The 87948-nt window shown below is 63.9% G+C and carries 82 protein-coding genes and 1 riboswitch; of the genes, 47 read left to right on the forward strand and 35 right to left on the reverse strand.

Features of this window, described 5'->3' with window-relative positions; genetic code table 11:
* Nucleotides 1–65 precede the first annotated feature (65 nt).
* The 6 genes from chvE to C2U70_RS10250 all read right to left on the reverse strand — a co-directional run bounded on the left by chvE (nucleotide 66) and on the right by C2U70_RS10250 (nucleotide 6386).
* Nucleotides 66–1139 carry a multiple monosaccharide ABC transporter substrate-binding protein gene (gene chvE / locus C2U70_RS10225; RefSeq protein ID WP_140977882.1) on the reverse strand — a complete coding sequence of 358 codons (1074 nt, stop codon included), beginning with the start codon at nucleotides 1137–1139 and terminating at the stop codon, nucleotides 66–68.
* Nucleotides 1140–1231: 92 nt separating this feature from the next.
* Complete coding sequence (locus C2U70_RS10230) at nucleotides 1232–2128, reverse strand: SMP-30/gluconolactonase/LRE family protein (protein ID WP_140977883.1); 897 nt, start codon at nucleotides 2126–2128, stop codon at nucleotides 1232–1234.
* Complete coding sequence (locus tag C2U70_RS10235) at nucleotides 2125–3198, reverse strand: aldose epimerase family protein (protein WP_140977884.1); 1074 nt, start codon at nucleotides 3196–3198, stop codon at nucleotides 2125–2127. The genes C2U70_RS10230 and C2U70_RS10235 overlap by 4 nt, the downstream gene beginning before the upstream one ends.
* A 2-nt stretch (nucleotides 3199–3200) precedes the next feature.
* Nucleotides 3201–4127: a Gfo/Idh/MocA family protein gene (locus C2U70_RS10240; RefSeq protein WP_140977885.1), complete on the reverse strand. Its 927-nt coding sequence runs from the start codon at nucleotides 4125–4127 to the stop codon at nucleotides 3201–3203.
* Entirely contained in the window at nucleotides 4124–4885 is a 762-nt protein-coding gene (locus C2U70_RS10245; RefSeq protein ID WP_140977886.1) for a FadR/GntR family transcriptional regulator, read from the reverse strand. The genes C2U70_RS10240 and C2U70_RS10245 overlap by 4 nt, the downstream gene beginning before the upstream one ends.
* A 319-nt stretch (nucleotides 4886–5204) precedes the next feature.
* The gene (locus C2U70_RS10250) at nucleotides 5205–6386 is read right to left on the reverse strand and encodes a fumarylacetoacetate hydrolase family protein (protein WP_140977887.1); all 1182 of its coding nucleotides are present in this window, start codon (nucleotides 6384–6386) and stop codon (nucleotides 5205–5207) included.
* A gap of 296 nt (nucleotides 6387–6682) precedes the next feature.
* On the opposite strand from C2U70_RS10250, the gene C2U70_RS10255 reads away from it, so the two are divergent.
* The 20 genes from C2U70_RS10255 (at nucleotide 6683) to C2U70_RS10350 (ending at nucleotide 28790) form a co-directional block, all read left to right on the forward strand.
* Entirely contained in the window at nucleotides 6683–7933 is a 1251-nt protein-coding gene (locus tag C2U70_RS10255) for an ABC transporter substrate-binding protein (RefSeq protein ID WP_140977888.1), read from the forward strand.
* A gap of 125 nt (nucleotides 7934–8058) precedes the next feature.
* The gene (locus C2U70_RS10260; RefSeq protein ID WP_140977889.1) at nucleotides 8059–8886 is read left to right on the forward strand and encodes an AraC family transcriptional regulator; all 828 of its coding nucleotides are present in this window, start codon (nucleotides 8059–8061) and stop codon (nucleotides 8884–8886) included.
* Nucleotides 8887–9074: 188 nt separating this feature from the next.
* Nucleotides 9075–10085, forward strand: coding sequence for a branched-chain amino acid ABC transporter permease (locus C2U70_RS10265; RefSeq protein ID WP_140977890.1), 1011 nt, complete (start codon nucleotides 9075–9077; stop codon nucleotides 10083–10085).
* Nucleotide 10086: 1 nt separating this feature from the next.
* Nucleotides 10087–11172, forward strand: coding sequence for a branched-chain amino acid ABC transporter permease (locus C2U70_RS10270; RefSeq protein ID WP_140977891.1), 1086 nt, complete (start codon nucleotides 10087–10089; stop codon nucleotides 11170–11172).
* Complete coding sequence (locus C2U70_RS10275) at nucleotides 11165–11947, forward strand: ABC transporter ATP-binding protein (protein ID WP_140977892.1); 783 nt, start codon at nucleotides 11165–11167, stop codon at nucleotides 11945–11947. Before C2U70_RS10270 ends, C2U70_RS10275 begins: the two co-directional genes overlap by 8 nt.
* Nucleotides 11940–14156, forward strand: a complete 2217-nt coding sequence (locus C2U70_RS10280; protein WP_140977893.1) for an ABC transporter permease — start codon at nucleotides 11940–11942, stop codon at nucleotides 14154–14156. Before C2U70_RS10275 ends, C2U70_RS10280 begins: the two co-directional genes overlap by 8 nt.
* A 3-nt stretch (nucleotides 14157–14159) precedes the next feature.
* Nucleotides 14160–14993, forward strand: a complete 834-nt coding sequence (locus tag C2U70_RS10285; protein ID WP_140977894.1) for a phosphoenolpyruvate hydrolase family protein — start codon at nucleotides 14160–14162, stop codon at nucleotides 14991–14993.
* A 26-nt stretch (nucleotides 14994–15019) separates the two neighbouring features.
* On the forward strand, nucleotides 15020–17947 hold the full coding sequence (locus C2U70_RS10290) for a flotillin family protein (RefSeq protein ID WP_140977895.1): 2928 nt from the start codon (nucleotides 15020–15022) through the stop codon (nucleotides 17945–17947).
* 9 nt (nucleotides 17948–17956) lie between these two features.
* Nucleotides 17957–18394 carry an SRPBCC family protein gene (locus tag C2U70_RS10295; protein ID WP_106952325.1) on the forward strand — a complete coding sequence of 146 codons (438 nt, stop codon included), beginning with the start codon at nucleotides 17957–17959 and terminating at the stop codon, nucleotides 18392–18394.
* A gap of 4 nt (nucleotides 18395–18398) precedes the next feature.
* Complete coding sequence (locus C2U70_RS10300; RefSeq protein WP_140977896.1) at nucleotides 18399–18842, forward strand: SRPBCC family protein; 444 nt, start codon at nucleotides 18399–18401, stop codon at nucleotides 18840–18842.
* A 2-nt stretch (nucleotides 18843–18844) separates the two neighbouring features.
* Nucleotides 18845–19663: an FAD binding domain-containing protein gene (locus C2U70_RS10305; RefSeq protein ID WP_140977897.1), complete on the forward strand. Its 819-nt coding sequence runs from the start codon at nucleotides 18845–18847 to the stop codon at nucleotides 19661–19663.
* A 6-nt stretch (nucleotides 19664–19669) separates the two neighbouring features.
* Nucleotides 19670–20146: a (2Fe-2S)-binding protein gene (locus C2U70_RS10310; RefSeq protein WP_140977898.1), complete on the forward strand. Its 477-nt coding sequence runs from the start codon at nucleotides 19670–19672 to the stop codon at nucleotides 20144–20146.
* An 11-nt stretch (nucleotides 20147–20157) separates the two neighbouring features.
* Nucleotides 20158–21747, forward strand: coding sequence for a xanthine dehydrogenase family protein molybdopterin-binding subunit (locus C2U70_RS10315; protein ID WP_140977899.1), 1590 nt, complete (start codon nucleotides 20158–20160; stop codon nucleotides 21745–21747).
* 1 nt (nucleotide 21748) lies between these two features.
* Nucleotides 21749–22771 carry a xanthine dehydrogenase family protein molybdopterin-binding subunit gene (locus tag C2U70_RS10320; protein WP_140977900.1) on the forward strand — a complete coding sequence of 341 codons (1023 nt, stop codon included), beginning with the start codon at nucleotides 21749–21751 and terminating at the stop codon, nucleotides 22769–22771.
* 9 nt (nucleotides 22772–22780) lie between these two features.
* Nucleotides 22781–23662, forward strand: coding sequence for an AAA family ATPase (locus tag C2U70_RS10325; protein WP_140977901.1), 882 nt, complete (start codon nucleotides 22781–22783; stop codon nucleotides 23660–23662).
* Nucleotides 23659–24783 (forward strand): vWA domain-containing protein, encoded by a 1125-nt coding sequence (locus C2U70_RS10330; protein ID WP_140977902.1) that lies wholly within the window; start codon nucleotides 23659–23661, stop codon nucleotides 24781–24783. The genes C2U70_RS10325 and C2U70_RS10330 overlap by 4 nt, the downstream gene beginning before the upstream one ends.
* On the forward strand, nucleotides 24780–25670 hold the full coding sequence (locus C2U70_RS10335) for an amidohydrolase family protein (RefSeq protein WP_140977903.1): 891 nt from the start codon (nucleotides 24780–24782) through the stop codon (nucleotides 25668–25670). The genes C2U70_RS10330 and C2U70_RS10335 overlap by 4 nt, the downstream gene beginning before the upstream one ends.
* A 37-nt stretch (nucleotides 25671–25707) precedes the next feature.
* Nucleotides 25708–26556: an MBL fold metallo-hydrolase gene (locus C2U70_RS10340; protein ID WP_140977904.1), complete on the forward strand. Its 849-nt coding sequence runs from the start codon at nucleotides 25708–25710 to the stop codon at nucleotides 26554–26556.
* 20 nt (nucleotides 26557–26576) lie between these two features.
* Nucleotides 26577–28157 (forward strand): isochorismatase family protein, encoded by a 1581-nt coding sequence (locus C2U70_RS10345; protein ID WP_140977905.1) that lies wholly within the window; start codon nucleotides 26577–26579, stop codon nucleotides 28155–28157.
* 6 nt (nucleotides 28158–28163) lie between these two features.
* Nucleotides 28164–28790 carry an FMN-dependent NADH-azoreductase gene (locus C2U70_RS10350; RefSeq protein WP_140977906.1) on the forward strand — a complete coding sequence of 209 codons (627 nt, stop codon included), beginning with the start codon at nucleotides 28164–28166 and terminating at the stop codon, nucleotides 28788–28790.
* Nucleotides 28791–28794: 4 nt separating this feature from the next.
* On the opposite strand, the gene C2U70_RS10355 is transcribed toward C2U70_RS10350, so the two are convergent.
* The 4 genes from C2U70_RS10355 to C2U70_RS10370 form a co-directional block, all read right to left on the reverse strand.
* Nucleotides 28795–29772: a HEAT repeat domain-containing protein gene (locus C2U70_RS10355; protein ID WP_140977907.1), complete on the reverse strand. Its 978-nt coding sequence runs from the start codon at nucleotides 29770–29772 to the stop codon at nucleotides 28795–28797.
* Between the two features lie 2 nt (nucleotides 29773–29774).
* Nucleotides 29775–30008, reverse strand: coding sequence for a 4Fe-4S dicluster domain-containing protein (locus tag C2U70_RS10360; protein WP_008141081.1), 234 nt, complete (start codon nucleotides 30006–30008; stop codon nucleotides 29775–29777).
* Nucleotides 30009–30042: 34 nt separating this feature from the next.
* Nucleotides 30043–31785, reverse strand: coding sequence for a fumarate reductase/succinate dehydrogenase flavoprotein subunit (locus C2U70_RS10365; RefSeq protein WP_186294168.1), 1743 nt, complete (start codon nucleotides 31783–31785; stop codon nucleotides 30043–30045).
* A 165-nt stretch (nucleotides 31786–31950) separates the two neighbouring features.
* Nucleotides 31951–32724, reverse strand: coding sequence for a ferredoxin--NADP reductase (locus C2U70_RS10370; RefSeq protein WP_140977909.1), 774 nt, complete (start codon nucleotides 32722–32724; stop codon nucleotides 31951–31953).
* Nucleotides 32725–32921: 197 nt separating this feature from the next.
* Here C2U70_RS10370 and C2U70_RS10375 point away from each other — a divergent pair, with 197 nt between their 5' ends.
* The 5 genes from C2U70_RS10375 (at nucleotide 32922) to C2U70_RS10395 (ending at nucleotide 37642) form a co-directional block, all read left to right on the forward strand.
* Nucleotides 32922–33227 (forward strand): gamma-butyrobetaine hydroxylase-like domain-containing protein, encoded by a 306-nt coding sequence (locus C2U70_RS10375; protein ID WP_140977910.1) that lies wholly within the window; start codon nucleotides 32922–32924, stop codon nucleotides 33225–33227.
* A gap of 235 nt (nucleotides 33228–33462) precedes the next feature.
* Entirely contained in the window at nucleotides 33463–34236 is a 774-nt protein-coding gene (locus C2U70_RS10380; protein WP_140977911.1) for a Crp/Fnr family transcriptional regulator, read from the forward strand.
* 213 nt (nucleotides 34237–34449) lie between these two features.
* Nucleotides 34450–35871, forward strand: coding sequence for an ABC transporter substrate-binding protein (locus tag C2U70_RS10385; RefSeq protein ID WP_140977912.1), 1422 nt, complete (start codon nucleotides 34450–34452; stop codon nucleotides 35869–35871).
* Nucleotides 35868–36773 (forward strand): ABC transporter permease, encoded by a 906-nt coding sequence (locus C2U70_RS10390; protein WP_140977913.1) that lies wholly within the window; start codon nucleotides 35868–35870, stop codon nucleotides 36771–36773. The genes C2U70_RS10385 and C2U70_RS10390 overlap by 4 nt, the downstream gene beginning before the upstream one ends.
* On the forward strand, nucleotides 36770–37642 hold the full coding sequence (locus C2U70_RS10395; RefSeq protein ID WP_140977914.1) for an ABC transporter ATP-binding protein: 873 nt from the start codon (nucleotides 36770–36772) through the stop codon (nucleotides 37640–37642). Before C2U70_RS10390 ends, C2U70_RS10395 begins: the two co-directional genes overlap by 4 nt.
* Before the next feature lie 167 nt (nucleotides 37643–37809).
* On the opposite strand, the gene C2U70_RS10400 is transcribed toward C2U70_RS10395, so the two are convergent.
* On the reverse strand, nucleotides 37810–38865 hold the full coding sequence (locus C2U70_RS10400) for a YeiH family protein (RefSeq protein WP_140977915.1): 1056 nt from the start codon (nucleotides 38863–38865) through the stop codon (nucleotides 37810–37812).
* Between the two features lie 178 nt (nucleotides 38866–39043).
* Nucleotides 39044–39382, reverse strand: coding sequence for a hypothetical protein (locus C2U70_RS33450; protein WP_246666721.1), 339 nt, complete (start codon nucleotides 39380–39382; stop codon nucleotides 39044–39046).
* 398 nt (nucleotides 39383–39780) lie between these two features.
* Between C2U70_RS33450 and C2U70_RS10410 the strand changes: the two genes are divergently transcribed.
* Nucleotides 39781–40428: a TetR/AcrR family transcriptional regulator gene (locus C2U70_RS10410; protein ID WP_140977916.1), complete on the forward strand. Its 648-nt coding sequence runs from the start codon at nucleotides 39781–39783 to the stop codon at nucleotides 40426–40428.
* A complete protein-coding gene (locus C2U70_RS10415) occupies nucleotides 40425–42344 on the forward strand; it encodes a flavin-containing monooxygenase (RefSeq protein WP_140977917.1) in 1920 nt (639 codons plus the stop codon). Before C2U70_RS10410 ends, C2U70_RS10415 begins: the two co-directional genes overlap by 4 nt.
* A gap of 269 nt (nucleotides 42345–42613) precedes the next feature.
* Here C2U70_RS10415 and C2U70_RS10420 read toward each other — a convergent pair whose 3' ends face one another.
* Together C2U70_RS10420 and ald are read right to left on the reverse strand one after the other, a co-directional pair.
* A complete protein-coding gene (locus C2U70_RS10420; protein ID WP_140977918.1) occupies nucleotides 42614–42841 on the reverse strand; it encodes a hypothetical protein in 228 nt (75 codons plus the stop codon).
* A gap of 200 nt (nucleotides 42842–43041) precedes the next feature.
* Entirely contained in the window at nucleotides 43042–44154 is a 1113-nt protein-coding gene (gene ald, locus C2U70_RS10425; RefSeq protein ID WP_140977919.1) for an alanine dehydrogenase, read from the reverse strand.
* 143 nt (nucleotides 44155–44297) lie between these two features.
* Between ald and C2U70_RS10430 the strand changes: the two genes are divergently transcribed.
* Nucleotides 44298–44777, forward strand: a complete 480-nt coding sequence (locus C2U70_RS10430; protein ID WP_186294169.1) for an Lrp/AsnC family transcriptional regulator — start codon at nucleotides 44298–44300, stop codon at nucleotides 44775–44777.
* A 235-nt stretch (nucleotides 44778–45012) separates the two neighbouring features.
* Here C2U70_RS10430 and C2U70_RS10435 read toward each other — a convergent pair whose 3' ends face one another.
* Nucleotides 45013–45225: a hypothetical protein gene (locus tag C2U70_RS10435; protein ID WP_140977921.1), complete on the reverse strand. Its 213-nt coding sequence runs from the start codon at nucleotides 45223–45225 to the stop codon at nucleotides 45013–45015.
* A gap of 93 nt (nucleotides 45226–45318) precedes the next feature.
* A complete protein-coding gene (locus C2U70_RS10440; RefSeq protein ID WP_140977922.1) occupies nucleotides 45319–46368 on the reverse strand; it encodes a hydroxyacid dehydrogenase in 1050 nt (349 codons plus the stop codon).
* Between the two features lie 260 nt (nucleotides 46369–46628).
* Between C2U70_RS10440 and C2U70_RS10445 the strand changes: the two genes are divergently transcribed.
* From C2U70_RS10445 to C2U70_RS10455, 3 genes are all read left to right on the forward strand, one after another.
* The gene (locus tag C2U70_RS10445; protein ID WP_140977923.1) at nucleotides 46629–47195 is read left to right on the forward strand and encodes a thiamine pyrophosphate-binding protein; all 567 of its coding nucleotides are present in this window, start codon (nucleotides 46629–46631) and stop codon (nucleotides 47193–47195) included.
* 8 nt (nucleotides 47196–47203) lie between these two features.
* Nucleotides 47204–47806 carry a thiamine pyrophosphate-dependent enzyme gene (locus C2U70_RS10450; RefSeq protein ID WP_140977924.1) on the forward strand — a complete coding sequence of 201 codons (603 nt, stop codon included), beginning with the start codon at nucleotides 47204–47206 and terminating at the stop codon, nucleotides 47804–47806.
* A gap of 78 nt (nucleotides 47807–47884) precedes the next feature.
* Nucleotides 47885–48259: a VanZ family protein gene (locus tag C2U70_RS10455; protein ID WP_140977925.1), complete on the forward strand. Its 375-nt coding sequence runs from the start codon at nucleotides 47885–47887 to the stop codon at nucleotides 48257–48259.
* Nucleotides 48260–48294: 35 nt separating this feature from the next.
* Here C2U70_RS10455 and C2U70_RS10460 read toward each other — a convergent pair whose 3' ends face one another.
* The 9 genes from C2U70_RS10460 to C2U70_RS10500 form a co-directional block, all read right to left on the reverse strand.
* Nucleotides 48295–48678, reverse strand: a complete 384-nt coding sequence (locus tag C2U70_RS10460) for a DUF1236 domain-containing protein (protein ID WP_140977926.1) — start codon at nucleotides 48676–48678, stop codon at nucleotides 48295–48297.
* 95 nt (nucleotides 48679–48773) lie between these two features.
* Nucleotides 48774–49676, reverse strand: coding sequence for a 2-hydroxy-3-oxopropionate reductase (locus C2U70_RS10465; protein WP_140977927.1), 903 nt, complete (start codon nucleotides 49674–49676; stop codon nucleotides 48774–48776).
* An 11-nt stretch (nucleotides 49677–49687) separates the two neighbouring features.
* Nucleotides 49688–50473 carry a hydroxypyruvate isomerase gene (gene hyi / locus C2U70_RS10470; protein ID WP_140977928.1) on the reverse strand — a complete coding sequence of 262 codons (786 nt, stop codon included), beginning with the start codon at nucleotides 50471–50473 and terminating at the stop codon, nucleotides 49688–49690.
* A gap of 14 nt (nucleotides 50474–50487) precedes the next feature.
* Nucleotides 50488–52278: a glyoxylate carboligase gene (gene gcl, locus C2U70_RS10475; protein ID WP_140977929.1), complete on the reverse strand. Its 1791-nt coding sequence runs from the start codon at nucleotides 52276–52278 to the stop codon at nucleotides 50488–50490.
* 223 nt (nucleotides 52279–52501) lie between these two features.
* The gene (locus C2U70_RS10480; protein WP_140977930.1) at nucleotides 52502–54001 is read right to left on the reverse strand and encodes a tripartite tricarboxylate transporter permease; all 1500 of its coding nucleotides are present in this window, start codon (nucleotides 53999–54001) and stop codon (nucleotides 52502–52504) included.
* Nucleotides 54001–54486 (reverse strand): tripartite tricarboxylate transporter TctB family protein, encoded by a 486-nt coding sequence (locus tag C2U70_RS10485; RefSeq protein WP_140977931.1) that lies wholly within the window; start codon nucleotides 54484–54486, stop codon nucleotides 54001–54003. Before C2U70_RS10485 ends, C2U70_RS10480 begins: the two co-directional genes overlap by 1 nt.
* Nucleotides 54483–55451 (reverse strand): Bug family tripartite tricarboxylate transporter substrate binding protein, encoded by a 969-nt coding sequence (locus C2U70_RS10490; RefSeq protein WP_140977932.1) that lies wholly within the window; start codon nucleotides 55449–55451, stop codon nucleotides 54483–54485. Before C2U70_RS10490 ends, C2U70_RS10485 begins: the two co-directional genes overlap by 4 nt.
* Nucleotides 55452–55562: 111 nt before the next feature.
* A complete protein-coding gene (locus C2U70_RS10495) occupies nucleotides 55563–56408 on the reverse strand; it encodes an IclR family transcriptional regulator (RefSeq protein WP_140977933.1) in 846 nt (281 codons plus the stop codon).
* A 117-nt stretch (nucleotides 56409–56525) separates the two neighbouring features.
* On the reverse strand, nucleotides 56526–58655 hold the full coding sequence (locus C2U70_RS10500; RefSeq protein ID WP_140977934.1) for an acetate--CoA ligase family protein: 2130 nt from the start codon (nucleotides 58653–58655) through the stop codon (nucleotides 56526–56528).
* A 345-nt stretch (nucleotides 58656–59000) separates the two neighbouring features.
* Here C2U70_RS10500 and C2U70_RS10505 point away from each other — a divergent pair, with 345 nt between their 5' ends.
* The 3 genes from C2U70_RS10505 (at nucleotide 59001) to frc (ending at nucleotide 62842) form a co-directional block, all read left to right on the forward strand.
* Complete coding sequence (locus C2U70_RS10505) at nucleotides 59001–59696, forward strand: GntR family transcriptional regulator (RefSeq protein WP_186294173.1); 696 nt, start codon at nucleotides 59001–59003, stop codon at nucleotides 59694–59696.
* 61 nt (nucleotides 59697–59757) lie between these two features.
* Nucleotides 59758–61491 carry an oxalyl-CoA decarboxylase gene (gene oxc / locus C2U70_RS10510; protein WP_140977936.1) on the forward strand — a complete coding sequence of 578 codons (1734 nt, stop codon included), beginning with the start codon at nucleotides 59758–59760 and terminating at the stop codon, nucleotides 61489–61491.
* 73 nt (nucleotides 61492–61564) lie between these two features.
* Nucleotides 61565–62842, forward strand: a complete 1278-nt coding sequence (gene frc, locus C2U70_RS10515; protein WP_140977937.1) for a formyl-CoA transferase — start codon at nucleotides 61565–61567, stop codon at nucleotides 62840–62842.
* Between the two features lie 258 nt (nucleotides 62843–63100).
* Here the strand turns inward: frc and C2U70_RS10520 are convergent, their stop codons facing one another.
* From C2U70_RS10520 to C2U70_RS10540, 5 genes are all read right to left on the reverse strand, one after another.
* Nucleotides 63101–65206, reverse strand: coding sequence for a cytochrome c3 family protein (locus C2U70_RS10520; RefSeq protein ID WP_246666728.1), 2106 nt, complete (start codon nucleotides 65204–65206; stop codon nucleotides 63101–63103).
* 343 nt (nucleotides 65207–65549) lie between these two features.
* On the reverse strand, nucleotides 65550–66002 hold the full coding sequence (locus C2U70_RS32935) for a DUF2721 domain-containing protein (RefSeq protein WP_246666722.1): 453 nt from the start codon (nucleotides 66000–66002) through the stop codon (nucleotides 65550–65552).
* Nucleotides 66003–66029: 27 nt separating this feature from the next.
* Nucleotides 66030–67508, reverse strand: a complete 1479-nt coding sequence (locus C2U70_RS32940) for a DUF1254 domain-containing protein (RefSeq protein WP_186294170.1) — start codon at nucleotides 67506–67508, stop codon at nucleotides 66030–66032.
* Nucleotides 67509–67639: 131 nt separating this feature from the next.
* Entirely contained in the window at nucleotides 67640–70147 is a 2508-nt protein-coding gene (locus tag C2U70_RS10535; protein ID WP_140977939.1) for an arylsulfatase, read from the reverse strand.
* Between the two features lie 245 nt (nucleotides 70148–70392).
* On the reverse strand, nucleotides 70393–70737 hold the full coding sequence (locus C2U70_RS10540; protein WP_140977940.1) for a hypothetical protein: 345 nt from the start codon (nucleotides 70735–70737) through the stop codon (nucleotides 70393–70395).
* A 231-nt stretch (nucleotides 70738–70968) separates the two neighbouring features.
* Between C2U70_RS10540 and C2U70_RS10545 the strand changes: the two genes are divergently transcribed.
* The gene (locus C2U70_RS10545; protein WP_349629568.1) at nucleotides 70969–71967 is read left to right on the forward strand and encodes a SphA family protein; all 999 of its coding nucleotides are present in this window, start codon (nucleotides 70969–70971) and stop codon (nucleotides 71965–71967) included.
* A gap of 98 nt (nucleotides 71968–72065) precedes the next feature.
* On the opposite strand, the gene C2U70_RS10550 is transcribed toward C2U70_RS10545, so the two are convergent.
* Nucleotides 72066–72455, reverse strand: coding sequence for a cysteine rich repeat-containing protein (locus C2U70_RS10550; protein WP_140977942.1), 390 nt, complete (start codon nucleotides 72453–72455; stop codon nucleotides 72066–72068).
* Nucleotides 72456–72780: 325 nt separating this feature from the next.
* Between C2U70_RS10550 and C2U70_RS10555 the strand changes: the two genes are divergently transcribed.
* The 3 genes from C2U70_RS10555 to C2U70_RS10565 all read left to right on the forward strand — a co-directional run bounded on the left by C2U70_RS10555 (nucleotide 72781) and on the right by C2U70_RS10565 (nucleotide 75012).
* Nucleotides 72781–73296, forward strand: a complete 516-nt coding sequence (locus C2U70_RS10555; protein WP_140977943.1) for a methyltransferase family protein — start codon at nucleotides 72781–72783, stop codon at nucleotides 73294–73296.
* 119 nt (nucleotides 73297–73415) lie between these two features.
* Nucleotides 73416–73859: an SRPBCC family protein gene (locus C2U70_RS10560; protein ID WP_140977944.1), complete on the forward strand. Its 444-nt coding sequence runs from the start codon at nucleotides 73416–73418 to the stop codon at nucleotides 73857–73859.
* 184 nt (nucleotides 73860–74043) lie between these two features.
* The gene (locus C2U70_RS10565) at nucleotides 74044–75012 is read left to right on the forward strand and encodes an MBL fold metallo-hydrolase (protein ID WP_246666724.1); all 969 of its coding nucleotides are present in this window, start codon (nucleotides 74044–74046) and stop codon (nucleotides 75010–75012) included.
* Between the two features lie 21 nt (nucleotides 75013–75033).
* Here C2U70_RS10565 and C2U70_RS10570 read toward each other — a convergent pair whose 3' ends face one another.
* Together C2U70_RS10570 and C2U70_RS10575 are read right to left on the reverse strand one after the other, a co-directional pair.
* A complete protein-coding gene (locus C2U70_RS10570; protein WP_140977945.1) occupies nucleotides 75034–75297 on the reverse strand; it encodes a DUF3551 domain-containing protein in 264 nt (87 codons plus the stop codon).
* A gap of 54 nt (nucleotides 75298–75351) precedes the next feature.
* Nucleotides 75352–75714, reverse strand: coding sequence for a hypothetical protein (locus C2U70_RS10575; protein ID WP_246666725.1), 363 nt, complete (start codon nucleotides 75712–75714; stop codon nucleotides 75352–75354).
* A 316-nt stretch (nucleotides 75715–76030) separates the two neighbouring features.
* Here C2U70_RS10575 and C2U70_RS32945 point away from each other — a divergent pair, with 316 nt between their 5' ends.
* From C2U70_RS32945 to C2U70_RS10605, 7 genes are all read left to right on the forward strand, one after another.
* Nucleotides 76031–76168 carry a hypothetical protein gene (locus tag C2U70_RS32945; RefSeq protein ID WP_186294172.1) on the forward strand — a complete coding sequence of 46 codons (138 nt, stop codon included), beginning with the start codon at nucleotides 76031–76033 and terminating at the stop codon, nucleotides 76166–76168.
* Nucleotides 76169–76412: 244 nt separating this feature from the next.
* Nucleotides 76413–77702: an oxalate/formate MFS antiporter gene (oxlT, locus tag C2U70_RS10580; RefSeq protein ID WP_140977946.1), complete on the forward strand. Its 1290-nt coding sequence runs from the start codon at nucleotides 76413–76415 to the stop codon at nucleotides 77700–77702.
* A 232-nt stretch (nucleotides 77703–77934) separates the two neighbouring features.
* Nucleotides 77935–79251: an oxalate/formate MFS antiporter gene (oxlT, locus tag C2U70_RS10585; RefSeq protein ID WP_140977947.1), complete on the forward strand. Its 1317-nt coding sequence runs from the start codon at nucleotides 77935–77937 to the stop codon at nucleotides 79249–79251.
* Nucleotides 79252–79424: 173 nt separating this feature from the next.
* Nucleotides 79425–79850, forward strand: a complete 426-nt coding sequence (locus C2U70_RS10590) for a CBS domain-containing protein (RefSeq protein ID WP_140977948.1) — start codon at nucleotides 79425–79427, stop codon at nucleotides 79848–79850.
* A gap of 111 nt (nucleotides 79851–79961) precedes the next feature.
* Nucleotides 79962–80978 carry a 2-dehydropantoate 2-reductase gene (locus tag C2U70_RS10595; protein ID WP_140977949.1) on the forward strand — a complete coding sequence of 339 codons (1017 nt, stop codon included), beginning with the start codon at nucleotides 79962–79964 and terminating at the stop codon, nucleotides 80976–80978.
* Nucleotides 80978–81766 (forward strand): fumarylacetoacetate hydrolase family protein, encoded by a 789-nt coding sequence (locus C2U70_RS10600; protein WP_140977950.1) that lies wholly within the window; start codon nucleotides 80978–80980, stop codon nucleotides 81764–81766. Before C2U70_RS10595 ends, C2U70_RS10600 begins: the two co-directional genes overlap by 1 nt.
* Before the next feature lie 463 nt (nucleotides 81767–82229).
* On the forward strand, nucleotides 82230–82961 hold the full coding sequence (locus C2U70_RS10605) for a hypothetical protein (RefSeq protein ID WP_246666726.1): 732 nt from the start codon (nucleotides 82230–82232) through the stop codon (nucleotides 82959–82961).
* 234 nt (nucleotides 82962–83195) lie between these two features.
* On the opposite strand, the gene glyA is transcribed toward C2U70_RS10605, so the two are convergent.
* Together glyA and C2U70_RS10615 are read right to left on the reverse strand one after the other, a co-directional pair.
* Complete coding sequence (gene glyA / locus C2U70_RS10610; protein WP_140977951.1) at nucleotides 83196–84464, reverse strand: serine hydroxymethyltransferase; 1269 nt, start codon at nucleotides 84462–84464, stop codon at nucleotides 83196–83198.
* A gap of 33 nt (nucleotides 84465–84497) precedes the next feature.
* Nucleotides 84498–84583: riboswitch (ZMP/ZTP riboswitch) on the reverse strand.
* Nucleotides 84584–84662: 79 nt separating this feature from the next.
* A complete protein-coding gene (locus C2U70_RS10615) occupies nucleotides 84663–85649 on the reverse strand; it encodes a DUF808 domain-containing protein (protein WP_140977958.1) in 987 nt (328 codons plus the stop codon).
* A gap of 270 nt (nucleotides 85650–85919) precedes the next feature.
* Between C2U70_RS10615 and C2U70_RS10620 the strand changes: the two genes are divergently transcribed.
* Together C2U70_RS10620 and C2U70_RS10625 are read left to right on the forward strand one after the other, a co-directional pair.
* Nucleotides 85920–86915 (forward strand): NAD(P)H-dependent flavin oxidoreductase, encoded by a 996-nt coding sequence (locus C2U70_RS10620; RefSeq protein ID WP_140977952.1) that lies wholly within the window; start codon nucleotides 85920–85922, stop codon nucleotides 86913–86915.
* Between the two features lie 46 nt (nucleotides 86916–86961).
* Complete coding sequence (locus C2U70_RS10625) at nucleotides 86962–87930, forward strand: zinc-binding dehydrogenase (RefSeq protein WP_140977953.1); 969 nt, start codon at nucleotides 86962–86964, stop codon at nucleotides 87928–87930.
* The last annotated feature ends 18 nt before the right edge of the window (nucleotides 87931–87948 follow it).

Below are 87948 nucleotides of genomic sequence, written 5' to 3' on the forward strand. Positions count from 1 at the left end.
CCTCACCCCAACCCTCTCCCCGCAAGCGGGGAGAGGGAGAAGAGTAGAGAGGGAGAAAAGCGCTCTTACTGGAATTGCGCCTTCTTATAGTAGCCGCTGTCAACCAGGATCTTTTCCCAATTGTCCTTGTAGACCACGACCGGCTTGAGCAGGTAGGACGGCACGGTCTTGACGCCGTTCTCGTAGGTCTTGGTGTCGTTGACGGTGACCGGCTTGCCGGCCAGCGAAGCATCGACCATGTCAGCGGTCACCTTGGCGAGATCGCGGGTGTCCTTGAAGATGGTCGAGTACTGATCGCCGCGCAGCATCGCCTTGATCGAGGGAACCTCGGCGTCCTGACCGCTGATGATCGGCATGGGCTGACCGGCACTGCCGTAGCCGACGCCCTTCAGCGACGAGATGATGCCGATCGAGAGGCCGTCATAGGGCGACAGCACGGCGTTGACCTTCTTGTTGCCGTAGTAGGCGCTGAGCAGATTGTCCATGCGGGCCTGCGCGGTAGCGCCGTCCCAGCGGAGCGTCGCGACCTTGTCCATGCCCATCTGGCCCGAAGCAACGACGAGCTTGCCGCTGTCGATGTAGGGCTTCAGCACGCTCATGGCGCCGTTGTAGAAGAAGTAGGCGTTGTTGTCGTCGGGCGAGCCGCCGAACAATTCGATGTTGAACGGACCCTTGCCGTCCTTAAGGCCGAGCCCTTGCACGATCGACTCCGCCTGGAGCACGCCGACCTGGAAGTTGTCGAAGGTCGCATAATAGTCGAGGTTCGGCGTGTTGCGGATCAAGCGGTCATAGGCGATCACGGTGACGCCCTTGGCCTTGGCTTGCTTCAGCACGTCGGACAGCGTGGTGCCGTCGATGGCGGCGATCACCAGCACCTTGGCGCCCTTGGTCACCATGTTCTCGACCTGCGAGAGCTGGTTCGGGATGTCATCCTCGGCGTACTGAAGGTCGGTCGCGTAGCCGCGCTCCTTCAGCACCTTGACCATGTTGTTGCCGTCGTCGATCCAGCGTGCGGACGACTTCGTCGGCATGGAAATGCCGACCGTGCCCTTGTCCTGCGCATTGGCGCCGCCGGACATGGCGAGCGTTGCGGCACCGGCGAATGCCAGCGCAAGAAATGTCGTCTTCAGTTTCGTCATGCTTCAACTCCCTGGGGTTTACGAAAGCTTCGTTGCAGTAAGTACGACGTGTGGTGGTCCTTGAACTTTCCTTGAACTCTTTCTTGGGTCTCCTATGCGAGCTTGACGTCGGGTTCCGCGCGACCGCGTGCGCCGGCCTCCAACAGAAAGGTGCAGCCGGCCTGCGGATCGGCGGCGCGCGCCGCCTCGTCCATATCCTGCCAGGCCGACGTGACGAGAACACGAGACAGGTCCGGCCCGACAAAGGCCGGACAGCTCGATTGCAAGGCGGGAACGCGCAGCGAGCGCAGGCGCTCGCCTTGCGGGCTGTAGACGTCGACGCAGCCGCCGCCCCAGCGCGCATTCCAGATCAGGCCGTCGGCATCGACCACCGAGCCGTCGATGCCGCCGATGCCGCGGTGGCGCACCAGCAGCTTCGGTTCACCGCGCGGCAATCCGGTCGCGGGATCGAGCGCCACCGAAAACAGCTCGTTGCGGCCGGTGTCGGCAAAGTAGCCGGTCGCTCCATCAGGCGAGAAGCAGATCGAGTTCGGAATGGTGATGCCGGGATAGAGCGTCGAAATCTCCCCGCGATGCAGCGCGTAGATCGCGCCGGCTAAAGGCTCCGCCTTCTTTCCCATCGTGCCGATCCAGAACGTGCCGGAGGGATGAACGCGGCAATCGTTGGAACGCGTGCGGGGATTGTCGGCTTCGAGCGGACGATAGAGCGTCATCGCGCCGTCGGCGACGCTGCGGATGTAGAGGCCGTCTTCCGCGACGATCAACTGCCGTTCGGCATCAATGCGTCCGAGCGCACTCGCCATGCGGCCGAGATTGTGGACCTTGAGAGAACCGCTGCCGAGACTCGCCTTGGAAAGTTTTGCCTCGTACAGCTTCGCCTCGCGAATGTCGAACCACCACGCCGTGTCCGTCGCCGGATCGTAAGTCGGCCCCTCGCCGAGATGGCAAGGCTCATCGCACAGGACTGATGTCGGCACCTGCTCGATCATGCCTGCACCCCGAAGCGATAGACCGTACGGTGCCGATAGACGCCGTCGGGCCGCAGGACAGGGCTCGGAAAGTCCGGCCGGTTCGGCGAATTCGGCCAGACCTGCGGCTCGAGGCAGATCGCGTCGGATTGTCGGTAGAGCTTGCCGCCCTTTCCGAGCACGGAGCCGTCGAGATAGTTGCCGGAATAGACCTGCAGGCCCGGCTGATCGGTCAAGAGCTCGAGCACGCGCCCCGAACGCGGCGCTTCCAGCCGCGCGGCGAGCTTCACGACACCGTCCTGCGCGAAGCAGAAATTGTGATCGTAGCCCTTGCCGTTGCGCAACTGCTCGTGGTTCTCGCGAATGCGCGCGCCGACCGGCGTCGCAACGCGGAAGTCGAACGGCGTGCCCTCGACCGGGTGCGGCGGCCCCGGCAGCGGAATGGCGGCGGGATCGATCGCAAGGAAGCGGTCTGACGTGAGCGTCAGCCGGTGATCGAGCGTGTTAAGGCCGGAGGTCGCGCCTTCCAGGTTGAAGAAGGCGTGATTGGTCAGATTGAGGACCGTCGGACGATCGGTTCGTGCTTCGAACTCCATCGAGAGTTCGGCGGGTCCGGTGACGCGGTAGGTCAGGCGTACCGACAGCCGGCCCGGATAATTCTCCTCACCATGTGCGCTGACATAGCTGAGCGTCACGGACGGCTCAGCACCATCTGCGATGTCGGCGATGTCCCACAGCTTGCGATCAAAGCCGTTTAGTCCGCCATGCAGCGCATTCGGGCCGTTATTGACCTCGAGCTGCACCGTGGTGCCATCAAGCGAGAACTGCCCATTGGCGATACGGTTGGCGTAGCGGCCAACGGTCGCGCCGAAGAATTTTCGCTCGGCGACATAGCCGGCGAGATCGTCATAGCCGAGGGTCACGTCCTCGCATTTGCCGTTCGCATCAGGCACCATCAGCGCCTGGATCGACGCGCCGAAATTGATGATGCGCGCCTCGAACCCGCCCTGTCCGCGCAAGACCACGCGCTGAACGGCGCGGCCGTCCGGCAGCCGTCCAAAAACATCTCCTGCGATGCGCGGCTCGGCCATGATCAATCCACGAAGGCTTCGACGATGATGCGCTTGCCGAGCATGAAGGCATCGGCAACGAGACGGAACGGCGACAAGTCGACGTCGGCGGCACCGGTCGCTGCAAGCTCGACGAAACGATGATAGAGCTCGCGGTATTCGGCATCCGGTGCTTCGGAGAGCATCTTGCCGTCCACCGCCATCCGCCGGCCGCCGCCTGACAGCGTCATGCGGCCGCCATCGGTCTCCACGACGATGTCCCAGCTTTGCGGGCCGGTCTGGCGGAAATCGAATTCGGCCGTGATCGGCAGGCCGGTCGCGTCGGCCAGCGTGATGTCCGCTGCGATCGGAGAATCGCAGTTGGACGGGAACGACAGCGTCGCGCCCGTGACGAAGACCGGCCGCGGCATGATTTTGGTCAGGATCGACAGCGCGTTGATGCCGGGGTCGAACACCCCGAGCCCACCCGGCTCCCAGATCCATCGCTGCCCGGGATGCCAGACGCGGACGTCTTCCTTCCACTTGATGTGCACGGACGTGATGCGACGCGAGGCGAGCCAAGCCCGCGCCGGCTCGACCGCGGGCGCGTAGCGCGAATGCCAGGTCGCAAACAGCGTACGCCTGGACTGTTCGGCCAGCGCCACGAGCGGATCGAGCTCGCTGACGCTGACGCCCGGCGGCTTCTCCAGCATCACATGCTTGCCGGCGGCGAGCGCTGCGGCCGCCTGCGCGCGGCGCACCTGTGGCGGCGTGCACAGCGAGACCGCGTCGATCGGCGGCCCCTTGCTCAGGAGCTCTTCGATGGTCGCAAAATGCGGCAGGTCCGCGAGCTGCGCGTTGCGGCTCGCGATCGCCGCGAGCGTTGCACCCGGCGTCGCCGCGATCGCGGCGACATGCTGGTCGCGCGCGATCTTGCCGAAACCGACGATGGCGATACGAAGTCCGGTCACGCGGGGTCTCCACAGTCCGCAGCCATGGCTGCCTCGATCATCGTCCCCTCATGCCGGCTCTTGCCGTTGTGAATGACGAACATCATCGCCTGCAACGCGGCCTCGGCATCGCCGTCCGCGATCGCATCGACGATCTTCTGGTGCCAGAGCAGCACGGTCTCGCGGTCCTCGGCCTCGACTGGCGCGCTGAGCAGGAAGGAGGCGCGAAGTGCGGCCTCGATGACGTGGCCGATCGAGCGCATGAACAGATTGCCCGACGCCCGCGCCACGCCGACGTGGAGCGCGAGGTCGGCGTCGGCAAAGGCGACGGAGTCAGAGGGCTCGTTCCGCATCCGGTCGATGCTGCGCCTGAGGTCGGCGATGTGTTCGTCCGTCCGTTGCACGGCTGCGAGCGCGGCGGCGCGCGGCTCGACCGCGAGCCGGATCTCGGCGAGGTCGTTGAGGAAGCGCTTGTCGATGCCGGCGTCGAGATGCCAGGCCAGCACGTCGGCATCGAACATGTTCCAGGCGTCGCGCTCGCGCACGATGGTGCCGACGCGCGCCTTGGTCGAGAGCAGGCCTTTTGCAACGAGCGTCTTGACGCTTTCGCGCAGCACCGGCCGCGACACGCCGAACATGGAGATGAGTTCTGCATCGCCCGGCAACCGCGTGCCCTCGGCATAGCGGCCGGCGATGATGTCGACGCCGATGGTGCGGGCGACTTCGGCATGGTTGGAGTGCGCCCGCCGCGTCGGAATGACCACGATACGCGAGGTCATGTGCTGCTTTCCTCCCCTCTCAGACCCGTTTCAGACGTAAAATCGCGACAACGGGACCGGTCAGGACACGGCGTGCTGTTGCTGGCGATCAGGGGTCATGAGGCGCGTCTCCCAACGTCATCTTGAGTGCCGATCTGTACCATGGCACCGTAATGCCGCCTCTTTGGGCGGTTCGAGACGACTATCTCACGGAATTTGGGCTCCGGCTAGTCATATTATTTGACTATTTGGCGAAACCCCTCAGGCCGGTCCTTTCTACTGTGCATGGGGTTGTTTCGACCCGTTTTGGCGGGCCCGGTGGCCGGCCGCGCGGTCAGACCTAGATCAGCTTCCGCTGCGCCAAATTCTTCATCAATGCGCCGATTCCGAACGTCCACGGCTCGCATTCGTCGCTGGTACGCATGCGGTTGACGAGCTTGCCGAGCTGCGGCGCCGAGATGGTGACGATGTCGTCGCGCTTGTGGGTGAACCCCTGCCCCGGCGCGTCACGGTCCTTCACGGGCGCGAACATGGTGCCGAGGAACAGCACGAAGCCGTCGGGATATTGATGCACCGGCCCGATCGTCTGCGCGACGATGTCTGTGGGATCGCGGCTGATCTTGCTGATCGAGGAATGGCCGTCGAGGACGAAGCCGTCCGTGCCCCTGACGTTGAGGCTGATGTCGAGCTTGCGCGCGTCGTCGAGCGTGAAGGTGTCGTCGAACAGGCGCAGCAGCGGGCCGATCGAGCACGACGCGTTGTTGTCCTTGGCCTTCGACAGCAAGAGCGCCGAGCGCCCCTCGAAGTCGCGCAGATTGACGTCATTGCCGAGCGCGCCGCCGACGATCTTGCCGCGGCTGGAGACGAACATCACGAGCTCGGGCTCGGGATTGTTCCAGGTCGATTTCGGATGCAGCCCGGCATCCATGCCCGTCCCGACCGACGACAGCGTGGGCGCCTTGGTAAAGACCTCAGCGTCGGGGCCGATGCCGACCTCCAGATACTGGCTCCAGGCGTTCTGGTCGATCAGCACCTGCTTCAGCCGCATCGCTTGGTCGGAGCCCGGCTTGAGCTTTGACAAATCGTCGCCGATCAGCCGCGTCACTTCCGTACGGATCGCTTCGGCCGAGGCCGGATTGCCCTTGGCCCGCTCCTCGATCACGCGCTCCAGCATGGAAATGGCAAAAGTGACGCCGGCGGCCTTCAAGGTCTGCAGATCGACCGGTGCGAGCAGCCACGGTTTCTGCCGGTCGCGATTGTCCGGCGACGCGTTGGCCGCGATCGCCTCGAGATCGCCGATGCGCTCGCCCTTGGTCTCACGCAGCGCCTGCGCGGGATTGTCTTCCTCGCAGAGCGCGCTGATGGTCGGAAACCGCGCCGTGACGTCGAACACGCCATCGCCGCGTACGGCAACCACGGCCGGACCGTTGGCCTGCGGCAACCAGACGCGCCCTGCCAATGTGCCCTTCGTCCCGTCCGTTGGCAGGAGCTCGTTCGCCGTCAGTGCCACTTCCGACTTCATCGCATCGGTCCCTTTTTCAACTTTATGATCGCCAATCATTTTGAAGTTGGCCGCCGCGACAGAACACCATTTGAACGCGCCGCGCTACTGGCAGTATTTAGGATTCAACCACGCCGCGCGCGAGCGCCTATTGCACCGCGGAACCATTTGCGACGCAACAATCAAAATGAGACTGCCCGTTAAGCCCCATGGCCTAGCGACGCGTGCGCTGCATTCGAGTTCGGTTAGCTTGCTCTCCAAGAACCGCGCCGCGCAAACGGACGCGGCGAACAATGTGCGACACAGGGAGGAGAGCAATGTTGAAAGGCAGTTTGGGACTTATTGCGTTGACCAGCCTGTTTCTGTCAGGCGCGGCAATGGCTCAGGAAAAGATCAAGGTCGGCGTCACCGCGACGCTCGAAGGCACCTACACCGTGCTCGGCGAGGACGGCATCCGCGGTCACCAGACCGCGCTCAACGTGCTCGGCACCAAGATCGGCGACAAGCAACTCGAATTCGTCATTGCGTCCACCGACGCAACGCCGGACTCCGCCGTCCGCGCGGTGCGCAAGCTGATCGAGCAGGACAAGGTGCAGATCCTGCTGTCGCCGCTGTCGGGCGACGAAGGCATCGCGGTGAAGAACTTTGCGAAGACCCATCCCGAGCTGACCTTCATCAACGCCGCCTCCGGCGCGCAGGAAACGACCTATGTCGACCCTGCCCCGAACTTCTTCCGCTTCAACATGGACGGCGCGCAGTGGCAGGTCGGCCTCGGCAAATACGCCTATGAAGAGAAGAAGTATCGCAAGATCGCCACCGTCGGCGAAGACTACTCCTTCATCTACACCCAGGTGTTCGGCCTCGTGCTCGAGTTCTGCGGCGCCGGCGGACAAGTCACGAACCGGCAATGGGTGCCGCTCGGCACCAAGGACTTTGCCTCGGTCATCGCGGCACTGCCCGACGATGTCGACGCGATCTATCTCGGCCTCGGCGGCGCCGACGCCGTCAACTTCCTCAACCAGTATCAGCAGGCCGGCGGCAAGGCGCATCTGATGGGTGGCTCGATCATGATCGACCAGACCATCCTGTCCTCCAAGGGCAACGCCAAGAACGCGCTGATCGGAACGCTGGCCGCGAGCGGCCAAGCCGACACCTGGGAGGATCCGGGCTGGCAGAAGTTCGTGAAGAACTATCAGGACGCCTTCCCGCCGAACAAGCGCTTCCCGAGCCCGTCGCTGCTCGCCACCAACTATTACGGCTCGACCATGGCGCTGATCCTCGGATTGCGCGCGGTCAATGGCGATCTCAGCGACAATCAATCGAAGTTGAAGGCAGCGCTGGCCAAGCTCGAGATCGACGCGCCGAACGGCAAGATCAAGCTCGACTCTAACCGCCAGGCGATCGGTACCAACTTCGTCACCGAAGTCGTCGATGACGGCAAGGGCGCCCTGTTCTCGAAGGTGGTCAAGGTCATCCCGAACGTGAACCAGACGCTCGGCTACGATCCGGCGGTGTTCGCCAAGATCGGCCTGCCAAGTCGTACAGTACCGGAATGTAAGAAGTACTGACGCATCACGTTCGCAACTGAGCAGCCGGGGAGCGATTTGCAGGCGCGGAAGTCTCCGCCCTTGCAATCTCTCCCCGGTTGTTCAACGCTATAGGCAACAAATAACAGTACTTCGGGAGGGAAGGCATGAGCCGGGCGCTCGCCGTCTTCCACGGCCGGTTCGGTCGGGCGACGGTCTATCAGTTGAACCGCCCTTTCAACATCCACGCGCATCGTGAAGGTCATCTGATCTTCCATGTCGGCGGGATGCCTGCTTGCATCGACGTCAACGACGGACGCCATGAGCTGACCGAAGGCTCCGTGGTCGCGGTCAATCCGTGGGAACCGCACAACTTCCTGCCGTCCGACCTCGAAGGCGGCGCGATCTTCTTCGTGCTCTATGTCAATGCAGAGTGGTTCGCGCCCGACGCGCCCGGCGCCGACCGCCTGCGTTTCGGCCGAACCCAGTTCAAGCGCACCGTTGCGCTCGACAAGCAAATCAGGCGTACAGCAGCACTCGTGTGCGGCGCGCCCTCGCTCTCCAGCCTCGATTCCGAGCTGCGCCGGCTGATCGACAATTGCTACGACGAAAGCTGGCAGCAGTCCGAGATCGCCCGCGATCCGCGCACCAGCGGTTCCGTCACCGATTTCCGCGTCCGCAAATGCATCAAGATGATGTCGGAGAGCCCCGGCGCCGAGATCGAGCTCGACACCATCGCGCGCGAGTCCGGCCTGTCCCGGCCGCATTTCTATCGACTGTTCCGTACCCAGACCGGTGTCACGCCGCATCTCTATCTCAACACGCTGATCATGGAACAGGCGCTGGAAGCCCTGGTTGCGAGCGAAGCGCCGATCGCCGATATCGGCTTCGATCTCGGCTTCTCCTCGCAGAGCGGGTTTACCCGTTTCTTCGCCGCCAATGTCGGCATGGCCCCGACCGATTATCGCCGCGCGGCCAAGGTCTTGCGCGCCTGACGCGGCGCGCGAAAAGATACTGACAATCAAACACCGGCCTTGCCGCCCCGATAGGATGTGCAGAACGCGATCCCGATAAGAGGATCGCGAGTCCAGGGAGGACGCACGTCCATGGCGAGGTACGCAGCCTGCAAACGGCTGTCCGGCCTGATTGCTGCCTGTCCCCGCGCGCGGGGCGAGGTCAAGCCATGACCCGCTTTGTCGAACGTCATCCCGTCTGGGCGCTGATCGTCATCGTCGCGATCGCGATCCTGCTCTGGCTGATCTTTGCGGTATGGCCGCCCGGCCTCGAAGAGGCGATCGGCCGCAAGCGCGTCTTCCTCAATGCCGTCTTCAACGGCATCACGCTCGGCGGGCTCTACTTCCTGGTTGCCAGTGGCTTCACGCTGATCTTCGGCCTGATGCGCAACGTCAATCTCGCGCACGGCTCGCTCTATCTGTTCGGCGGCTATATCGGCTACGCCATCAGCGCATCAACCGGCTCCTGGATCCTCTCCTTCATCATCGCCTTCATCCTCACTGCGCTGGTCGGCGTGCTGCTGCAGGTGATCGTGTTCCGCCGTATGGAGGGACAGGACCTCCGGCAGACCATGGTGACGATCGGGCTCTCGATCGTCTTTGCCGATCTGATGTTGTGGGCCTGCGGCGGCGACTTCTACCAGATCCAGACGCCGAGCTGGCTGATCGGCCCGATCGACCTGCCGCTGATCACGGCGGTGAAGTCCTCCGGCGAACCGGTGTATCTGCGCTATCCGCTGGTGCGGCTCGTGATCTTCCTCGCTTCGGTCGTGATCGGCGTCGCGATGTGGCTCGCGCTCAACCGCACGCGGATCGGCATGATCATCCGCGCCGGCGTCGACGACCGCGACATTCTCGCTGCGACCGGCGTGCGCATCCAGCTCGTCTTCGTGCTGGTCTTTGCGCTGGGCGCCGGACTTGCCGGCATCGCCGGCGTCGTCGGCGGCACCTTCCAATCGCTGTCACCGGGCGAAGACATCCGCTTCCTGCTCGCCTCCCTCGTCGTCGTGATCGTCGGCGGCATGGGCTCGATCCCGGGCGCGGCACTCGGCGCGCTCATCATCGGGCTCGCCGAGCAGCTCGGCTCCGTCTACATCCCGACCTACGCCATCGTCGTCACCTTCCTGATCATGGTGCTGGTGCTGGCAGTGCGGCCGCAGGGCCTGTTGGCGAGGCGCTGACATGTCCGTGACCCACGATGCTCGCGTCCAGCTCCGCGCCGCCACCACGGCGCAAGGCCAAGCCGCGCGCATATGGCCGGAGATCAACCATCCGGCTGCCTGGATCGTCGCCGTCATCCTCGTGATCATGCCCCTGATCGCCAACGGCTTCTTCCTGATCGAAATCTTTGCCACGACGATGATCCTCGGGACCATCGCGCTCAGTCTGATGTTCCTCGCCGGCTATGGCGGCATGGTCAGCCTGATGCAGCTCACGATCGCGGGCTTCTGTGCCTACATGGTCGCGGTCTTCGGCGTCAGCGCCAACACCAATATCAGCCTCGGCTGGCCGTGGTGGCTGGCGGTCCCGATGGCACTCGCGCTTGCCACGCTGTTCGGCACGCTCGGCGGCACGCTCGCGGTACGCACCGAGGGCATCTACACCATCATGATCACGCTGGCGATCGGCGCGGCCTTCTACTATTTCACCAACCAGAACTGGGCGATCTTCGGTGGCCACACCGGCATCAACACCGTTGCGACCCCGCATTTCTGGGGCGTCAACTGGCGCTCCGATATCCCCTTCTATTATATCGTGCTCGGGACTGCTGCGCTGTGCTACTTCGCCGTCGCCTATATCTCCCGCGCGCCGTTCGGGCTCGCCCTGCAAGGCGTCCGCGACAATCCGCGCCGCATGGCCGCGCTCGGCTTCAACGTCAATGCACATCGGATCGCGGCCTATGCGGTGGCGTCGTTCATCGCGGGGCTCGCCGGCGTGCTCCAGGTCTGGAACTACCGGCAAATCTCGCCGGGCTCGGTCAGCGTCGGCGCCTGCATCGACATTTTGATCATTGCCGTTGTCGGCGGCATCACACGCCCGATCGGCCCCTATATCGGCGCGCTGATCTTCGTGTTGCTGCGCACCTTTGCGCTCGATTTCCTGGTCAAGATCGGGCTCGACGGCAACCGCTTCCGGCTCATCATCGGCCTCGGCTTCCTCGCTATCGTGTTCTGGTCGTCGGATGGCGTCATCGGCCTGTGGCAGCGCTGGCGCCAAGGCAAGCGGCCTACGACGACGCGCCCTGGCGGAGGGCACGGCCATGGATAGCGTCGCGCATCGCCTCTCCGCCGTCGGCGCCGGCGCCGCGCTGGAGCTTCGCGGTGTCACGCGGCTGTTCGGCGCGCTCGCCGCGTTGACCGACGTCACCATCACGGTACGACCGGGCGAGCGACGCGCGGTGCTGGGCTCGAACGGCGCCGGCAAGACCACGCTCTTCAACTGCATCACCGGCGACTTCCCGCCCACGTCGGGCACGATCCGCTTCTTCGGCGAGGACATCACCCGCTTCCCGCCCTATGAGCGCATTCGCCGCGGCCTGCGCCGCACCTACCAGATTTCTGCGCTGTTCCCCGGCCTCACCGTGCAGGATAACGTCTACCTCGCCTGCCGCGGTGTCTCGCGCGGACGCTTCTCGTTCCTGCGTCCCGGTCAGAATGACGCGTTGATGCACGCAGCGGACAATCTCGTCCAGGCCGTGCATCTGTCGGCCGTGAAGGATCAACGGGTCGCTGAGCTTGCCCACGGCCAGCAGCGCCAGCTCGAGATTGCACTGGCGCTCGCCGGTGCACCGCGCTTCGTGCTGTTCGACGAACCGGCCGCAGGTCTCTCGCCGGCCGAGCGTCTGGAGCTGATCGAGATCCTGACGTCGCTGCCCTCACACATCGGCTACATCATCATCGAGCACGACATGGACGTGGCGTTGCGCGTCGTCGAGAGCGTCACGATGATGCACAACGGCCGCATCTTCAAGGAAGGCGTACCGCAGGAGATCCAGTCCGACCCCGAGGTTCAGGAACTCTATCTCGGAGGCGGCCATGAATGATGTCCGCCGCGGCGCGCCTGCGCTCGAAGTCAGAGGTCTCGACGTCTATTACGGCCATTCGCACGCGCTGCAGGGCGTTGACCTCACGCTCGAAACCGGCGTGTTCTCCGTGGTCGGACGCAACGGCATGGGCAAGACGACGCTGTGCAAGGCCATCATGGGTCTCGTCCCCGTGAGCGGCGGTTCGGTGCGCATCCGCGGCGAGGACATCACACGACGTCCGCCGGCACATATTGCTCGCCTCGGCGTCGGCTACGTGCCGCAGGGCCGCCGGCTCTGGCGCTCGCTCAGCGTCGACGAGCATCTGCAACTTGCGGCCGGCTTGCGCCGCGGCGCCTGGACGGTCGAGCGCATCTACGACACGTTCCCCCGGCTCGCCGATCGCAAGGACAATGGCGGCGGCCAGCTCTCCGGCGGCGAGCAACAGATGCTCGCGATTTCGCGCGCGCTGCTGACCAATCCGCAACTTCTGATCATGGACGAGCCGACCGAAGGCCTGGCGCCCGTCATTGTCGCGCAGGTCGAGGAGATGCTGCTGCGGCTCGGCGAAGACGGCGACATGGCCGTGCTCGTCATCGAGCAGAACATTGGCGTCGCCACCGCCGTGTCGCGCAACGTCGCGATCATGGTCAACGGCCGGATCAACCGCATCATCGATTCCGTGCGGCTCGCGGCCGACCGTGACTTGCAGCAGCGCCTGCTCGGCGTCGGCATGCATGCGGAGCTCGAAGCGGATGCCGATACGGCGCCGGTAGGCGCGGCGGCACAGGCCGCGCCTCAGCCGGCACGGCCAGGCGGCCCGATCAAGGTCTACATCTCCAACCCCACACCACCGACACGCTGGTCGCAGCCGGTGCCGATTGCGCGCATCGAGGCGGCCGCGCGCACGCTCTCGACGCAGATTGCCCGGCTTGACGACACCGCACGACGCAAGCGCGAGCCTGTCACCGCGCAAACGCAGGGACCGCCGGTCGTTCTCGTCGTAGGCACGCTCGACACCAAGGGCACTGAGCTGCGTTACATCCGCGACATCATCGCGGGGACGGGCCTGCGGACCAGGCTCGTTGACGTCTCCACCAGCGGAAAACATTCCACCTGCGATGTCTCCGCGCAGGAAATCGCGCTCAACCACGGCCGCGGCGGCTCGGCCGTGTTCGGCCCCGACCGTGGCGCGGCCGTCACGGCGATGGCGGACGCCTTTGCCAACTGGGTACGACGACAAGGCAATATCGCGGGGGTCATCACGGCTGGCGGCTCCGGCGCGGCCTCGCTCGCCGCACCTGGCATGCGCGCGCTTCCGATCGGCGTTCCGAAGCTGATCATCTCCTCCGTCGCCTCCGGCGACGTCGGCCCCTATGTCGGTCCCGCCGACATCACCATGATGTACTCGGTCACGGATGTGCAGGGCCTGAACTCGATCTCGCGTGCAGTGCTGGCGAACGGTGCCAACGCTCTGGTCGGCATGGTGAAAGCCCGCCTCGATCAGCGCGAGACCGAGGCACGTGCGGCAGGCGCCGCCCTGCCCTCGATCGGCATCACCATGTTCGGCGTCACCACGCCGGCCGTGCAGAAAATCGCTGCCGACTTGCGCGACGATTTTGAATGCCTCGTCTTCCACGCCACCGGCGTCGGGGGCCGCTCGATGGAGAAACTGGTCGACTCCGGCCAGCTCGCCGGCGTCATCGACCTCACCACGACGGAGGTCTGCGATCTCCTGATGGGCGGCGTGTTCCCTGCGACCGAAGACCGTTTTGGCGCGATCATCCGCAGCCGCATCCCCTATGTCGGTTCGGTCGGCGCGCTGGACATGGTCAATTTCGGCGCGCCCGACACCGTCCCCGAGCGCTATCGCGGCCGCAAATTCCACGTCCACAATCCGCAGGTCACGTTGATGCGGACGACGGCGGACGAGAATGAGCGGATGGGCCGCTGGATCGGCGAAAAGCTCAACCAGATGGATGGCCCCGTGCGCTTCTTCCTACCCGAGGGCGGCGTGTCCGCGCTCGATGCGGCAGGCCAATCGTTCTGGGACCCCGAGGCCGATGCGGCGCTGTTCCGCGCGCTGGAGCGCACGGTGCGGCAGACCAGCAACCGCCAGCTCATCCGCGTCAGAAAGAACATCAACGATCCCGAGTTCACCGCCGCCATTGTCAGTGCGTTCCGGACCCTGTTCGGCCGCACGGGCTCGCGTCGGAGACTAGCGAGGTGACCGATGGCCAGGTTTGAACGCAAGGCGCTTCTGAAGAAGTTTCGCGACATGGCGCGGCGCGGCGAGCCGATCGTCGGCGGCGGCGCCGGCACCGGACTATCAGCCAAATGCGAGGAGGCCGGCGGCGTCGATCTCATCGTGATCTACAATTCCGGTCGCTACCGCATGGCCGGTCGCGGCTCGCTTGCGGGCCTGATGCCCTATGGCGACGCCAATGCCATCGTGCTGGAGATGGCCGGTGAAGTGCTTCCGGTCGTGACCAGGACGCCCGTCCTGGCAGGCGTCAACGGCACCGACCCGTTCCGCGACATGGATGTGTTCCTCGACCAGTTGAAGACGATCGGCTTTGCCGGCGTGCAGAACTTTCCGACCGTCGGCCTGATCGACGGCATCTTCCGTGCCAATCTCGAAGAGACCGGCATGTCCTATGCGCTCGAGATCGACATGATCGCGAAGGCACATGACAAGGACATGCTGACGACGCCCTACGTGTTCAGCGAGAAGGAAGCGGCCGCGATGGCGATTGCGGGCGCCGACATCATCGTCTGCCACATGGGGTTGACGACCGGCGGCACGATCGGCGCGCAGACCGCACTCAAGCTGAAGGATTGTCCCGCGCAGATCGATACCTGGGCTTCCGCCGCGCTCAGCGTCAATCCGGACATCCTTGTGCTGGCCCATGGCGGCCCGATCGCCGATCCCGCGGATGCCGATTTCATCATGAAGAACACAAGTCATTGCCACGGCTTCTACGGCGCGTCCTCGATGGAGCGACTGCCCGTGGAGCGGGCGCTGACGGATCAGGTACGTCAATTCAAGGCGATCGGCGCGCGCTGACGCCTGCAAGTTTGAGGGAGGGAAAGATGTCAGGGATGTTGGTCGGTGAATTGATCCTCTGGCTGATCGTCGCGATCATCGTGATCGTGGTCGCTGTCTACATCGTCAACTGGCTCTACCACCGCTCGTCCAAGGAGGTCTCCTTCGTCAGGACCGGCTTCCTCGGCGAACGCGTGGTGATCAATGGCGGCGCCTTCGTGCTGCCGTTCATCCACGACTACACGCCCGTCAACATGAACGTGTTGCCGATGGGCATCGTGCGCTCCCGGCAGGATGCCGTGATTACCCGTGACCGCATGCGCGTCGACATCGAGGCCGACTTCTATGTCCGCGTGCAGGCGACCCGCGAAGCCGTGTCCATTGCGGCCGCAACGCTCGGCCGCCGCACCATGGAGCCGGAGCAGCTTCATGCCCTCCTCGCCGGCAAGTTCATCTCGGCAATCCGCTCGGTCGCCTCTGAAATGACGCTGGAGGAGATGCACGAGCGCCGCGGCGACTACGTCGCGCGCGTCAAGACCAATGCGGCTGAAGCCCTCGCCCAGAATGGACTTGAGCTGGAGTCGGTCGCCATTACCGATCTCGACCAGACCGACCTCGAATTCTTCAACCCTTCGAACCGGTTCGACGCCGAAGGTCTGACCCGGCTGATGGAGGACATCGAGGCCAAGCGCAAGCTGCGCAACGACATCGAGCAGGACTCGATGATAAAGATTCGCTCCCGCAACCTCGAAGCCGAGCGGCAGGCCCTCGACATCGAGCGCGAGAGCGAGACAGCCCGCCTCGAACAGGAGCGCGACATCGAGATGCGCCGCGCCCTGCAGCGCACCGAGGTCGCCCGCGAGCGTGCACTGCGCGAGACCGAAGCCGAGCAGGCTCAGATCTCCGCGCGCGAAGCCATCGAGAAGGCCCGCATCGCCAACGACCAGGCCATCGCGGAAGCCCGCATCGCCTCCGAGCGCGAGACCCGCCAGAGGGAGATCGAGCGAACCCGCACCATCGAAGAGAAGGAGTTGTCGGCTCGCGAAGAGGTCGAAAAGACCCGGATCGCCAATCAACGCTCGATTGACACGACCCGCATTGCCAGCGAGCGCGAGGTGCGCCAGCGCGAGATCGAGCGGATGCGCACCATCGAGGAAGCCGAGATCGCGGCGCGCGAATCCATCGAAAAGGCCCGCATCCAGCAGGACCGCGTCGTCACCGACGCCCGTATCGCCAATGAGGAAGAGACGCGGCGCCGCGAGATCGAGCGGACGCGTGCGGTGGACGAGGCCGAGATCGCTGCACGCGAGGCAACCGAGAAGGCTCGCATCGCCCAGACCATGATCGTCAATGTCGAGCGCATCTCTTCGGACGAACGCACGCGCGCACTGGAGATCCAGCAGGTGCGAACCATTCAGGAGGCCGAGATCGAGGCGCAGCGCTCGGTCGAAGCTGCCCGCATCGCCCGCGAAAGGACACTTGCCGCCGAGCGCATCGCGGCGGAGCAAAACACCCGTCAGTTGGAGATCGAGCGCAACCAGACGCTCGACGTCGCCGGCATCGTCGCGCGCGAAGCCACCGAAGCCTCTAGGATCGCGCAGGAAGAGCGTGTCCGCTCGCTGGAGATCGCCCGCAATCGCGCCGTCGAGGAGGCCGACATCGCCTCCCGCGAGGCGATCGAGGCCGCACGCATCGCGCAGGAGAAGGCGGTTGCCGCCGAACGCATCCAGGCCGACCGGGATACCAAGGCGCTGGAGATCGAGCGGACCGCGGCGCTCGAAGCCGCCGACCTCAAGCGGCGCGACGTCATCGAGCGCCAGCGCATTGGCGTCGACCTCGCGCTCGAATCCGAGCGGATCACCTCGTCGAAGAAGCGCGAAGTGCTCAATATCGAGCAGAAGAAGGCAATCGAGATCGCCGACGAGGATCGCGTCATCGCCCTCTCCGCCAAACGCTCTGAACGGATTGATGCCGACAGCCGGGTCAAGCAGGCCGAGATCGTCGCCCGCAAGGACGTCGAGACCACGGACGTCTCGCGCGAGCAGGCGCTGGAAGCCGCCCGCATCGAGCGCCGCCGCTCGATCGAGCAGCTCGAAGTCGCCCGCGTCCAATCGCTGCAGGAGGCCGAGATCGCATCCCGCGAGGAGGTCGAGCGCGCGCGCATCGCGTCCGACCGCGGCCTCGACGAAGCCCGCGTCGGCCGCGAGCGCGAGCTGCGCAAGCTCGAGGTCAACCGCGAGAAGGAGGTCGAGACCGTGTTGATGGAGAAGGCAATCGCCATCCATCTGAAGTCCCTCGAGGAGTCCGCGGCCAAGGCTTCGGCCGAGGAGGCGCGGATGCGCGCGACCGAGGCCACCGAGCGCGTCATCACCGCCCGCGAAAACGAGATCGCAAAACGCCGCAAGTCCGTCGAGATCCTGATCGCCGAGAAGCAGGCCGAGGAGACCCGGATTGCCGCCGAGGCCGAACGTGTCCGCGCCGCCGTCGAGGCTGAAGCCCAGCGCCTGCTCAACGAAGCCGAAAACGTCCTCACCGACCAGGCGCGCTACTCGCTGTTCCGCCGAAAGCTGCTCGACCGCATCGAGGGTATTGTGCGCGAGAGCGTCAAGCCGATGGAGAAGATCGAAGGCATCCGCATCCTCCAGGTCGACGGCCTCAACGGCAACGGCGGCGGGGGCAATGGCGGCCGCAGCGCCACCGACGAGGTGATCGACTCGGCGCTGCGCTATCGCGTCCAGGCTCCCCTGATCGACTCGATTCTCGCCGATATCGGCGTCGAGGGCGGCAGCCTGTCCAAGATGCCGGGCCTGATCCGGGAGGCGCGCGACATGCAAGGCATCAAGGAGTCCGCGCGCAAGAGCGGTGGCGGCGGTGGTGGTGGTGGCGGTGGCGGTGGCGACAAGCCGGCCGGCCCGGCCGCCCCCACTGCGGAAGGTGAACCACCGGCCGAACGCGGCCCGCGGAAGAAGAGCTGAGGTTGAACGATGGCCCGCGTCTACGTCTCCACCGTCGTCAACGCCCGCAACGACCGCGTCTGGGCGCGCGTGCGCGACTTCAACGGCCTGCCGAACTGGCACCCGGCGATCGCCGAGAGCCGCATCGAGGGCGGCGAGCCCTCGGACAAGATCGGCTGCGTCAGGGACTTTCGCCTGCGCAACGGCGACCGCATCCGCGAGAAGCTTTTGGGCCTCTCCGACTACGACATGTTCTGCACCTACTCGATCCTGGAATCCCCGATGGGTGTCGAGAATTACGTCGCGACCTTGAGGCTCACGCCCGTCACCGACGGCGACCAGACGTTCATGGAGTGGACCGCCGAGTTCGACTGCGCGCCGGAACGGGAAGCCGAGCTCGTCGGCAATATCGGCGGCGGCGTGTTCCAGGGTGGCTTCGACGCCCTGAAGCGTGTGTTCGGAGGCTGATGCCGTGCCGCACATCGTCAAGAGCACGATTTTGGACGCACCGACCGATGCGGTGTGGAACGTGCTGCGCGATTTCAACGGCCACGACCACTGGCATCCGGCGGTCGCAACCTCGACGATCGAGCGGGCTCAATCGTCAGACAAGATCGGCTGCATCAGGCGCTTCAAGCTCAGGGACGGTGCGGAGCTACGCGAGCAACTTCTGGCGCTGTCCGACCTCGAACAGTCCTTCAGCTATTGCCTGCTCGATACGCCGGTGCCGATGTTCAACTACGTCGCCCATGTCCGGCTGCTGCCGGTGACCGACGGTGACCGCACCTTCTGGCACTGGGAGTCGCGCTTCACCACAAAACCGGAAGACCGCGACCGCATCACCCACATGGTCTCCGAGGACATCTATCAGGCCGGCTTCGAGGCCATTCGCCGCCATCTGAAGGAGGCCGCATAGTCATGCCCGTCACGGTAAAGACCTTTGCCAGCTCCAATGAGGCCGCAGCCGCGCTGTCATCCGACCGCACTGCCCGCTATCTCGGCGGCGGCACGCTCGTGATGCGGGCGCTGAACGAAGGCGACGTCTCGATTTCGACAGTGGTTCGTGCCAGCGACCAGGCGCTGGCCCGGATCGATGCGTCCGGTCCGCGGGTCACGTTGGGAGCCGGCGTAACTTTCGCCAGAATTCTGAGCGAGCGCGAGCTCGCCTTCCTGCACGCGCCGGCACGCTCGATCGGCGGACCGGCCGTACGCAACATGGGCACCGTCGGCGGCAATCTCTTTGCGCCAAATCCCTACGGCGACTTCGCCGTGGCCCTGCTCGCGCTCGATGCCACGGTGGCGGTGCAAGGCGGTTTTGGCTCACGCGACATCGCGATCGAGGAGTTCTTGCAATCGCGCGAGCGACAATCCGGCACGCTGGTGCTGTCGGTGTCCTGCACGCGACCGGCCAGCGCGGATGCCTTTCGCTATCGCAAGGTCGCCCGCATCAAGCCGAAGGGCGGCTCGGTCATCACGCTGGCCGCACATCTGCCGATCAGCGGCGGGCGCATCGCCGGCGCCCGCATCGCGCTCGGCTCGATGGCGCCGACGCAGATCCGAGCCAAGGCGGCCGAACGTGCGCTCGAGGGACGCGCCCTCGATGCGGCAACGATCGCTGCGGCAGCCTCCGCCGTCACCGAGGGAACGTCGCCCTCCGACAATGCGCTGGGCAGCGCCTGGTATCGCCGCGAGATCGTCGGCGTGCATCTGCGCCGCCTTCTGTCCGGTCAGGAATAGTCCGTCATGTCAAAAACGCCCCTGCAATTTCGCCACAACGGCCGCGACGTCGCGATCTTCGTCGATGGCGGCACCAATCTGCTGGTCGCGCTGCGCGAGCTGATCGGCGACATGACGCCAAAGTTCGGCTGCGGCCAGGGCGGCTGCGGCACCTGCAGCGTGATGATCGACGGCGAAATCCACCTCTCCTGCCTGACGCTCGCCGAGACCGTCGCCGGCCGTTCGGTCGAGACCCTCGACGGCATGAAGCAAGGGCCGAACCTGCATCCGCTGCAGCGCGCCTTCGCCGACAACTTTGCCGCCCAGTGCGGCTACTGCACGCCGGGCATGCTGATGGCCGCCAAGGCGCTGCTCGACCGCAATCCGTCACCGAGTCGTGCTGACATCGTCGAGGCCATCTCCGGCAACATCTGCCGCTGCACCGGCTACGAATCCATCATCAACGCCATCCTCGCCGCTTCGGGCGGCCGGGCCAGCGCCTAAAGGACGCCGCCATGCTGGAATTGCGCAAGGACATTTTTGCCGACGAGCGCGACGATAACCTCAAGGAGATCGGCAAGGGCACGCAGCGCCAGGACATGCTCGGCCACATCACGGGCACGTCGAGCTATTTCAACGACCACAAGCTCCAGGGCATGCTGCATCTGAAAGTCGTTCGCTCGACGCATGCACATGCGCGGCTCCGCCGTATCGACACGTCAGAAGCGGAGCGCTCGGCCGGCGTGCGCAGAATCATTCGCGGCGCCGACGTGCCGGTCAATCTCAACACGCTGCTCAGCCTCATCAACTTCGGCAAGGACGACGAACCGTCGCTGGCCGTGGACAAGGTCCGCTACAAGGGTGAGCCGATTGTCGCGATCGTTGCCGACAGCGAGCGGGAGGCGTTTGAGGCGATCGCAAAAGTGAAGATCGATTACGAACCTCTGCCGACCGTGTTCGACGTCGAGGACGCCCTGAAGCCCGGCGCGCCCGTCGTCAACGAGACCTATCCGAAAAACGCCTTCATCTATCACGAGGCTTATGACCACCAGCGCCTGCGTTTCGGCGATGCCGATGCGGCGCTCGCGACCGCCGATCATGTCCTTGAGCAGCGCTACCAGATGTCGCCGATCGAGCACGCGCCGACCGAGACCAATGGCGCGATTGCCGCCCCCGACACCAACGGCCGCTACGTCGTCTACACTTCGACGCAGGCGCTGTTCTTCTCGGTCGACACCTGCGCCAAGATCCTGGACGTGCCCTCCAACACCTTCCACTTCATCGGCGGCACCGTCGGCGGCGGCTTTGGCGGCAAGGTCGACACGCTGACCGAGCCGCTCGCTATTTTGGGCGCGATGCTGACCGGGCGCCCCGTCCGCTACGTGTTCGGGCGCGAGGAGGAGATGCAATACGGCCCACCGCGCGGCGCCGAGCGCATCTACATCAAGGATGGCGTGATGCGCGACGGCCGCATCGTCGCGCGCAAGATCCGGGCATACTTCGACAGCGGCGCCTATACGCGGCTGTCCAGTTATGCCGCCGTAAAATGCGCAGCGCACCTGCCAGGCCCCTACACCATCCCCAACGTCTATGGTGACGTCTATTGCGTCTTCACCAACCGTACGCCGGCGACCGCGATGCGCGGTTTTGGCGTCACCGCGATGGACTTTGCCATCGAGTGCCAGATGGACAAGCTTGCCAATCTCGTCGGCATGGACCCGATGGAGTTCCGCATCCTCAACGCCTATCGCGACGGCGACATGAAGGCGCACCGGCGCGAGGCGAAAAACACTGCACTGATCGAGTGCGTGCAGGTTGCGGCCGAAAAGGCCAAATGGCCGATCCGCGACGAGTTCCGCCGCGCCTCCTCACGCAAGGACGGCGGCGGCAGCCGCGCTGCCATTCCGCCGACGCCGGCGGATTCGCGCGCGCGGCCGGCCGCACCGGCACAGCAGCGCACGACCTACGACCGGCTTCCGGCCTCAGTGACCCGCGAACCGCCGCGCGAGCCACCGCCGCCCACGCCGCCAGCTGCCCCGCCGCGACCATCGGCACCCTCGCACGGTGCGACCCGCTTCTCGTCTGTGTTCGGAAGGAGGCGTTGACATGACCCGGCATCGCGGACGCGGCATGGCGTCGATCAACTATCCCATCGGCATGAATCTCGGCGGCGATCCGAGCCAGGCGCTGGTGCACTCCAACCCCAGCGGCAAGTTCACGGTGGCGCTGTCGTCGATCGACCTCGGACAGGGCATGAAATCGGTGACGCGGCAGATCTGCGCGGAGACACTGGGCGTACCTGTCGAAGACGTCTATGTCGACACGGCTGATTCCGACACCGGCCCGCATTGCATGGGCTCCTTCGCCTCGCGCGGCACCCACCGCGTCGGCAATGCCGTGATGGCCGCGGCGCGCGAGGCCCGCGGCGTGATGATGGAGGCGGCCGCCGAGGAGCTCGAGGTCAACGCCGCCGATCTCGATACCGACGGCCGCGGCAACATCCACGTCAAGGGCGCGCCGCATCGCTCGATCTCGACCAAGGACGTCGCCATCGCCGCCCAGTTCAAGCAGGGCAAGACCATCTCCGGCCGCGGCATTTTCCTGGTGCCGCTCTCCAACGTCGATCCTGAGACGGGTGAGATGTCGCCCGCGACCTGTTACGCCCATGCCTGCCTCGTCGCGGAGGTCGAGGTCGATGACGAGACCGGCGAGGTCGACATGGTTCGGATGGACTCGGCCTACGAGCTCGGCCGCGCGCTCAATCCGCGGCTCGTCGAGCAGCAGCTCGTCGGCGGCGCCTGGATGGGGATCAGCCACGCGCTCTACGAGACGCCGGAGCCCTACTATCCCGATCCCTCACATGGCCCCCGCGACTTCGTCGAATATCTGATGCCCGGTCCGGGTGACATCTGCCCGCACGACATCGCGGTGCTGGAGCGCCCTGCGCCCGATGGTCCGTTCGGCGCCAAGGGGCCCGGTGAGATGTGCGCCAATCCGGTGCTCCCGGCGGTCGCCAACGCCATCTTCAACGCCGTCGGCGTGCGCATCGACGATCTTCCGATCACGCCGGAAAAGGTGCTGCGGGCAATCAAGGCTCAGGGCGGCGCACGGCCGCAGGCACGACGCTAGAGGATCATCGTGGCGGTTCGCAGCAACATCGTCGGCATCGATAGCCCGGAGGCGCTGGAGAAGGCGCTGCGCGCGGCCTATTACCTCGCCGACGAGGGGCTCGCGACCGCGGCCTATCTCGGGCTCGCGCTGGGAAAACCGCTGCTGCTCGAGGGCGCGCCGGGCGTCGGGAAAACCGAAGCCGCAAAAGCCATCGCCGCCGTGCTCGGCCGCCGCCTCATCCGCTTGCAATGCTACGAAGGCATCGATTCCTCCGCCGCACTCTACGAGTGGAACTACCCGCGCCAGATGCTCGCGATCCGCCAGGCCGGTGATGAGAGCATCGACATTTATGGCGAGGCGTTCCTGATCGAACGTCCGATGCTGGCGGCGCTGCGCGCGCCCGACTCGACCGTGCTCCTGATCGACGAAATCGACCGCGCCGACCAGGAGTTCGAGGCCTTCCTGCTCGAATTCCTCTCCGACTTCCAGATCTCCATCCCCGAGCGCGGTACCGTGCGCGCCACCGAGCGGCCTGTCGTCGTGCTCACCTCGAACCGCACGCGCGACCTGCACGAAGCGCTGCGCCGTCGCTGTGTCTATCACTGGATCGACTATCCCACCGCCGAGCGCGAGGCACGCATCATCATGATGCGGGCGTCCAGCGTCGCGGAATCGACCGCGCGCGCCGTCGTTGCCGCCGTCGAAAAATTGCGGCGCGAGCCGCTGAGCAAGGCGCCGGGGATTGCCGAGGCCGTCGATTGGGCAGAGGCCGCAACGCTCCTGAACAAGGGCGGTGCACGCTGGCCGGACGCATTCAAGCGCTCGATCGGCGTCGCGCTGAAGGACGAGGAAGACCTGCACTTCATCTCGCCCCGGCTCGATGCCATGCTCGCGGAGGCGACCGCATGAGCACCGAGCCGCAACTGCCACGCGCCGCGCGCGTCTTCGTCGATTTCGTCGGATTGCTACGCGCCAACGCCTTTGCCGTTGCGCCCGAGCAGACCACCTCGTTTCTGTCCGCCATCGACCTGCTTGGCCCGCGCGACCTCAACGATATCAGGCAGGCTGCGCTCGCAACTTTGGCGCCGCCGCCGGATCGCCGCGCGACCTTCGACCGTTTGTTCGACCTCCATTTCCGTGGCAGCGAGGCACTTGAGCGCACCCATGAAGGCGAGGACGACGAGACTGTCCGGCTCCAGGAAGAAGGCCGCGGCGACGAACAGCCCCTGCTCTCTGACGACGCCAACGAATCCGGTCTCACCGCGAGCCGCAGCGAAGCTCTGGTCGAACGCCGCTTCGCGCAGCTCTCCACCACCGACGCCCTGCGCCGCCTGACCCGTGAAGCGCCAAAGCGCCTGCCGCGTCGGCGCGGCCATCGCCGCATGCGGGCGCGCCGCGGTCCCTTCGCCGATCTGCGCCGCACCTTGCGCGACTCCGTGCGCAGCGACGGCGAGATTTTGCGGCTCGGGCATTTGAAGCGGCGGCAGCGCCCGCGCAAGGTCCTGCTCCTGATCGACGTCTCCGGCTCCATGAAGAGCCGCACCGAAGACAACATGAAGCTCGCCCATGCGCTGGTGCAGGCAGCACCCAACGTCGAGGTCTTCACGTTTGGCACGCGGCTCACGCGCGTCACCCGCCCCCTGCGCCTGAAACGTCGCGAACAGGCCTTGAGCGCGGCAGCGCATCTGGTCAGCGATTGGGATGGCGGCACGCGAATCGGCGATGCGCTGCAGGCGTTCCTCGCCGTGCCCCGGTTTGGCGGCTATGCGCGCGGCGCGGCCGTGGTCGTCATATCCGACGGCCTTGAGCGCGGCGATCCCGATGCGCTGCGCGATGCGGTCGCAAAACTGTCGCGGCGGGCCTGGCGGGTGAGCTGGCTGACGCCGCTTGCGACCGGTCCCGGCTTCCGGCCGCAGACCGAGGCGCTCGTGGCGATCGAGCGGTTCGTCGACGATCTCGTGGATGGCGGGTCGAGCGCGTCGATCGTCGCGCATGTGCTGGCGCTCGGACGAAGGAGAGCGGCGGCGTGACCGATATCGTCGACGGCCATCACCACATCTGGCGACAGGCGGACCTCCCCTGGCTGACCGGACCGATGCAGCCGCGCATCTTCGGTCCCTATGAGCCGATCCGGCGCGACTATCCGATCGAGGAATATCTCGCCGACCTCAAGGGTACCGGTGTCAACCGCTCGGTCTATGTCCAGACCAACTGGGCCAATGACCGTTTTGAGGACGAGGCGGCGTGGGTGCAAAAGACCGCGGACGAGAACGGCTGGCCCCATGCGATCGTCGCCTATGCCAATTTCGCCGCCGAGGACGTGCGCCCGCAGCTCGATCGCCTCAGGCGCTATCCGCTGGTGCGCGGCGTGCGCATGCAATTGCACTGGCATGAGAACCCGCTCTATCGCTTCGCCGCCCGGCCCGACCTTTGCGTCGATCCCACCATCCGCCGCAACGTCGCGCGGCTCGCCGACTATGGCTGGAGCTTTGATCTCCAGGTCTTCACCCCGCAGATGCCTGATGCCGCCCATCTCGCCGAGTCCTGCCCCGATGTGACGTTCATCCTCCAGCACGCGGGCATGCTGGAAGACCAGTCGCCTGCGGGTCGCGCGGCATGGCGATCCGGCATGGCGCGGCTCGCCACCTGTCCGAACGTCTATTCAAAGCTTTCGGGTCTCGGCACCTTCATCCACCGCAACGATCCCGCGCATATCGCCTCCGTCGTCACCGACACCGTGGCGATCTTCGGCGCGGAACGCTGTCTGTTCGGCTCCAACTTTCCGATCGAGAAATTGTGGACCAGCTACCGCGAGCTCATCGACGCATTCCGTACCGCCGCAGCATCACTGAGTGAAGCGCAACGCGACGCCATATTCAGGACAACCGCGACACGCGTCTACCGGATCGTCCCGTAGGCGCAAGCAACAGAACAAGGACAGGGAGGGCAAAGGAATGGCGCTGGAGATCAAGATCCTGGACTACGGGGATATCGAGCTGGAATCGAGCTTTCTGGTGCTCGGTCGCGATTGCGGCCGCGTCCGCCGCGTCCTCACCCTCGGCTTCCTCATCCTCGGCGGCAAATACCCCGTCGTGGTCGACACCGGATATCGGTCGAACCAGATCATGGAAACGCTGGGCATGCGTGGCCTGCAATACCATGAGAACATGATCGAGAACCAGCTTGCCCGGCATGGCGTGCGCATGGGCGACGTCCGTTTCGTCTGCCACACCCATCTGCACATCGATCACGCCGGCAAAGACGATCTGTTCCCAATGAACACGACCGTCGTCCTGAACCGTAAGGAGCTGGAGTATTCGGTCTCCGGGCTGATGCATCCGCAATATCCAGCACCCGACATCAAGCATTTGATCGACCGCCTGCACACCAAGAGCGCGCTGCGCTTCCTCGACCTGGAAATCACCGGTCCGATCGAGCTGATGCCCGGCGTCTATTGCGATGCTGCCAATGCACACACCGAAGGCTCGATGAACATCATCGTCGAGACCGCCGACGGCATCGCCACGATCTGCGGCGACGTGATCTACGACTTCAACGACCAGATCGTCACACCTTTCAACGAAATCCACGACTGGGAGCCGCGCACGACAGGCAACCACGGCACGAGCAAGCGCGCGGAAAAGGCGTCGATCAAGAAGCTCCTCAGCAATTCGCGCTACCTCCTGCCGGTGCACGACCGGCCCGCCAAGATCGAAGGCGGCACGGTCGTCGGTCGCCTGCACGACCAGGTCCCCGGACCGATCGTGCAGTCCCTGCCCGCTCGCAACTGGTTTCCTGCTTAACGTGACTTGAGGATCGGCCGATGACCCACGTCACCCTGCGCTCCGAATTCGAGACCCTGATCGATCCCTACGCACCGGTCGCGCAGGTCGGCACTGGATTCGACTTCACGGAGGGGCCGATCTGGCATCCGGTCGATCACTATCTCCTGTTCTCGGATATGCCGGGCGACGTGCGCCGGCGCTGGGACGCGCGGCGCGGCACCGTCGAGGTCAAGCGCCCTTCCAACAAGTGCAACGGCATGACCTACGATGCTGAGCTCAATCTGATCGTCTGCGAGCACGCGACATCATCGCTGATCCGCGAACGGCCGGACGGCCGCCGCGAGGTGCTGGCTTCGCATTTCGGCGGCCAGGAGTTGAACAGCCCCAACGACGTCTGCGTGCACTCCTCGGGCACGATCTATTTCTCGGATCCCTGGTATGGCCGGATGCCGGTCTATGGCGTGGAGCGGCCGCGCCAGCTCGGTTTCCAGGGCGTCTATCGCGTCACGCCCGGCGGAGAACCAAAACTCGTCGTCGAGCGCACGCTGTTCGACCAGCCGAACGGCCTCTGCTTCTCGCCGGACGAGAAACTGCTTTATGTCAACGACACCGTGCAGGCGCTGATCCGCGTCTTCGACGTCAATGCCGACGGTTCGCTCTCGAACGCGCGCGTGTTCGCGAGCGGAATCCGTTCCGAGCTCGAGGCCGGCCTGCCCGACGGCATGAAATGCGATCAGCACGGCAATGTCTGGGTCACCGCACCCGGCGGAGTCTGGGTCTATTCGCCCAAGGCCGAGTTGCTCGGCAAGGTGCGCGTGCCCGAGCTGGTCGCGAACCTCGCCTGGGGCGGGCCGGACTTCCGCACGCTCTATCTGACATCGACGCATTCGGTCTATGCGATCCCGACCAAGGTCGGTCCGCGTCACGAGCCCTATATGAGCGGCCGACGAAGCGGCGGCGGTGCAACCGCGAGCGCGAGTTCCGCGCCTGCAGCACCGCTCCTTGCCGACGGCGAGATGCAGATCGATCCACGGCGCTGCGCCATGATCATCCAGGACCTTCAGAACGACGTCATCATGGATGGCGGCGCTTTCGCCGACTCCGGCGCACCCGATCACGCCAAGCAACAGCATGTCGTCGAGAATGTCCGGCGCCTGGCTGAAACCGCGCGCGCCCGTGGCGTCGTGATCATCCATGTCTGGTTCGTCGTCGAGCCCGGCGCGCCCGGCGTCACCCTGAACGCGCCCCTGTTCGAGGGCCTCGTCGACAGCAAGGCGATGGTGCGCGGGAGCTGGGGCGCAGCACCCGTGTCCGGCCTCGAACCGCGCCCCGGCGATTTCGTGGTCGAAAAAATGCGGATGAGCGCCTGGGAAGGCACGCGGCTGGAGACGATCCTGAAAGCGACCGGCCGCGACATGATCATCAACACCGGCGCGTGGACCAACATGTCGGTCGAGCACACCGCCCGCACCGGCGCCGACAAGGGCTATTTCATGATCGTGCCGGAGGATTGCTGCTCGACCATGAATGCCGATTGGCACAACGCCTCGATCAACTTTGCCATGCAGAACGTTGCCGTCGTGACCCGGGCTGATACCGTCATCCGAGCCTTGGGTTGATGCGCGGTGCCAAAGCTCTTGCACCTCTCCTGCTCGCCGCGCGCCGACTCCGAGTCGAGCGCCGGCGCGCGCATCTTCCTTGACAGCTTTCGCCAGGCGCATCCCGATTGGGATATCGACGTCGCCGATCTCTGGCGGGAGCGAATGCCGGAATTCGTCGGCCCGATCGTCGAGGCCAAATATGCCCGCATGAAGGGACAGGCCTTCAACGATCCGCAACGCGACAGCTTTGCCGAGGCCGAGCGCATGGCGATGCGCTTTTCACTGGCCGATCGTGTTCTGATCTCGACGCCGATGTGGAATTTCGGCATCCCCTACAAGCTGAAGCAGTGGTTCGACGTGATCATCCAGCCCGGGCTGACGTTCCGGTTCGATCCGGCGCAGGGTTATTTTCCGCTGCTCAAGGACCGACCGACGCTGGTGATCCTTGCGAGCGGCAGCGATTTCGCCACCGGCATGAACCGTGGCCGCATCGACATGGCGACGCCCTATTTGCGCGAAGCGCTGCGCTTCATCGGCGTCAGCAGCGTCAGTTTCGTGCCGATCGGCCCGACCGCAGGGCCGGTCGAGCCGATCCGCACCGCGCGGGAGAGCGCCCATCGCCGCCTCGCCGAGATGGCCAGACGGTTCTGAACCTTTACGCTCCCGTCCTCGCCTTTCGTGCCGCGATCTGCTGCAGCGCCCAGCGCGCATTCTTGCGCACGTCGGGATCGGCATCGTCGGCGATGACAGCCAGGAACGCCTCTCCGTCCGGATGAGCAATCTCGCCGAGTGCAGCGGCCGCTTCCTTGCGCAAATTGGCCTGCTCGTGGCTGACGCAATTGCCGACCGGCCGCACCGCGCGCTCGATCTTCATCTTGCCCAGACTGCGGATCGCCTTCAACCGCACCTGCCAGAACTCATCTCCCAGCGACGCGATCAGTTGATCCGCGGCAATCGCGCCGTTGGCGTTGAGACCCAGCGTCTCCGCGGCCATCTCGCGGACCATCCAGTCGGTGTCTTTCAGTGCACGGGTGATCGTCTCCGCGGCAGGCTTCATCTGCGAGAAGGCGAGCGCGCTCACCGCAGCGCGCCGCACATGCGCGTCGGGATCGTGAATCAGCGCAGTCAACGCGGGGATCGATTCCTCGAGCTTCAAAAAGCCGATGACGCCGATGGCCTGCACACGCACGGCCGCATCCTGGTCCTGCAACGCTTCCAGCGCCGGCTTCAGCGTGTCCTTGCGGCGCAGCTCCTTGAGTGCGCGCAGCGCGCCCATGCGGACGAAAGCGTGGGCGTGCTTGACCAGCGGCAGGATGACGTCGGCGCAAGCCGGGTCCTTGAACTCGGCCATGCTGTCCGCCGCGGCGGCTGCGACAATCCTTTCGGGATCGACCAGCAGCTTGACCAGCGCACCCGCTGCCTCCGGCCCGTCGAACTCGCCGAGCGCCATCGCGACCTGCTGGCGCACACCGGCGTCGGGATCGGACACCATGGTGGCGAGATGGCCGACCGCTGCGGGATCGCCGGAATGACCGAGCGCGATGATGGCGACCCGGCGCTCGGCGGGATCGGCGGCCTGGAGCCGCTCGTCGGCGTCTTCGAGGTCGTCATAGGATTCGAACGGGCTCGACATGACTACCTCAGGAGATAGGGAATGTTGACGGTGACGGCGCCGGTCGGGCAATCCGCCTCGCAGGGCATGCAGTACCAGCACTCGTCATAGGCCATGTAGGCCTTGCCGGTCATGTCGCTGATGCGGAGCACGTCGAGCGGGCAGACGTCGACGCAGACCGTGCAGCCCTTGTCCGCGATGCACTTTGCATCGTCGACGACCACCGGAACCGATGTCTGATAGGAAGCGAGAGGCATCGTTGATCTCCTGTTGTTTTCGTTGCGCGGCGGATCAGGCGGTGGCGCGGATGCGCTGCTTGTCGTAGAGGTCCTTCTCGTCGTCGGAGATCGGCACGACATAAGGCTCCACCGCGCGCTTCTCGCTGGTCATCTTGCCGTCCTGCTTGGAGAGCAGCGTGTGGCAGAACCAGTTCTCGTTGTCCTTCTCCGGGAAATCCGTGCGCCAGTGATAAAGGCCCCAGCGGCTCTCTTCGCGATAGAGCGAGGCATGGGCCGCCATGTCGGCGCAGTCCATGATCGACTGCACTTCGAGGGCGCGGAGCAATTCGTGCGCATTGCGCGCGATCATCCGTTCCTGCATGTCCTCGCGCGCCTCGGCGAGGCGGCGCATGCCGAGCTCGTACTTTCGCGTCACCTTCGGCGGCTGCAGATAGTCGTTCACCAGGCGACGGGTCTTGTACTCGATCTGGTTCGGCGGGATGCCGTCCTCGCGCTTGGTCGGCGCCATCACGCGGTCGCGCTCGCTCGCCACCTCGCCCGCATCGAACTCGGCAAAGTCGTGGCTGTCGGCGAACTCCATCGCGTCGATGCCGGCGACGGAGCCGTTGGTGAAGGCACCCAGCATGTAGTTGTGCGGCACGCTCGCCATGTCGCCGGCAGCGTAGAGGCCGGGCACGGTGGTGCGCGCATTGTCGTCGACGAACACGCCGGAGGCGCTGTGGCCGGAGCAGAAGCCGATCTCGGAAATGTGCATCTCGATCGACTCGCTGCGGTAGTCGACGCCGCGCCCTTGCTGGAACAGGCCGCGCGTCGGTCGTTCCACCTTGTGCAGCGTCGATTCGATCTCCTCGATCGTGTTCGGATGGAGATGCTTGAGCTGTAGGAACACCGGCCCCTTGCCGGACAGCAGCTCGTTGTAGAACTCCAGCATCATCTGGCCCGACCAGTAGTCGCATTCGATGAAGCGCGAGCCTTCGTTGTTCGCGGTATAGGCGCCGAAGGGACCCGCGACATAGGCGCAGGCCGGGCCGTTATAGTCCTTGATCAGCGGGTTGATCTGGAAGCATTCGAGATTCGCGAGCGCCGCACCGGCGTGATAGGCCATCGCATAGCCGTCGCCGGAGTTGGCGGCGTTCTCGTAGGTGCCGAACATGTAGCCGGAGGTCGGCAGGCCCAGGCGGCCGGCCGCGCCCATGCAGAGGATTACGGCCTTGGCCTTGATGACCAGCATCTCGGCGGTCCGCGTGTTGACGCTAATGGCGCCGGCAATGCGGCCGTCCGCAGACTTCAGCAGCCGCGTTGCCATGTAGCGGTTGGAGATCAGGATGCGGGCGCGGCGAAGTTGGCGATACAGCGCCTTCTTCACGGTTTCGCCGTTCGGCATCGGCAGAACGTAGGTGCCGATGTGGTGCACCTTCTTCACGGCGTAATCGCCGTTCTCGTTCTTCAGGAAGCGGATGCCGAAGCTGTCGAGCTCCTCGATGATTTTGTAGCAGTTCTGGGCATATTTATAGACCGCCTTCTGGTCGACGATGCCGTCGTTGGCGATGGTGATTTCCTTGGTGTACTGCTCCGGCGTCGCGTAGCCGGGGATGACGGCGTTGTTCAAGCCGTCCATGCCCATCGAGATCGCGCCGGAGCGCTTGACGTTGGCCTTTTCGAGCAGAACGACGTTGGCCTTCGGGTTCTTCAGCTTTGCCTTCAACGCCGCCATCGGACCGGCCGTGCCGCCGCCGATGACCAGCACGTCGCAGGAAACCTCGGAAAGTCCGTCGACGATCTGATCTAGTGACATCGCTTGCTCCTGGTTCGCCGGCACGATCCGGCGCCTTTGCATCAGATTTGTTCAGGGAAGAGTCCGGCGATAGCAATTAGTTGTCGCCGGAGGAAAATTGCCGCTCTTTGGTTCATTTGCCCAAACCGCAGCCGCCCGTTTGACCGCAGCTTGGGCAAACGGGCATCAGCGCTCGACAAAGGCCTTCTCGATGACGAAGTGGCCCGGCTGGCTGTGATTGCCTTCGACAAGGCCGCGCGCCCCAAACATCGCGTGCAGTTCCTCCAGCATCGCTGGTCCTCCGCACAGCATGATGCGGTCGGTGTCCTTGTCGAGCGGCGACTGCCCGATATCGGCAAACAGCTGGCCGGATTCGAGCAGATCGGTGATGCGGCCGCGATTCCTGAAGGGCTCGCGCGTCACGGTCGGGTAGTAGACGAGCTTGTCCCGGATCAGCGGACCGAAGAACTCGTGGCTCAACAGGTTCTCGACGAGGTGCTCGCCATAGGCGAGTTCCGAGACCTGGCGGCAGCCATGGGCGAGAATGATGGTCTCGAAGTTCTCGTAGACGTCGGGGTCCTTGATCAGGCTTGCGAATGGCGCAAGGCCGGTGCCGGTCGAGAGCAGCAGCAGCCGCTTGCCAGGAAGGAGGTTCCCGGTGATCAGCGTGCCCGTGGCCTTGCGGCCGACCAGGATGATGTCGCCTTCCCTGATCTTCTGCAGGCGCGAGGTCAGCGGACCATCCGCCACCTTGATCGAGAAGAATTCGAGCGCCTCTTCATGGTTGGCGCTGGCCATGCTGTAGGCCCGCATCAACGGCTTGCCCTCGACCTCCAGGCCGATCATGGCGAACTGGCCGTTCTGGAAGCGGAAGCCGGGATCGCGCGTCGCCGTGAAAGAGAACAGGGATTCCGTCCAGTGCTTCACCGACAGAACCGTTTCCTTCTGAAAGGCGCTCATCGTCCGTCTCTCCTTCGTCGTGGCTTTCGCGATGCGGCGAAAGGTTTCGGAGAGAGGGCGTTCTCGCAACGTCGAACCGCTGCGTACGGTCGATTAGTTGCGAAATATCGCAGCGATCAATTCGTCATGCGCCGTCCGGCAATTAGTTGCTATCCCCAATGTTGCGGTCGTGCTTGGGAGAACCTTGGAGAACTCTCATGACCATGACCGCCTTGGTGGCACCGACCGTCGCAGACTACGAGGCGAGCGCCGATCTCGCCGCGCTCGTCGTCCGTACCACGCAAGACGATCAGCTCGAGCTTCGTGCCGAGCAGCTTCGCCTCGCCTGCAAATGCGCCCACTGCACCCGCGCCCGCTTCGACGGCCGCTTCCCCGAGCGCTTCCCCGGCATCGCGATCACGGATATCGGCGACCTCGGCTACGGGCTGAACATCTCGTTCTCGGACGGGCACAACCGGGGGATCTACCCGAAGCCGTATCTGCTGAGTTTGGCGGAGCGCTGACGCGCTCTCAGTTTGCCGAAGACTCGTAACCACGTTTGCGCGCGGCCAACTTCTCCCTGGGGTAATGGGTCCTGGATCGACGCTCGCTCAGCTCGCTGGTCCAGGACGACGCATGAGTCGCTCCCGTCTCTCCCCACCCCTTGATCCCGTTCACTTTTTCGCCCTCCCGCCCCTGCCCCATCTGGCACGAACATTGCTGCTCTTTAGAACGATTTGAACGTTCCGGAGGCGGACAATGCTGATGCAGGCGGCAAATGCGGTGCGCGGGACAGTTCCCGCAACGGGCCGATCCGCCGGCAGCTCATCGCTGCTCCTGACCGAGAACCAGTCGATCGGCGGGCCGCCGCCACTGATGGACAAGCTCACACTGCGCGAGCGCGAGCTGGTGCTGAAACAGGGCCGCCGCAAGGTGCTGAACCGCGGCCAGACGCTGTTCAGCCAGGGTGGCCGTCACGACGGCATCTGGCTGATCGAAAGCGGCCGCATCCGCGTGTTCTACACTTCACCGCTCGGGCGCGAGATCACGCTCGCCTATTGGCATGTCGGCAATTTCGTCGGCGGGCCCGAAGTGTTCGAGGGCACCGTGCATCAATGGTCCGGCGTTGCATCCAGCAATTGCGCCGTGGTGCACCTGCCCGGAAAAGAACTGCGTTCGCTCGCAGTCGAGATCCCCAACCTCGCCATCGGCCTGATCGAAGGCCTGACCTTCAAGGGCAAGTGCTATTCGGCGCTGGCACAGATGCTGGGTACGCGCTCGATCACGCAGCGCCTCGCGCACCTGATGCTTCACCTCGTGGAGCTCTACGGCGTGGAGGATGCCGACGGCACCGTGATCGCGGCCGCCTTCACCCATGCCGACATCGCCCACATGGTCGGCGCGACCAGGCAGTGGGTCACCATCAGCCTGAAGCGGATGCAGGAGAAGGGAATCGTCCTGACCAAGCGGTCCCAGATCGTGGTCTGCCGGCCCGACGTGCTGGAGGAGATGCGGGGCCAAGCCTTGGACTGAAAAGGCCTTGGACTGAAAAGGCCTCGGACTGAAAGGGCCGGCGACTAATGTCGATGCACATGCAAGTGGCTTTCAAGTGCAGAACTGCCCAAGGAGTATGCAATCACCTTTTCCCGGCAACTAATCGACTGCGACGGTAACTCCGGATTTGCCCTGCCCGCGGCCTCACCCAATCATGGCAACCACAGCACATCCAACCGAAAGAGGATGAGAATGGTCCGCCATCTTCCCACGCTCTCGATCGCGATGTCGGTGACGTCGCTCGCGCTTCTCATCGCACAGCCGGCGACGGCGGAAACCGTCACGATCGGCATCGGCACGCAGGATACGACGACCAATACCGTGACCGCCGGCGTCGTCATCCGCCAGCTCAAGCTGCTCGAGAAATATCTGCCGACCGAGGGCAAATACGCCAACGTCAAGTTCGAGATGGAGTGGCAGAACTTCACCTCCGGTCCGCCCGTCACCAATGCGATGATGGCGAACAAGCTGCAGATCGGCATGATGGGCGACTATCCGCTGATCGTGAACGGCTTCACCTTCGAGAGCAATCCGGAGAGCAAAAGCCGCCTGATCGGCATCGCCGCCTACAGCCTGTCCGGCTCCGGCAACGGCATGGTGGTGCATAAGGATTCCGCCTACTACGATCTCGCCGATCTCAAGGGCAAGCTCGTCAGCGTTCCCTTCGGCTCCGCCGCGCATGGCATGGTGCTGAAGGCGCTGCAGGACCGCGGCTACCCCGCCGATTTCTTCCAGCTCGTGAGCCAGAGCCCGGAGGTCGGCTCGACCAATCTCCAGGAGAAGAAGATCGACGCGCATGCCGACTTCGTCCCCTTCGCCGAGCTGTTGCCGTTCCGCGGTTTTGCACGGAAAATCTTCGACGGTGTCGAGACCAATCTGCCGACCTTCCACGGCATCGTGGTGCGCACCGACTTTGCCGAAAAATACCCCGAAGTCGTCGTCGCCTACATGAAGGCGATTATCGCCGCCAACCAGTGGCTGCGCGACAATCCAAAACTCGCCGCCGAAAAGATCCAGGAATGGACCGGCATCAGCAAGGAAGTCGTCTACATCTTCTTAGGCCCCAGCGGCAACATGACGACCGATCCCTCGATCAAGCCCGCGCTGATCGATGCCGCCACCACCGACGTCAAGGTGCTGCAGAACCTCGGGCGCATGAAGGAGTTCGACCCCAAGAAGTGGGTCGACGACAGCTACATCCGCAAGGCCTATGCGGAGATGAAGCTGGACTATGACACTCAGCTCGCCAGCACGAAGAATTATGAGATTTCGGGCGAGGATAATTTCTGCAAGAAGCCGATCGGCGATCCCCGCAAGGCGGGCGAAGTCTGGGTCGACGAGGCCGGCATCCTGCCCTTTTCAAGCGCAACTTGCACGCTCGGCGCCTATGCCGACTACAAGGCCAAGGGCAAGAAGATCAACGTCACTTACGTCTTCGACACCGCCCGCGGCATCAAGCTGTTCGCGGACCAGGCCTTCTTCGCGGTCGGCAGCGACGAGATCGCACCGTTCCTCCTGAAGAAGGACGCCGAAGCCTATGCCGCCAAGATCAGCGGCAAGGTGCTCGGCTTCGAGGACGCGGTGAAGGCGGCGGTGACCGGAGGCAAGACGTGAGCAGCCCCGCCATTTTGCGGCATCCTGAAGACACCATGCAGACTGCGATGCCCGACGCGCCGCCGGCGCCCAGCGCCACGCCGCAAAGCGCGCCGGCATCGTTCGGCACGCTCGCGCTGCGCTGGTACCGGCTCAACCAGGGCAGCCTGCGGGCGACCGCGATCGGCATCGCCTCGCTGATCGCGTTCCTGATCGTCTGGCACCTGCTCACGACCTACCGCGTCGTCTTCTTCGTGCGCTTCACCAACGTACCCTCGCCGCTCGCGGTCTATGCGAGCTTCACCAAGGCGATCCACGATCCAAAATTCCTGATGCACATCCTCTTGAGCTGCCGGCGCATCCTGATGGGATTTTCGCTCGCCGCTTTGGTCGGCGTGCCGCTCGGGCTGATCATGGGCCGCTTCAAGCTGATCCACGAGATCATCTTCCCGGTTGCGGAAGTGCTGCGGCCGATCCCGGCGATCGCCTGGGTGCCGATGGCGATCATGCTGTGGCCGACCAACGAGCAGAGCATCGTTTACATCACCTTCCTCGGCTCGTTCTTCCCGATCCTCGTCAACACGCTGCACGGCATGTCGCTGGTCGATCCCGTGCTGGTGCGCGCCGCGCAATGCCTCGGTGCGCGCGAGCGCTCGATCTTCCGCGAGGTGTATTTCCCGGCCTCGCTGCCGCACATCTTCACCGGCCTCACCGTCGGCATGGGCGTGGCCTGGGTGTCGCTGATCGCCGCCGAGATGATCTCGGGCCAGTACGGCATCGGCTATTTCACCTGGGAAGCCTACTCGCTGGTGCAATACGCCGACATCGCGCTTGGCATGATCGCGATCGGCGTGCTCGGATTGGGCTCGAGCCTCCTGATCCGCGGCGCCGGCCAGATCGTGATGCCATGGAGGGCGAAATGAGCGAGATCAAAGTCGTCGCGCCGAAGGGCCACATCGAGGTCAAGAATTTCTCCCTCAGCTATGACAGCATCGAAGGTCCGGTTGAGGCCGTCACCGACACGCAGATCCACGTGAAGCCCGGCGAGTTCGTGTCCATCGTCGGCCCCTCCGGCTGCGGGAAGTCGACGCTGCTCAACGCGGTCGCGGGCTTCCTCAAGCCGACCACAGGCATCGTCACCGTCGACGGCGAACCCGTCAACGGGCCGAGCGCCGAGCGCGGCATGGTATTCCAGCAATATTCGCTGTTTCCCTGGAAGACGGTGCGGGAGAACGTCGAGTTCGGCCTCAAGATGCGCGGCATGTCGCGCTCGCAGCGCGAGCGCGCCGCGCGCACCCTGCTCGGCCTCGCCGGCCTGGAGGCGTTCGAAAAGCACTATCCGGAGCGGTTGTCCGGCGGCATGAAGCAGCGCGTCGGCATCGTGCGGGCGCTGGCGACGGGGCCAAAGGTGCTGCTGCTCGACGAGCCGTTCGGCGCGCTCGATGCGCAGACCCGGGTCATCATGCAGCAGATCCTCACCAACATGTGGCAGCGGCTGAAGATCTCGGTGCTGTTCGTCACCCACGACATCGACGAGGCGATCTTCCTCTCCGACCGCGTCTACTGCATGACCGCGCGCCCCGGCTCGATCAAGGCGGAAATCCCGATCCCGCTGGAGCGGCCGCGGCAGCAGTCGATGATGATGTCCTCGGAGTTCCTGGCGCTGCGCCGCGGATTGATGTCGCTGATCCGCGAAGAGAGCCTGAAAGCCATGGGCGGCGAGATCACCGATCTCGGCATGCAGGGGCTGAACATCGAACTGCACGGCCACTCGCTGGCGGACGTGCTGTAGGCGCTGGCCCCCTTCTCCCCCTGTGGGAGAAGGTGGCGCGAAGCGCCGGATGAGGGGTTGCCTCAGCAGATTCAAATCGCGAGAGAGTCACTCGCGGAGAGAGACCCCTCACCCGGCTCCGCGTGCCGCGGAGCCACCCTCTCCCACAAGGGGAGAGGGTGAGATCCTCACTTGAACCAGTGCACCAACCCGATGCTGATCGCGAGCAGCAGCATCAGGGACAGCGTGACCGCGGCGGTCACGCGTCCCCCGACATTGGCGAGCACGCGCACATCGACGCCAAGACCAAGTGCGGCCATTGACACCACGGTGAGGAAGCCCGTGATCGTCGTCAGTGGGCTCACGACGCTTGTGGGCACGACTTCGAGCGAGCGTAACGTTGCCAGTGCCAGAAAACCCAGGATGAACCAGGGCACCAGGCGGAAGAAGCCGACGGATTTCTTCTGTGCACCGCCCTGCCGGGACATGAACAGCGAGAGCGCGATCACCACCGGTCCCAGCATCAGCACGCGCATCAGTTTCACCAGCGTGCCGATCTGCGTGCTGACCAGCCCCGCCGGCAGCGTCGCGGCCAGCACTTGCGGCACCGCGTAGACGGTGAGGCCCGCAAGAATACCGTATTGCGTCGCCGATAATTGCAGCAGCGGGATCAGCAGCGGCAGGCCCAGCACCATCATCACGCCGAGAATCGCCGTGAACGAGATCGAGGACGCGATCTCGTCGCTGTCGGCGCCGATGATCGGCGCCACCGCCGCAATCGCTGAATTGCCGCAGATCGAATTGCCACAGGCGATCAGGATCGACAGTCGCGTCCCCAGGCCAAGCAACCGGCTCAGGCCAAAGCTGACCGCCAGCGCGACCACGACAATGGCGGCAATCGAGGCAAGCAAAGCGACGCCCGAGGCAGCAATCGCGGCAAAGCTGATGGATGCCCCCAGCAGCATGACCGCGACTTCGAGCAGCTGCTTGGCGCTGAAGGCGATGCCGGCCTGCCAACGCTCGGACGGTTTCCAGAAACTGCGCACGGCCATGCCGAGCAGGATCGCCATGACCAGCGCTTCGACATAGGGGTGTGCGAAATAATGCCGTTCGACGCCTTCGAGGCTTGCGGAAATGCCGGCCACCCCGATGCACAGGAGAATGCCGGGGATCAGCGCTGCGATACGGCTCGCGGGGGTTGCCGTTCCTGTGCCGGCTGCGGAGGATACTTTCTTATCGGCCACTCAAGTCTCCCGAAGGAGAAGATTTTATACGCCCGAAGGCGCGAGTGGATAATATATTTCCAAGCGGGAGCTATGAAAGCAAGTAATGTCCTTCGGCGTCAATCATCCACACGTGCGAGCGTTTCGCGCGGGAGCGTTGGGCCGATCAGGCGATCCGGAAGATTAGAAGATCAGGCGATCAGAAGATCAGATTCTTTGCGAGCGCGGCGACGCGGCTAAAGCCGTCGAAAACGCCGGGCTCGAAGAAGGCCGCGCGGGCCAGAACGATGGCGCCGACCAGCGACCAGAACAGGCCGGTGCCGGTCCAGAGCAGATATTTGGACGCGCGCGACTGCGGCCGGGCATCCCCTTGGGGGGCCAGGCGCTCGCCAAACGGCTCGAAATTCACGCGTTCCATCGCAGCCAATCCATCAATTTCTGGCTGAAATGTCGTCGTTTCCAGCCCAAACAGCAATGGAAGCGATTGGCTTTTTTGGTCCTTGGAGGGGAAACTCCTTCCGCCGGGCGATGCAAGCACGATAGTTTTCTTCTCGGAGCCGAGCCGTCCCCTCTGGAGAGCGGGATGCCGGCCGCGTTGATCTCGTCGACTCCTGCGTGACCGCCTTGCTCACCAGGTGTCGGGTCGCGCGACGCCGCCCGCCAAACCCGTCGGCATGCCCCGTGCTGGTCGTTGCTTGCGCCCATCATGGCGGCGGCAAGGGTCAAGCACCGGAGCCCATCGGGCCAGAGTTGAACGTTCCAGGCATCATTCCCCTTCGCGTTCCCGTTCGATCGCAAATCGCTGGGCCATAACAAGAATTTCAGGGGAAAGGGGGTGACGCCGAACCAGAGATGAATTACGAGTCATAATTCATAAATGAGAGACGTGCCGGGCAATAATCGGCGCGTGCTGCGCGCCGAACTCAGGAGCGTTGAATGACCGAAGCGCGAGCCACGGCCAAGGTGACCAAGCTCAATCGCGTCGAGCGCAACGCCTGGACCAAGCAGAAGATCTTTGAGGCCGCGACCAAGGTCGTCGGCAAATATGGCTATGCGGAAGCGTCCGTCGCCCGCATCACCGAGCAGGCCGGCGTCGCGCAGGGTACCTTCTACAATCACTTCGAGAGCCGGCAGGAATTGCTGGATCAGCTCCTGCCAAAGATCGGTCTCGACATGGTGCATTTCATCCGCGCCCGCACCGGCACGGCGGATGCAGCGCGTCAGGAGATCGAGCGCTTCTCCGCGTTCTTCGACTTCATCCGCGAAGTCCCGGAATTCCTGCGCATCCTCAACGAAGCCGAATTCTTTGCGCCTTCCGGCTACCAGAAGCACCTCGACAACATCTCCACCGCCTATGTCCGTATCCTGCGCCGCGCCCGGCTTGCGGGCGCGATCGCGGATTTCAGCGACGAGGAGTTCGAGGCCATCGTCCACATGCTGATGGGTGCGCGCGGCTATCTCAGCCGTCGCTACTCCTATTCGGCTGACGGCGTCACCGCCGTGCCCGACCACGTCATCTCGGCCTATCGCAAGCTGATGACGCGCGGCCTGTTCAACGCTTCCGGGGAGAAGACGACGCCATGAACATCGAGCGCCCGCGCAGGCCACTCGACCTCGCCTCGGCGATTGCCGAAGGCGACATCCGCTGCCTCCTGATGGTGCTGGTGCATATGACCGGCGACGAGCGCTGGCTCGAGCCGCCCTATCTGCCCAAGCGCGACATCCGCCTCATTCCCGAGCCTGATGCCGGAGTGCCGAAGGACGTTCAGGACGAAATCCGCGCCGCCGTCGTCAAGCTCTTTGCCGAGGGCACGCCAAGCCCCGTTATCACCGATCCCGGCGAAGCGCTTCTGCTGAAGATGATGCGCGCCTGCCTCGGCGAAAACGTCGCGCCGGAATACGCGCCTCTGATGCGCGAAGAGATGGGCTTTATCTCGCGCGAGGCACCCTGGACCAGGCGCCCCGCGGACGAGAAGCTCGCGCAACAGCATGTCCTGATCGTCGGTGCCGGCGTCTGCGCCATCGCGCTCGGCGTCGCGCTCGGCCATCTCGGTATCCCCTACACCATCGTCGAGAAGAATGCCGAGCTCGGCGGCACCTGGTGGATCAACCGCTATCCCGGATGCGGCGTCGACACGCCGAACCATTCCTATTCCTACTCCTTTGGCTCGCTCAATCCCTGGACGCGCTATTTCTGCCAGCGCGAGGAATTGCTCGCCTATCTGCAGAAGGTCGCGGACGAATACGGCATCCGAAAGCACCTGCGCGTCAACACCGAGCTGACCTCGTCGCGCTGGGACGAAGGCAAGCGGCGCTGGATCTCGACGCTGAAGACCCTCGACGGCGAAGAGACCTTCGAATCGACCGCACTGGTCTCCGCCATCGGCCAGCTCAACGATCCCTCCCGCGCCCACTTCAAGGGCGAGGAGACCTTCCAAGGCCAGATCCTGCATTCGGCGCTGTGGTCAGGCGATATCAAGCTCGACGGCAAGCATGTCGCCGTGATCGGCACCGGCGCAACCTCGATGCAGCTCGTGCCTGCGATCGCCGACCGCGTCGCCTCCGTCACCGCCTATCAGCGCACCGCGCAATGGGCGCGGCCGGTGAAAGGCTACTCGGACCCGATCACGGAAGGTGCGCAATGGCTGCTCGCGCATCTGCCCTTCTATGTGAAATGGTACCGCTTCAACATGTTCTGGCGCTACGGCGACGGCCTGTTGCCTTTCCTGCGCAAGGACCCGGCCTGGCCGCACCCCGAGCGGGCCGTCAACAAGGGCAATGACCGGCACCGGCAGGAGCTGACCGACTTCATCCTCTCGGAACTGAAGGACCGCCCCGACCTGATCGCTAAATGCGTGCCGGCCTATCCGCCCTATGGCAAGCGCATCCTGCTCGACAACAACTGGTTCAAGACGCTGACCAAGGACAATGTCGAGCTCGTCACCGACGCGATCGACCATTTCGATCGCGGGGGCATCGTCACGTCCGACGGCGAGCGGCGTCCTGCCGACATCATCGTGATCGCCACCGGCTTCAAGGTCACCGAGATGGCCGCGCGCCTCAACATCACCGGACGCGGGGCCAAGAACCTGCGCGACGCCTGGGCGAACGACAACCCGACGGCGTTCCTCGGCCTTACCGTGCCCGACTTCCCGAACTTCTTCTGCATGCTCGGTCCGAATTCCGGTCCGGCGCATGGCGGCAGCGTGATCTTCCAGTCGGAATGCCAGGCCCGCTACATCTCCGCCTGCCTCGTCGACATGATCGAGCAGGACATAGCCGCGATCGACGTCCGCCCGGACGTGCTCGACGATTACGTCCGCAAGGTCGATGTCGAGCACGAGGCGATGATCTGGACCCACAAGGGCATGACCACCTACTACCGCAACAAGAAGGGCCGCGTGTTCTCGGCCATGCCATGGCGCTTCGTCGACTACTGGCGCATGACCCATGATCCGGACTTTGGGCAGTACCGGCTGACGAAGGCGCAAGCAACGTAGCCGCGCAAACGGTGCACCCTCTCCTCCCTTGTGCAGGGCAATCGCATATGCGTTTTCCATTGTTCGGCATGCTCGTGCCACAAACTCGTCATGCCCGGGCTTGTCCCGGGCATCCACGTTCTTCGTGCTGCGGGAAAGGTCGTGGATGGCCGGGACAAGCCCGGCCATGACGATGTGGATATGTTCGTGCTCCAGGTATCACAGGGCATATGCGATTGCCCTGCCCTTGCGGGAGAGGGTGGCTTCGCGAAAGCCAACGTCATCGCGCTTCAGCGGCCGGAGGCAACTCGTGCGCCGTCGACCGCATAGGGCCGCTGCTTCGTCTGCGTCGGGTGAACGAGGAATGCCGGCGGCTGCGTCGGACGCGGGCTCGACCGGACATACGGCTCCCACTTCAGATAGTGCGCGCGGCGTTTGCGCGAGATTCGTTCCCGCGTCCAGTATCCCGCTCCGAACGAGACGGCGGCAATCGAGATCAAGATGAGCAAGCCAAGCATTCGCAGCATTCCGTGGTAAGTCCGGCGCACCATCTGGCGCCATGAACCTAACCTCGGTGTGTCTGCATTGAGGAATTTTCGCGATTGCGAAACCTTATCTTCGCAATCATTTCCGCGTGAGCACGGAACTATTGCGAACGAGCAAATCCTATGTGCAACTCGCTTCAGTTGTAGGCATGGTTGTGCCCATTCCGGCGCCGTTATGCCGCGAGTCCCTCGGTCGGCGAGAACGGCAGGCCGAGACTCTCTGCCACCGCCTTGTTGGTGATGCGGCCGCGATAGACGTTGAGACCGTTGCGCAAGTGCGGATTTTCCAGCACGGCTGCAAAGCCGTGCTTCGCAAGCTGCAGGCCGAACGGCAGCGTCGCGTTATTGAGCGCCTGGCTCGACGTCACTGGCACCGCGCCCGGCATGTTGGCGACGCAGTAATGCACGACACCGTCCACCTCATAGGTCGGATCGGCATGCGTCGTCGGCCGCGAGGTCTCGAAGCAGCCACCCTGGTCGATCGCGACGTCGACCAGCACCGAGCCCGGCCGCATCGATGACAGCATTTTGCGGGTGACGAGCTTTGGCGCGCTGGCGCCGGGCACCAGCACCGCACCGATCACAACGTCGGCGGCGAATACTTCCTCCTCAACCGACTCGATCGTCGAGAAGCGCGTGCGCACGCGACCGGCAAAGAGATCATCCAGTTGGCGCAGACGCGGGATGGAGCGGTCGATCACGGTGACTTCGGCGCCGAGGCCCGCGGCCATGCGTGCCGCCTGGGTTCCGACCACGCCGCCACCGAGCACCACGACGCGGGCGGGCTGCACGCCCGGCACGCCGCCGAGCAGCACGCCGCGGCCGCCAGCCGACCGCCTGAGCGCGGCGCCGGCTGCCTCGATCGCGAGGCGGCCGGCGACTTCGCTCATCGGCGCGAGCAGCGGGAGGTGACCGCTCGCGTCAGTGACGGTTTCGTAGGCAATCGCAGTCACGCCGGACGCGATGAGACCCCTGGTCTGCTCCGGATCCGGCGCAAGGTGGAGATAGGTGAAGAGGATCTGGTTCTCGCGAAGCTGGGTCCACTCGCTCTTCTGCGGCTCCTTCACCTTCACGATCATGTCCGACTTGGCAAAAATGTCGCGCGCGTTGTCCGCGATCGCAGCCCCGGCCCGCCGATAGATCTCGTCCGAGGCGCCGATGCCGTCGCCGGCGCCGGTCTCCACCGTGACCTTGTGCCCGGCCGCGACATATTCGCGGACGGCGCCCGGGGTGAGCCCGACGCGATATTCCTGCACCTTGATTTCCTTGGGAACACCGACCCGCATCGTAAGCTCCTTGCTCAAACCCTTGAATCGCCTCTCAATGGTATCGACAGCGCCGGTTTGGTTTCGTGCAAATATCGCGTAGTTTCGCTCTTTCGACGCCGGTTTCCGGCGCCGTTTGGCTCTTTCACGCTGGAAACGAAACCGTGGCTCTGGACCGAAAAGATCTCGCCATCCTCGCGGAACTCACCACCAATGCGCGCGCAAGCCATACCGAGCTCGCCACCAAGGTCGGGCTCTCGAGCACGGCCCTGGCGCGGCGGCAAAAGGCGCTGGAGGACGATGGCTACATCGAGGCCTACCAGGCCGCGCTCGATCTCGCGCAGTTCGGCCTCACCACGACAGTGCTGGTCCGGATCGCGCTGGAGAGCCAGAGCGACGAGGCGCTGAAGGCGTTCGAGGCGGAGGTGGTCAAATGCCCCTCGGTGGTCCGCTGCTTCCTGATGTCGGGCACCGACGACTACATCCTGATCGTGCTGGCGCGTGACATCCAGGATTTCGAGCGCATCCACCGCACCGAATTGTCACGCCTGCCGCGCGTCGCACGCGTGCAGTCGAGCTTCGCGCTACGCGAGGTGGTCAACCGCGCCGTGCCGCCGGTGGTGTTTCGTGAGACGCAACGCTAGGCGTGATTCGGAAAAATTCGGAGCGGTTTTCGCTCGTTTCGAACGCGAATGAGGGCATCTGACGCCAAATGCAACGGCTTGGCCCACACCTTGCGATGATGGCAATATACACCTGATTTGCCCGACGGGTCAAGGGCTATTTCGAAAAATCCGTAGCGCCTCGCACCTCGGCCCGGCTACTGTGCATGGGGTTGTTTTCAACCGATATTGCCGACCCCGCACGGCCATCCGGCATTTACGACGGAAAATCCGCCGCCTGCACATGGATGCGGTCCGCATGCAGGGACCAGTGATGCAACGCCTGGTCCTTGCAGAATTTCTGCTTCGCCTGCTCGGTGGCTTCGCTTTCGTCCGAAGCCTCGATCTCCAGGGTGCCCTGGCAGACTTCGCTCTGCCGGCCGTACTGCCCGAGCACGTCCTTCATGAACCTGACGACATAGCGTGACATGGCACCTCCTGCAGCCCCGGCCGCATTCTAATCCCATTCTGTCCGACTGAGGGAGAGGGATTTTGATGCGGATCAAGGTCAGCCACGGTTCCGCTACCCCGGTGTGACGCCAAACGCCTTGCGGAAGCGCTCCGCGTAGTGCGGCCAGACGTCGGGGTTGATCACCCGCGGCGGGCGCTTGCCGTCGAGCGCGGCCAACACCTGCTCGGCCGCGATGCGGCCCATGTTCTGGCGGGCTTCGATGGTGACCCCCGCGGTATGTGGGCTCGCCAGCACATTGTCGAACTGCAGCAGCGGATGGTCCGGCGGCGGCGGCTCCTTGGACCAGACGTCGAGGCCGGCGCCGGCGATGCGCTTGTCGCGCAAGGCCCCAAGCAGCGCATCCTCGTCATGGATGAAGCCCCGCGCCGTGGTGACGAAATAGGCATGCGGCTGCATCAGCGCGAACTCGCGCACCCCGATCATGCCGCGGCTGCCCTTGTCGAGCGGACAGGAGATCGACACGAAGTCGGCACGGCGCAGGAGCTCGTCGAGCTCGACCTTCTCGCCGCCGCGCGCGGCCATCTCCTCGGCCGTGAGGTACGGGTCGTAGGCCAGCACCTTCATGCCGAGCAGCGTGCTGCACAGCGCTGCGATACGGCGGCCGACATTGCCGAGCCCGACGATGCCGACGGTCTTGTGCTCGACCTCATTGCCGACGAGATCGTTGCGGTTGACGTTGCGCTCCCTGCGCAGCCGGCGGTCGGACTGGATAATCCGCTTCGACAGCGTGAGCATCATGGCGAGCGCGTGCTCGGCGACCGAATGCGCGTTGCCGCCGGACTGGTTGACCACGAGCACGCCCGCCGCCGTACAGGCCTCGACATCGACGGGATCGAAACCCGCACCGTTGGAGGACACGAGCAGGAGGTTCGGCATCCGCTTCAGGAGGTCGGCATGGACGTGGAAATGCGGCGCCAGCTCGTCGCGTGCAGCCCCAACCTGGTAGACATGCGCGGCCTCGAGGACCGGCGCAAAATCAGCCTCCGGACTATCGTTTTCGAGCCGGTCGAGCCGGACGTCGGCCCGCGCTTTCAGGATGTCGATGTAGATGGGGTTGGCGAGATATTTGACGTAGAAGACGCGCTTGCTGTTGACCGACATCGACCTGCTTCCGGCTCCAGATGGAGGCCGTGCAGGACCGGCGCGGCATGCGCCCCCTCCATGCTGTCCTCCCGTTCTCTTTGTTGTCGCGGCTTATGACACGGCGACGCCGGCCAAGGCAGACCCTGCGGCGCAGATCGCCATGCCGGCGCGGACATGTTGACAATCCCGCGGGTCAGGTCAAGTTCGGACCCCAAAGCACCTGAATTGGGCGGCCGCGATTTGCGCTCGGGATCATCATCGCGGCAAGGGAGGACGAGATGGCGATTGCGGAGCAGCACACCCCTCCCCCGACACCTCACGACAAGGCGGAAAAGACCTGGCACGGCATCGTGCTCCAGACCCTGAAGCGGAACGACGTCAACCTCGTGCCCTACGTGCCCGACCGGGTGCTGACGCCGCTGATCAAGAACCTGCACGCCGACCCCTTCTTCACGACCTTTGCGACCGCGCGTGAGGAGGAAGCCGTCGGCATCCTCGCCGGCGCATGGATGGCCGGCCGGCGCGGCGCGCTGCTGATGCAGACCTCGGGCTTTGCCACACTCGCCAACGTGCTGGCCTCGCTCGCGGTGCCCTATCAGATTCCGCTGATCATGTTCGTGTCCGAGCGCGGCACGCTCGGCGAATTCAACTACGGCCAGGCGCTGGTCTGCCGCACCACGCGCCCGGTGCTGGATTCGCTGGCGCTCGAGCACCACACCATCACCCGGATCGACGAGCTCGAATTCATCGTCGACCGCTCGATCAAGCAGGCCGTCGCCACGCAGGCGCCGGTCGCGCTGATCCTCAACCCGCTGCTCACCGGCGGCAAGACGTTCGACAAGTGAGATCAGCCATGACGTCAGCCAATCGCAACACCAAGGTCATGAACCGCTACGACGTCACCTCGCGCCTGATCGGCAAGCTCAGGAACGAGGAGGCCGTGATCGGCGGCATCGGCAACACCAATTTCGACCTCTGGGCCGCCGGCCATCGCCCGCAGAATTTTTACATGCTCGGCAGCATGGGACTGGCCTTCCCGATCGCACTCGGCGTCGCGCTGGCGCAGCCCGATCGCCGTGTCATTGCGCTGGAGGGCGACGGCTCGTTGCTGATGCAACTCGGCGCGCTCTCGACCATCGCATCGCTGAAGCCGAAGAACCTCACCATGATCGTGTTCGACAACGGCATCTACCAGATTACCGGTTCGCAGCCGACGCCGGCCGCTTCGGTTGCCGACATCGTGGCGATCGCGGTCGGTTCGGGGCTGACCAACAGCGTCTGGGCTGCGGATGAAGAGGACTTCGAGCGCCTTGTTGATGAATCCTTGAGCGCGTCCGAACCCACCTTGATCGCACTGCGCATCGACGACCAGCCGGGCGTCGGCACCACCCGCCGCGATCCCGTTCAGATTCGTGAACGGTTCATGCATGGGCTCGGCGTGCGCCAGCCGCTTTAATGATCTGTAATTAACTACACAGCCATCTGACCACTGCGTGATTGCCATCGCAGTGCGAGATTGTGCTATGCGGGATGGATGACCGTCCTCCTCCGGATTTCTGCCTGGATCCTGGCTGCCGCCGTCGCCTTTGCAACACTTGGCCCGGCCAGCCTTCGACCCCATTCCGACCTCGGCCAGGACGGCGAGCACGCGCTCGCCTTCGTTCTCGTCGGCCTTGCCTTTGGATTGGCTTATTCAAAACGGCGCTGGTCGGTCGCGATGATCGCCGTCCTCCTGATCGGCGTGCTCGAATTGTTGCAATTCTTTGCACCCGGCCGCCATGCGCGGCTGGAAGATTTTGTCGTCGACGCCCTCACCGCCTGCGTCGGCTTTGTGCTGTCGGCTGCAGTCGAATGGACCATCGCACGCCTGCGCACCAACACCATGACAAGCGAAGGCCCCGCGGAGTAGATCTCCGCAGGGCCCGCGGATCTCGCGACGAACGGTCAGTCGATGATCTTGATGACCTTGCGCGTCCGCGGCTCGACGATCACACGACGGTCGTTCACGACCGCGTAGCGATACTCGGTGTAGTTCGGCACCGGATGCAGCACGACGGTGGGCGGCAGGGGCTCGCCGACAACCACGCGCTCCTCCACCACGACCGAGTGGTCGCGCGGGAGGCCGCCCAGAACGGCATTCGGGATTTCCAGGCCGGCGCCGACGGCCGCACCGACGGTGCCGCCGACCATCGCGCCGATCGGACCGCCGACCTCGCCGCCCGCACGCGCGCCATTCCGGGCACCCTGCTCGGTGGTCGACTGGGCAAAGGCTGCGCCTGACGCGAGCAGCGACGCGGCAACCAACGAAATCGCAAGACGGGTCTTCATGTCCAAATCTCCAGTGTTGTGATGCGCTCACAACCGATGGAAACGGCGATCGTTCCGGTTCCATCACGGTCGAAGCGCAGCACACAACTGGAGCGTTACTGCGTAACAGTTCCGGCAGCGGCGATCTCGTGGCCTGCCATCAATTCGAGCGCGCGCACCATCGCCGAGTGATCCCAGGCCTTGCCGCCATGCGCGGTGCAAGACGAGAACAATTGCTGGGCGAACGCCGTGCTCGGCAGTGACAGGCCGAGTGAACGCGCGCCTTCGAGCGCAAGGTTGAGATCCTTCTGGTGCAGCTCGATCCGAAAGCCCGGATCGAAATTGCGCTTCACCATACGCTCGCCATGGACTTCGAGAATCCGCGACGAGGCAAAACCGCCCATCAGCGCCTGCCGCACCAGCGCGGGGTCGGCGCCCGCCTTGGACGCGAACAGCAGCGCCTCGCTCACGGCCTCGATGGTCAGCGCGACGATGATCTGGTTGGCGACCTTGGTAGTCTGGCCGTCACCATTGGCGCCGACGCGGGTGACGTTCTTGCCCATCTTGTAGAACACGGCCTTCATTGTGTTGAAGGCACGCTCGGGTCCGCCGATCATGATGGTGAGGCTCGCTGCCTTGGCACCGACCTCGCCGCCCGACACCGGCGCGTCGAGATAATCAGCCCCGAGCGCCTCGATCTTATTCGCAAACTCCTTGGTCGCGAGCGGCGAGATCGAGCTCATGTCGACCACGATCTTGCCCTTGGAGATCCCCTCCGCGACGCCGTCCTTGCCGAACAGCACGGCCTCCACATGCGGCGTGTCCGGCACCATGATGATCACGGCGTCCGCCTCCTGCGCGACCTCCTTTGCCGACTTGCAGGCAATGCCACCGCCGGCGATCAGCTCGGGTGCGATGGCGCCGACGTCATGCAGGAACAGGCGATGGCCCGCAGCCTGCAGATGGCCGGCCATCGGCCGTCCCATGGTGCCAAGTCCAATGAAGCCGATATCGATCATTTCAGGAATCCTCAGGTCTCGAAGGTTTGCGCGGCGTGCCAGGACAGGCCTTCCAGCGTCGTGGTGCGCGGCTTGTATTCGCAGCCGACCCAACCGCGATAACCGATCGCGTCGAGATGGCGGAACAGGAAGGGATAGTTGATCTCGCCGGTTCCGGGCTCGTGGCGGCCCGGATTGTCGGCGAGCTGGATATGGGCGATCTGCGGGAGATATTCCTGCATGGTGCGGGCGAGATCGCCCTCCATGATCTGCATGTGATAGATGTCGTACTGAACGAACAGGTTGTTCAAGCGCACCTCGGAGATGAGCTGCACCGCCTGCTCGGTCCCATTGAGGAAGAAGCCGGGAATGTCGAGCGTATTAATCGGCTCGACCAGCAGCTTGATGTTCTCCCGCGCCAGAGTCGAAGCGGCAAAACGCAAATTTCCGACCAGCGTCTCGTTCAGCTCGCGCGGATCGGCACCCTCGGGCGCGATGCCGACGAGGCAATTGAGCTGATCGCAGTCGAGCGCCTTGGCATAATCGATGGCGCGGAACACGCCGTCACGGAATTCGGCGACCCGGTCCGGCAGGATGGCGATGCCGCGCTCACCCGCCCCCCAGTTGCCGGCGGGCAGATTGTGCAGCACCTGGGTGAGCCCGTGGCTGTCGAGCTGCTCGCGCAGCACCGCCTCGTCGAAATCATAGGGAAAGAGATATTCGACCCCGTTGAAGCCTGCGGCCTTCGCCGCGGCGAAGCGGTCGACAAACGGCATCTCGTTGAACAGCATGGTGAGGTTGGCGGCGAACTTCGGCATGATGTGCGTCCTCCCTATTCGGCCGGCTGGAGCACGCTGGGCCGCGCGCTTGCGACCTCGTCGAGCGGCAGATCCAGCACTTCCTCGAACTCGACGATGTTGTCGATCTCGGTACCCATCGCGATATTGGTGACGCGCTCCAGGATGAACTCGACCACCACGGGCACGCGGTGCTTGGCCATCAACTCGCGCGCGGTCGCAAAAGCGGCCTGCGCGTCCTTCGAGTCCCTGACGCGGATCGCCTTGCAGCCGAGACCTTCGGCGACAGCCACATGGTCGACGCCATAGACGCCGAGCTCGGGCGCGTTGATGTTCTCGAAAGAAAGCTGGACGTGATAGTCCATCTCGAAACCGCGCTGCGCCTGGCGGATCAGGCCGAGATAGGAATTGTTCACGACGACGTGGATGTAGGGCAGATTGAACTGCGCCCCGACCGCGAGCTCCTCAATCAGGAACTGGAAGTCGTAATCCCCTGAAAGCGCCACGATGTCGCGATCCGGACAGGCCGCGCGCACGCCAAGGGCGGCGGGCAATGTCCAGCCGAGCGGCCCCGCCTGCCCCGCATTGATCCAGTTGCGCGGCTTGTAGACGCCAAGAAACTGCGCGCCTGCGATCTGCGACAGCCCGATCACCGAGACGTAGCAGGTGTCGCGACCGAAGGCCTTGGTCATCTCCTCATAGACGCGCTGCGGCTTGATCGGCACGTTGTCGAAGTGGCTCTTGCGTAGCATCGAGCGCTTGCGATCGAGGCAGGCGGCGGGCCACGCCTGGCGCTCGCGCAGCCTGCCGGACCGGCGCCACTCCCTGGCGACGGTGACGAAGAGTTCAAGTGCGGCCTTGGCATCCGAGACGATACCGAGATCGGGGTTGAACACGCGGCCGATCTGCGTCGGCTCGATATCGACGTGAACGAATTTGCGGCCCTTGGTGTAGGTCTCGACCGATCCGGTGTGGCGGTTGGCCCAGCGGTTGCCGATGCCGAGCACGAAATCGGAGTCCAGCATATTGGCGTTGCCGTAGCGGTGGCTGGTTTGGAGGCCGACCATCCCGGCCATCAGCACGTGATCATCGGGAATGGCACCCCACCCCATCAGCGTCGGCACGACAGGAACATTCGCGATCTCCGCGAATTCGACCAGCAGATCGGAGGCGTCGGCATTGATGATGCCACCGCCCGCGACGATCAGCGGCCGTTCGGCCGCGTTCAGCATTTCCAGCGCCTTCTCGACCTGCTTGCGCGTCGCGGTCGGCTTGTAGACCGGCAGCGGTTCATAGGTTTCGTCGTCGAACTCGATCTCGGCGAGCTGCACATCGAGCGGCATGTCGATCAGCACCGGCCCCGGACGGCCCGAGCGCATGATGTGGAAGGCCTGGCTGAACACACGGGGCACCAGTGCCGGCTCGCGCACCGTCACCGCCCATTTGGTCACGGGTTTTGCAATCGATTCGATGTCGACGGCCTGGAAGTCTTCCTTGTAGAGCCGCGCGCGTGGCGCCTGCCCGGTGATGCAGAGGATCGGGATGGAATCGGCGATCGCCGAATAGAGCCCGGTGATCATGTCGGTTCCTGCCGGCCCCGAGGTGCCGATACACACGCCGATGTTGCCGGCCTTCGCCCGCGTGTAGCCCTCCGCCATGTGCGACGCGCCCTCGACATGGCGCGCCAGAATGTGGTGGATCGAGCCGCGCTTCTTCAGTGCCGAATAAAGCGGGTTGATCGCGGCGCCGGGAACGCCGAAGGCAGTGGTGATGCCTTCCTTCTCCAGGATACGGACGGCTGCATCGACAGCTCGCATCTTCGCCATGTCTGACCTCGCTCGTTGGGGTTCTTTCGAGCGTGATCATCGATGGCGTAAGTGGCGATCTCAACGAGATCGATTTTATTTTCCACGATGCGGCAGCCGCAGAAAAATCGCGGCGGGCTCAATCAGTTAGATCGAGGGACGCGTGAAACCGGATCACGCGAAGATGCAAACTTTTGGAATGCCCGATAGCGGAATCAAATCGAAGCTGGCGAGCTCCGTTCCGCTAATCCTCGTTCGCCTTGAATCGCCCTAGGCCCTTCAACACGAAGGGTGCCAGCAGCGCGATCAACGCGACACCAAGCAGCGTCGCCGAGATTGGGCTCTGCACCAGTGCGATGGGATCGCCGAGGCTGATCGCGAGCGCGCGGCGCAACTGGCTCTCGGCGATCGGACCGAGGATCAGGCCAACCACGACGGGCGCGATCGGAAAATCGAACCGGCGCATCAGAAAGCCGAGCACGCCAAAACCGGCCAGCATCGACAATTCGACCACCGACGGCTTTGCGGCAATCGTGCCCATGGTCGCGAAGACGAGGATGCCGGCGTAGAGCCAGGGCTGCGGGATTGCGAGCAGCCGGACCCACAGACCGACCAGCGGCAGATTGAGCACGAGCAGCATGCAATTGGCGATGAAGAGACTGGCGATCAGGCCCCACACCAGGTCGGGCCGCTCGGCAAACAGCAGCGGACCGGGGTTGAGACCATATTGCTGGAAACCCGCCAGCATCATCGCGGCCGTCGCCGACGTCGGCAGACCAAGCGTCAAGAGCGGCACGAGCGTGCCAGCGGCGGAAGCGTTGTTGGCGGCTTCCGGTCCCGCCACGCCTTCGATCGCGCCTTTACCGAACTCTTCCGGATGCTTGGTCAACCGCTTTTCGGTCGAATAGGACAGGAAGGTCGGGATCTCCGCGCCACCCGCAGGCAGTGCGCCGATCGGGAAGCCGAACATGGTGCCGCGCAGCCACGGCTTCCACGACCGCTTCCAGTCTTCCTTTGTCATCCACAGCGAGCCGCGCACCGGCTCGAGCTTTTCCTCGGTGTGGTGACGACGCGATGCGACGAAGAGCGCCTCGCCCACCGCGAACAGACCGACGGCAAGAGTCGTCACCTCGACGCCGTCGAGCAGCTCAGGAACGCCGAACGCAAGGCGCGCCTGACCCGTCAGCTTGTCGATGCCGATCAGGCCAAGCGTCAGCCCGATGAACAAGCTGGTCAGACCGCGGATCGGCGAATCTCCAAAGGTCGCCGACACCGTGACGAAGGCGACGCACATCAGCGCGAAATAATCCTCGGGGCCGAAGCGCACGGCGAAATCGACCAGCCATGGCGCGAGGAACGCGAGCCCGATGGTGGCGATGGTACCGGCGACGAAGGAGCCGATCGCCGACGTCGCGAGCGCCGGCCCGCCACGACCGGCTTTGGCCATCTTGTTGCCTTCGAGCGCGGTCGCCATCGATGCGCTCTCGCCGGGCGTATTGATCAGGATCGCCGTGGTGGAGCCGCCATACATGCCGCCATAATAGATGCCGGCAAACATGATCAGCGAACCGCCGGGATCGAGCTTGTAGGTGACCGGCAGCAACAGCGCGACCGTCAAAGCCGGTCCGATGCCGGGCAACACGCCGACGGCCGTGCCGAGGAACACGCCGATCAGCGCATACAACAGATTCATCGGCTGAACGGCGACAGCCATGCCATGCGCCAGGGCGGCAAACGTGTCCATCACAGCAGTCGCTCCAGGGGGCCGGCAGGCAGGCTCAGCGTCAACAGCCGATCGAACGCGAGATAGATGAGGGTCGACATCACGATGGCGATGATGCTGTCGACGAGGATGGCACGGCGCCCGAAGGCAGCCGACGTCGTGACGAACAGCGCCGACGTCGCCAGGATGAACCCGCCGCCAAAGCCGATGATCGCGATCAGCAGCGCAAGGCCAACGAGGATCAAGACCACGGGCACGGGATCGGCGCTCTCACGCGCCGGCAGGTTTCCGCGCAGCGCGTCGATGAAATTGCCGATCGCGAGCAATGCGAGGCCGCAGGCGATCACGACCGGCATCGCCTCCGGTCCCATTCCGTACATCGCGGTGGATTGCAGGCCCCGCGCGTCCCAGACCAGCACCGCGGCAAGCACCGCAAGCAATGCCGCGATGACGATGCCGGCGCGATCGACGCGTCGCTGCGGCTGGACGGGATCGCCTGAGGTCATGACTTGACCAGGCCGACGGATTTCAGCACGTCGGTGACGCGCACCGTTTCCTTCTTCAGGAAGTCGGCGAAAGCGTCGCCGCCGAGATAGGCATCCTCCCAGCCTTTCTGCTTGAGGATCTCCTTCCAGGCGTCCGACTTCACCATCTTCTCGACGGCATCGCTCAGTGTCTTGCGCTGCTCCGGCGTGATGCCGGGAGGCGCGACCACCGACCGCCAGTTCGCGATCACGAGATCGATACCCTGCTCCTTGAAGGTCGGGATATCGATCCCTGCGATGCGCTTCTCCGAGGTCACGCCGATCGCACGCAGCTTACCGGACTTGATCTGCCCATCATATTCGCTCAGCCCCGAAATGCCCGCCGTAACCTTGCTGCCGAGAATCGCCGCCAGGGATTCGCCGCCGCCGGAGAACGGGATGTAGTTGATCTTCTTCGCGTCGGCGCCGACGGCGCCGGCGAACAATGCCGCCATCACATGATCGACGCCGCCGGCCGAACCGCCGGCGAAGGTCACCTTGGCGATATCGGCCTTCACGGCGGCCGCGAGATCCTGCGCAGACTTGATCGGCGAATTCGCCGGCACCACGATCACCTGGATTTCCTCGGTGAGGCGCGCGATCGGCGTCACCTGTTCGAGTGTCACCGGCGACTTGTTCATGGCGAGCGCGCCCACCATGACGAAGCCGTTGACCATCATCTGGTTGCCATCGCCCTTGGCGCCATTAACGAACTGCGCGATGCCGACGCTGCCGCCTGCGCCGGGAACGTTGGTGACCTGCACACTGCGGGCGACGCCGGAAGCCACCAACGCCTGCTGCATCGAGCGCGCGGTCTGGTCCCAGCCACCACCCGGTGCCGCCGGCGCCATCAGCTTGAGCTCGAGCTGCTGGCCCAAGGACGGCGTGGCCGCCGCGAGGGTCAGCGCGACGGCAGCGCCGACAAGGCGCGCGGGAAATCGAAACATCGGGGCGTTCTCCAGGCTTGTGCGGACGTGTCGATCAATTGCCGCATTGTGTCGTTTGGCCGCATATCAGCCAAAATGGCCGATGCTGTCCAGCGACATCCCGGGGGTTCCCTACGTGCCGGTGGCCGGCATGACCCCACCGAGCGCAACCGTCAGTTCAGCGGCGACATCGCGAACGATCTGGCCGACTTCCGGCAGCCTGTCGTCGGTCAGGCGGCTGGTCATGCCGGAGACGGAAATAGCCGCAAGCGGCTCGGCACAGTCATTGTATACCACGGCGGCAATGCAGCGCAGGCCCATGCAGGCCTCTTCGTCATCAAGCGCGTAGCCCTGCTTGCGGATTTTTTCGAGCTCCTTGAACAGGTCGCTCGGCCGCACGATCGATTTCTCCGTCAAACGGAGCATGCCGTGATGGCGGATGACGGCGGCGACGTCCTCGTCGGAATAGGTCGCGAGCACCGCCTTGCCGACACCCGACGTCACCATGGCGACACGGCCACCGACCTGGGTGAGCGAGCGCATGATCTCGCGGCTTTCCATGCGGGTCAGCACGATGACGTATTCGTCGTCCACCACGGCAAGGTTGGCTGTTTCGCGGGTAAGATCACGCAGCTTGCGCAGATAGGGAATTGCCTGCGCGGAAAAATTGCGCCGCCGCGCAAAACTCGCGCCGACCGTAAAGCTGCGTACGCCGACATGCCATTTGGATTCGGCGCGGTCGAACTGCACGAAGCGGCGGCTTTCCAGCGTCGCCAGCAGGCGATGCACGGTCGAGGCCGACAGGCCGGTGCGGACGGCGAGATCGCTGAGGCGATAGCCCTCGTCGTCTTCGGCGAGAGTTTCGATGATCAGGAGCGCGCGATCGACCGACTGCACACCGCCGTCGCGCGAATCGTGATCGGCATCCCCTTGCGATTTGGGTTCGAGAGGTTTGCGCCGGATCACGTCTCTCTTCATCGCGACCTGACCGTCCTAGCTATCGTTATTCTGGGGCGCGCGTAAGCGCGAACCAGGAATCTCGAGATTCCGGGTTCGATGCTTCGCATCGCCCCGGGATGACAGGAGAGATAGAGCTCAGAGCAGCCCCGCCCCGCGCGCCCACTTGTACTTGGCGCCGAGCACTTCGACCGGAAGCTCCGTCGAGTAAGCGTAGGCCGGGATGCCGTTCTGGTAGAGATATTCGGCGGCTTCCTCGACCTCGACGTCGCCGGCGAGCGAGGCGACCATCGGCTTCACAAAGCCCTTGGCCCCCATCTCCTTCTTCACCTCGACCATATTGCGGGCGAACACCATCGGCGGGGTGACGATCGTGTGCCAGTAACCAAGGATCAGCGAGTGAATGCGATCGTCCGAGAGGCCGAGCTTCACCGTGTTGACGTAGGTTATCGGCGGCTCACCGCCGGTGATATCCACAGGATTTCCGGCCGCACCGAACGGCGGAATGAATTTTCTGAAGGCCGCATCGAGATCCGGCGGCATCGACATTAGCGACAGGCCGTTGTCGACGCAGCTATCCGACAGCAGCACGCCCGAACCGCCGGCACCGGTGATGATCAGCACGTTCTCGCCCTTCGGCGTCGGCAGCACCGGCACGCCACGGGCGAATTCGAGCAGTTGCCGCAAGGAGCGCGCACGGATCACGCCGGACTGCTTGAACACATCCTCATAGATCCGGTCGTTGCCGGCGAGCGCGCCGGTGTGCGACGACGCCGCCTTTGCGCCGGCCGAAGTGCGGCCGGCCTTGAGCACGACGACCGGCTTCTTCTTTGAGACGCGCTTGGCAGCTTCCGCAAAGGCGCGGCCGTCCTTGAGGTCTTCACAGTGCTGCGCGATGAGATTCGTGTTGGGATCCTGCTCGAAGAAAGCGAGCAAATCGTCCTCGTCGATGTCGGATTTGTTGCCGAGGCCCACGATCGCCGAGACGCCCATCTTGGCCGAACGCGAGAAGCCGATGATGGCCATGCCGATGCCGCCCGACTGCGACGACAGCGCCGCGTGGCCCTTGACGTCGTAGGCGGTGCAGAAGGTCGCGCAGAGATTCGCCCACGTATAATAGAAGCCGTAGATGTTCGGCCCCATCAGGCGGATATCGTACTTCTTGCCGACCTCGACGATCTCTGCCTGGAGCTCAGGCGCGCCGGCTTCCGCGAAACCCGACGGGATCAGCACCGCACCCGGGATCTTCTTCTCACCGCACTCGGTGAGCGCCGCGGCCACGAACTTAGCGGGGATCGCGAACACAGCCGTGTCGATCACGCCCGGCACGTCCTTGACGCTCTTGTAGGCCTTGTAACCGAGGATCTCGGCGGCTTTCGGATGGATCGGATAGATCTCGCCCTTGTAGCCGCCGTTGATGAGGTTCTTCATCACGGAGTTGCCGATCTTGCCGTCCTCGGCGGAGGCACCGACCACGGCAACCGCCTTCGGCTGCATGATGCGCTTCATGGCCGCGACGATCTCTTCAGTCGGACGCGGCTTCGGCTTAGGCTGGTAGGCGAAGTCGACGACGATACGCACGTCGGCGGCGATCGCGTCCTTCGGGGTCGCAAAGACCGGGTTGAGGTCGAGCTCGATGATCTCGGGGAAATCCGTGACGAGCTGCGACACCTTGACGATGACATCGGAAAGCGCCGTTCGGTTCACCGGCTCGCCGCCGCGAACACCTTTGAGAATCTCGTGCGCCTGAATGCCGTCGAGCATCGAGAGCGCGTCTTCCTTGGTCGCGGGTGCGAGACGGAAGGTGATGTCCTTGAGAACTTCGACCAGCACGCCGCCGAGGCCGAAGGCAACGAGCTTGCCGAACGAGCCGTCGGTGATGGAGCCGACGATGACCTCGGTGCCGCCGGCCAGCATCTGCTGCACCTGGATGCCCTCGATCTTGGCGTCGGCCTTGTACTTCTTGGCGTTGCTGAGAATGGTCTCGTAGGCCTTCTCGGCGTCCTGCGCTGTTCTGACGCCGACGATGACGCCGCCGGCTTCGGTCTTGTGGAGAATGTCCGGCGAGACGATCTTCATCACGACCGGGAAACCCATCGAGGAGGCCATCTTGCCGGCCTCGCCGGCCGACTTCGCAACGCCCTCCTTCGGCACCGGAATGCCATAGGCATCGCAGACGACCTTGCCTTCGGGCGCCGTCAGGCTCGTGCGATTGTCCGCCTTGACCTGGTCAAGAACCTTGCGGACGACATCTTTGGAATTGGACATATGGCTTCCTCCTTGACCTCAAATTCTTGCTTTGCAGGGCGCGCGTTGGGCTGCCCGTGACGCCTGCCATTCGCCGCGCCCTGTTCCCTCGGGCGGAACGGAGTGGCAGTTTGCCAACTCTCTTCCACCGGCCTGGATCAAAAATGGCTGGCGATGGCATTTGGTATGCCAGAAGCCAACTTGTCAAGCCGCCGCAATGAGGGTAACGCCGCAAAAAATAGGCAGCTTGACATTCTGGCATGTGGTATGCCAAAAACATTTCGGTAAATATTCCTGTAAAAGACGACTCCTTCACAGAGGAGAATCGTCGTGTCCCTACGGAAACAGACCAAGGCACCGTCCCCCATGGCCGAGGCAGACATCGCAATCGTCCGCATTGCCCCGGAGAGCAGCTTCAAGAACAAGGCGTATGACGCCTTGAAGGAAGCGATCCTCAAGATGGACATCTATTCGACGCCCGAGCCGGTGATGCTCGACGAGCGCGCCCTCTCCGAACGCCTTGGTGTCAGCCGCACCCCGATCCGCGAAGCGATCGCCATGCTCGAGCAGGACGGTTTTGTGAAGACCGTGCCGCGCCGTGGCATCATGGTGGTGCGCCGGACCAAGAGCGAGATCGTCGACATGATCCGCGCCTGGGCGGCGCTGGAGAGCATGGCGGCGCGCCTCATCACCACGACGGCGCGCAAGAAGGACATCACGGCGCTGCGCGACTACTTCAAGGATTTTGGCAAGGATCGCCTGCCCGAAGATCACGTCGAGGAATACTCCAAGGCCAACATCGCCTTCCACCAGGCGCTGATCTCGCTGTCGGAATCGCCTGTTCTGGTCGATCTCACCAACGACCTCCTGCTGCACGTGCGGGGCTACCGGCAACTGACGATCGGACGCAAGGATCGCACCGCGACCTCGCTGCCCGAGCATCTCGGCATGATCGAAGCGCTGGAAGCCCGCGACACCGAGCTCGCCGAAAAGCGCGCGCGCGATCACACGCTGGGCCTTGCCGCCTATGTCGAGGCGCACGGCCAGGAACTTTTCGGTTAGCAACTTCACCAGAAGGACGAGCACTCGTCCCAACGACCTTGAGATCAGGGAGACAAGGCCCATGCTGAATACCGCGACCAAGTCCGAAGCACCGGGCTCCGAGCAGGAACTGACGGATGGTTTTCATCTCGTCATCGACGCGCTCAAACTGAACGGCATCAACACCATCTATAATGTGCCGGGCATCCCGATCACGGATTTGGGTCGTATGGCGCAGGCCGCCGGCATTCGCGTGATCTCCTTCCGCCACGAGCAGAACGCCGGTTATGCTGCGGGCATCGCCGGCTACCTCACCAAGAAGCCCGGGGTCTGCCTCACCGTGTCGGCGCCCGGCTTCCTCAACGGCCTCACCGCGCTCGCGCACGCCACCACCAACTGCTATCCGATGATCCTGATCTCGGGCTCCTCGGAGCGCGAGATCGTCGACCTGCAGCAGGGCGACTATGAAGAGATGGATCAGCTCGCGATCGCAAAACCGCTGTGCAAGGCTGCCTATCGCGTGCTGCACGCCCAGGACATCGGCATCGGCTTTGCGCGCGCGATCCGCGCCGCGGTGTCGGGCCGTCCCGGCGGTGTCTATCTCGACCTGCCGGCAAAGCTGTTCGGCCAGGTGATGAATGCCGACGCCGGCCAGAAGTCGCTCGTCAAGGTGATCGATGCCGCGCCCGCGCAGATCCCCTCGCCCGCTTCGGTGAAGCGCGCGCTCGACGTGCTCAAGAGCGCGAAGCGTCCCCTCATCATCCTCGGCAAGGGCGCGGCCTACGCGCAGGCCGATGAAGAGATCAAGACGTTTGTGGAAAAGAGCGGCGTACCCTTCCTGCCCATGAGCATGGCCAAGGGCCTGCTCGCCGACACGCATCCGCAATGCGCCGGTGCGGCCCGCTCCACGGTGCTGAAGGAATCCGACGTCGTCATGCTGATCGGCGCGCGGCTCAACTGGCTGCTCTCGCATGGCAAGGGCAAGACCTGGGGTGAAGCGCCGAAGAAGTTCATCCAGGTCGACATCGAGCCGAAGGAAATGGATTCCAACATCGAGATCGTCGCCCCCGTGGTCGGCGACATCGGCTCCGTCGTCTCCGCATTCAACCAGGCGATGGGTTCCACCTGGACTGCGCCGCCGTCCGACTGGACCAAGGCTGTCTCGTCGAAGCGCGAAGAGAACGTCGCCAAGATGGCGCCGAAGCTGATGAACAACAAGTCGCCGATGGACTATCACGGCGCGCTCGGCGTGCTCAAGACCATCATCAAGGACCGTCCCGACGCGATCCTCGTCAACGAGGGCGCCAACACGCTCGACCTCGCCCGCGGCGTCATCGACATGTACAAGCCGCGCAAGCGTCTCGACGTCGGCACCTGGGGCGTGATGGGCATCGGTATGGGCCAGGCGATTGCCGCGGCCCTCGAGACCGGCCACCCCGTGCTCGCGGTCGAAGGCGACAGCGCATTCGGCTTCTCCGGCATGGAGGTCGAAACCATCTGCCGCTACAACCTTCCGATCTGCGTCGTGATCTTCAACAATGACGGCATCTATCGCGGCACCGACGTCAACAACCTCAACGCCGACCCCGCGACCACCGTGTTCGTCAAGGGCGCGCGCTACGACAAGATGATGGAAGCTTTTGGCGGCGTCGGCGTGAATGCGACCTCGCCCGACGAGCTGAAGCGCGCCGTCAACGAAGCCATGGATTCGCGCCGACCGACGCTCATCAACGCGGTGATCGACCCGGCGGCGGGCTCGGAGAGCGGCCGTATCGGCAATCTCAATCCGCAGAGCGTTTTGCAGAAGAAGAAGTAAGCACTCCCCTTCAACCCATTATTCCCTGCGGTGAGCAGGGCAGACAGATCAGATAGAGTACGGAGCAGATACGATGACAAAGGCGCTCACGGGCGTTCGCATTCTCGACTTCACCCACGTCCAGTCGGGCCCGACCTGCACGCAGTTGCTGGCATGGTTCGGCGCCGACGTGATCAAGGTGGAGCGTCCGGGTGTCGGCGACATCACCCGCGGCCAGTTGCAGGACATCCCGAACGTGGACAGCCTGTATTTCACCATGCTCAACCACAACAAGCGCTCGATCACGCTGGACACCAAGAACCCCAAGGGCAAGGAAGTCCTCACCGAGCTGATCAAGAAGTGCGACGTGCTGGTCGAAAACTTCGGCCCCGGCGTGCTCGACCGCATGGGTTTCCCCTGGGAGAAGATCCACGCCATCAACCCGAAGATGATCGTCGCCTCGATCAAGGGCTTTGGCCCCGGACCGTACGAAGACTGCAAGGTCTATGAGAACGTCGCGCAGTGCACCGGCGGCGCTGCCTCCACCACCGGCTTCCGCGACGGCCTGCCGCTCGTCACCGGCGCGCAGATCGGCGATTCCGGCACCGGCCTGCATCTGGCGCTCGGTATCGTTACCGCGCTCTATCAGCGCACCCATTCCGGCAAGGGCCAGCGCGTCACGGCTGCGATGCAGGACGGCGTGCTCAACCTCGCCCGCGTCAAGCTGCGCGACCAGCAGCGCCTCGCCCATGGTCCGCTCAAGGAATACAGCCAGTTCGGCGAGGGCATTCCGTTCGGCGATGCCGTGCCGCGCGCGGGCAACGATTCCGGTGGTGGCCAGCCCGGCCGCATCTTGAAGTGCAAGGGCTGGGAGACCGATCCCAACGCCTACATCTACTTCATCACCCAGGCCCCGGTCTGGGAGAAGATCTGCGACGTGATCGGCGAGCCGACCTGGAAGACCGATCCGAACTACGCCAAGCCCGCGGCCCGTCTGCCGCGCCTGAACGAGATCTTTGGCCGCATCGAACAGTGGACGATGACCAAGACCAAGTTCGAGGCGATGGAAATCCTCAACAAGGACGACATCCCCTGCGGTCCGATCCTGTCGATGAAGGAGATCGCCGAAGACCAGTCGCTGCGCGCCACCGGCACCGTGGTCGAGGTCGATCACCCGACCCGCGGCAAGTACATCTCGGTCGGTAACCCGATCAAGCTGTCGGACTCCGCCAGCGAAGTCACCCGCTCGCCACTACTGGGCGAGCACACCGACGAGATTTTGCGCTCGGTGCTCGGCTTCAGCGATCACCAGGTCGCCGAAATCCACGACTCCGGCGCCCTCGATCCGCCGCGCAAGCAGGCCGCCGAGTAAGCGACTGCATCAAAACGACCAAAGGGCCGCCGGTTTCGGCGGCCTTTTTTGTTTGGGGTGACGCGATCGGGGGCTCCAAAAAAAGAACGTGAAAAACAACCCCATGCACAGTAGAAAAGGGCGCCGGAAAAGAAATTGCTGATTTTACGAAATTCTACTTGACCCGTCGGGCAAATCAGTGGTAAAAGTACATCATCGCAGAGTTCGTCTTTCGATATCCGCTGTCGCCACCGGCAGACACCCGGCTCCCCGGTTCACCTAACGCTTTAGCTCCTTGATCAGATTCGCCAGGCCCGGGTCGTTCGGCATGAGGCGCGCCAGTCGCTCGGCATAGTCGAGCGCGGCCGTAGCATCGCCCTTCTCGCGACTGAAGTTGAGCGCGGCCGACAGCAGTTCCGGATCGTTGGGATGTCCGCGTAGTCCCTCTTTCAACACGGCAAGCGCGTCGTCGCGCCGCCCCGTCCCGTTCAGCCCGATGGCATAGACGTAGGCATAGCGCGCCTGATCCGGGGCCAGCGACGCGGCCTTCTGGAGCTCATCGAGCGCAGCTTCGTTGCGCTTCTGGCGCACCAGCGTCAGGCCGAGCGCGTGGTGGAGCGCGGCGTTCTTCGCCGACCTGACGAGTGCCTCGCGCAGAACCCGCTCACCGTCACCGTCGCGTCCGAGTTGGCGATACAGGTCCGACAGGTTGATCGCGGCAGCCGCAAATGCGGGATCGAGCCTGAGCGCGGCCCGATATTCGGCCTCCGCCCCGCCAGAATCGGCCTGGCGCGCGAAGAAGCTGCCGAGCGCAGTGCGGGCGTCGGGTCGGTCGGCGTTCAGCTTCTGCGCTGCGACGAACTCGGCGGCAGCCCGCGTAAACCGGTCGCGATCGGCCGCAGGCTGGCGCGTTGCAGGCACGGCAGCGAGAAGCTCGGCGGCGCGGATGCGCACGCCGCGCACCGGGTCGCTCAATTGCGGCGAAGCGAGTAGCCAGAGCTGATCGGCCTGTGCTCCCTCGAGCCGGTCGAGCGCGCCGAGTCTTACGAGCGGATCGGGATCGGACAGCCCGCGCCGGATCAGATCCAGGTCCGGCACCGGAAGCTCGGCCAGCGCGCTCGCCCTGATGATTCCGGGCACGTCGCCCGATCCGGCGATCGTGGCGAGCAGCGCTTGCCCATCGGCAGCCTCGCTCCAGGCGGCGTGAAATGCGCGTGTCCAGCTCTGGTGGCCATGCCGCTCCGGTCCGAACCAGGCTTCGACCTGTTGTGCCGCCCATGCCGCGGATTTTTCGCGATGGCAGTCGTTGCACGCATTGGGCACGCCGGTCTCGACGGAGAGGTCCGGTCGCGGGATGCGGAAGCCATGGTCGTGGCGGCGGTCCACGACCATGTAGCGGCGTTCCGGCATGTGGCAGGACGGGCAGCCGGGCGGCGGTGAAACATCGGCGTGATGGCGGTGCGCGGCCGATTCATATTTGGCCGGCGCATGGCACTGCGCACAGACGCCATCGCCCGGCGCCTTCAGGGCGGCGCTGTGCGGGTCGTGGCAGTCGCTGCAGGTCACGCCTTTGGCGAACATCCTGCTCTGCCTGAATGCGGCGTAATTGTAGGTCTCTTCGTCGTCGCGCATCTGGCCATCGGCATGGAAGTATCGCCGGTCGAGCAGAGACACACGGTGGGTTTCCGAAAGGGCTCGTCCCGGCGTCCAGCCTTCCGAAAGCTGGCCTCGGCGCGCATGGCAGAGCCCGCAGGTCTCGACTTCCTTGCGCAGGAGTGCTGCGGGCGCGCTGCGCGTCGGCGTCAAAGTACCGGCGGACGCCGACCAGGCAATTCCCGAGCGCTCGTCGAAGCGGACGAGCAAGCCGTTATCCGGACCGCGCGCGGCGGGCTTGGCGCGCGCCCAGGCAGCATGGCGTGAGCCTGCGCCGTGGCACGCTTCGCAGCCGACGCTGATCTCGGCGAAGGTGGTGGCAAACTTGTCGCTGCCGGCATCGTAGCCCCTGGACACGCCTGTCGAATGGCACTCGGCGCACATGAAATTCCAGGTCTGATTCAACCTGGTCCAGTGGAGAGGATCGTCATGTGTGACCGCGCCGTCGGGGTAGAGATGAAACCAGCGCTGACCGCCCTGCTCCTTCGGACGCGTATCCCAGGCAATGGACAGCGCCTGCAAACGGCCGTCCGGAAATTCGATCAGATATTGCTGCAGCGGATCGATGCCGAAGGTGTATTTCACGTCGAAAATGGCAAGCTTGCCGTCAGATCCGTCAGTCTCGACCCGGAATTTGCCGTCTGTCCGGAAGAAACGCGAACGCGTGCCGGCGTATTCAAACGTCGCATCGTTGAAATCGCCGCGCACCGACTGCTCGGTGGCGTGATCCATCGCGTGCCGGTGCTGCGAGGCCTGCCAAAGCTTCGCTTCCGTCGCATGGCAGCCGCTACAGGTCTGGCTGCCGACGAAGCTCGGTGCGGCAGTCGCCTGCGGCTCGACCGGGGTCCCCGATCTCGTGAACCAGTGAAGCGCACCAGCGGCCAAAAGAACCAACAAACCGGCACCGATCGCCAAGCCGAAACCGCGGCCCTTTGGTGTAGAGGGTTGGGGCCGGTGTGGATCGTCTGGCGGCGCCGAAAGCCGGGCCTTTGCCCGGTCGTTCTGCCGCTTGCGGTTCCTTCCAGAGCCCTTTGCCACGTTCCAATACCGATCCGAGCATCCCTGCCGTGTGGGATTACACACGCAGATCGTTGTCGTGAAGCGCAATTCGGGCTTCGCGAGCGAGGTCGACGAGCGAAGCGCAGAACGTCAGCAGCGCAGCCATGAACAGCAGCGCTACGCCATATTCGTGGGCAACATTGAACAGGGCGCTGATGAAGGCAACGATGATGATGAGGGCGGTGAGGATCGCAGAGAGGATGGAGCAGAACAACGACCTATTCAAGAGCGAAGCCCGGTACCGCAGCCGGGGAATATCCGCCTTGAGGTAATTCTTTGAGGCATTGTCATCGGTGATGCCGTGAAGGAACTGAGCCCGGTCGACGACCCGGTTGATGCGGGAAACAAGGACCGAGATGAAGGACGCGACGGCCCCCAGCAGAAAAGCCGGAGCTGCCACGTTGCCGATGATCCGCGCCAGTTGGTCGATTGACGGCGTTACCGGCATCAGCTGGATGACATTCTCCATCTCTTCGCCGCAGTCCTCGCAAGTTCTTCAGGTGTTGCGAACACGCCGGACAGGCGGGATCTTGAACGTGCCGTCCTTAAGGGAAGTCTTGGGCTGATAGACCCTGACACTGAGATTGAAGGGCAGGCTCGGCGGACACGGAAGCCAATTCGCTTCCTTGTCCGCGCCTGGTGATTGCGCCTGGATGTAGATATCGAGCGAGCCGTCCGGATTGTATTTGATCGGCATCGCCGAAGTTATCCCGTAGCGATTGATCGCGTTCCGAACATAGAAATTCTCGCGGTAGGGCGAAACCGACCAGACCCCGCATTCGGATGGGAATATCTCGTCCTTCTCCAGATGGAGAACATACTTCGCCGCGCCGTCCAGCACGTTGCCGTCACCATCGACAAAGGCGGTCGGATAGACTGCATCATCCGACGTCAGCGCTCCCAATCCAAACCATGCGACAAAAGCCCGCGTGGTGTAGTCTGTACCGAAGCGACCGATATTCAGCGCGCCCTGCCAGCCGTTCACGGTTGGTGCAGTGTAAGGGCCGGTCTCCAGCTTGTACCAGACCTCGGCCGGCGCCCGGTTAATTCCTCGCAGAATGGCCGGGTCGAGCTTGGACGGGTCGAAGTCCTTGCCGACCTCGATCCCGATCCGCTTGAGCTTATCGATAGTCTTGGTGTCGTCGGGGTAGGGAGGGTTGTCCTTCAACGCAGCAGCAAGGCGCTTGAAGAACATCTCGCCGGTCATGAGTCGCACCTGATCGTACGGCGTCGCCGTTGTATCGACATTGGTGTCGATCGGTACGTCCGAAGGTGGCGTGTAGGGCTTGCCCCAGGCGCTGAGCGGCGTCAGTTGCAATTGATCCTGTAGCTTGTTGATCGCAGCAAACTCCGTGGGGCTGTTGCATGCGATCTGGACCAGCACCGAGGCGTAACGGGTTGTTGAACGGAACGTCTGCTTGATGCCGCTGGGCGCAGTACCGTTCCACTTGGGGCCAACGATGAGGAAGTCTCCCGCGCCGGTCCCCGTGGTCCGGCTGCCCGCCGATGCGAAATCGTCGGTCCACATGTTGAGCGCCTGCATGACGATGTAGCGCCCTTGCGTATCGGGCTGCGAATAGACGAACGGCTCCTTGTCCAGGTCGATGAACGAAAAGGCCCAGAGGGAATTGACGCTGATGCGGACGCAGTCCTTGAAGTCGGGGTCGACATACGTCCGCATCCGGCCGAACTGGTTGATGGGCGCCTTGTACTGCGCAGATTTCGAGGTGGCCGTCATCACCGCTCGGGTTGCGTCCATCATGACGAGCGGAAAGCCATAGACGTAGCATTCCAACGCAAGAACATACGCCACTTCTTCCTCGGCATCGCCCTTCAAATCGCCCAGCGCGCGCAGCAGCGGGCCAGCTGCTTCGCTCGCTGCTGGCGACAATGCCATGCCAAGCCCGGCACAGAGCGCGGTTGCGATCAAATCGCGGCGATGAAGGGAAATCGTTCCCTGTTTGGAAGAAGACATGACTGACCTCCACTTCGCTGGGATCGCGCGTATCGGCAATCAAGACCGCAGCGGCCGCCGACGTTCCAGAAATATCGGGGTTCGTGCAAATTGTCGGAGCGCAGGATCGAGTCCCGCGCCCCGAATGACCATTACTCGCGCGCAGCTGCAGCGGCCTGTCGCGCCTTCTCCAGCTTCTGGATATCGGCCGGCGTCAACTTCGGCCGGTCGAGGGTCAAGGTGACCTTGTTGAGCTTGCCCGTGAAGGCGAACGGCGGCTTGTAGTCGGCATCATTGACGCCCGTTAGCGTATCCGAGCCGATGTCCAGGCTCTCATCGAGCTGCATCATGAACGGGATGGTATGCTCCATCTTCTGGGAGGCGACCTCCTTGCCATCGACCTTCAGCACGCCGGTGCCGCCCTGGCCGATGCCGGCGTAGCTGCCGTATTCCAGCGTCGCCATGCCAAGCCCGTCGTACCTGAAGTCAAACTCAATGACGTGTTTTCCGACTGATAGCGGGTCGGCGCCTTCCCACTTGATCTTCTTCAGCCCCAGCATGTTCCACACGAATACTGGCTTGCTCTGCAGCACGTAGAAGCCGTAACCGCCGAAGCGTCCGCCCTGAGTGATCAGGATGCCCTCGGCGCCGCCGTCGGCAATGTCGACCTCGGCCTTGATATTGTACGAAGTGTTCAGCACGGACGGCGCGTCGCCCATCGGCGTGCCGATTAGGCGCTGGGTCCAAGTGAAGCTGTTGCGCCCGGCGGTGATGCTCGGCCGAGGCGTGATGACCCGCGTAATGATCGAGTTATCGAGCGGTAGCACCTGGTACTTTTTCGCCTCGGTCATGAACAGGGCCTGCATCTCCTTCAGTTTGTCAGGATATTTCGCGGCCAGATCCGTTGCCTGGGAGTAGTCGTCCTTGAGATTGTAGAGCTCCCAGGGATACTTGGTCAGATCTGCGTTCAGATTGGCCTGCGTAACCCACGGCGGCCGCATGACCTTGGTGCTCGCCATCCAGCCGTCGTTGTAGATCGCGCGGTCGGAGAACATCTCGAAGTATTGGGTCTTGTGGGCCGAGGGCACCTTCGCGTTCTTGGCGTCGAAGGTGTACATCATGCTGACGCCTTCGATCTGCTTCTGCTCGATGCCGTCGACCATCTTTGGCGCCTTGATCCTTGTCGCTTCGAGAATCGTCGGCGTGATGTCGATCACGTGGTGAAACTGCTCGCGGATGCCGCCCTTGTCCTTGATGACCTTGGGCCATGATATCGCCATGCCCTGGCGAATGCCGCCAAGGTGCGAGACGATCTGCTTCGTCCAAGCGAACGGCGTGTCGAACGCCCAGGCCCACCCCACTGCCATGTGCGGATAGGTCTGCTCCGAGCCCCACGCATCGTAAAAATACTTGAGCTGGTCCTCGACCGGCACGTCGACGCCGTTGAACATCGCGAGTTCGTTCGGCGTGCCGATCACGGTACCTTCCGAACTCGTACCGTTGTCGCCGTTGATATAGATGATCAGCGTGTTGTCGAGCTTGCCCATGTCTTCGACGGCCTGGATCACCCGCCCGATCTCGTTATCGTTGTAGGCGGTGTAGGCGGCGAACACGTCGGCCTGACGGATAAACATCTTCTTCTCGTCGCCGCTGAGCTGGTCCCAGTTCTTGAGGAGGTCGCTCGGCCATGGCGTCAATTTCGCGTCTTGCGGGACAACGCCGAGCTTCTTCTGATTGGCGAAAATCGTCTCGCGCAGCTTGTTCCAGCCCTGGTCGAACAGGTGCATATCGCCAATCTTCTTGATCCACTCAGGCGTCGGATGATGCGGTGCGTGCGTGGCGCCGGGGACGTAATAGACAAAGAACGGTTGCTCCGGATCGAGCGCATTGACCCGGTTCATGTACTGGATGGCGTCATCCGCCATCGCGGTGATCATGTTCCAGCTTCCAGGCGGTTTGCCTTCGAACGGATAGATCTGAGTGGTGTTGCGGAAAAGATTCGGCGCCCACTGGTTGGCGTCGCCGCCGACGAAGCCGTAAAAATATTCAAAACCCATACCGGTCGGCCATTGGTCGAATGGACCGTTCTGGCTGGCCTGGAACGCCGGCGTATTGTGGTCCTTCCCAAACCAGGAGGTACGATAACCATTGTCTCTCAGGATACGACCGATCGTCGCCTTGTCTCTTGGTATGAAGCTGTCATAGCCCGGAAAACCTGTCGCTTGCTCGGAGATCACGCCAAAGCCGACCGAATGATGATTGCGACCGGTGATGAGCGCGGCGCGCGTCGGCGAGCACAACGCGGTCGAGTTGAAGTTGGTATAGCGCAGGCCATTCTTGGCGATGCGGTCAAGTGCCGGGGTCGGAATCACACCGCCAAAAGTGCTCGGCACGCCGTAACCAGAATCGTCTGTCATGATGAGCAGGACGTTCGGCGCGCCCTTGGGCGGCACGACGCGCGCAGGCCAGTATGGCTTGGATTTGATCGCGAGGTCCTCGATCTTGCCGCCGAATTTTTGCGGTGGTGGTGGAAGCTGGTCGCCGGGAATGGTCATGGTCGCGGCCGGGGAGCCTGGCGGCGGAACTGTTTGCTGCGCGAAGATCGGCGTCGATATTGCTGAAGCTGCGGCGATCGCGAGAACGGTTTTCAGAATGCGCATTGTAAAACCTCCCGGCGGATGCTGGAAGCTTCAGCTTGGCGCTCGTGAGCAAGATCGGCTTTGACTCAGGTCAACGGTCGATTGCGAAAGATCGGCGTTGCTCGCGGCTATCGAAATTCGGCAGGACGCTATTCGCGCGTCGCAGTTTGGTGCGATGACACCGCGCCGAAGCTTTCGACTCCTCGGCAACGGCGATCGTTGAGGAGACGCGGCCCGAACCGATCAGACACGAAGAGTGGATTCTCCTACCTCACGCGACGTACCGGCGGAGGCGGCGGGACGTAACGTTCCCAGAGGGTTCCGTTGTCGAACTGGATGGTCATTCCGTCCGGCGTGTAAACGGCACTCATGTTGAAGGCATCGATCCAGATCCGGTTGGCTGGAGAAAACCAATCGGGCCACGCACGCGAAGGGATCCCCGCCTCGGTTACCAGATTGAGTTCGGGACCGTTTTGGGTCACGTAGGCCAGCATGTCGCCCCGACACATCTGGATGCACTTGTAGGTGCCGGTCAGGCTGACGGACTGCGCCGATGCGGAGCCGGTGAGTAGCGCTGCGACGCCGCAGACGATGAGCGAAAGACGCTTCATGAAGATCGATCCTTTGCTGCAATCGCGCTCCCTCGAAACGAGAGCTGGTGAAACAAAAATGACACGGTTCCAAGAATGCGGAGTATCGTCAGATGCGATGCAGGAGAACGTTGAGCCAGATCAAGGGATCGCCGATGGGACGCAACTAGCGTCCACATAATTTGCGCGGGAGGGCACGTCATGACGTCAGCAAAGACAATGGCAGCGATTGTAGCGCTCGCGATTGCTTCAATGGCATCGTCCGCACGCGCCGACGAAAACGGTATCAGCTTCTGGCTGCCGGGCACGTTCGGCAGCTTGGCTGCGACGCCACAGCAGCCCGGCTGGTCGCAAGCGATCACCTACTATCACACCTCGGTCTCGGCCGGCGGCGACGTCGCGCGGTCCCGCGAGATCACGATCGGCAATTTCCCCGCCAATCTGACTGCGACCGTCAATGCGAACATCAAGGCCAATGTCGATCTCGGTCTCGCCACGACGAGCTATGTGTTCGCAACACCCGTGCTCGGCGGTCAGGCGGCCGTCAACGTCACCGGCATCTATGGCGCCAACTCGACGTCGTTGGCGGGGACGCTCACGGGAAGCTTGAACGTGCCGCCGTTCGGTCCCGTCCCGTTCTTCCGCACTGACGCCATCAACAGCAACGATGTCGGCTTCGGCGACCTGGTGCCGCAATTCGCGCTGCGCTGGAATGCAGGCGTCCACAATTACATGGCTTACGTCACCGGCGACATTCCGGTCGGCTCGTACAATTCGACGCGGCTCGCCAATATCGGCATCGGCCATGGCGCGATCGACGCGGGCGGCGGCTACACTTACTTCAATCCACAGACCGGCCACGAGTTTTCTGCCGTGCTCGGGATGACCTACAATTTCACGAATCCCGACACGCAATACCAGAGCGGCATCGATCTTCATCTCGACTGGGCCGCATCGCAGTTCGTGAGCAAGCAGGTGCTCGTTGGCCTCGCAGGCTACGTCTACAAGCAGGTCGGTTGCGATAGCGGCTCAGGCAATCGCGTCGGATGCTTCGAGTCCCAGGTGGCCGGGATCGGCCCCCAGATCGGCTTTCTGTTCCCCGTGGGCACGATGCAGGGGGTGCTCAGCTTGAAGGGCTACAAGGAGTTCGCCGCTCAGAACCGACCCGAAGGCTGGAACACCTGGCTGACCTTCGTGATCTCGCCGATGGCGCAGGCGCCGGTCGCGGCGAAGCCGATGATCCGGAAGTGATTGCTCTCCGTCTATCCCGCGGCCCCGGTGTGTCTGTGGCCAGTTGACGCCCGGTCTCAACCGCTGCGCGACTGTTGGCCGGCGTCGCGCCTGCCGGGCTAGAGGTCCCCGCCGCCGAGCAGCTTCTTGCCCGCCGCGGCCTGGGACATCGCATCGCGGCAAGGCTCGCTCAGATCCGCGAGGTGCGATTTGATGCACTCCCTGATGCCGCCGGTGCCGGGCGTAATACCCGCACACAGTTTCGCGACATCGGGTTTGCAGATCTTTCCGCTCACAGCCACCGTGAGAAGGCGATCCTGACACGCTTCCGACACGTCTTTCAGGTGAGACTTGATGCAGGCCTTGATCCGGCCCTCGCCGGGCTGAACGCCCGCACACAGCGTCTTGATGTCACCCTTGCAAGGCGGCCCCGCTTGCTGCGCGACCGCGACGGAATTCGACAGCAGCAACGCTGCCACGATGACCAGCCCGGATCGGATACCTGCCATTTTAATGCCCTCCAGCCCGGACCAGATCATATCCGAACGCCCGCCGCGGCGCCAGATCGGCGCTAGATCACCGCAGAGTTTCCCCGTCTCTATCACCTCGACATGCGCGCACGTCCTGCGATCAGATTTCGCCTGCCTGCGGAAAGACCGGCTCCGGGGCCGCGTGGGAGCGCTGTGCGCCGGTGAAGACTGGACGCGGTGAGCAAGTCGGAAGACAAATGCAAGGGCCGTCGCTTCGGCGGCCTCGTTGAATCGCAGCGATGCCCGTCTGATCGGGCGAAGGCTGCGAGAGGCCCCGCGCCAGCGAAGGCCTCAGGGGGTGACCATGCAAAGGATGAGTGCCGTCTTGGGCTCTGTCTTGGGCTCTGCACTGTTCTTCCTGGTTGCACCATGTGTGCTCGCAGGGCTGATCCCGTGGTCGATGACTCGCTGGGAGTTCAGGCCTGCTTTCTTCGGACTCGAGGGCGCGCGCTCAGTCGGCGTCCTGCTCATCCTGGTCGGTTTGCCGGGACTCGTGGACTCCTTTGCAAGATTTGCGCTTCAAGGGCTCGGGACACCCGCGCCCGTTGCGCCGACGAGGAACCTGGTGGTTACGGGTCTCTACCGGCATGTGCGCAATCCGATCTACCTCGCCGTCGTCGCAATCATCCTTGGTCAGGCCATACTGTTTGGCGATTGGCGCCTCGTTCTATTCGGCGTCGTGCTCTGGCTCGCCTTCCACCTCTTCGTCGTTGCCTATGAAGAGCCGACTTTGCGTGACACGTTTGGTTCAGAGTACGCGGCCTATCGCGCGAACGTCCGCCGCTGGGTTCCGCGGCTGGTCCCCTGGAGAGCACCGTAGCCGAAGCCGCGCCAAAATCTGCGGTGCCGTGTCGGCCCAGCCACATCTGCTTCGTCCTTGGGCCATGAACGGGCAATAGACCTCGACGTCTGGCCCATCAGTCCATGAGGATACCGATCATGCCCAGCACCGTACGCCTGCACCGCGTTCTCACGACCAGCCCGGAAAAAATCTATCGCGCCTTCCTCGAGGCGGATGCGCTTACAAAATGGCTTCCCCCGAACGGGTTTACGTGCACCGTGCATCATCTGGAGCCGAAAGTCGGCGGCACGTTCAAGATGTCGTTCCGGAATTTCACGACCGGCAACAGCCATGCGTTCGGCGGCGAATATCTGGAGCTCGTGCCCGGCGAACGTCTGCGCTACACCGACAAGTTCGACGACCCGAACCTATCTGGCGAAATCCAGGTCACCGTCGTGCTGAAGAAGGTCTCTGTCGGCACCGAAGTCGATATCACGCAGGCCGGCATCCCCGACGTCATTCCGCCGGAGGCCTGCTATCTCGGCTGGCAGGAATCGCTGCGAAACCTGGCGCGGCTCGTCGAGCCGGAGATCAACCAGTAGAGCGCGTCGCCAAGACGAGCCGCCTCAATATGAAAGGCCGCCGGTTTCGGCGGCCTTTCCTTGATGATGCAGGGCGGGCTCCCGTCAAGACCCGAAATCGCGGAGTTGCCGCTCCCCCGATCGCGGGACATAGTTCGGCTTGGGCTCCCGCCGTGCGGCGAGCAATGGCCTTTGAGGGATGGACATGATCGAGCCGGTCGACAGCCTCGAGATCACCGTTGTCGTCGACAACGTCACCGACAGCCTGTCATCGACCCCGAAATTCGTGGAGACCGAGTTTGCGGGCGCGCGGCGGCGCGGAATGAAATGGCTGAGCGGAAAATGCCTCTGCTGCGCCGCCCATGGCCTATCCTGTGTGATCACGGCCCGAACCGGCCCCAGGTCGCACACGCTGCTGTTCGACACCGGGCCCGACGAGTGGGTGTTCGAGCGCAACGCCATCAGGCTCGGGCTCGACCTCGGCAAGATCGAGGCGATGATGCTCTCGCACGGGCACTGGGACCATGCCGGCGCCATGCCGCGGGCGCTGCAGATGATCACGCTCGCCAACGGCGGGAGGTCCGTGCCGACCTACATGCATCCCGGCATGTTTGCGTCACGCGCCGTTTTGGGCCCTGACGGCCGGCTGGCGCCGATGGAGGATGTCCCGAGCGCGCGGGTTCTCGCGGGCAACGGCGCCGAGCTGGTCGTCACGAACGAAGAGCAGTCGGTGTTGTCGGGATCGTTCTACATCAGCGGCGAAATTCCGCGCGTCACGCCGTTCGAGCGCGGCATGCCCGGCCAGCACCGGCTCAATGATGACGGCGAGTGGGAGCTGGACGAGCTCCTGATGGACGAGCGCTTCGTCGCCGTGCACATCGCCAACAAGGGCCTGTTCGTCTTCACCGCCTGCTCGCATGCCGGCCTGATCAACGTGCTCACGCATGCCGGCAACCGCTTCCCCGGCATTCCGATTTACGGCGTGCTGGGCGGCTTCCATCTTTCGGGCGCGACCGAAGCCATCATTCCCGACACCGTCGAAGCCCTCGACCGGTTCGATCTCGGCGTGATCGCGGCTGCGCATTGCACCGGATGGCGGGCGTTGGGTGCGCTGAGCACGCGGTTCGGGGATCGGGTCGTTCCGTCGGCGGTGGGGAAACGCTTCTCGCTGTGAAGTCTCGATACCGGACCAATTCTAGTAGAGGCCGCCTTGCGGTCGTCTGGCGTTCCTGGCCGATGATCCCTGCCAGTACGGATTCTCAATGCACATCGCCGAAAGTCCTGAAGCCGTCATCCGGCACTGGTCGATCGAAGCATAGCTGCAGTCGATGATGGTCATGCCCCGCCGGTGCCACGACTGGAGGCACACGGGATAGCGCGGGTCGTAGCGTTGAGCCGAGGCGGGCGCGACCGCCAACGTCGCTGCGGCCGCGATGAGCACCCAATAGAGCATGCGCATCTCGTCACCTCATTTGCGGGTTGCAGTGCGGCGGTGCCGCCTCGCCGGTCACGCCTACTGGATCGTTGCGTTCACGGTGATGACCGAGCGCCCCTTGCCATACGGTCCCTCTCCCGAACCATAGATGGCAAACGTATCGCTGCCCTTGTAGCCGCGGGGCGCGGTATAGGTGAAGGTCGTGACGTTGACCTGCCTCAGGGTTCCCCGCTCGGGCTTCTGCGAAATGCCGGAGCTCGTCATCATGCCTGGAATTCGGATCGGGAAATTGCAGGTCTCGCCGGACTTGACGGCGAAGAACGCCACCATGTCGACGCCGAAAGCGGAGGGGTGGCCGGTGACCCTGCATTCGGCCGCGCGCACCGAGACGGGGACCAGGCCGAGCAGTGCAGTGATTGCCAGGACGCAGAACCGCCGCATGGTCGACCTCCCCTGAAGATTGGTTCCGGGGCAATCAACCCGGATCGCCCCAGCCACGTTGACTTGAGTCAACGGCTCCGCGCGACGAAGCGCGGGCGACGGATATTTCGGGGCTGATCGGCCAAAAGTCGCCGAAACCGCCCGGTTTTGGCACGTTATGACCGAAGCGGCCGCGTTAAGGGAATATTATGCTGCAATGCAATGCGATAATTGCTGCCATGCAAACAATCCAGTGGTGTTTGGTATCTGGTATACGTACATTGGCTTTCGAAGACGGGGGCGGCACCGGCCAATCCCCGCAAGAAAGGAAAGACCGATGTCCAAGACTGCTTCCGTCGCGCTCGCGCCCTCCAGCTCCATGTTCGCCCGCCTGCTCGCCTCGATCGACCGCCTGCTGATGGCGAGCGCCCGGATCTCGAACCGCAACGGCGACCTGCCCCGCTTCGGTCTGTAAGGAAGGCTTCTCCGCGCGGCCGAAACGGGCGCGCCGGTTGGTAAAACTCGCAAATTGCTACTATTGATGAATGGCCCCGCTCGTCGGGGCCATTTGTATTTGTGCCACCCGACTCATGCCCGGGGTCCACGAGGTCCTGCGGCAAAAGCGCACAACGGTCGGGTGGGCGCTTGAACCTTGGCATAATGAATACAAGAATGCCGACGCAGCGCTCGAGAACAATCAGAGGCGCGTTGGAGGATTCATGACGGATATGGTGCAGGCAACAGCGGCCCCCGCTGCCGCGCGCGTGAGCGATGCCTATCGCTGGACGCAGTTGGCGGTGGGCGTGGCGGCGATGGTGATGATCGCCAACTATCAATACGGCTGGACGTTCTTCGTCCCCGATATTCAAAAGAAGTTCGGCTGGGATCGGGCGTCGATCCAGTGGGCCTTTACTCTGTTCGTCTTGTTCGAGACCTGGCTCGTGCCTGTCGAGGGCTGGTTCGTCGACAAATACGGCCCGCGCATCGTCGTGCTGGTCGGCGGCGTGCTCTGCGCCCTCGGCTGGGCCATCAACGCGCAAGCCACCACGCTCAACGGCTATTATCTCGGCATGATCATCGCGGGCATCGGCGCCGGTGGCGTCTACGGCACCTGCGTCGGCAACGCGTTGAAATGGTTCCCGGACAAGCGCGGTCTCGCCGCCGGCATCACCGCAGCCGGCTTTGGTGCAGGCTCCGCACTCACGGTTGCGCCGATCCAGGCGATGATCAAGGACTCGGGCTTCCAGACCACCTTCCTCTATTTCGGTCTGGGACAAGGCATCATCATCTGCATCCTCGCCTTCTTCCTGTTCGCGCCGAAGGCCGGACAGGTGCCGGCCGTGGCTCAGAACGCGGCGCTGCAACAGACCCGCCGCAACTATCAGCCGACCGAGGTTCTGCGCCAGCCGATCTTCTGGCTGATGTACTTCATGTTCGTGATCGTTGGCGCCGGCGGGTTGATGGTGACGGCGAACCTGAAGCCGATCGCAGTCGACTGGAAGGTTGACGCGATCCCAGTCACCCTGATCGGCATGACCATGACCGCGGTCACCTTCGCAGCCACGATCGACCGCGTGCTCAACGGCCTGACGCGTCCGTTCTTCGGCTGGATCTCCGACATGATCGGCCGCGAGAACACCATGTTCATCGCCTTCGGCATGGAAGGTTTTGGCATCTGGATGCTCTACCTCTGGGGCCACGATCCCGTGTGGTTCGTGCTGCTCTCGGGCTTCGTGTTCTTCGCCTGGGGCGAGATCTACTCGCTGTTCCCCTCGACCTGCACCGACACGTTCGGCGCCAAGTTCGCGACAACCAATGCGGGCCTGCTCTACACCGCAAAGGGCACCGCAGCGCTCCTGGTTCCGATCGCCAACTACATGCAGCAGTCGTCGGGCACCTGGGACAGCGTGTTCATCATCGCGGCCGGCGCCAACATCCTGGCCTCGCTGCTGGCGATTGCGGTGCTGAAGCCCTGGCGCAAGGTCGTGGTCGCCAAGTCCACGCTCTGACGGCCCCAAGATTCCTGACGAAAATCGCGCCCGGCCCTCGTGGCCGGGCGTTTTCGTTTGCGCAGCTTCTGCTTTCACGAAGCTGCGGAACCCGTCGATTTGTTGCTATTCAGCCCAAGATAGGGCTTGCATTCTGGAATATCGTATACCAGATTGCCCGACGCGCTTGCGACAATCCGCCACAACCTTGCGACACCAGGTCGCAATCGGCACGCGCGTTGGGAGGACATTGATGTTGACCGATACGGACGGCGCCGTCACGGCTGCGCCCTTGCGAAGTGGTTACCGTTGGCTCCAGCTCGCCATGGGCATCGTCTGCATGGCGATGATCGCCAACCTGCAATATGGATGGACCCTGTTCGTCGATCCGATCGACGCCGCCCATCACTGGGGCCGGGCCGCGATCCAGCTCGCCTTCACGATCTTCGTCGTCACCGAGACCTGGCTCGTGCCGATCGAGGCGTGGTTCGTCGACAAATACGGCCCGCGCATCGTCATCATGTTCGGCGGCGTGATGATCGCACTGTCCTGGATCCTCAACTCCTATGCCGACACGCTCACCCTGCTCTACGCGGCCGCTGTTGTCGGCGGCATGGGCGCCGGCGCCGTGTACGGCACCTGCGTCGGCAATGCGCTGAAATGGTTTCCCGACCGCCGCGGCCTCGCTGCGGGCGCAACCGCGGCCGGCTTCGGTGCGGGCGCGGCCCTCACCGTCGTACCGATCGCGAGCATGATCGCATCGAGCGGCTATCAGAGCGCGTTCTTCGAGTTCGGCATCGGCCAGGGCGTGATCGTCTTCGTGCTCGCCTTCTTCATCAGCCCGCCGCAGGTCTCGATCCCGCCGAAGAAGAAGAAGCTCAATCTGCCGCAGACCAAGATCGACTTCACGCCGCCGCAGGTGCTGCGCAGCCCGATTTTCTGGGTGATGTACCTGGTTTTCGTGATGGTCGCCTCCGGCGGCCTGATGACGGCGGCGCAGATCGCCCCGATCGCACACGACTTCAAGATCGCCAACACGCCGGTCACGCTCGCCGGCTTCCAGATGGCGGCGCTGACCTTTGCGATCTCGCTCGATCGCATTTTTGACGGCTTTGGACGCCCGTTCTTCGGCTTCATCTCCGACACAATCGGCCGCGAGCACACCATGTTCATCGCGTTCGGCACGGCCGCGCTGATGCTGCTGACGCTGTCGGCCTACGGCCACGTTCCCATCGTCTTCGTGCTGGCGACCGCGATTTACTTCGGCGTGTTCGGCGAGATCTACTCGCTGTTTCCCGCGACCTGCGGCGACACCTTTGGTTCAAAATTCGCGACCACCAACAACGGCATGCTCTACACCGCGAAGGGAACCGCCTCCCTGCTCGTCCCGCTCGCGAGCGTGATCTCGGCTGCCTATGGCTGGAAGGCCGTGTTCGTGGTGGCGGTGGCGCTGAACGCCACGGCGGCCCTGATGGCCCTGTTCGTCATCAAGCCGCTGCGGCGCTCGTTTATCCTCGGCCACGAGGCAACCGAGGCGGAAACCGCCACCGGCAAGCCGAAAGTGGCGTAAGCTAAGTATTCGCGGATCATCGAAAGGGGCGCCCAACGGCGCCCCTTCTCGATTCGGGGAACAGGAACGTCAGCAGGGCTGCCGTTTAAATCTTCGGTCAAACCGCATCTTGGGTTTGACAATTGGCATAATGTATACCAGACTTCTCTCACAACTGATCCAGGGAGGTTGCAATGCTGGTCGGAGACATTCTGAGCAAGAAGACGTCGCGCGTTGTAACGGTGCGTATGAATGAGACGGTCGAGATCGCCGCCAAGCTGATGCGCGCCAACAACATCAGCGCGCTGGTCGTGAAGGACGTCGTCCGTTCCGAGGGCAATACCGCGGTCGGCATGTTCACCGAGCGCGACGTGGTGCGCGCGATCGCCGAGCACGGCGCTGGCGGCGTCAACGTCAAGATCTCGCAGCTCGTCTCGGTGCAGCAGCTGGTCTCCTGCTCGACGACCGACACGCTCGAGCATGTCCGCCATTTGATGAACCGCCATCACATCCGCCATCTGCCGATCATCGACGATTACAGCCTCGTCGGCGTCATCAGCATGCGCGACGTCTCGGCCGCCTTCGACGAGACCTCCGTGAATACGCCGCACGCGGCGTAACTTTCTAAAGCCAACTCCCCTGCGACTGCCGGCCCCGGCTCGGATCCATCCGAGCCGGACCGGATCTTTCGTCCCAAATTCTGGCTTGTGCTCTCCCCGCGAGGAATTTCCATGAAGATCTGCATCTACGGCGCCGGCGCGATCGGCGGATATCTCGGTGTGCAGCTGGCGCGCGCCGGTGCGGATATCAGCCTGGTCGCCCGCGGCGCCCATCTCGCCGCCATGCGGGAGCGCGGCCTGACGCTCTTGATGGGCGACGAGGAGCACACGGTGCAGCCGCGCTGCACAGACAATGCCGCCGAGCTCGGCGTGCAGGACTACGTCATCATCACGCTGAAGGCGCATTCGATCACCGGCGTGATCGAGAAGATGCAGCCTTTGCTCGGGCCCAAAACCCGCATCATCACCGCCATCAACGGCATCCCCTACTGGTATTTCTACAAGCACGGCGGCGCTTACGAGAATTCGACGCTCGAGAGCATCGATCCCGGCGGCCGGCAGTGGCGGGAGCTTGGCGCCGAGCGCGCCATCGGCTGCATCGTCTATCCCGCGACCGAGATCGAGGCGCCCGGCGTCATCAGGCACGTCTACGGCAACAATTTCCCGCTCGGCGAGCCCTCGGGCGAGATCACATCCGATGTGCAGCGCCTCGCCGACCTCTTCGTCCATGCCGGCATGAAGGCGCCGGTGCTCGACCGCATCCGCGACGAGATCTGGCTCAAGCTTTGGGGCAATGTCTGCTTCAACCCGATCAGCGCGCTGTCGCATGCCACGCTCGACGTGATCTGCACCGATCCGGCCACCCGCGCGCTGTCGCGGGCGATCATGCTGGAGACGCAAAACATCGCCGAAAGCTTCGGCGTCAAGTTCCGCGTCGACGTCGAGCGCCGCATCGAGGGTGCTCGCAAGGTCGGCGCGCACAAGACCTCGATGCTGCAGGATCTCGAGCGCGGCCGCCCCATGGAGATCGATCCGCTGGTCACCGTGGTGCAGGAGATGGGCCGACTGACCGGCATCGCCACGCCGGCGCTCGACTCGGTGCTGGCGCTGGTGGCGCAGCGCGCCCGCATCGCCGGCCTCTATGACGGCGCGACCGTCTCGGGCGGCCTCGCGCGGGCGGTCGCGTGATGGCGGGCAGCAGCGTGACCAGATGGCTCCGCTTCCGCCACGGCGGCAAGACCGGGTTCGGAACGCTGGAGGCCGACCGCATCGCCGTGCATGACGGCGAGATGTTCGGCACGTCGGCTGCGAACGGCAAGGTGCTTGACCTGTCGGAGGTCGAGCTGCTCGCACCCAGCGCGCCCAGCAAGATCGTCGCGCTCTGGAATAATTTTCACGCGCTCGCGGCAAAGCTCAACCAGCCCGAGCCAGCGGAGCCGCTGTATCTGCTGAAGGCCACGACAACCATCGCCGCACCCGGCGCGGTAATCCGCCGCCCGTCCTCCTATCACGGCAAGACCACCTATGAGGGCGAACTCGGCATCGTCATCGGCAAGACCTGTGCCCGCGTCTCGCCATCCGAAGCCGGCCGCCTCATCTTCGGCTACACCTGCGTCAACGACGTCACCGCCAACGACATCCTGACCCGCGACCCGACCTTCCCGCAATGGGCCCGCGCCAAGGGCATCGACGATTACGGCCCGTTCGGCCCCGTCATCGCCACGGGCCTCGATCCCCAAAAGCTCGTGGTGCGCACCATCCTCAATGGCGCGGAGCGGCAGAACTATCCCGTTTCCGACATGATCTTCAGCGCCGAGGAGCTGGTCAGCAAGATCTCGCACGACATGACATTGCTGCCTGGCGATCTGATCGCCGTCGGCACCTCGGTCGGCGTCGGCGTGATGAAGGAGCCGGTCAACACCGTCACCGTTGCGATCGATGGGATCGGCGAGTTGACGAACGAGTTTCGGCTGTAGACCCCCGTCATTCCGGGGCGCGACGAAGGTCGCGAGAATCCATAACCACTGGCCGAAGTTGTTGCGCGTGATGCGTAACCGGCATCTCGCGCAACGATTCCTTCCTGGGGTTATGGATTCCGGGCTCGTCGCTAACGCTCCGCCCCGGAATGACGATCTTCGTGCGGCACCGCACCAAAATTGATCCAGCGCAATTTTGCCTTCGCAGCCACAGCTATCCTTCCCCAAAAGAAGAAACGTGTATCTCACAATCCAAGGGGAGGAATCCATGTCGAATGCCGGCAATGCTCTTTTGTGGACTGGCCTGTACTTCGCTCTCGCGTTCGGCGCGATCTTCGTGGTCTGGTTCGCCGACAAGATGCGCTCGAACATACTTGGGAAGTGATTTGCGAGGGTAAGCTGGTTCCGATGACCGCTAGCTGCTAGCCTTGGTTCAAAGCGGGCTGACGCAGCGGGCGTCGCCTTGCGCCTGGCTACGCCCCTCGCCTTCATGCGCATCATCTTCGGCTTTCTCTCCGGTCTCCTCGGCGCACTGGCCGGCTGGCTTGGGCTCGCCTTCGCGATCGCGGCCCTTGCAGGTCCGGACCGCGATGGCGGCATCGCCATGGGCGCATTCTTCGATATCGGACCGATCGGCGGTGTCATCGGCTTCGCCGCCGGCGTGTGGCTGTTCGTCCGGCTTGGCGTCGTCAGCGACAGCATGGCGTCGCCTGATGCCGCAACGGCATCGCGTGCGCGCATTTCGCGCCCCTATGTCATCATCCTGCTGCTGCTCATCGGGGCCATCGTGTGGACGGTCTGGTACGAGCTCATCCGCTCGCCCTACCTCACCCATGGCTTCATGACGCTCGAGCTGCAGTTCCGGCTACCACAGGGCATGACCCTGCCGCCCGACAAAGCCGACGTGCAGATCGAGGTGGGCGAAGGACGGGGATCCGCGATCATAGACTTGACCAACCGCTGGCGCGGACACGACGGGGAGCGGCAGGCGATCCTCGCGACGGCATCGCTGATGTACAAGACGAGCCATCGCACCGTCACTTTGACGATGCCGGGCGTGCCTGCACAAACTTGGCTTCTCGATCTCGCCTCTGACCCTGATCCGACGCCGAGCTTCTCAGGCTGGCACCTGCCGAACGGCGCGCCTGCAGCGCGAGGCATCGAGTTGAATTACCGATTAAAGGCGGACCGCTGACGGCGAGCGGCAGCCCGGATGGAGCGAAGCGCAATCCGGGATTCGTGCTCCGCGGCGCTACCCCGGATTGCGCTGCGCTGCATCCGGGCTACGGGACTATTCGATCACCTCATCCACCAACGCCAGCAAGCCTGGGGAGTCTTGACCCCGAGCTGTCGCGCGGTCCACCGCGGACATCGGCCTGCCAGCGCAATTCGGGCCGGCCGCCGACGTCCGTGCTGCATATCTGCGGGATCAGCTCGGCTCCACACCAGGAACAGGAAAAGCCCGGCACATCTCGACGCATTCCGATCTAAGGCGCGCGGTGACCGCATCGTCTCCCTTTGCCTGCAACGCCGCGGCGATGAATTCGCCGATGCGGCGCATCTCCACGTCTCCCATGCCACGCGTGGTCGCCGCGGGTGTCCCGAGGCGAACACCGCTCGGCCGGAGCGGCGGGCGCGGATCGTCCGGGGTGATCTGCTTGTTCGTGGTGATGGCGATGGCATCGAGCAGGTCCTCGGCGGTGCGTCCGTCAAGTCCGACCGAGGCGGCCGTGTCGATGACCATCATGTGATTGTCCGTTCCATCCGTGACGAGCTTCATCCCGCGCTCCATCAGCGTTTCGGCCAGGACTTTCGCGTTGCGCAAGACCTGCCGTGCGTACGCCTTGAAATCCGCGGTCATCGCCTTCTTGAGCGTCACCGCCGTGCCGGCCACGACGTTCATGTGAGGTCCGCCCTGCAAGCCGGGAAACACGGACGCATCGATCCGGCCGGCATGTTCCTTCCTGCACAGGATGATCCCGCCACGGGGCCCGCGGAGTGACTTGTGGGATGTCGTGGTCATGACGTCGAAGCCGGCATCGAGCGGATTGCGCATGACGTCGGCGGCGACCAGTCCGGCATAATGGCTGACATCGGCCATCGTCAGCGCGCCGACCTCGTCGGCAATGCTCTTGAATGCCGCATAGTCGAGGTCGCGCGGATAGGAGCTGTAGCCGCACAGCACCATCTTCGGACGCGCTTCGCGCGCTGTGGCGCGCAACTGGTCGAAATCGATCGCGCCACCCTTCGACGTATCCGTCTTGTAACGGACGAAGTTGAACAGTCGCCCCATGTGCGACACCGGCGCGCCGTGCGTGAGATGACCGCCGTGCGACAGGTCCATGGCGAGAATGGTGTCGCCGGGCTGTAAGAGACCGAGGTAGACGGCCTGGTTCATCGGCGATCCCGAGAGAGGCTGAACGTTAGCGTGCTCGGCGCGAAACAGCGAGCAGGCTCGCTGACGCGCCAAGTTCTCGATGTCGTCGGTGAACTGCTGGCCGCCATAGTAGCGGCGTCCCGGATAACCTTCGGAATATTTGTTGGTGAAGACAGATCCGAGCAGCTCGAGCACCTCCGGATAGGTGTAGTTCTCGGACGGAATGAGCTCGACGCCGTCCTGCTGACGGCGCTCTTCCCCCGCCAGCGCAGCGGCGATCTCGGAATCGTTGACGGACAATTCGTTGCGAAACGACGGCATGCTTGGGCTCCTCAACTCGCTGTTCTCTCAGCAGATGGGTGCCCAGGCGATCGGCGTTGAAATCCCTCGCGCTTCCCCGTGGTCAGTTCCACGTTTGCTCGCCAGTCGCGCGACGGAAACGAAAAGCGCGAACGCCCTTCGCGGGAGAGAAGCTAACCTACAAGCGGACCTTCCGCAACGGGCAGCCTGTCCAGCAGCTCACCTGCGCAGGATTCCCTTCAAGCGCTTCCATGCAGGAACGAAGATCCATCCAGCCATGGGGATCGATATCCCGCCGATCAGCAGCCCGACGATCCCCGACAGGAAGGTTTCGACGATCCATTTGACTGCCCCGCCGACGGACGGCAGGGCGTGAGCCGCGGCCTCGCCGGCGAAAGCGACGGCATGACCGAGGGCATGCAAACCATATGCTTCGAGACCGTGGATGATAATGCTGCCGCCGACCCAGATCATGGCCGCAGTGCCGACCGCGCCGAGAAAGGTCAGGAACGCCGGCATGCCGAGAACGAGCGCCCGGCCCGAGGCGCGGCTCGCGGCAGCGATCCATGAGCTGCCATCATGCCTTGCAAGCGCGACCCCGATGTCGTCGGCCTTCACGATCAGCGCGACCACGCCATAGACCGCGATGGTGATGCCGATCCCCACCAGCGCCAGCACGAACGCCTGCATCGAAATGCCCGCGTCGGGAACGGAGCCCAGCGTAATCGCCATGATTTCCGCCGAGAGGATGAAGTCCGTCCTGATGGCGCCGGCGACCTTCTCGTCCTCGAGCGCCTGCGCACTCGTCGCAACCGAATCGGCTTGCGCCTCATGCTCGTGCGCCATGTGGGGCGCGATGATCCCCAAAACCTTCTCTGCGCCTTCGTAGCAGAGATAGACGCCTCCCAGCATGAGAAGGGGCGTCAGCATGCGGGGGAAGAAATAGCTGACGACCAGGGTGACCGGGAGCAGAAAGAGGAGCTTGTTGCGAAGCGAACCGGCCGCGATCTTGGCGACGATCGGCAATTCTCGGTCGGCCGAAAACCCAATGACGTATCGCGGCGTGACCGCGGTGTCGTCGATGACGACGGCGGCAGCTTTCGCGCCTGCCTTGGTGGCCTGAGCGGCCACGTCATCAAGCGATGCCGCGGCGATCTTTGCGATCGCAGCGATGTCATCAAGCAATCCGAGCAGCCCAACACTCATTGCAACTCCTTCCATGGCCTGTTGGAACAACAGGCATCCGCCGCCACAGCGATCAACGTTTAGCCGCGGGATGGAGCCCCGTCCAAGCGGGGCTTCGTCGCAGAAATTACCGCCACACGGAATCACGCCCCTCGCCCCCGCATGATCGCCCTGCCCTCGCCGCACCCCGGCTCGATAGACTTTTGCAGGAACGGGCGGCATCCTTCCGGCCAATGCAGCCAGGACAAGTCCGCGCCAAAACCAGCGGGCCAGAGGAAACAGAGGGCGACCATGTTGAAGACACGTTTCACCGAGCTTGTCGGCGTCGAGCACCCGATCGTCCAGGGCGGCATGCAATGGGTCGGGCGCGCCGAGCTGGTTGCGGCCGTTGCCAATGCTGGTGCACTCGGCTTCATCACGGCGCTGACGCAGCCGACGCCGGAGGATCTCGCAAAGGAGATCGCGCGCTGCCGCGACCTCACCGACAAGCCCTTTGGCGTCAACCTCACGATCCTGCCCGCGATCAAGCCGCCGCCCTATGCCGAATACCGCGCCGCCATCATCGAGAGCGGCATCAAGGTGGTCGAGACCGCCGGCAACAAGCCGCAGGAGCATGTCGACGAGTTCAGGAAGCATGGCGTCAAGGTGGTGCACAAATGCACCAGCGTCCGCCACGCCCTCTCGGCCGAGCGGATGGGCGCCGATGCCATCTCGATCGACGGGTTTGAGTGCGCCGGCCATCCAGGCGAGGACGACACGCCCGGCCTGATCCTGATTCCGGCCGCCGCTAACAAGGTCAAGATCCCCATGATCGCCTCGGGCGGCTTCGCCGATGCCCGCGGCCTGGTGGCGGCGCTGGCCCTGGGCGCGGAGGGCATCAACATGGGCACCCGCTTCATGGCGACCAAGGAGAGCCCGATCCATCAGCTCATCAAGGAGAAGATCGTCGCCAATGACGAGCGCGAGACCGAGCTGATCTTCCGCACCATGCGCAACACCTCGCGCGTCGCCAAGAACGCCATCTCCACCAAGGTCGTCGCCATGGAGAAGGAAGGCGCAAAATTCGAGGACATCCGCGAGCTCGTCGCGGGTGCCCGCGGCAAGATGGTCTATGCGACCGGCGATTCCGACGAAGGCATCTGGTCGGCCGGTCAGGTCCAGGGCCTGATCCAGGACATCCCAACCTGCGCCGAGCTCATCTCCCGTATCGTGCGCGAAGCGGAGGCCATCATCCGCGGGAGGCTCGAAGGCATGATCGCTCAACCCAAGGCGCAGGCGGCGGAGTAAGTACAAGAGCGGCTGAATCAAGCGCATCAAGTCTTGGAGGTGACACATGAAGGCCTACGTCTATGGCCCTAACGGCGCTGCGATTTCCGACGTCGCTCAACCAAAACCAAAGGGCACGCAGATTCTCGTACGCGTGCGTGCCTGCGGACTAAACCGCGCCGACACCGGCATGCGCAGGGGCCACGCCCACGGCGCGGCTGGCGGCGCCGGCACCGTGCTCGGCATGGAATGGGCCGGCGAAGTCGTCGAGCTCGGACCCGATGCGAAGGGCGTGAAGGTCGGCGACCGCATCATGGGTTCGGGTGGTGCTGCCTTTGCCGAGTACACGCTGGCCGATCACGGCCGGCTGTTTCACGCGCCCTCGAACATGAATTTCGAGGAGGCCGCCACCCTGCCCGTCGCGCTCGCGACCATGCACAACGCGGTCGTCACCGCGGGTGCGCTGCAGCCGGGCCAGACTGTCTTGATCCAGGGCGCCAGTTCCGGCGTCGGCCTGATGGCGATGCAGATCGCGAAGCTGAAGGGTGCAAAGCTGGTGGTGGGGTCCTCGACCGACTCCTATCGCCGGGGCCGGCTCAAGGAATTTGGCGCCGACCTCGCGATCGACTCCTCCGATCCCGGCTGGGTCGAGGAGGTGCTCAAAGCCACCGGCGGCGAAGGCGTCGACCTCATCGTCGACCAGGTCTCGGGCAAGGTCGCGAACCAGAACCTCGCGGCCACCAAGGTCAAGGGCCGCATCGTCAATGTCGGCCGGCTCGGCGGCACCCATGCCGACTTCAATTTCGACCTCCATGCCGCCCGCCGCATCAACTATATCGGCGTCACCTTCCGCACCCGCACCATCGAGGAGGTCCGGGAGATCTTTGACGGGGTCAGGACGGACATTTGGGGGGCCGTGGAACAACGCAAGCTGCAACTGCCGATCGACAAGGTGTTTGCCTTCGCCGACATCGACAAGGCGTTTGAGCACATGGAGGCCAACAAGCACCTCGGGAAGATCGTCGTGACGCTGTGACTCCGTCATTCCGGGGCG

This window comes from Bradyrhizobium guangdongense, from assembly GCF_006483445.1.
GTDB classification, from domain to species: Bacteria; Pseudomonadota; Alphaproteobacteria; order Rhizobiales; family Xanthobacteraceae; genus Bradyrhizobium; species Bradyrhizobium guangdongense_A.

Coding starts and splice junctions, on each gene's coding strand:
- chvE (WP_140977882.1), bottom strand. CDS start 1,139: ATGACGAAACTGAAGACGACATTTCTTGCGCTGGCATTCGCCGGTGCC.
- C2U70_RS10230 (WP_140977883.1), bottom strand. CDS start 2,128: ATGATCGAGCAGGTGCCGACATCAGTCCTGTGCGATGAGCCTTGCCAT.
- C2U70_RS10235 (WP_140977884.1), bottom strand. CDS start 3,198: ATGGCCGAGCCGCGCATCGCAGGAGATGTTTTTGGACGGCTGCCGGAC.
- C2U70_RS10245 (WP_140977886.1), bottom strand. CDS start 4,885: ATGACCTCGCGTATCGTGGTCATTCCGACGCGGCGGGCGCACTCCAAC.
- C2U70_RS10250 (WP_140977887.1), bottom strand. CDS start 6,386: ATGAAGTCGGAAGTGGCACTGACGGCGAACGAGCTCCTGCCAACGGAC.
- C2U70_RS10255 (WP_140977888.1), top strand. CDS start 6,683: ATGTTGAAAGGCAGTTTGGGACTTATTGCGTTGACCAGCCTGTTTCTG.
- C2U70_RS10260 (WP_140977889.1), top strand. CDS start 8,059: ATGAGCCGGGCGCTCGCCGTCTTCCACGGCCGGTTCGGTCGGGCGACG.
- C2U70_RS10265 (WP_140977890.1), top strand. CDS start 9,075: ATGACCCGCTTTGTCGAACGTCATCCCGTCTGGGCGCTGATCGTCATC.
- C2U70_RS10270 (WP_140977891.1), top strand. CDS start 10,087: ATGTCCGTGACCCACGATGCTCGCGTCCAGCTCCGCGCCGCCACCACG.
- C2U70_RS10275 (WP_140977892.1), top strand. CDS start 11,165: ATGGATAGCGTCGCGCATCGCCTCTCCGCCGTCGGCGCCGGCGCCGCG.
- C2U70_RS10280 (WP_140977893.1), top strand. CDS start 11,940: ATGAATGATGTCCGCCGCGGCGCGCCTGCGCTCGAAGTCAGAGGTCTC.
- C2U70_RS10285 (WP_140977894.1), top strand. CDS start 14,160: ATGGCCAGGTTTGAACGCAAGGCGCTTCTGAAGAAGTTTCGCGACATG.
- C2U70_RS10290 (WP_140977895.1), top strand. CDS start 15,020: ATGTCAGGGATGTTGGTCGGTGAATTGATCCTCTGGCTGATCGTCGCG.
- C2U70_RS10295 (WP_106952325.1), top strand. CDS start 17,957: ATGGCCCGCGTCTACGTCTCCACCGTCGTCAACGCCCGCAACGACCGC.
- C2U70_RS10305 (WP_140977897.1), top strand. CDS start 18,845: ATGCCCGTCACGGTAAAGACCTTTGCCAGCTCCAATGAGGCCGCAGCC.
- C2U70_RS10310 (WP_140977898.1), top strand. CDS start 19,670: ATGTCAAAAACGCCCCTGCAATTTCGCCACAACGGCCGCGACGTCGCG.
- C2U70_RS10315 (WP_140977899.1), top strand. CDS start 20,158: ATGCTGGAATTGCGCAAGGACATTTTTGCCGACGAGCGCGACGATAAC.
- C2U70_RS10320 (WP_140977900.1), top strand. CDS start 21,749: ATGACCCGGCATCGCGGACGCGGCATGGCGTCGATCAACTATCCCATC.
- C2U70_RS10330 (WP_140977902.1), top strand. CDS start 23,659: ATGAGCACCGAGCCGCAACTGCCACGCGCCGCGCGCGTCTTCGTCGAT.
- C2U70_RS10340 (WP_140977904.1), top strand. CDS start 25,708: ATGGCGCTGGAGATCAAGATCCTGGACTACGGGGATATCGAGCTGGAA.
- C2U70_RS10345 (WP_140977905.1), top strand. CDS start 26,577: ATGACCCACGTCACCCTGCGCTCCGAATTCGAGACCCTGATCGATCCC.
- C2U70_RS10355 (WP_140977907.1), bottom strand. CDS start 29,772: ATGTCGAGCCCGTTCGAATCCTATGACGACCTCGAAGACGCCGACGAG.
- C2U70_RS10360 (WP_008141081.1), bottom strand. CDS start 30,008: ATGCCTCTCGCTTCCTATCAGACATCGGTTCCGGTGGTCGTCGACGAT.
- C2U70_RS10365 (WP_186294168.1), bottom strand. CDS start 31,785: ATGTCACTAGATCAGATCGTCGACGGACTTTCCGAGGTTTCCTGCGAC.
- C2U70_RS10370 (WP_140977909.1), bottom strand. CDS start 32,724: ATGAGCGCCTTTCAGAAGGAAACGGTTCTGTCGGTGAAGCACTGGACG.
- C2U70_RS10375 (WP_140977910.1), top strand. CDS start 32,922: ATGACCATGACCGCCTTGGTGGCACCGACCGTCGCAGACTACGAGGCG.
- C2U70_RS10380 (WP_140977911.1), top strand. CDS start 33,463: ATGCTGATGCAGGCGGCAAATGCGGTGCGCGGGACAGTTCCCGCAACG.
- C2U70_RS10385 (WP_140977912.1), top strand. CDS start 34,450: ATGGTCCGCCATCTTCCCACGCTCTCGATCGCGATGTCGGTGACGTCG.
- C2U70_RS10395 (WP_140977914.1), top strand. CDS start 36,770: ATGAGCGAGATCAAAGTCGTCGCGCCGAAGGGCCACATCGAGGTCAAG.
- C2U70_RS10410 (WP_140977916.1), top strand. CDS start 39,781: ATGACCGAAGCGCGAGCCACGGCCAAGGTGACCAAGCTCAATCGCGTC.
- C2U70_RS10415 (WP_140977917.1), top strand. CDS start 40,425: ATGAACATCGAGCGCCCGCGCAGGCCACTCGACCTCGCCTCGGCGATT.
- C2U70_RS10420 (WP_140977918.1), bottom strand. CDS start 42,841: ATGCTTGGCTTGCTCATCTTGATCTCGATTGCCGCCGTCTCGTTCGGA.
- ald (WP_140977919.1), bottom strand. CDS start 44,154: ATGCGGGTCGGTGTTCCCAAGGAAATCAAGGTGCAGGAATATCGCGTC.
- C2U70_RS10435 (WP_140977921.1), bottom strand. CDS start 45,225: ATGTCACGCTATGTCGTCAGGTTCATGAAGGACGTGCTCGGGCAGTAC.
- C2U70_RS10440 (WP_140977922.1), bottom strand. CDS start 46,368: ATGTCGGTCAACAGCAAGCGCGTCTTCTACGTCAAATATCTCGCCAAC.
- C2U70_RS10445 (WP_140977923.1), top strand. CDS start 46,629: ATGGCGATTGCGGAGCAGCACACCCCTCCCCCGACACCTCACGACAAG.
- C2U70_RS10450 (WP_140977924.1), top strand. CDS start 47,204: ATGACGTCAGCCAATCGCAACACCAAGGTCATGAACCGCTACGACGTC.
- C2U70_RS10455 (WP_140977925.1), top strand. CDS start 47,885: ATGACCGTCCTCCTCCGGATTTCTGCCTGGATCCTGGCTGCCGCCGTC.
- C2U70_RS10460 (WP_140977926.1), bottom strand. CDS start 48,678: ATGAAGACCCGTCTTGCGATTTCGTTGGTTGCCGCGTCGCTGCTCGCG.
- C2U70_RS10465 (WP_140977927.1), bottom strand. CDS start 49,676: ATGATCGATATCGGCTTCATTGGACTTGGCACCATGGGACGGCCGATG.
- hyi (WP_140977928.1), bottom strand. CDS start 50,473: ATGCCGAAGTTCGCCGCCAACCTCACCATGCTGTTCAACGAGATGCCG.
- gcl (WP_140977929.1), bottom strand. CDS start 52,278: ATGGCGAAGATGCGAGCTGTCGATGCAGCCGTCCGTATCCTGGAGAAG.
- C2U70_RS10480 (WP_140977930.1), bottom strand. CDS start 54,001: ATGGACACGTTTGCCGCCCTGGCGCATGGCATGGCTGTCGCCGTTCAG.
- C2U70_RS10485 (WP_140977931.1), bottom strand. CDS start 54,486: ATGACCTCAGGCGATCCCGTCCAGCCGCAGCGACGCGTCGATCGCGCC.
- C2U70_RS10490 (WP_140977932.1), bottom strand. CDS start 55,451: ATGTTTCGATTTCCCGCGCGCCTTGTCGGCGCTGCCGTCGCGCTGACC.
- C2U70_RS10495 (WP_140977933.1), bottom strand. CDS start 56,408: ATGAAGAGAGACGTGATCCGGCGCAAACCTCTCGAACCCAAATCGCAA.
- C2U70_RS10500 (WP_140977934.1), bottom strand. CDS start 58,655: ATGTCCAATTCCAAAGATGTCGTCCGCAAGGTTCTTGACCAGGTCAAG.
- C2U70_RS10505 (WP_186294173.1), top strand. CDS start 59,001: ATGGCCGAGGCAGACATCGCAATCGTCCGCATTGCCCCGGAGAGCAGC.
- oxc (WP_140977936.1), top strand. CDS start 59,758: ATGCTGAATACCGCGACCAAGTCCGAAGCACCGGGCTCCGAGCAGGAA.
- frc (WP_140977937.1), top strand. CDS start 61,565: ATGACAAAGGCGCTCACGGGCGTTCGCATTCTCGACTTCACCCACGTC.
- C2U70_RS10520 (WP_246666728.1), bottom strand. CDS start 65,206: ATGGATCACGCCACCGAGCAGTCGGTGCGCGGCGATTTCAACGATGCG.
- C2U70_RS32935 (WP_246666722.1), bottom strand. CDS start 66,002: ATGGAGAATGTCATCCAGCTGATGCCGGTAACGCCGTCAATCGACCAA.
- C2U70_RS32940 (WP_186294170.1), bottom strand. CDS start 67,508: ATGTCTTCTTCCAAACAGGGAACGATTTCCCTTCATCGCCGCGATTTG.
- C2U70_RS10535 (WP_140977939.1), bottom strand. CDS start 70,147: ATGCGCATTCTGAAAACCGTTCTCGCGATCGCCGCAGCTTCAGCAATA.
- C2U70_RS10540 (WP_140977940.1), bottom strand. CDS start 70,737: ATGAAGCGTCTTTCGCTCATCGTCTGCGGCGTCGCAGCGCTACTCACC.
- C2U70_RS10545 (WP_349629568.1), top strand. CDS start 70,969: ATGGCATCGTCCGCACGCGCCGACGAAAACGGTATCAGCTTCTGGCTG.
- C2U70_RS10550 (WP_140977942.1), bottom strand. CDS start 72,455: ATGGCAGGTATCCGATCCGGGCTGGTCATCGTGGCAGCGTTGCTGCTG.
- C2U70_RS10555 (WP_140977943.1), top strand. CDS start 72,781: ATGCAAAGGATGAGTGCCGTCTTGGGCTCTGTCTTGGGCTCTGCACTG.
- C2U70_RS10560 (WP_140977944.1), top strand. CDS start 73,416: ATGCCCAGCACCGTACGCCTGCACCGCGTTCTCACGACCAGCCCGGAA.
- C2U70_RS10565 (WP_246666724.1), top strand. CDS start 74,044: ATGATCGAGCCGGTCGACAGCCTCGAGATCACCGTTGTCGTCGACAAC.
- C2U70_RS10570 (WP_140977945.1), bottom strand. CDS start 75,297: ATGCGCATGCTCTATTGGGTGCTCATCGCGGCCGCAGCGACGTTGGCG.
- C2U70_RS10575 (WP_246666725.1), bottom strand. CDS start 75,714: ATGCGGCGGTTCTGCGTCCTGGCAATCACTGCACTGCTCGGCCTGGTC.
- C2U70_RS32945 (WP_186294172.1), top strand. CDS start 76,031: ATGTCCAAGACTGCTTCCGTCGCGCTCGCGCCCTCCAGCTCCATGTTC.
- oxlT (WP_140977946.1), top strand. CDS start 76,413: ATGACGGATATGGTGCAGGCAACAGCGGCCCCCGCTGCCGCGCGCGTG.
- oxlT (WP_140977947.1), top strand. CDS start 77,935: ATGTTGACCGATACGGACGGCGCCGTCACGGCTGCGCCCTTGCGAAGT.
- C2U70_RS10590 (WP_140977948.1), top strand. CDS start 79,425: ATGCTGGTCGGAGACATTCTGAGCAAGAAGACGTCGCGCGTTGTAACG.
- C2U70_RS10595 (WP_140977949.1), top strand. CDS start 79,962: ATGAAGATCTGCATCTACGGCGCCGGCGCGATCGGCGGATATCTCGGT.
- C2U70_RS10600 (WP_140977950.1), top strand. CDS start 80,978: ATGGCGGGCAGCAGCGTGACCAGATGGCTCCGCTTCCGCCACGGCGGC.
- glyA (WP_140977951.1), bottom strand. CDS start 84,464: ATGCCGTCGTTTCGCAACGAATTGTCCGTCAACGATTCCGAGATCGCC.
- C2U70_RS10615 (WP_140977958.1), bottom strand. CDS start 85,649: ATGAGTGTTGGGCTGCTCGGATTGCTTGATGACATCGCTGCGATCGCA.
- C2U70_RS10620 (WP_140977952.1), top strand. CDS start 85,920: ATGTTGAAGACACGTTTCACCGAGCTTGTCGGCGTCGAGCACCCGATC.
- C2U70_RS10625 (WP_140977953.1), top strand. CDS start 86,962: ATGAAGGCCTACGTCTATGGCCCTAACGGCGCTGCGATTTCCGACGTC.